Genomic DNA, 115343 nt, shown 5'->3' with positions numbered 1-115343 from the left:
CAACAGGTAACAATTCACCGTTTACAGAGAGGTCAATTCCTGAATTTAAGAGTTTCACTAAGTCCCAGCTCGCACCTTTAATAAAAGAGTAATCAATAGCCGGCAGAAAATAAATCTGACCGAAGGGGTCACGGAATTGTGGTTCTGGATATTCTGTTAGTCCAAGTAAATAATCTGCCGTTACCTCAAAAACATTAGCCAATACGGCAATCTGCTTATGATCGGGATTGGCGACCCCACGTTCCCAATTGGATATTACGTGTTTGGTTGTCTCCAATTTCTGCGCAAGCATCTCTTGAGTCCACTGCATAAGAGTTCTTCGTTCTTTGATTTTTTCCCCTATCAACGACACTGCTGGCTCACCGTCCTTTGTTTACATCATAACATTCAAAGTCGAAATAGTAAATTATTTAACTATTCTGGTTGACAAGTTAAAGAATATTCGTATATCATTCAAGTCAATAAGTATTTAACTCATTTTAAATCAGTGTAAATAAAAAATTAACAAGGAGGAAGGCATATGTCTAAGAGAAGAACGAGCACGACAGCTTTATCGATTGCTAGGCGAATTCGTGAGGGAAGAGGGGAAGGTCATTTTGCTGCCTATAAACCATGGCTAACCATTCATGATGTACCTTCAAACCGGAGTTGTAACACGAATCCTTGGGTGGAAGAGCCAGCGCCTTCATCACTATCTCTCGGAGCATCTAGAGCTCGCACATCACTATCAGATGGAATGGGCAGAGGATGTTATTGATATTCGTGAGCAGTTTCCATTATTGCCTTTGGGGAGGACACTATTCATTGCGCAAAAACTAGGCATAAGACATCCTGTGGATCCAAAAACGAAATACCCAATTGTGATGACAACGGATATGTTGCTAACACTTAAAAAAGGAGATGATATCAGCTTTTCTGCGCATTCAATTAAGCCGTCTAACAAGTTAAGCAAACGCGTAGTGGAAAAATTGCAAATCGAAAAGCAGTTCTTCAAAGACCTAGAAATCGACTGGTCGCTGATTACTGAAAAACAAATCAATTATGATCTTGTTCGCAATGTAGAATGGCTTCACTCGGCACGATCGATGGAAGGGCATATGCACCTTACACCTGAGCTCATAAAGCATATTGAACCATCCCTCCGTCAAGCAATCTCCCAAAGTCATTCCCCCTTAACGGATGTCACTATGGAACAGGATTTGAAGCATGGATTGCCCAAGGGTACATGCATACAAATTGTAAGGCACTTGATTGCTAATCGTTTCTGGATCGTCGATATGACAAAGCGAATTCTACCTACATTGCAGCCGCTTCAAATCCGCGCAGTCTGTCACCCGGGAGGTATTGTATGAACATTTTTGTTAACAATGTTATGAAGCGTGAGGAGAACGGCAGGCTGCTTGATTGCGAAAGGGTGCTTTGGGTAAACACAGAAATAGACGCGGTTATTACAATCTCCATTATTAACGATAGTGCTCTTCCCAAATACAAATCTCTCTCCAATATGCAGAATGAGTTGGATTCCGGGCAGCTTAATAAGCTGCAGTACGATCCCTATGCGAAGTTCATGGTTCCTGAGGATAAGCTCAGTAAAAATGAAATTAAGATTAGAGACCATGCCTGGGCATGCATTAAAGAGATCGTAGAAATCGAGCCTAACATATATGATTCAAAAGAACGGTATCGGATCATCAAGGATCTATGTGAGCGGACTGGTAAAGGCAAGAAGTTTATTTATAAATACCTTCGCTATTACTGGATGGGGGGCAAAAAAGAAAATGCCTTGCTCCCTCGTTTTCGGAAGTGTGGTGGTCCAGGAAAGCCTAAAAACCCCAAACAAAAAATGGGGCGGTCACGGCTAACTGTCATAGTTGATCCCGAACTGTCGGGGGTGCTAGTTGATGAGGAAACCAGAAGAATTTTTGATGATTTTATACGCGATGTCTACTTGAAGGTCAATAGACGAGATTCGGTCAAATTTACATACGTTGAGATGCTGAAAAAACGCTTTGAAGTCGAAACAAAAATTGTTCGGGGAGTAGAAATCCCAATCATCCTGCCTGATCATCAAGTTCCAAGTATCGCCCAGCTTAGGTATCACATTAGGACGAGATATATAAGACGAAAAAGACTGGTGGCACGTGAGGGGAAAGTTACTTTTGATCGTGATTTCAGACCATTGTTAGGTTCAGAAACAAGACGGGCTACAGGCCCTGGCCAGATCTTTGAGATCGATGCTACGGTTGCTGATGTTTACCTAATTAGCTCAGATAATGTCGATCAGATTATCGGAAGACCAGTGGTCTATATTGTGGTGGATGTATGGACGCACATGATTGTTGGCCTATATATCGGTTTTGAGGGACCTTCTTGGTTAGGCGTAACGATGGCCATTGAGAATACCGCAGTGAATAAAGTTGAGTTTTGTGCGGAATATGGGATTGAAATCACAGAGGACGAATGGCCTTGTCGTCATATGCCTCAACACTTTTATGCTGACCGGGGAGAAATGGAGAGCAAAAAGGCAGACTCTTTGGGGAAAGCGTTAGGTATTAAATTAAAAAATGCTCCTCCCTATCGGGCTGACCTAAAGGGTATTGTTGAGCAGCAGTTTCGCACATTAAATCTAACGCTTCAACCTTGGATGCCGGGTGCAGTAAAGAAAGAATATCGAAAGCGTGGAGGCCCTGACTATGTTCTGGACGCAAAACTAACCATAAAAGATTTCACCAAGATGGTTATTGAGATGATTCTGCATCGAAATAATTATCATTACATGGAACATTACCCTTTGGATAAAGCATTGTCCAAAGACAATGTAAAGCCTATTCCGAGGGAATTATGGAATTGGGGAATGCAACGTGATCACTTTTTGCATGAAGTACATCCAGATATTGTGCGCCTAAACGTGCTTGAGGAGGCCAAGGCAACAGTAAGCAGTGAAGGAGTCCAGTTCGAAGGCATGTATTACTGGTGTGATGAATTGGTGGAACAAGGGTGGTTCGTGCAAGGAAGTTCAGCTAAAACTGTCATAGCATTTGACAGACGAAATATGAACCATATTTATATTAAATTGCGTGACGGGAAAGAGTTTATGAAGTGTTATCTATTGGAGAAATCGTCTCGGTTTCAAGATTTGACCCTAGAAGAAGTGGAAATGAAGCGATTCGAGGAAAAGCTTCAAAAGAGTCTATATCAATCCACGAAGAACCAACAGGATGTAGATCTAAGCACCCGATTGGAAAAAATCAAAAAGGAGGCGGAGGAACGAGTGAAGGCTGAGAGGGATCCTTCACTGACAAAAACTGAACGTAAGGCAGATATCCGAACCAATCGAAAGGAAGAACGAGATAAGCTACGCAAGTTACAGAGCTTTGAGTTAAACAAGGCTAAAAGCACAAGTAATCATGAAGTAGTCATGAGAGAAGACGATGGTGACAACGAGACTTCTTTCTCTCCAGGGTCAAAGCTCGGATTATTATCAAGGATTAGAAAGGAAGGTTAAGATGGATCGAAAAGCTAATCTAGAGGCAATGTATCACTATACCCCGAGTCTTATTGGTCGTCAGGTTAATGCTGAATATTTGCCGCAAGAAATCACTGGATACAAAAATAACCCCTTCATCGAGTCCTTACCACCGATTTTCGAAGAAGAGTATGTGGGAGCTAAAACTGCTAGGTTTCCGGGTCATAATGAGGAGCAACGCAAGCTAGGTAAACAAACAAGGCTCCATTTAATACAACAGATTGCGGATTACGTCGAACCTTTACCTACCCATCTGCTTGTAGAACAACGGCTCTCGCGACTAATGCGACACGCGTACAAAGCGAGAAATCCATTGACACGGGAATCAGTTAAACAGTTCCATATTGGTTTTCAGAATATCCTTGAGTCCGGAGTGAATGATGAGGGCATCAATCTGGCGGGTATTCGGTCGACTGCATCCGGGTTTGCAATTCTCGGTGTCAGTGGACAAGGAAAAACCACTGCTATCGAAAGCTCGTTGCTACTTTACCCGCAGGTTATCCACCACTCGACGTATCAAGGGCAGCCATTTATACGTAAACAGCTTGTTTGGCTTAAACTCAACTGTCCTCACGACGGTTCACTGAAGGGATTATGCTTCAACTTTCTGCAAGCTGTTGACTCTGTGTTAGAGACAAACTATTTCAGGAAGTTTGCCTCATCAAATTCAGTCTAAAACTTATTTTTCAAAAGCTGACGATTTTCCAAATCGAAAACCGCGTAAAATCAACAACTCCAGTCTAATACTTTATTTTCTTTGGACATCAAAACTTAATTTGTTACTTCAAGACTTTATTGTCTACTTCAATACTTTAATGTTTACTTCAATACTTTAATGTCTACTTCAAAACTTTAATGTCCTCCAACAGCGTCTGTTGGGAGACATTAAAGTTTTGAAGTGCAAGAAGCCAGCAAACATAAGAGATAGCTGGCTTTTCATGAAAAATAGAAGACAAATAAAGTTTTGAAGTTGTTGTGTGATGGTCATCTTAACGGCCGATAAGTGATTAAGGAACAAATAGAATCTTGTCAATGAAATAGGAGGCTTCTTGGCGAAGCAAAGGTGCTTTGGAGCGGAAATCGACTGAACCGTCAGTATTGGTTATTGTGACTGGATCCGTAACTCCAGCAGCAACAAGCTTGCTTACTGCATTGATAGCCGATTCATCAGTTTGCCCTGCCAATCGCACCTCATCGCCAAGCGGCCAAGGGAGAGGAATGCGCGTTAAGATAACGGCCATTTCTTCCCGAGTTATCGTGCGATCCGGTTCAAATCGGCCTTCGGGCTCCTCCCCCAACCAATGCTGCTCGACCGCTGCCTGTATCTCTTTGACCGCAAAATGGTGTTCGATATCCGTATAACCGGATTTCGATTTGGAGGGCGGATAGCCGACAGCATGCAGCAACATTGTGATGAATTCCGCACGGGTCATAGGCGCCTTGGGGTCAAAGCTGCGCCCATCTCTTCCATTGATGATATCCAGCGAATGGAGCTTTTCAATAGACGGTTGGTAGGGGGTTTCTTTCGAGACATCGGAAAACAGCGCTTTTTCCTGTATTTTGGGCGAATAGGCTATCGGTGACTTGGCAGGTCTGTACATATTAGCAATACCGCCATCCTTTTGTTCAAGAAATGCTATTTTCTTCCCGTGGTCATCAATAAACAACAAGGGATCTATCTTTTTCAAAGTAGTCTTGCCATTCCCCAATTTGTATCTGTCTTCCGCTACAAGTTGTCCGTTATTGTACGTAATTCTAGTCACAAATGACGGGGTATGCAGGTCTTTGTATAATCCGACGTAACGCGCAGCTTGCAGTTCTGTCAGAGGTGATACCGATTCAGGCGTCTCGGTGCTCTTTGGATAATAATGGTCCATAAAGGCAGCATACAAATCCGAGCGCAATTCGGAATCATTATTATAAATGACGAACATTCCTGTTTTTCGCTCAGGCAGTAGCCATGTAAATGAGGCATGTCCGGGGATGTTCCCACCTTTGCTGACGACATACTGACCATTCGACAATTCATTGAAAATGCTTTCAAATCCATAGCTTGTAATAGGTATGGCCGGATGAGCGAAAACGGAAAACTTGCTCATTCGTTGAACACTTTGTTCACTTAACATTTGCCGATCTCCGGCCTTTCCTTTTTGCAGAAGCATGGTCATGAATTTAGCCATATCGCTTCCGGTGGACAACATTCCACCCTGAGGCATGTCCGTAGGATAAAGGCCATACTCCGGATATGGCGTGCCTTCCGGATCGTAAGCTGCAGCCATTCGTGCTTTAAGCTCTGGGGTTACAAGATTATGGGAAGAATTCATGCCGAGCGGCTGAAAGATGTTTTTATCCATGTATTCATGAAAAGGGAGCCCGGTAACTTGTTCCACGGCATATCCCGCCAAAGCAAAAGCATAATCGTCATACTGATAGGCTTCCCCCGGCGTACGGACGATGGTTGGCATTCGATCCATTAAGAAATCTCGAAGAGAATTCTCTTGATTGAGAAGATCGGGCGAGGCGTCATCGTCTTTTTCATATGGGAAATCGAACCCAGTCATGTGGGTCAGCATATTTTCCATAGTTAGCGGTTTACCTGTCGAATTGGGTATTCTGATACCTCCGAGATAAGATTGGATGTCCTGATCCAGCTTGATCTTCCCTTGGTCAGCAAGCTGCAACACAGCCGCAGCTGTTAGCGTCTTAGAAATGGAACCGATGCGAAAAACGGTATTGGAATCAACAGGGGTTTTGCTTTCTTTGTTTGCATACCCGTATCCTTTGGATAAAACCACTTGTCCATCCTGAACGACGACGAACATGGCACCCGGGACATTGAACTTCTCCAGGCTTTCCCCAAAGTAATTGTCCGCGAAAGCCTCCACTTCTTTGGGGTCAACCGGACCGCTTGGAGCAGCAGGAACAGCTGCAGGCTGAATCGCTGTGATTGTTTGCCCCTTAAGAGGGAGCTGTTCCGCACTGACACTATACCCTCCGACCAAAGCAATCAAGTAAGTCACAGCTAGAGACGTGCTTAGCGTTACAGCGAGCACTTTTGAAACTCCTTTTTTACGCATTAGAAAATCCTCCATCAATGAAATTAGTATAGGCTGGAAGTACCCTCTCAGTGTAACATGATGGATTATTTCCCCACACAGTCTTCCGTCTAGTTCATTCCCTTGACCAAGGTCAAGCAAAAAAGGATCAGACCGCAGCAGCGACCTGATCCTTTGCACTATTACACGCAATAAAGACTTGGAAAGCGGATAAATTGAAAACTACCTAATTACAGATGAGAAGGCTAATTTTTCAACTTCTAAAGTATTTTTTGCAGGCATTACCTTTAAAAATGGTAGCTAATCAATTATTCCTTTCAATGTCGTAAATGGGGTCACCTCACGAAACGGAAAATATAGTGCGTTAAGCCCGACAAGGTGATCACATATGTTCATAGAATCGGTGATTGAGCCATCAATAAGGGGAAGTACCACCTCATGATGTTTTTGAAACTCGGGGGTAAAGATCCATGTACAGTACATGGAGTTGATCGAGGACACAGTAACATGTAAAATTGATCCTACTCCTCTCCCCCCAAGGCTCCAGTAGCAAGTGCCTCTCCATGTTTACGTAACAAATTTTGAATCTTCGGGAACATAAAAAGGCTTGAACACTTTGATAGCTGTCCGAGCCATATAAAAAAATTATAATAAAAATTTGCATTTCAGGGATGACGATGTGGTTTCGATCCACGCTAGCGCTCACATTCAGAGAGTTTTCTTTTTCTGACTAATTGCGTGTATATATTTAATTGTAAGTCTCCATAACACTTTCCCCAACAAAAACATCAACACACCAATCACAATAGAAGTTAGTAAGAACTGCATTGGGCTTGGTGTAAATGCTCCAATTTCGATTGTGATTCCGGTAATATCATATCCCATAAGATACCCGGCAAATTTAATAATTCCGCCTATTGGTGTAATAACTCCACTTATCATTAAAGCAATGGAAAGAGTACTGATAATCGGCAAAACAAACATACCGATGGCGCCTGCAAAGCTGCTACAAAAAGCAAATACAGCGGCGAATTTACGCCAACTAAATTTACTGTTCTTTGAAATGGCATCACCTAAGTATGCTTTCGCTAATTCTTTTGGGTTTCCTAACCTTTCGATGATTTGCTCAGTAGTAAGACCAGTATTTTGCAACTCAAGCATTGCACTTTTGATTTCTTTTACAATGTCAATACGCTCGGAAGAGGACAAAGCTTTTAAATACTTTTCAATTTTTTCAAGATAGTTATCCATAATTTTATACTCCTTTAATTTCTGCTATAGCAATTAATAAATTATCCCATTCTAAAGACATAGCGTTTAGGTATTCGTTTCTTTTTTTTGTTATGGAATAATATTTTCTCGGTGGCAAAGCCTCTGTACTTTCTTGCTAAGATTAAGAAACATATTCTTCTTTCAATAATCTTCTAAGCAGAGGATACATAGTATTTTCTTTTACACCAACGATAGGATAATGCTCTAACTTACTTATGATTTCATACCCATAATATGGTCTTCTGCAGAAAGAGTAGCGTATTTATTCATTTTAAGGAGGATTTTGTTTTATTAACTTAATAGCGTTGGATTGCCGCCATAATTCCAAAAGCCCCGAAGTAAGTTGGGGCTTTTGGACCAGAAAGATATATTTTTAACTATAAAAACTATGATGAAATTTTTCCGCTTTTTTCGTTTTTCCTACTTGTTAAATTCCGCAAGTAAAATATTTTTAAAAGGATTAGGACTGTTATCTCTACCCAAACTGTTCAAACTAACGACCAACGTATGATTGCCTCCAAGTGTACCTCCAGCAATCGTAGAAAACCCTAGAATGCCACCTGTGTGCCCCCATATCGAGACACCATTTGGAAGCTTAATTTCAGAGATTCCAAGACCATATCCTTCGATTCCTTTTCTTCCTACAGGAACTGTAGTAAGCATTTGTTTTAGTTGCTCTTCCTTCAATAATTTTCCACCGAGCAAGTAAGAGAAGAATTTATTTAAGTCGTCAGCATCAGAAATCATATCTCCAGCCGAGCTACCTGCACTTGGATTATAATAAGTTACGTCTTTTATCTCACTTGCTTCGTCTGGTTGGGAATATCCCCGGGCATGCTTGGTGCCTGGAATAACGCTTGAATTTCCAGGTAGGAATGTATCCAACAATTCAAGCGGTTCAATAATCCGATTTTCAATTTCTTCCGAGTAGCTGTTTCCGGTTACTTTTTCAATAAGAATACCCAATAATACGTATCCTGTATTTGAATAAGACCAGCCCTTTCCTGGAACAAAGTCTGGGGGCAGAGAAATCCCTAACTTCACTATTTCTTCAGCCGTATACGATTTTTTTGTATCCATGAAATCAACGTCTTTGGATCTTGAGTATTCAGCGATACCACTTGTATGGTTCAATATCTGCCGGATGGTAATCTGATTACCATTATATCCGTTTCCTTGAATGACACCAGGCAGCCATTTTTCGATGGAGTCGTCTAGATTCAAGCGGTTCTCTCCAGCTAATTGAAGTACAACCGTTGCGGTGAACGTCTTCGTCACGCTACCAATGCGAAAGCGATAATCTGTTTCCATTGGTTTCTTGGTGCTCAGATTCGCTACCCCAGTGGCATAACCCCACTTTTTTCCACCATCAGAAGTTTTAGCAAGTATCCCCGGGAATCCAAACTGCAATGTATCCCGCATAGCTTGCTTGACGGAATTATGATCTAGTAGAGTGCTTGTTTGTAAAGATCCAGATTCATTTTGAGTGGGCTCTGCTTTTACAATTGAGGTTGGCGATGTGTACAGCAGGGAAGTTCCAGTTATTAAAAGGGCTAGACTTGCAAATGTAATTTGACTACGTACTTTCATAAGACATTCCTCTTCTCTATTCATATTATATGTTTGTAATCATCTGCATAATTGTTGTTTTACCAACGCCATTCTATCCTAACAAGCGGATCGCATACTGTATTCCACTAACACCATAATCGGACAACAACTTCGAGGCGAGCTCCTGTGCCTTTTCTTTTACTGTATCATTATTCGTTAAAGCAAAAGCAGGGGTGACCGGTATTGCAATAAGCATAGCGGTCATTACTGTAGAAATCATCTTCTTCATTATTAATTCCCCCTCGTATTCCTTCTAGATGTGACTTACTGAATTCATCATACAAGGAAGAACGCTGTTAGAATGAAAAGCGCCCTGAAACGCAAAAAACAATCCCTAAACAACATGTTGCCTAAGGATTGTTCGTTTAAAATGGCAGTAGGACCATATTATGAAATACTTTATGTTTTGTTTCAATGGTCATATGACCACCGTACTTGTCGCAGATTCTAGCTATGTTCGTTAATCCAATACCATGAAATTCCGGGTTTGATTTTTGGCTGTGCAAGTAAGCAACTTCATTCTCCATATGATTCATGATGTGAATGAGAAGGGTAGACTCGGTAGAATGTATTTTTATAAGAATGTACCTATCTTCTGCGATTTTTAACTTTTTAGAAGCCTCTATTGCATTATCTAGCATATTTCCAATGACAACACATAAGTCATAACGGTCAATATGGACTACTTGTGAACATAAGTTAATCTTTGTATCTATTCTTATGCCATTGGCTTGTCCAATACTAAGCGTATTAGTGACAAGAGCATCTATAACGAGATTCCCAGTATTAACCCGTTGATAGGCTCCTTCGACTTTATTTAATGTCGTCTTAATATGTTCCAGTGCAGTTGTTAACTCATTTCGCTTAATACACTCTTCAATATACAAAAACTGCTGATTCGTATCATGAATGATTCTTTTAATGGATTTGAAGCTGTGAACGACTTTTTCGTAATTCGCATCCTGATAGTCCATCTGATGTTGCAACTGAGTATTTTCATGCATGAATTGAAATTTATCAATGATCGTATCAAAAATATAGAAAATCATAACGTTTAAAAATAGTAATACAATGACGGATATGAAAGAATAGGCGTCCTTATAAGTTAGAATATTCAGTTGGTATATACTTACGATAGGAATAACCGAAAAAAATATGTAGTAACGATAATGCAAAGAGTAACTTCTACGTTTTGCAAGTAGTCGTATGATCTGAATGATAGCAAACATGATCATGCAACTGAGTAAAATAGCTTTCGTGTAGGCTATTTGATCATGTTCATTTACAGGGTCAAAGCTAAACTCAACTGAATATAGGGTATAAAAAAAATAAAGGGATATAAAATTAACGAGAGATATTAAAACACCGTAAAACATAGAAAAAATGATCTTTTCTTTAATTTCTACTTGATAAGATTGTGCAAAACTAAATATCATGAGCAATTGTAGAATCAAAGTTAAAATAGGAGAGATGGGAATAACCAGATAGAGGTAATCAAGCAACCCAAAGATAAGGAAGTAAATGAATCGGTTTTGTTTTTTCGCTGATTTATCAAAAACCGAGTTGAAGAAAAAATTATTTTGCACGCCCATCACAAGTATAATACTGAAGACAATAAGAAAATTATTTTGAATCATATCAATCGACCTTCATAATCATAAATTTGGTGTAAGTATCTTTAACCTCTTTAATTTTAGAACGGCCTATAGGTAATTCCAACCCATTGGACATGAGAACTACTCCGCTAGCAAATTTCTTCACATGAAGCAGATTAATAATAATGGAACGATGGATTTGTAAGAAGTTACAGTCTTTTAGGGCCAAAGCATAATCTGAAATGATGCCTTTACTTTCATAGGTTTGATTAGTGGTCGTAAAATGTAGTTTTCTTTTTATAGTTAAGCTTTTGGCAGCTTCAATACTAATGAGGTCATCATATTTTATAATGACTTCTTCATAGGATGACTTGATAACCATAAACTTTTTATCAAGCGCTTGAAAATATTGGCATACCTTGAGGATTTTCTCCTCCATGATCGATGAGGCAATAGGTTTTATCAAATACTGGAATGTCATGACATCAAAACTTTCCACCATATATTCAGGGTAGCTTGTCAGAAAAATAATTTGTTCATCCAGATTATTTAACCCTCTTATTTTCCGGGCTGTTTGAATCCCGTTTACCCCCCCCATTTCAATATCCAAAATTAAAATATGGAATGGAGTTTCATTGCGCTCATAATAGGATACCAACTGCTCTCCCGATCCGAATAATTCGATTTCAAATTCTATATTTGTTTTTATGGATAAAGTAATTAGGATGCTTTTAACAAGCTCACTTTGTTTTTCCTCATCATCGCAAATAGCCACTCTATACAAAAATGATACACCTCTCATTTCCAATACCTTTATTCTAAAACTCTATATAAGCATGATACAACCTTTTGACTTTGTATAGATAGCTTTTGGATGAAATGCAAATTAAAATCCCTCAACAGCAAATGAACGAGCTTCTTTTTCGGAGTTTCTTTGCATACTTATCCCCCTAAATATTCCCTTGAATGTACCTTACCAATTTTCGGAGGTGTTTTGAATGTCTTTTTTATAACATCCATATGGAGTTAAGCTGCAATTCCAAGCTGTTTTAGATCAGGTATTTCCTGAATATAAGGGTGTATTTGGAGATTTACATTCTGTTGTATCTTTGAAAACATTGTTGGCGTTCCCTTGAGCTAACGGGAGGATAGTTGAATGATTTCGCGAATAACTTAAGTCATGACGAATTTACGAAGTTCGCAAAAAAGACGTTAGCCGAAAGAAGTTCTTAGTTTAGGAGGAGTCTATATGATATTAGAAAAAGTTATAAATAGAATTGTAATACAAAGTGAATATAAGGATTTTGTTGATAAGTATATAGATAATATACTTACCGAATTTAAAGGTAAGATTCATAGCATTTATATGTGTGGCTCGATTCCAAAAGGAACTGCTAAACCTTTTAAGTCAGATGCAGACTTTACTATTGTATGTGTAAATCCCAAAGATAATGATTACGAAAGATTGTCAAATATTAAAGACAGGCTTTTGGAAGAATATCCAGTAGTAACTAAGATTGATACGATAATTTGCTCGATTGACGATGTATTAAGTAAACCAAATGAGTGGGGTTTTTGGGTAAAGATAATTTGTGTTTGCATATATGGTCATGACGTTGGTGAAAAAGTACCACCGATAATTATTTCTCCAGAGTTCATTTTAGACTTAAATACAGAGACCAAGGAGGAAGTAGATCGTATACATAGTTTACTTTCTAATGCTAGTGATAACACAATGAAAACTAGATATATTAAAGGTTACTCTAAGAGATTAATTCGTGCATTATACTCTTTGGTTTTAGAAGATACAGGTGTATGGCAAGATGACATTATTAAGATGAAGAATGCCATATTAAACTATTGTGAGATTGACTCCGCTTTAGTTGATTATCTGTATGCTTGTTACTTGGATAGTAATGTACTTGTTGAAGAGTTTCTGGGAATTGCAGATGAAGTATATAGCTATTTTGAGAACGCCTTAAATGCAATGGCTGCTTCCAGAACTTCCTTCGGCTAACACAGACTATTGAGCTAACGGGGTACGATAGTTGAACAAAGTGAGATCAAAGAAAGGGCCAACCCGCAAAAGATGGCCTTAAAACTTGCCGTTACAGACAGTACGGAGAACCGTACCACAAGTAACGGCAAGATTTTTGCATTAGAGAGCCTGTCCGTTGGCAATCATCTCCAGCTCTGTTGCAACTTGATCAAGGGGTTTCCGGGTATCAATTTCATATGTAGCTCCGGAACGTAATAAAGGCTCAACGGTTTTGACATAGTGGATAATCTCTTCACGCTCTTCGGATGTTTTACCGTAAGCGTTTGTCCTACGGGAAGCCACACGATCGAGGATGACTTCCAGAGGGGCGCTCAGCAGCACGATTGCATCGAAATTCGGGTAAAAATTCACTTGGTTGGATACAGTGCCAGATATGAATAAAGCGCTTTCAACGTGTTCCGCGAGCAACTTCTCGATGCGATCCTCGCGCCATAACCACCCGGAACCATCCACATACTCGCTCCACCCATCGTAATCCGTGTCGACAACTCGATGGCCTCTGCGAGCCAGTTCGTTCAGAGCCGATGTTTTCCCTGTACCTGACATCCCTGTTACCAGAATGATAACCTTATGTTTTGGTGCCGAATGTGTAGTTTTCATTACCAGCCTCCCAATTTCTTATAAAAAATGATTATGTCAATAGTAATATAGAATAAGAGGGCTTAGATGTCAAAACTTGCCGTTTCAGACAGCGCGGTGAACCGTACCATAGTTTACAGACAGGTCATTCCGCTAACGGAAAACGTTAGTTTAATGATACTAGCGGCAGTCTAAGACTTTATTTTTCAGTCTTGGCCTGCCGCTGTCTCATTTTAACAATCGGTCTAAAACTTATTTTTCAAAAGCTGACGATTATTCAATTCAAAAAGCGCGTAAGATCAATGATCCCAGTCTATAACTTTATTTTCACTTAACAGTTCATATCGTGCTGCAGCGTGTAGATCGTATCGTACGGAGATTCACCCGCCAGCATGTATGTTTTCCGAAACAAGGGGCTGTAACTGCAATTGAAAAAAGCTGTCCGGAAAGTAGAGAGTCTACTTTCTAGGACAGCTTTTTTAATACTCCACGTCATATCCGTTGTTAACGCGTTTTTTCTCTTTTTTGAGATGACACCTGTTTTCCTTATGCATTTATGATTTCAGTTACGTGCCGCATTAATCTTTTTTACAGATGTATAAACCATGAGTGCTGATTCCTAAAATGCTTCTCTCCCTGCACGTTTGGATGTGATAATCCATCCACGATTCAAACTCTTTCTCTCCAAGACCGTCAACATAATCTTGAATGGTGTGACTTATCCCATCCGTGCCGACATGATCAACGGCCGTGACTTCAAACCGACCTAAAAGCGCTTCAATTTCCTCTGGACATGTAAAAAAGGCATCCGTCCAAAAGCAGTCTTCATCTCCTTCGACGATGACGCCTTCGTTAATGACCTTATTAACCACGCTATCTCGAATAAATCGTTGGTCTCTCGTCGCCAACATCGGTATGACGGAGTACTTGTTGATATATGCAATAGCCAGGAGCCCGCCTTTTTTCAAAATCCGTAAGCATTCTCTTATGCAGCGGTCTCGATCAGCAGCATTGGTTAAATGGTACATGGGGCCGAAACACATCACAACATCGAATGTCTCGGAATCGAATCTGCTTAAATCGACGGCGTTCTCAACATGCGCTTCCATATTCAAGCCGCGTTGTTGGCATTTTTCTTTTATCGCTTCAATATGCTTCGGCGTGATGTCAACAGCTACAACCTCGTGTTGTTGCTCCGCGTAGTGAAAAGAATAAACACCCGTGCCAGCGCCAACATCTAAAATTTTTGCATGAGGAGGCAGAATCGTTTCCAAGACAATGTTGGTTGTCAAGAACTCGATTTTTCTTGAGTTTCTTGAGAATCTTGAAGCTTCGTCAATCATTTCATAATAATGGGCCACGTTATTCACCCGCAACATCCCCCCTTGTCATGTATAAAACAAAAAAACCGCCTCTATAAGAGACGAGATCGTTTCCCGTGGTACCACTCTAATTTGACCGTTAACGGTTCTCTCTTTTGATAACGGGGTAAATTCCCCGATGCACTCTACTTATTACTTTCAAGCGCATCTCTCCGAAGCGGGTTTCGTTATAAAGTGGCATCGGGCTTTCACCTTTCCCGACTCGCTGAAGCACACCCGACTATAACTACTCTCTTCATCATCGAATAATTTCTAGAAATTATAACCAATCTTTACTCTAATGGCAACAATCATTTTCCGTACTCTAGGGTAGATTTACGAAACAAACTTGTTAACTGCGTTCAAGGCTTGTGCCGCGCATTGTTGTTCGGGACACAATGATTGCAACAATAAAGATAATCAGAGCGGTAATCAGACCGGATTCTCCGATCCAAATCTCAGAGTGATTTCCTGTACTTGCACGCGTGAAAGGCCCTTGAATAATGGAGTTCCATGCGGCATGGATGATGACCGAAGGCCAGATGCTGCCGGTAATTAATCGCAGATGGGCGGTAATATAACTAAACGGGACGATACATAGGTAGATACCAAGTACGGAGAGAAAGACGGATGTTCCTGCCACGTATAAACCGGCAATCACGATAGGAACGTGCCAGGTTGCCCAGATTAATCCACTGACTAAAATCGGATACTTCACTTTGGCATGGACCAATCGAGTCAGCATATAACCCCGCCAGCCTACTTCTTCCCCCATAACCGGAATCAAGTTGATCAAGCTTCCCATAATTCCGGCGACAACGACCATAAAAACGAAATTTAGCGGTGTCGGCAGATCCTGCAAACCAAGTGCGTGGTAGAACTTTTCGAAGATGCCGCCTACAGGAAGTTGAAATGATGCGATTCCGCTGAACCAGGCGATGGAGTAGGTAATCGCACAGATGATCATAGGGATCAGCAAAGCGAATCCAATGCCTTTCCATATTGGTGTACTGTCAAGACGAAATGATACGTCTTTAAACCCTTCCCGCAGCAGGATCCGGGCTAGAATGGAAGACAGGGCGGGCGTCAACATGCACACCGCAATAAGCGGGATGCTTTTCGTGATGATTACTACGGTATTCAAGATCGTAGAAGTGACGAGCAAGATGCTTAGAAAGAGTCGAAGTCCTGTTCTGGCACGTTGGATTTGCCCCTCGGTACCGAATGCTTCTGCAGGCGATGTCATTGTAATTCTTCCTTCCCATGAGTTATTGTATCGAATCGAATTCCTGCTATGCCAGCGGGTAACTTGGTCTCCGGTCGATTCGACAAGGTCATTATCATTCAAGGGCTGTCATCTTCGATAGTACGGAAAAATAACATTTTCTCGTGATACTTGTCAGACCATTTCATGATAGTTCGTAACTAGGAAAAGTGATCGTCCACGAGTGAAAATCGGATAAAGCGATTGACGCATTGTGCCGGTTTGCGAATCAATCTTGCTTTCCCAAATAAATCGAATGAGGAGTGGATGATGAAGATGAATACGAAAAAGATGTACGGTGGAATGATTGCCTTGGTTAGCGCAGCCTTAGTGGCTGCAGGATGCGGAGCGGAAAAGGGAGCCCGATCGATAGATGTCGTCAATTCGGCTCAACCGATCCAGAATCAAATCGTTCAATCCATCGAATCCCAGGCGAAGCCGTTAAAGACGATAGACCCGGCGGAACCCTTCGATGATCTGAAGCCGCTTAAAAACATGATTGGGAATGCCCAGTACGTAGGATTGGGGGAAAATACGCACGGAAGCTCCGAAATTTTTACGATGAAATTTCGCCTTGTGAAGTATTTGGTTACTGAGATGGGCTTTACGAATTTCGCCATGGAACAGGATTGGGGGGATGGTTTAAAGCTGAACGAATACATCCAAACGGGAAAAGGAAATCCTAGAGAGTTTTTGAAGCTGTTGTATCCGGCCGATGAAATTATAGCCATGGTCGAGTGGATGAAGGAGTATAACGCCAATCCATCAAACAAAAAGAAAATCCAATTTATCGGGCCCGACTTAAAGGCACTGGATCAAAGTGTCTACAATAAAGTGATCGGTTATGTTAAGCAGCATCATCCTGATATGTTGGACGAAGTGAAAGAAAGGTATAAAGAACTGCCGGCTGCGACTGGAAATCTGGAGACCTATACGAAGTTGACTCCCGGAGAGAAAGAAAGATTCAAGGTGAACGCGGAGAAAGTTGTTCAATTGCTCAATGACAGGACCAAACAGGCCAAAGTCGAGGCGGATTCATCCGAGCTTATCTGGGTGAAAGCAACGGCGAAGGCGATAGAGAACTTCACAACCATGATGATTCCCGCTGACTATCCAAGCATGTTGAAGCTGCACGAACAATATTTGGCCGATCATATCATATGGGCCCAAGAGGCATTGGGCGGTAAAACGATGGTATGGGCACACAATATCCATGTAGCCAAAGGTGTTATCGATCCGAGTTTATACCCGAATGGCTCCGGACAGTTTTTAAAAGATCGCTTAGGCGACCAATATGTCGTCGTGGGCAGCACCACCGCGGAAGGGGAATTTACCTTATACAGCAGTTACACTTATTCCAGCGGAGGCAAGCTGTCGACGGAAACGATTCCGCAGGATGCGAACAGTTTCAATTATACGCTTGGAAAGGTCCCACATGATATGTTTTTGTTGGATAATCGCCATCTTGAGGGACAGGCGGATCAATGGGTTAGAGAAAAGCGGCCGTTGCTGAGCCTGGGGGGACAACTCATTCCGAAGGCGCCGGTATACTTCGATACGTCCCTGCTGGAGCAGTTCGATATTGTTTTCCACATTCGCAAAACAAGCCCGTCCCATATCAAGTAAGACATGACGACAATCCGAAAATGTCATATGACGTTTTTACACTGGTGCGGCTGACGGAAGAAGCGGTACGTACGGATATTACACGGAGAGGAGCGATGAGCCCTTATGAAATCAGGATTCATCCAGAATGGTTATTTTTTCTCGTTACAGGTATGTTTTACTTTTGTTTTTACCTCGTGGCTCTGTCGTTCAGTTTAAGTCTTTCTTTTATGGTCGTCGGCATTCCGCTAGTTACACGCGTATTGCGAACGACTGCAGCCTTCATCCAATTCGAGCGAACGCAGACGAAAATTTATACCGATATTACGACGGACCCGTACGACAAAAAAGTAATAACGGATGCATCGGTCTGGGCTCAAGCCAAATTAGAGCTTACGGATCGCCGCAACTGGTCCGCCGTCTTCTGGTTAATGAGGAAGTTCGTAATCGGACTCGTTAGTCTCGTCAGCGCAGTCTTGCTCTATGTAGCACCTCTTGCATTCCTGTTGGCACCCCTATTATATCGATACATCGATATGAATGTCATTTTTATGCAGGTAGATACTTTTGGGAAGTCCCTCTTTATCATGGCTGTGGGAGCGTTACTTGCCGCAATCAACTTCAAGCTGTCTGAAAGTTTGGCGAAAGCAATCGGAGGTTATACGCGAAGCATGATTCGGCAGCTAAACTGCTAGCTTTCATATGTTGGAAATATATAGGTCCAATGGTCGGTGAATAGATCATGATTTGCTGAAGTCCATGGATCCTGGGAGACATGAGAATCTCGGAGACACCTCAAGAAATATGAGGAAGATTGTGGATTTTTTGCTGCTAAAGAATTCATTCTAATGGGCTAGGGCAAAATATCTTGAGGGATGAAGCAAGGAGGTGAGAATGAATGGCTAATAACAATGAACGTAAACGCGATGACGCTTCTGAAGTTAATACAACTAACGCGGCTGACACCGACACAGGAGAAGCTGTAGGTACTGTTGGTGGAGGTGCGGTAGGCGCCGTCGTAGGTTCCGCTTTGGGACCCATTGGAACCGTTGTAGGCGGTATAGCTGGAGCGGCGCTGGGGAACAAGGTTGGCGAGAATGCTGGAGGTAACGAAAATACTACAGGCCAAACAAAATAAAACGGGCTGGTTGAAAAAAGTTAACGGGGGCCGGGGAATCCCGGACCCCTATTGATATCCGGCGCATTCGATCCATGAAGAAAACTTTTCATGCATGGCTCTGTTTAGCAGCCGAACTGCTACGAAGCACCTTGATAATCGCGGAAACTTCCTCATTTCCATAACCGGCCTCGAGAGCTTTCGCAAAGAGCGGTAAAGCGTGTGCAGGAAATTCAGCATGGATCCCGGCTTCCTGTGCTTGCTGGACGAGCCGCTCCACACTATCCGCAGAGGTTTTGAGGGAGCTTTCGGGGTTTCCGAAATGCCCTGTCTGGATGACCTTCCCCTGATGCTTGGCTTCTTCCCCAAGTAACGGTGCAATAGCGGCGATCATGGAACCGAAGGAGTCCACCCGTTGGTTTTCCGATTCGAGGATGCGCGCCCCATGAGCAAAACCAAGCCATGTTCCCAAAAGGTAGGAGATAACAGCTAAAGCCTGCGCAGACGCAGAACCCACCGGCTCACCCAAATAAATCGAGCTTCCGGCAAGGATCTTGAGAAGCGGTTCGCTTGTTTGGAACGCGGTATGTGAACCCGAAAAGAGGATCATGGTCTCCGCTCCCCCAATATGGCTAAGCCACGCCTGAATCGCTCCGTCCAGATAGTCGGCACCTCGCTCCCGTGCCCAAAGCTCATTGTTTCGCGCTTCCTGCGGGGTACCCGTACTTAGCTGAACCAGAGTGCGGCCGGCAAGGACAGGGGCGACCTCTTTTGTATCCAGGATGCGGGCTGATGTCTCATAGTTGGCAACGCAGACGATAGTGATTGGACTCGCGCTAACGGCCGAAGCCGCGGAAGTGGCGAGTTGCGCGCCTTGCTGAACGAGCGATTCTGCCTTCGAGAGTGTCCGGTTCCAGACCGTCACTCGCTTGCCGTTTCTCAGCAGCGTCTGTGCGAGAGCCGTTCCCATAGGCCCCAAACCAATTACGGATACTTCACTCATAGGATTTCCTCCTTGTGCTATGTTCGACGAATATGTAATGAGAAATTAAATGATACTAAACTGTCTCGTATCATAAAATGAATGATACTATACCGTTTAGTATCGTGTCAATCGATTATTTTTTATCATGCCAAAAAATAAAAAAACCTCTGGAGCCTATAGGAAATAACCGCGGTTATTCCTATAGGCCCCAAAGGGGTCAATCAAGATACTGGTTTATCATCTGCGTCGCAATTTTTTTGAGTTGGGCTGCCGATCCGTCTAAACCGAGTACCGGGACGGAGGAATAGGCTCCATTGATCACCAGCAAAAGCTGATCTGACAAGTCCTCGTCAATCTTACCCGCCTTCTGGCTAAGATGAGCCAACCGAATGCGTAATGCGCGATTATATTCCAATGCCATCCGGTGGGCAGGATGATTTTCGTCCGAGAATTCGGCAAAAGCGTTGAGAAAGGGGCATCCCCGATAATATTCCGGTTTAAACAATTCAATAACGGCGTCGATTAGCGCGATCAGTTGGGCTTTTGAGGACCCTTCATGCTTAGCGACAGCCTCGTCAAAATGCTCCCAAATGTGATGATCATGCGCCTCAAGATAGGCAGCGATTAATTCATCTTTGGTGGGAAAATGCCGATAGAGGGTCGCTTTACTCAAACCGGACCGCTCTACGATGGTATCCATGCTGATGGCTCGAATCCCTTCACGATAAAACAAATCGGAAGCTACATCCAGTATGCGCTGGCGGGAAGAAGAGGGGGCTGCTGACATGGCTGTTCACCTGACCAATCGTTTATGATTCATTTTGTAGAACCTGTCTATATAGAGACGAAACGGTTCAGTATTAGAGTGTATCATGGAAATTTGCCATCAGCAAGGGCCAGGGACGGGCACGTCAATAGACCGCGTTGGTTAAAATTGACTCCAAGAATGATTTGGATTATATTCTAGTAAAGCCATTCTCTTCGCATTTATAAAGAAAGGAGCATTCGATCCATGAAGAAAAAAACGTTAAAGTTCATATCTTGTGGATACGGATACTCGACTGCTATTTTTTTCTAGAATCCATTTCACGGGTGAAGTGTGCCTGAAAATAATGGTAAAAAATAGCAGAAAACTTTAGAATGCGAGGTAAATTCAAATGGAACATGCCAAGATCGTTAGAAAAAATCCGGCAGGGATGCCTGCTCCGGTAGGGAACTACACCCACATTACGAAAATCCCCAGAAACGCAGAGCTGTACGTTACTTCCGGTCAAATCGGCGTAGACCGAAATGGCAATATTCCCGATCCTATGAACGAACAGATCAAGAATACGTTTGACAATATTAAAACTGTTTTGCATTCCGAGGAATTAACGTCAGAAAATATTATTAAGGTTAATATATGGGCTACCCAAAAAATCGATTGGGATTATCTCGATGCCGAGTGGGATAAGTTGTTCGGCAACAATTATCCCGCCATGACGATTGGTTACATTTCTGAATTAGGACTGCCGGAAATAAAAATAGAAATAGAAGTATGGGCAGCTAAAGTCTAAAGCAACTCTCTCTATCCACCCCCACGTAAAAGCCGTGCTTTGACGTGGGATTTTTATTAATCATTATTGGACGAATGGAGAAGAAAGGAGCAATGTGCATGAATTTTCATTTGAAAGAAGCGATTGAGGTTCTGGAGCGTACGCCGCAGACGTTGGAGTATTTTTTATCCGGTTTATCGGACGGATGGCTGCAGTGCAATGAAGGCGAAGGGACATGGAACGTCGTTGAAGTGATTGAGCACCTCATTGAGGGAGAGAGAACGAATTGGGTCCCGAGGCTGGAGTTTATTCTTCAAGAAGGCGAAAGCAAACCGTTTCCGTCATTTGACCGTTATGCCCACTTGAATGAAAAAGAGGAAAGATCGTTCGAGCAAAAGCTGCATGAATTCAAAACGATTCGAGCCTCAAATATAGCTAAACTTAAGGAGCTTGTCGACTCTGAAGCGCACCTCGAATTGACGGGCATCCACCCTGCATTTGGGGTCGTCAAGCTGAGAGAATTGCTCTCCACATGGGTTGTTCATGATTTAACCCACATGGCGCAAATCGTTCGGGTCATGGCTGAGAGATACCGGGCGGACGTTGGGCCATGGAAACAATATTTAGGGTTATTAAAAAAGGAATGACGGCAGCCGACATGGGAATCGGACAAGGATAGGTATTCACCTATGATTGCCCAGATGAGTATCTTATTGTTGAAGATACGTCATTTTGTACGGGGGAATCTATGTGGGAACCTTTGTTAATGTAGAGCCGGGTGTAAATTTATATGTGGAGGATATCAATCCGGGGGGAAGTAAGACCATTGTTTTTATACATGGTTGGCCGTTAAGCCATAAACAATTTGAGTATCAGTTTGATGTTCTTCCCGCACTGGGATACCGCTGTATAGGAATCGACTGGAGGGGGTTCGGCAAGTCGGATAAGCCATTGAGCGGCTACAATTATAACCGATTGGCGGATGATATCCGCACGGTAGTCGATGCGCTTCAATTACATGACTTCACGCTCGTTGGACACTCCACGGGCGGGTCGATCGCGATTCGGTATGTGTCCCGGTACAATGGCTACGGAGTGTCTAACCTTGTCCTTGTTGACGCTGCGGCTCCCATAGGCTTTACGCCGGAGACTGCCAATAAATTTCTTCATGAGACGTTAAATGACCGCCCTAAGATGATGCGGGAGGTCACGGACGGCTTTTTCTTTCAGTATATCACCGCTCCGTTCTCGGAATGGTTTTTTCAACTGGGATTACAGGCGGCAGGCTGGTCGACCGCGGCCGTCGTCGTTATGCTGAGAGATGAGAAGCTATATGATGATCTGCCGCTCATATCCGTGCCTACCTTAATCGTCCACGGCATTCATGACAAAGTCATTCCCTTTCAACAAGCTCAGGAACTCCATCAAAACATAAGAAATTCACAGCTTGTCCCGTTTCACTATAGCGGCCATGGCCCTTTCTGGGAGGAACGCGACAAGTTTAACCAGCTATTGAGTCATTTTATATTGCAATGAAAGGACCGGGATTCCTTGATAAATAAGGAGTTCCGGTCTATTTCTTTATGCTGGACAAAGCAATAAATACCCCTTTTTAGGTATGGAAGCGTGGCAGTGCCGGCTTTATTGTTAAACTTATGGACTGAGGCATGCGAAAGGCGAAAGCCATGTCCATGCCTATTTCTTATGGAGCAGCTAACATCGATGGAGGGGTCACTTGAATAGGTCGTATGTCATATATGCGTATGTATTGAGCCTGCTCGCGGCCTGTGGGTTTGGGATCATTGCGCTGGCGGTTAAGGGAGATCGGCTGTTGGCTTTCGATCACAGCATCTCGTCCTTGATCCAGAGCTGGGAGTCCGCGGGATGGACCCGATTCATGAAAGGGTTCAGTTGGATCGGTTCCACCATGCCGATTATCGTGCTTTCGCTCGGAATGATCATCGTGCTGTATGTTTTGTTAGGGCGGCGGAAGGAGCTTCTTTTGTTTATTGCGGCGATTGGAGGCTCTACGGCAGTAGGATACGTTTCGAAATCATTGTTCGCTCGGGAGAGACCGAACTTTCACCGGCTCCTGGAGGAAGATGGGTTTTCGTTTCCGAGCTCGTCGTCGGTTGCCGCCGTCGCTTTGTATGGTATTATCGTTTATTTGTTATGGAGCCATATCCGAAACCGTACGGGGAAAATCGCGCTTACGTCAGCGGCCATCTTCATGATGGTCTGCATCGGTCTGAGCCGAATTTATTTAGGGGTGCATTACCCGAGCGACGTTATCGGCGGGATGCTGGCAGGCGCGGCTTGGCTGTGGCTGGCGATCGCCGTGTACAAACATCTCTCCGATTCGCATGATAGAAGTGCCAAGTTATCCATGTAGTCTGTTTTGTTAACACAGCTTATGATTTATGGCAGAAAAATTAAGAGACCCGGGTGAAAAAATGGAAAATGCCCTTATTGCTTTTATCAGCATTATGGTCTTAGGAGGAGTTATCTTCTACAGCCTTTGGTGGGAAGGCGGGAATGTAGGCTTTAAATTTGCAAAGTGGTTTTTTGGTATTTTTTTTGCAGCGGCGCTGGTTGTTGGCGGCTACACCTACTTTATGAGTTAAGGATATGGAAGTTTAGCCGCATGAAGTAAACTATGGCACCAAGGGCAAGAACGGAGGATATGTGATGGAAGGCATGAATCAAATCAAGCGATGGATTGCGATCGTTCTTATATTTATGCTCACACTAGGATTGGCTCCCGGCGGGAAGGGGTTTGCTGCGGAGCAGCCTGTTTTGGATCAAGAGCAGGCAATTGGTATCGGAAATGTTTTTGTTAACCGCGATTATCCGAGATATCAAACCTTTACCCCTGCCATTAGCGGTAATCTCAATAAGATTGAGCTCAACATATTCGATTTTTATAATGGAACCGGGGCATTACGGTTGGGTATCTATAAAGAAGGCGATCTTGGGACGCCGCTTGCCACAGAAGAGTTAACGTCGTACAGCCCAGGCTGGGTAGCGTTCGATTTCTCCGGAGTATCGCCTTACTTGAAGAAAGATACGATGTATCGAATGGTTGCCTCTACGGAAAATGGAGGAAGCGGTGCGGGTTTTGGATGGTACACTAGCCCGGGCGATCCCTATAAACGAGGCAACTCGCCGTCGCCAGGGTACGACTTTTCCTTCAGGACCTACATGATTCCGGATTATTCGATATCTCCGGGGGAGAGTGAGGTTTCCAGCGCGCAGTCCAGTCTCGCAGCCGATGGGACAAGTCAGACGACGGTTACCGTGAAGTTGAAGGACGCGCAGGGCAATGCTTGGCCGACCGGAGGGTCGGCGGTTACGATCACGTCGACGTTAGGGACGGTTAGCGCTGTAACGGATAACTATGATGGTACCTACACGGCGACGCTGACGGCGCCGACAACGCTAGGTACCGCGACGATCAGCGCAATGGTCGGCGGCATTCCGATAGCGAAGACGGCAAGCGTCCAGTTCGTGCCGGGAGCGCCGTCGACCTCGACAAGTATGGTCGTTGTGGGCAGCGGTTCTTTGCCCGCAGATGGGACGAGTCAGACGACGGTAAACGTGAAGCTGAAGGACGCGCGGGGCCATGCGTTGACGAGCGGAGGAGCGACGGTCGCCATCACGTCGATGTTAGGGACGGTTAGCGCTGTAACGGACAACCAAAATGGCACCTATACGGCGACGTTGACGGCGCCGACAACGCTAGGCACCGCGACGATCAGCGCAACGGTTGGCGGCAGTCCGATAGCGTCGACGGCAAGCGTCCAGTTCGTGCCGGGAGCGCCGTCGGCAGCGACGAGCGCGGTGGAAGCGGGCAGCAGTTCCTTGACTGCGGACGGAGCTAGCCAGACGACGATCAGCGTGAAGCTGAAGGACGCGCAAGGCCATGCATTGACGAGCGGAGGCGCGGCGGTCGCGATCACATCGACGCTAGGCACGGTTAGCGCTGTGGCGGACAACCAAAATGGCACCTACACAGCGACGCTGACGGCGCCGACGACGGTAGGCACCGCGACGATCAGCGCGAGTGTCGGCGGCAGTGCAATAGCGTCGACGGCGAGCGTCCAGTTCGTGCCGGGAGCGCCGTCGGCAGCGACGAGCACAGTCGAAGCAGGCAATGCTTCCCTTACGGCGGATGGAGCCAGTCAGACGACGATTAGCGTGAAGCTGAAGGACGCGAAGGGCAATGCATTGACGAGCGGGGGAGCCGCGGTCGTTATTACGTCGACGCTAGGCACAGTTGGTGCGGTCACGGACAACCAAAATGGCACCTATACGGCGATGCTGACGGCGCCGACGATAGTAGGCACTGCGACGATCAGCGCGACGGTGGGCGGTAGTGCGATAGCCTTGACGGCGAGCGTCCAGTTCGAGCCGGGAGCGCCGTCGACAGCGACGAGTACGGTTGAAGCGGGCGCCGCCACCCTTGCGGCGGACGGAGCCAGCCAAACGACGATAAGCGTGAAGCTGAAGGACGCGCAAGGCAATGCTTTGGCGAGCGGAGGCGCGGCGGTCGCGATCACGTCGACGTTAGGGACGGTTAGCGCTGTGACGGATAAGCAAAATGGCACCTACACGGCGACGCTGACGGCCCCGACGACGGTAGGTACCGCGACGATCAGCGCGACGGTTGGTGGAAGTGCGATAGCCTCGACGGCGAGCGTCCAGTTCGTGCCGGGAGCGCCGTCGGCAGCGACGAGTACGGTGGAAGCGGGCAGCGTCACCCTTGGGGCGGACGGAACCAGCCAGACGACGATCAGCGTGAAGCTGAAGGACGCGCAGGGCCATGCATTGACGAGCGGAGGCGCGGCGGTTGCGATCACGTCGACGTTAGGCACGGTTAGCGCTGTAACGGATAAGCAAAATGGCACCTACACGGCGACGTTGACGGCCCCGACGACGGTAGGCACCACGACAATCAGCGCGACGGTTGGCGGCAGTGCGATAGCGTCGACGGTGAGCGTCCAGTTCGTGCCGGGAGCGCCGTCGGCAGCGACGAGCACAGTCGAAGCGGGCAATGCTTCCCTTACGGCGGACGGAGCCAGTCAGACGACGGTCAGCGTGAAGCTGAAGGACGCACAGGGCAATGCATTGACGAGCGGAGGAGCCGCGGTCGCGATCACGTCGACGTTAGGGACAATTGGTGCTGTAACGGATAAGCAAAATGGCACCTACACGGCGACGCTGACGGCCCCGACGACGGTAGGCACCGCGACGATTAGCGCGACGGTCGGCGGCAGTGCGATAGCGTCGACGGCGAGCGTCCAGTTCATGCCGGGAGCACCGTCGGCAGCGACGAGCACGGTAGAAGCGGCCAATGCTTCTCTGACCGCGGACGGAGCCAGTCAGACGACGATCAGCGTGAAGCTGAAGGACGCGCAAGGCCATGCCTTGACGAACGGAGGCGCGGCGGTCGCGATCACGTCGACGTTAGGGACGGTTGGCGCTGTAACGGACAATCAAAATGGCACCTACACGGCGACGCTGACGGCGCCGACGACGGTAGGCACCGCGACGATCAGCGCGACGTTCGGCGGCGCCGCGATGGCACAGACCGCGAGCGTTCAGTTTCTGCATGGTCAGGTGAGCGTATCCCGCTCAACGGTGGCCGCGAGCGATCTCGTCGTACGAGCGGATGGCAATAGCAAAGCCTCCATCTTCGTGAGGCTCAAGGATGATTACGATCATTCGCTCGCCGGAAAACGGGTGATGCTTCAAGCCACGGGCGGACGATCCGTTATCCAACAGGTTTATGGGTTAACCGATCAGGAGGGTCTGGTCACCTTTGCGGTGAGCAATACGGCGGCAGAGAACGTGACTTATTTCGCCAAGGATGAAGCAAGCGGTCTAGTGCTAGACCAAACTGTAAGCATTACGTTTACGTACGACCAGCCGCCGAATATCAAGCTGCAGGCGGACCCTGTCGCCCCAACCTTCGGGAACGTGACCGTTACCGTATCGGCATCGGTATACGGCCAGTTTAATCGCGTATCTTCGATCAAGTGGGCGGCAGGAAGCCGTGCCGTCTCGTATTTTGACAAGCAAGGCACGGAAATCGCGGACCACCGTTTTACGGTACAAGAAAACGGGATGTATTCGGTCTATGTGGCAGATACGGCCGGCAATGCGAACGTCAGTCTGATCGAGGTAAAGAACATCGTTCCTAGGAGCGGCAATGCGGATTTGGCCGGCTGGCAGCTAGCAGGCTTGGGCGGGACGGTGAAGTTCGATTTTAACCCGGGAGTTACGAGTTATACGGTAGATGTCAGTCATGCGGTGTATGGTTTGAAAATGACGCTGACCCCCTCGGATGTGTATTCTGCCGTTTATGTGAACGGATCGCAGGTAACCGGCAATGCGATGCCGCATGAATATTCCCTTGTGACAGGTAAAAACACGTTCGAGGTCAAGGTCAAAGCGCAGAACGGCTCCATTAAAACGTATACGCTCAGCGTGATTCGATCGGCGGCAAGCACGGACTCCGGTTCGGGTGGCTCCGACTCCGGTTCCGATTCCGACTCAAGCTCTACGAGTCCTTCGAGTGCGGCAAACCCACCGAGCCAGCCGGCACCAACCAATTCGCTGGCGATTTGGATCCATGATCAAAAGGTGTCCGGGATCGCCACACTTCAAGTCGATGCCGACGGAGCGAAGTCTGTCGAGGTTGTATTGGATGCGAATACGCTAAAGAAGGTGCTTGATTCACTATCCGCTGCGGCTAAAACGAATCTGGCGATTTCAATCGAGGATGAGGCGGGCAAAGTGGCGCTGCGGCTTCCCGGTAAAGCTGTTACCCTCCTCGCCGAGAAGGCGGATGGCCTTACTTTGAAAACCCGGCAGGGCCAATATCGCCTGCCTCTGGCTGAATTAACGCGTCAGGAGTTCGATTGGACGAACGACGCGGAAGTTCAGTTGACGATCGAGCTAGGCAAGAGCAAAGCGATATCGGGACTGCAGGATGCGGCGAATAAAGGCGGCTTCCAATTGGCCGCTGACCCGGTTCATTTTACCGTCCAAGTAGTTCGTCATGGCGAGAGAAGGGAGATTTCCGGCTTCAGCCGTTATGTGGAAAGAGTCCTTTACCTGCCTAAGGACTTCACTGGCAAGGCTTCAACGGTCGTCGTGTGGGACGGGAAGCTCGGTGCGCGTCCGGTACCGACGAAATTTACCAAAGTCGACGGGCGGCAGGCCGCCGTCATCCACAGTCTCACGAACAGCGCTTACGTACCGGTATCCAGAACGTCCAAGTTAACGGATATTCAAGGGCACTGGGCGGCTGCTGAAATAGGCAGTATGAACAGCCGAATGATCGTCGATGGCGTAGATGAAAGCCGATTCGTTCCTGAAGCGGAGATTACTCGGGCCGAGCTCGCCGCATTGCTTGCAAGAGCGATGGGGCTTCCGAAAGCCGGAGATCAAGCGGGTTTCCAAGACGTAAGCGAAACGAGCTGGTACAGCGGGGCCGTAGCGGCTGTGAAAGCTTACGGCATCATGGATGGTTTCGGAGACGGCACATTCGGGCCCGACCGGAAGGTATCACGGCAAGAGGCGATCGTGACGCTCGTTCGGGCGCTGCGGCTGGCCGATGCCGATTCGGCGGCAAGCCATCGCGCAGGGCAAGCGGATCTCACCGCCTACGCCGACCGCGATCAGATTGGCGGCTGGGCAAGCGACGCGATCCGGACCGCCATTCATGCGGGATTGGTGAACGGGTATGGAGATGAGCTGCGGCCGCAGAAGACATTAACTCGTGCCGAAACAGCGGTGCTCCTTTACCGGATGCTGCTACAAGCGGGATTCATCGATGGGTAAGCAGATGAAGAGACGGGCCGACGGGCCCGTCTTTTTATGCGTTTGGAAAACGCGCCCTTCCCCCTGCCTTTCGGCAAACGAGGGGTTGACTTGCTTCTGTGGAGGTTTCTAAAATAAGGTTTATCAAGGAGTACGCTAGGGGTGTAGGACATGAATCCTAATCTGGAATTCCAAGTGATGGACATAGTGAGTGAAGACAGTCGCATGAGGCTGTACCGGGGGATTCTAGTAGATTACGATCCATTGAACCCTGTACTTATCCGAACGGCCAAAAGCGAAGAAGGCGGTGCAGCCGAGAAAGGCTTTCTTCGTCATGAATTCGAGATCACCGAAAGTTTACAACTGGACGGTATCGTGAAGCCGATTACTTTGCGTACATTCGGGAGCTCGCTCGCTCTGGTGCTCGCGGACGACGGGAGAATCTCCTTAAGGGAGTACTTGAGCAGGAGCAGCGGCCTCGATCAAGGTACCTTTGTTCAACTGGCCGGCGCAATCGCCGCCATCGTCAAGGAGCTTCATCGCCGGCAGATTCTTCATCTGGATTTGCGGCCGGACCATATCTTGATTCATCCGGATACGCTGGACCTGTCTCTGACCGGCTTAGGCCACGCTCAACACATGGTCATGGACAATCCGCTTCGTCCAGATGACTTGCACGTTTTCATCGACCGGCTTCCGTACATTTCCCCTGAGCATACCGGCAGAATGCAGGCGCAGGTTGACGAACGAAGCGATCTGTACGCGTTAGGGGTCCTATTTTACGAGATGCTGACGGGGCAATTGCCGTATAAGGCTGCAGAGCCGCTGGAGTGGATTCACGCCCATTTGGCGCAAGCGCCGCTGCCGCTCATCCATCCGAGTCAGACCGTGGATTCGACGGTTATTGCTATCGTGATGAAGCTGCTGGAAAAAAACGCAGAAAACCGCTATCCTCATTGCGATGCTTTAATCGCCGATCTGAACAAAATCGGAGAGATGTACGAGCCGTTTAGGATGAAAGACGTGCTTTACGGCAGGGAAGACGAGATTTCGCTGCTGTCCCAAGCTTTCCAATCGACCTGCTTCGGCTCGACGGAAATTGTGTATGTCTCGGGTCCGGCGGGAATTGGAAAAACGAGTCTGTTGGAAGAAGTGTTTCTCCGGCAGAAAACGCACTTGCGTGAGACGTTCTATATCACGGGGAAGTTCGAGCAAATTTCCAAGGAAAGCCCGTATTACCCGATTATTCATGCTTTCCGCGGGCTGCTGCGCCATCTGCTGGGAGAAAGCTCGGATCGGGTCGAAGCATGGCGAAGCAAGCTTCGCGACGCTTTAAGCTCAAACGAAGCGATCATTGCCGCGATCATTCCCGAAGTCAAGCTGCTGATTGGCGATTTCGCAGCCGCCGAAGAGCTGCCCCCGGATGAAGCCAAAAAGCGGTTTATTTATGCATTTCGCAAATTCGTTCAAGCTCTGGCCTCGAAAGAGCATCCGCTTGTCCTGTTTATTGACGACCTGCAGTGGGCCGATACCTCGTCGCTGCAGTTGATTCATTCGCTTCTGTGCGACCCGGAAAGCCAGTACTTGATGTTTGTCGGCGCTTATCGCGACGCAGACCCGGGGCCGAAGAAGCTTCCAGGGTATGAGGAGGACGGAAGCGTTACCGAAGAGGTCGCGGTCCGCCATATCCCTCTGCGCGCGTTGACCTTGGAACAAATGAATCCGATTGTGATGGACGCGCTAAACTGCGATACCGATGAAGCCATGCCTCTCACCGAAGTGCTGTATCACGAGTCCGAAGGCAATCCGTTTCACCTCAAACAAATGTTCCAACGTTTTCAAGATGACAGGCTCTTGAGCTACAGCCAAGAGGACAGGCGCTGGCACTGGAGCTTGGGGCAAATTATCGAACGGCAGCCGTTCTTTACGGTTCATGAGCTGATGGAGCATAAGCTGCTTCGGATCTCCGGCGAGGCTCAAGAGCTGCTGCGGATTGCGGCATGCACGGGCAGCGAGTTTCACGCTTCTTTTATTGCGAAAGTTTCGGGGCGGCCGGTGGAGACCGTTGGTTCGGTGTTATCTTCGGCTCTCGATGAAGGCTTAATTGCGTCGTCAAGTCCGGACCGCTATCGGTTTCTGCACGATAACTTCCAGAAAATGTTATACAACCGGATGGATGACGAAACGCGGCAGCGTACGCATCTTTCGATCGGCAGATGGTTGAGAGAACTGGACGGCGAGCAGTCCGAAGATTTTTTCACGGCTGTCCACCATCTCAATATCGGTTCGGGTGTCATCGAAGACCGGCAAGAAGCGGTTCAGTTGATGGAGATGAATCTCGTTGCCGGGAAACGGGCCAAGGCGTCCACAGCCTTTGATATTGCGTTGATTTTCTTTAGAAAAGGGGCAGCCTTGCTCGGTGCCGGGGATTGGGACCGGCATTATGCGTTGTGCTTCGAGCTGCATGTGGAGCGGGCTGAATGCGAATATTTGTGCGGGAACCATGAGGATACGGAACGGTTGGTCGGCCAGCTGCTGCTTCAAACGCGCAATCCCATCGAACGGGCCAGAGTATGGATGATTCGGATCACGCAGTGCATTAACTTGGGCAAATATCAAGAAGCTACGGTTCTCGGCTTGCAGGGCTTGAAAGAGTTCCGGATCGACATCGCGCCCGTCCCTTCGAAGGCCGCCGTTTTTTCGGAGCTTTTGCGGGTGGAGCTATGGCTCCGGCGCCACGATAAACGGCTTGCTTTCCTGCCGGAAATGACGGATAAAGACCGAGTGGCTGCGATCCATATGATTTTTGCGATCATGGCTTCTACTTTTTTTACCAATAAAAACGTGTTTTTTCTGCTCCTATGCCAAGCGATACGATTGTTGTTGAAGTACGGGAATACCGCTGTTTCCGGCGCCATTTACTCGATGTACGGTATGTTTTTGGGAATTGCGCTAGGGAGGTATGAGAAAGGCTACGAGATGGCCAAGGTCGGTCTGGAGTTGTCCGAGCGCTACAATGTGACTTCGATTAAAGGGATCACGCATATGATTTTCGGAGGGGTGCTCTGCCAGTTCGTAGGGAACGCGGACGAAGGAGACGTATATTTGGAAAAAGCGCTCCGATTCGGCATGGAGTCGGGCGATTACGTGTATTCGAGCTATTCGATGGGCGCGCATATCAATTCCTTGTATACGAGAGCTCCGCTAGACGAGTTGTCCAAGAAGATTACCGAATATTTGGCCGTGCTGGCGGAAACGAAGGATGAGTTTGTGCTGCAAAATTTTCACCTGTACCGGCAATTTATATTGGCGCTGCAAGGGGAAACGGCAGGGCCCTGTTCGTTTAACGATAAGGATTTTGAAGAAGAACGGTTCTTGAAGCACATTTATTCCGAGGAGACCTTCTCGACGACTTTGTTTCAATACAATACGTACAAGACGCAATTATGCTACTTCAACGGCAAGTTCGACGAAGCCGCGCAGTGGGCGCAGCAAGCAGAGAAATTCGCCGCGTACGCCACCCATCTGCCTCATCTGCCGGAATGTTTGTTCTATGAGGCGCTTGCGCTGCTGTCCGATCCCGGTATGCCGCGAAGCGGGAACAACAGGGTGAAACGTGTGAAACGAATTGTCCGCCGATTTAAAACCTGGGTAGGATGGAGTCCGGACAATTTCTTGTCGAAGCTATGTCTAATTGAAGCGGAATGGGCCAAAGTCGCAAAACGTTACGCGGCAGCCGAGGCGATGTATGACAAAGCGATTCGGGAAGCCAAGGAGCAGGGGAATATCCAAATGGAGAGCGTAGCCTATGAATTGGCTGCCAATTATTACGCGAGTCGGGGAAGAGCGAAGATCGCCTGCTTTTATTGGCAGGCTGCCGTGGAAGGCTATAAGCAATGGGGAATCCGTGTAAAGGCTCAGTCATTGGAGGAGCGGCTTCACGCGCTGCGCGGCGCCGGGAAGGCCAAAAGCTTACTGTCCGACGAGCAGCCGTTCTTCAGCAGTCCTACGGCAGCGGATGCTGCACCGCGTGGCTTCGGCATCCGCCAGGAGGCTCAGGCCGCGGAGCGTATGGATCTGGTCGCCATTCTCAAAGCGACACAGGCTATCGCGGATAAGATGGATTTGGACGCTGTCCTGGTGGAAATTATGAGCACCTTGATGAAATATGCCGGAGCGCAAAAAGGCACGCTGCTTACGGAATCGCACGGCGAGCTGTATGTCCGGGTCTATGCGGATGACGAAGTGAACATCTACGGTACGCTTACACCGTTGGAGGATAACGAGCTATTGCCCGGCGGTATTGCGCGTTATGTCTCCAGAACGAAGGAATCGGTCCATTATACCGGGACGGAGGACAGCTGGCTGCTGCACAATCCGTACCTGCTGAAGCATCGGCCCAAATCCGCATTATGCATGCCGGTGACCGTTCACGGAGCGTCGATTGGGGTGCTTTATCTTGAAAATACGCTTGTGGCAGGCGTGTTTTCCCCGGAACGGATCAGCATCTTTCATGCCATGGCCGCGCAAAGCTTATATATTTGCGAGCTGCTGCGGTCGCTGGGTCAATTCGACAGCGAGCCGGAGAATGGGAAGGAGAGTCCAAGAACGCCGAACGCGATGGAGGAACCTCTTACGGAGCGCGAGATGGAAGTGCTCGCTTTACTGGCTACGGGATTATCGAATAAAGAGATTGCGGAGCAGTTAGTTGTGGCGGTCGGTACGGTGAAGGTTCATGTGAAAAATATTTTCACGAAGCTCAAGGTCAACCGGCGAACCAAAGCGATCGCGCAAGCGAAGGAGCTTCAATTGCTCGATTGAGTCGGTTCGAACTTATAAAGACTGGGAAATCCCTCGGCTTACCGCCGGCGGATTTCCCAGTCTTTTTGCATTAATTTTCGGGCACGACGCCAAGCTGCTGCATGAGCGTTAAATTGTCTTCCAAGTGCCAATCTTCAACGAGCTTCCCGTCCTTGATGCGCAGCACATCGATCGCCATGAACTGAATAGGCTTGCCGGTCGGGGTTTTGCCCAAGAACTCGCCTTTATGCGTGCCGGTGAAGGAAAGACGGGCGGTTACTTTGTCTCCGACGACCAATAAATCTTCAATTTTGCACTGCAAGTCGGGAACGGCTTTACGAAAATTGCGGGAGGCGAAGGACAAGCCATCCGGCCCTTGAGGCCGTCCCTTGGGCAGCGAGTTGTCGGTAAAGCCGGATGCGACCGCTTGCGAAAGGAACTCCTCATTGCCGGTGTTCCAGAACGCGTAGAAGCGCTGAGCGGTTTGCACCATCGCCGTAGCTTCTTTGGCATCCAACGACGGGTCGATCGTCATCGAAGCCGGCTGAGGGAGATCCTTCAACAGCTGAATGTCTTTTTTGGCCGGCGTTTCGGCGGCTTTCGCTTCATAATCGGCCGGTTTCGAAATGTTCCCGCACGCCGCCGTCAGCAGCACGGTCCCGAGGATGATCGCCATACCTGCGATCGATGGAATTGATTTTTTTGGTGCTAACATGATATTTCCTCCAAATCATAAATTGATGTGTAACGGTGAATCGCGAATCAAGCAGCCGCAGCGGATGAGACTGTAATCGATGGAGCATTACAGCTCATAGAAGTACCTCCTTACTTGTGAAAAAAGTGACTGACTCTACAGCGATATTATATATACATAAACTTCATTTAGGGAAGTAGTGATATTAATTTCATATAGTTTCCTAAAATGAATTAATGTGATATGACTGGGTTATCGGGGGATTTATATTGCCGTGACGACAAGAAGAAGTGACAACGAAAAGGACGATCTGGTAAGATAAACCTGCGTTGTCGGCCAAAGGAGAACGCAAAAATGCTGAATCTGGAGGTAGGTATGAACCATTGTCATTTGCTCGATATCGAGTTTGAATACGGCGGACAAAAGCAAACGATTACCCCGGTGCTGCTTCAAGACGAAGAAGATGTCATTCTCGTCGACTGCGGGTATCCGGATTTTGTGCCTCTTCTTGAACAAGCGGTCATCCGCTGCGGCTTGCGGCTCGCTTCGATCACCAAGCTGATTGTGACACATCACGATATGGACCATATGGGTCCGCTGGCCGCGTTGAAGCGGGCTTTTCCGCGGATCGAGATTATCGCCCACGAGGTGGAAGCGCCCTATATTGCAGGGACGAAGAAGTCGCTCAGGCTGGAGCAGGCCGAATCGACGCTCGACGTCTTGCCGGAAGAAGCGAAGCCGCAAGCGGAGCAGTTTATTCGCTTCCTGCAGTCGATCGAGCCGGCTGCCGTCGATCGGACGGTCGCCGATCGGGAGCGGCTGCCATGGTGCGGCGGGATCGAGATCGTGCATACGCCCGGTCATATGCCCGGGCATATTTCGCTGTATCTTCCCGCGAGCCGGACGCTGATCGCCGGGGACGCCGTCGTCATCGAGCAGGGGAAGCTGGACATTGCGAATCCGCAATTCACGTTAGATTTGGAGGAGGCCGTCCGTTCCGTGCGGCGATTGCTTGATTACGACGTGGAGCGGCTTATTTGCTATCATGGGGGAAGCTTCCATGGCGATGCGAAGCAGGCGCTGCGGCAGCTCGTTCACGAATATACGTCTTAGCGGGGCCATGCGCCCCGACTTCCCGGCGCGTAAAGACGACGGCGAACAACGCCGCAGTGACATGGCCCGAAGATTAAGGCTTGCAGTACCGTGCAAAATAAGCTATAGTCATAGTTAGATAATCTAACTATTTGGAAAGCAACGGTGAAAGGTGAGGGCATGGAAAGAAAAACGGCGAATGAATGTACAGCGGATCAACAGCTGCCTGCGCTGGGCATCGACCCTTATTTGGAGCTTATGGACAAAACGACAGCTCAAGATGCGGACCGCAAATCGATTCGCATGGGATTGGTCATGCTGTGGCTTAGCGACAACATCCTCGACGTGATGGACGTCGATTTAGCTCCTTTTGGCATTACCGAGAGCAAGCTGGATATGTTATTGCTGCTTATGCTGCATGAAGGCAGAGAGCTTATTACGCCTTCCGCCATCGCAGACCGGCTTGGAATCCGCCGGGCTTCCGTCACGGCTCTACTGGATTGGCTGGAAAAGCGCGGCTGGGTTTCCCGCGAACAAAGCGCCAAGGATCGCCGCATGATTCATGTCCGCATTACGCCGGAAGGCCGGGCCTTGGTGAACCAAGTACTGCCGACCTTTTGGTCGACCTGCGCCTCGCTGCTCGACGATTTGGATGCCGAGGAACGCAAGGTGTTTGAGAAGATTCTGAGCAAGCTGTATCAGAGCATCGAGAAAAAGGTGGGCGTAGGGAGATAATTTTTTTTAGAATAATAGTTAGATAGTCTTACTATATTGAAAGAGAAATTCGGGTGATGCCATGAAGGGGCGAAAACAGTTTGCGGAAATGTTCAAGGAGCTGCTTGCACATGCGAGCGGGCAATGGCCATTGATCTCGCTTGCTGGCGCAGCGATTGTCGGGATTTCCGTTCTTGAGTTTTGGATTCCTCAATTCACCAAAGTCGTCATCGATCAGCTCATACCCAACCGGCGATACGATGCGCTGCTTGAGATGGGAGGTTGCATTCTCGGTGCTGCGTTATTGTTGGGAGCTTTTCGCTTTTGCAGCAGCTATATGATGACGCTTGTTAGCCAAAGGGCCATTCTACGGCTGCGGAATAAGCTGTACCGGCATACCTTGAGCCTGGACTTGAAGTTTTTCGAGCGCAATCGTACCGGCGATCTCATGACCAGACTCACCGGCGATGTCAACCAGCTGCAGGAATTGGTGTCTGCCGATACGTTATCCATCGCGGCCGATTTTTTCACCTTTATCGCGGTTTGCGGTTATTTACTTTATGTCGATTGGGAGCTGGCGCTTCTGCTGATGAGCACGTTCCCCTTCCTGTTCTATACGTCGCGGTTTTTCAGCGGCCGCATCAAGTCGGCTTATCGGACGGTACGCCAGTCCTCTGCGGAACTGAGCAATCATCTTCAGGATACGTTGTCCGGAATTCGCATGATCAAATCCTTCGCTAACGAGCACGAGGAGGCACAGAGGTTCGCCGGGTGGAGCGAGCAGAACCGGAACGCTACAGTGGCGGCTTCACGGCTGTCGGCTTTGTTCTCTCCGATCATCGACGTGCTGAATTCCATCGGAATGGTCATCGTGCTGCTGTTCGGGGCTTGGCAGGCGATGCGCGGAAGGCTTACCGTCGGCGACATCGTGGCTTTCCTCGCTTACCTGCGTCTATTGCAGGGTCCGATTCGGTCCTTCAGCCGCATGGTGAGCCGAATTCAACAATCGGCCGCGGCCTACGAACGAATTCACGAAGTGTTGAAGACTGTGCCGGAGATTCGTAACAAAGACAACGCGATCGCTTTGCCGGCGATCCAAGGGGATATTTTCTTCGATGACGTGGATTTCGCGTATGAAGCGAACGTGCCGGTTCTGCAAAATTTTCATTTGAGAATCCGCGCCAACCAAGTGACGGCGCTGGTCGGCTCGTCCGGCTCGGGAAAATCGACCGTCGCCCATTTGATCGCCCGTTTATACGATGTGCAGAAAGGGGTGATCTTCATCGACGGTTATCCGCTGGACGAAGTCACACTTGAGTCGCTTCGCCGGCAAATCGGCATCGTATCCCAGGATGTGATCCTGCTGAACGGCAGCATCCGGGACAATATCGCCTACGGCAAGCCGGACGCGTCTCCCGAAGAGATCGAAGCGGCGGCGAGAGCGGCGAATGCGCAGGAGTTTATCAAGGCTTTTCCCCGCGGATACGATACGTTGATCGGGGAAAGGGGCGTCAAGCTGTCGGGCGGGCAGAAGCAGCGGCTGTCGATTGCCCGGGCGCTGCTGAAAAATCCGCGCTTGATCATTTTGGATGAAGCGACCGCGGCGCTCGACACGGAATCCGAGCAGTTGATTCAAAAGGCGCTTTCCCGGCTGCTTCCCGGGCGCACCTGCCTGGTCATCGCGCACCGCCTGTCCACGATTCAGCATGCGGACCGGATTGTGGTTTTGGAGAAAGGACAGGTCGTGGAAACAGGCACGCATGAAGCCTTGCTTCGGCGTTCGGGCAGATACAAGACCTTGTACGATATGCAGTTTCCGCAAACGGCCATCGAGACGGCTTGATCCTAATTTATTTGAAATTCAAAATTCGAAAGAGGTGCTTTATGTTGCAATTGGCCAATTCATCCCTTCCTAAGCGAAACTATTCTTTGATGACGGCGGTGCTGTGCTGGTCCGGTATGGCAGTGATGTCCAGCCTGTACGTCACCATTCCGCTGATCTCTTTGTTCGCCGATCTGTTTGGCATTACGCCGACCCAAGCCGCGGCTGCGGGAAGCGTATTTTCTCTCGGTTTTGCGATCGGCTGCCTGATCTATGGCGCGTTGTCGGACAAATACGGCCGCAAAAAGGTCATCGTGATCGGACTCATGGCATTGACGCTCATCTCCTTGCTGCTCGGCGTGATCGACAGCTTCTTCTGGATCATTGTGCTGAGGGGCTTGCAAGGCGCTGCGGCAGCTACGTTCTCGCCGGTGGCCCTAGCTTATGCGGTGGAAATGTTCCCCGCGGAAAAGCGGGTGACGACGATCGGGTTTATCAGCACGGGTTTCCTGGTTGCCGGAATCGTAGGGCAGGTCGTCAGCGGTTTAATCAGCCAGCAATACGGGTGGAACGCGGTATTTTATGTTCTCGCAGGTGCCTATGTCGTGACTGCGTTTCTCGTTGTCCGATTCCTGCCGAAAGGGGAAATTCAACAGGCAAACGCCAACATCTGGGAGCCTTTGAAGCAAATCGGCAGTGTGTTTTCGCAGAAAAATCTTATTCTCAGCTATGCTATCGCTCTGGTGCTGCTCATGTCGTTTGTCAGCATGTACACGGTGTTAGGCAGCTACTTGAGCGGACCGGACTTCGGGCTGACGAAGCAGGAAATTTTGTATGTGCGTTCCATCGGCGTAATCGGCATGCTTCTGTCTCCTTTGTCCGGGCGCTTGACCAAACGGTTCGGCGTTCGTGCCGTTCTGCGCGGCGGACTGCTGCTGGCAATGGCGGGCCTCGCTTCGTTGGGGCTGATGTCCAGCCTGCCGCTGCTGGTTATGCTGAGCTTGGTCTTTGTGGCGGGCATTGCGCTCTCCGTGCCGGCACTGGTTTCGCTCGTCGGCCAATTGGGAGGCAAATCGCGCGGGATTGCGGTTTCGGTCTACACGTTTATTCTCTTCGCCGGAACGAGCCTCGGGCCCATTCTCTCCATTCGTTTTATGGAAACCGGCAGCTATGCACTGACCTTTGTGCTGCTGGCGCTTATTCTGGGCATCGGCTTGCTGGCCGCATTGCTCATTCACCGGGAGACACCCGAGGAACCGGCGGCAGTCAGGAACTAAGGAAGAAATATTTCCCGATCCGTTCCGAACGGTTGACGAACTAAACTTGCGTTGTGTATCATGAAATTACGCTTAATTTCCAACTTCTCCGAGTTGGAAAGCGGGGGAACCATTTTTGTGGGGCGAATCGCCTTGTGCGCGTAGGGAACCATCTTTCCCGAGTCCGTCAGCTAACCTCGTCAGCAGTAGATGGGTCCATGCTTTCGTGCAAATTTTATGGCATGAATGACCCGTGATGCGGGTCTTCGTATAGGGATAGACCCGCGACAGTCAGCCAAGCTGCGGCACGTTGTGCCCAGGGATGCGCTGCTGTACGGGTCTTTTTGCTTTATTCGCCCATCTGCGGAAAAAGGGAACAAGGAGGTGTCCTGCGGTACTGCTGGTGTAGTTACATCCATGACAAGGAGGGTAAAAGCCATGCCACAGCCGAAATATATCACCGATATGGATAAGATTCCCCAAATCCCGCTTCAGGAGCGGGAGAAGCTTAAGCCCATTACGGAGAAATTCGTGTTTCGAGTGAATGATTATTACTTGAGCCTCATTAATTGGAACGATCCGAACGATCCGATTAAAAAACTTGTCATCCCGAACGAGGGTGAGCTGCTGGAATACGGCCGGTGGGACGCTTCCGACGAGGATACGAATTATGTCGTTCCCGGCTGCCAGCATAAATACCGGACGACGGCCTTGCTGCTCGTATCGGAAGTATGCGGCGCTTACTGCAGGTACTGCTTCCGCAAGCGGTTATTCCGCAACGATGTGAAAGAAGCGATGTCCGATGTCGAAGAGGGAATCGCTTACATTGCCCAGCATCCCGAAATTAACAATGTGCTCCTGACCGGTGGGGACAGTCTGATCCTGTCGACGGCACGCTTGGGCAACATATTAAGCAAGCTGCGGGCCATCGAGCACGTGAAGATCATCCGGCTTGGCTCCAAGCTGCCCGTGTTCAATCCGATGCGCATCTATGAAGACGAAGCGCTGCTGGATCTCATTCGGTCCTTCTCCTCCGCAGATAAGCGCATCTATGTCATGGCGCACATCAATCATCCCCGTGAAATCACGGAAGAGGCCAAAAGAGGGTTCGAGGCGCTGCATCGCGCCGGGGCTATCGTCGTGAACCAGACGCCGGTGCTGAAGGGGATTAACGACGATCCCGCAGTATTGGGCGAGCTTCTGGACAAGCTTTCCTGGGCCGGCGTTACGCCTTACTATTTCTTCGTCAATCGTCCGGTGGCCGGCAACAGCGAGTTTGTCCTGCCTTTGAAGCAGGTGTACGCTATTGTCGAGCAAGCGAAAGCTTTAACCTCCGGCCTGGGAAAAAGAGTACGTCTATCGATGAGCCATACGTCCGGTAAAATCGAGATTTTGGCGATCGAGAATGGAAAGGCTTACTTGAAGTACCATCAATCCCGGGACGGGGAGTACGGTAAATTTATGGTGCTGGATTGTCCGGAGGAGGCCGCCTGGTTCGACGATTTGCCGGGGAACGAGCGGTACTGGCATAAACCGGTGAAAAAGACGGACGCCATCGTTTCCGTGAACGAGCTGCCCGAGGTTCCCGCGGTTCGACGGGCGATCTCAAGTTAAACTAGCGAAAACAGCCAATCCTCTGGAAAATCAGGGGGCTGGCTGTTTTTTGCACATCGCTTCATGCTTCCGCGCGCTTCGCTTGAATACCTTGCGGAGCCGTCTTTTTCCGTCCCAAGAGGTTCGTGCCGATAACCCCCGCAATAATCATGACCGACCCGATCAGATGGTACACCGTCACCTCTTCCCCGAGAAACAGAGCCCCGGACGCGATCGAGACGATGGTCGCCAGATTGCTGAATACGCTCATTTTCGAAGCTTCCATCTTGGATAAAATATAGTTGGCCATCAGGGCGGTAGCAAGCGAGGACACGACGCCCAAATAAAAGATCGAGACAAGAAAGGTCCCGCTAGCCAGCGGCGCGACGAATTGGTCAAGCGTCCCCGCGGACGCGTGGCTGGCAAGCGAAACGATCAGAAACACGACGAAGCCGACGCCGAGCATAAAATAAGTGATTTCCGCAGGGCTGAACTGCTTCGAAAGCGAACGGGCCAGCACGCTGTATCCGGCAAAAGCGACGCACGTCAGGAACAGCAGGAAAATTCCGGTCATGTTCGCCAAGTCGATGCGGCTTCCTTTCATGACGAAGATGAAGACGACGCCGAAGACCGACAGGAAAATCGACAGCTTCTGCAGAACGGTCGTCGCTTCTTTCAAAAATACGGAGGCGAGCACCATCGTCACGACCGGGGTGAACGCGTACAGAATGCCGCCCTCGGCCGAGGTGGCGTGCTGCAGCCCGAACGCTTGCAGCGTAAAGAAGCCGAGCGGGTACATGGTTGCCAGCAGCAGCGCCTTCCACAGCGGCTTGCCGCGGTAGGTCAGCTTAACCCAGCCCAGTGCGACCGGAATCGACATGACCGCAAACGACGCGGCGAAACGAAACGTTAGCGTGTCGAGCGGCTGGGCCTCTTCGAGCGCGATTTTGGTAAACAGAAACGAGAATCCGATGATCGCCGCATTCAGTATGGCGAATACATAAGCAAGCTTTATTCCTTTTTGGTTCATGGGACAACCTTCTTTCCTGGACAGTCGGGTGCACGTTCGCTAACCCGTTACTTATAAGGTAAGGCCAATGGGGAAGCCGGACAATGTCATTTTGCTGCAACTGTACCGATACAGTCGATCGGATTCGTGTATAATGTGGGTAACAAGGAGGCGCGTGATGAAAAAGTATGTCTCGATCTTATCCGATATGGAGCATAAAATCCGGGAGGGGCACTTCGGTCCCGGTCGGAAGCTGCCGTCCGTCCGCAGCGCCGCGGAGGAGTACGGCTGCAGCGTCAGCACGATTATCCGGGCGTATGCCGAGCTGGAAAAGCGCCACGCGATCTATTCGGTCCCGCAGAGCGGCTATTACGTAGTCGAGAAGTCGGGAGATTGGCGCAGCGGCACGGTCAGCGAAACGATCGATTTTGCTTCGGCGTCGCCGGATTTGGACGTGTTTCCGTATTTGGATTTCCAGCATTGCCTGAACAAGGCCATCGATACGTACAAATACTATCTGTTTACCTACGGCGATTCGCACGGGCTGGAAACGCTGCGCCAGACGCTCGTTTCCCATTTGGCCGGCGATCAGGTGTTTGCCAAGGCAGATCGGATTCTCGTTAGCTCGGGCGTGCAGCAGGCGCTGGAAATTTTGGCAAAGATGCCGTTTCCGAACGGAAAGACGACCGTTCTGGTCGAGCAGCCGAGCTACGATTTGTATTTGCGCTTTTTGGAGGCAGAGGGCATTCCGGTTCGCGGCATCGCGCGGACGGCGAAGGGGATCGATTTGCAGGAGCTGGAGGAGCGGTTCCGCAGCGGCGGAATTAAATTTTTTTACACGATGTCGAGATACCACAATCCGCTCGGCACCTCGTACAGCGCGGAGGAGCGGAAGGCGATCGCCCGGCTGGCTGGCAAATACGACGTGTACGTCGTGGAGGACGATTATATGGCGGACCTCGGCGCCGAGCGGTTCGACCCGATTCACGCTTATGACCGGAGCTCGCACGTCGTTTATTTGAAGAGCTTCTCCAAAATCATTTTTCCCGGCCTGAGGCTCGGAGCCGTCGTGCTGCCGGAGCGGCTGCTGAAGACGTACCATAAGTACAAAAATTACCCCGACACCTCGCTGCTCTCCCAGGCGGCGCTCGAAATTTACATCAAGAACGGCATGTACGAGCGGCACAAGCACAAAATATACGGCTTGTACGAGGAGCGGATGCGCAAGTTGAACGAGGCGTTGCGGCGGCATAACGAAGCGGGGCTGATCGAAGCCGCGGACGTCCGTTCGGGCGTCTATGTCCAGTTCAAGCTGCCGCGGACGGTCAATATCGAGCGTCTGATGAAGCGCCTCGCAGAGAGGAAGGTCAACGTCGTTTCCGGCAAGCCGTTTTATTTGGCGGATTACGCGGAGCGGGAGAAGTTTATCCGCATCAGCGTTTCGCGGGCGCAGCGGGAGCGGATCGACGAAGGGGTCCGGGCTATAGTTGAGGAGGTGCGGCGGGGGAGCGGGTGGTAGAGCGATTGGGGAAGGGGATCCTGCCAGGAGGGGGGACCTCCCGGCAGGAAGCGGGGGAGCGGACTGGGCCGCCCGGGCCAGTATGTTGAGTACCGATTTGCATTTGCACTTTGAGATTTTTGCTAATGGGTTGCACGGCGATCCTGTTCCGTATATTGGACTGCGCGACGCGATGTTAGAGCTTCTGAACTTTTTCGAAAAAGACATGCTCAAGCTAAGTCGGTACATCCAGATTCCGCGCGAAGATGCTTTGCAAAGTATGAAACTTGAAATGATCGAATTGTTCAAAATGAATAATGAATGTTGACAAGTAGAACAGTGAAAATCCCACCGATAAAAGACTAGCTTCGGTGGGATTTCTCATTGCATTTATTTCTTCTGTTTTTTCACACTGTAGTATCTACCGATTGGTTAAATTTTAATAAACCGGTATAAACAGTTTCTCCGGTCCATCTTGGGTCATACTGATGGATAGATACGGGGGAGCCAGAATCTACACGTTTCCAAATTTCGTGAGCAGGATAAGCGTCATGTTTTCCAAGTACCTTTACGCGGCCATCCCGGTATACTCTGATATCGTATTCCCAATCAATATCCGGCGACGGGTTGAATGTAGGAATATTTACGGCAGCTTTAACGTGAATATCCACATACTCGTTATTCGGGCCCCATGTTTTGTAATTTAATTGAATACCGTTAGAAGAAGCTCTATCTGTGATCTCACGAAGAATTTGTCCGGTCTTTTTATCGACCGTCCTCTCAGTTGTTGGCCCTACACCAGGGTAGTGTGTCACGCTACCATTGTTAAAATTAACGACTAGATGAGAAGCCAACTTCCATTTATGGTCGTTGTTTTCCGTGTAATAGTCGAAACCACGATTATTACCATTATACAAAATTTCCACAGCGGATGTTTGCATAAATTGAATCCAAGCGTCTGGAATAAACGCTGTAATACGAACCTCTACGATATTTGCCATTTATAAGTCATCTCCTTTTGGTAACTTAGAAGATAGATAACTGGACGCACAATGCCAAGGGCCGTCCTACCCTAAGCATTGTGATAGATCATTCTACCTTCACTATTAAAGGTAATTACGCTGAATTGTTTACAACCATATGTTATGTTGTTGTGTAAAAAAATAAAAAAACCCTAACCGTTCGAGCCGGAAGGGGTATGAACTACAAGAACTTTGAAATTATTATGGGTTTCTGAGCATTTCTTCTTTCCATTGTTCTTTTGTGCCAATGAAAAAAAGATACACGGATTGATCTTCAAAGGTACCATCTGAGCGCTGAACTTCTACAACTTTTGCGCTCCGGGATTGAATCATATCGGATGCAAGCTTATTGCGGTTACCTTGTTCATCAAGGTAATAGATCTCCATTACGCCCGATGTTGAAGGATTGGATGTACGCAAAATACCATTGGCAGGAATTAAATTGACGTAATCACTTCCCTCACGAATAAGTGGAGGGCTATCTTTTTGATCGTATACAATCTTAACCCATCCCGTATAACCGTTAGGTAATACATAAACATGTTTATCCTGATTATTAATTCCGTAATTTGCGATAATAAATCCAAAAATTGTTATTGCAATAAAGACTATAAGATAAAGTACATATATTTTTTTAAACATTTATAATCACCCACCAATATTCTTTTTATCAAAATAATACCATGAGTTTACAGGATTTCACAAGAATACGGGACTCTTGCGACCATCCCGGCCGGAGTCGGTAGGTTTCGGCCCGTTCCGCTCGGGCCTTGTCAGGCAAGACAGAGAGTGACATACTTCCCACTAGCTTCCGCTATTGGGGGATTGTTTTATCATTTCATTTTCGTTCAGGGCATCGTCTAATCTCTTACTGGCCGCGAGGACTTCGGGATCGGAAAGCTCTTTCTTGGACAAGGCGTTCAATTCGGCCCTTAGCTTCTCAATCTTCATAGGTCGGCATCCTGTTCGTCGGGCGGAACCGTTCAGGTGGTCTATGACCCTGCGGACATGATAGAAGTGACGATCGAATACGAGGGATCATACGCCTTGGAAAGCACGTGAACTGGTCATCGGGGAGCGATCCGGAAAGCGGCCGGTCCTGCCGGATCATATGCAGAAAGAACCTGCGGACACCTCGCGTCTTCTGCGCGGTAATAGGTCTTGTTTATGGTTGGGTCACTATGTTTTTTTTGAGTTTTATCATTACTTTATTCGCGAATATTGCGGCTGGTGGCATATCGTTTGGGGGAGGATTATGGTATTTTCTTACATCCATTATCCCTGTCTCCATTATTGCTGGTATTTCAGGCTACTTTCAGGCTTTCAGGAAGGTTCGTCTATGGGTATATTGGATTTTATGTGCTTTTTTAGGTTTTCTAATTCCCCTATTCATGGGGTCAGTTGGTGCTGCATTGATGCTGATTTTAGAGTATGGCTTTGATCGTGTGATGTACTCGTCAGCGAATGATATCATGCACGATTACTTTAAACTAGCACCCCAATATGCCTTAATGGTACTACCAGTTACGACCCCTTTTTTGGCTCTTTGGCTTAAAGGAATGCAAGCTTTGCTGACCTATATTGAAAATAAATCGTAGGCGTTAGAAATTACTTAAAAAGAGACTAACCTCAACATATGTGGGTTGGATCAAAAGCCTCCTGCCTTAACGCACAATTTTACGCCACTGATGCGTTGTCTCGCAGGCAGGTAGGTAGTTCATGGAAGTCGGCACTTTGATTGAAAGTAGCAGAGGTAGACGTCTTTTAATATCCCCCAAAAAAGCGTAAAGGTAGACCTTACGCTTTTTTGGGGTGTTCATTAAACTACTCGTGCACCAAGATATAGGGGAGCAGCACTAATTGCACAAATCATTAAGGTAAATTCAACAGGTTCGGTACTGCCGCTATCAATATCAATCTCTATCAAGTCCACAGCGTTATAAGCGGATACCCAACCTTTAGAACCTATACCCCCATAGCCATTAACTACAGGAATTACGGCTCCGCCCCTAGAACCAAGCGAGACTCTAAAGGTACGACGATAACTATATGGATTTCTGATCGATAAACGTACAACAAGTTGCTGTCCGTACGAGCATTCGATTTTTCCATGGGAGTTACCCCCCGAAATGGTTACAAGATCATTTCCTCCAGAATCATCACCATAATACCCAAATCTATGGTATCTACCGATCGAGCTATCACCATCGATCGTGCCGAAATCTAGAATATTATAATATCCGTATCCCAACCCACATTCTTTATCACCAATTAGCTCTGCAAATTTCGAAGTTGCAGATGAATCATATTGGTACGCTAAATCAAATATAACAGCATCGGCAGCATAGCCCAACGTACTGGTTATATTTATCCTTGCAACTACGCCAAAATTGTGACCTGGAGCCACTTTAAAGTTAAAAATGGTCCCATAACCGTAAGAGCCGATTGTAATAGAAATTGGCGAATACTCGTTTAGGTAGTTTATCCATGCGTTAGAATCTGAGGCATCTTTTTGGCTTGTTTGTCCCCAATTAGAGGAATTTACATTGATGGTAAAATTGTTAGGATTATAAATGGTGATAGCAGATGTGATACTGTTTCCCGTATCATTCTGATGCCATGTATAAATCTGTCCATTACCAGAAACTTGTTGTCGATTTAACCAGCACCCTGAATCAGCAATAGCAGGAGGAGTGACCGATTCAGGGTTATTTGAGTAGAACAAGAAACCCCCAGAGAAAGAAGCACTTACAGAACCTGTTGCAATAGAAGGTTCTCGATCCCAACTCGCAAACGAAAAAGTAGGACTAAATTCATTTAGTACAATCTTCGCCATTTAAATCCTCTCCTTTTTAAAAAACCAGGGAAATTAAGGAAGTGATGAATGTCCTCAGGACCACCCAAAGTCGTTAAGACATAGTCGTATAACTTCCTTTTCACTAATAAAGGAGATTTGATAGTGTTAAGTACGACTTAGCAAGATTTTTTACAAGAGGATAAGACTAACTCTTTTCGAGAGTTCTTTGTATTTCCCCATTTTCATTAAAAAAACAGTATAAGGTGGCAAGTAAAGTGCTTATTCAAAGCAGATAAATCTACTTTTGAATAGGCATTTTTTATCAAATTTTAGAAAATTGAGAATATTGTGACACAACGATATGGTCTAACGCGTATTAATTATAAGATTTATATCCACCAATATGATAAAATATAAAAAAATGGGAACAAATGTTCCTATGTTGTATATATATTAAAAAAATGGTTGTTATTGTAATAATAAAAGTGCCTATATTTTTAGATCCCTCAAATTTTGATATTAGGGTGAGGTGGTAGTATGGTTCATGGCAGAGAATATAATGAATGTTTGCAAATGTTGAAAAGAATTGCTTGGAGACTACAATATCGGGCTAAATGTCAAAGAAAGAAAGAAATTACAATTGCCCCAGACAATGTTCTATACTCGTCATTTAAAAATCAAACGGATCTACTTTCAAAGCTTTATGTTGAAGAACTTGTAGGTCTTATTCCTTCCGATAATGCTCGGCGTGTTATTAAGAAAATCTATATCGAAGATAAGACAGAAAAAGTGGTTGCTTTAGAACTTAATATGACGCAACAGGCGGTGAATAAATGGAAAAAGAGAGGTTTAAGTATGATCTATCAGAAGATGATTTCTCACAAATATTAGATAAAGCGAAAAAAGGAGATAAAGATAGTATCCAAAAAATTTTAGAAATTTTCGAAGATGAAATAAAAAATTTGGCTAAATTTATCTTTATGCCTGAACAAGATGCAATACAAACAATAAAACTAAGGTTTCTAGAGACTATTCTACCTTGCAATAACTCTCTGAAAAAGAAGGAGTGAGCTACTTGGATCAAGAAGTATTAACCATTTTTTCAACTGCAGTGGGTAATTTAGGTTTCCCTATTGTTATAACAGGTTATCTTCTCCTGCGTTTTGAAAAGAAAATGGATCGTTTAAATGAAACAATACAAGAATTGTTAAAATTTAAGCGTGAAGAAATCAGCCGGAGAGAAGGTAAAGTTTAAGTAATTCTCTTTGGAGAGGATTTAACTACACCGGGTTCGAGGATTGACAGACACTGAAGATGACTGTAAAAAAAGAGAAATTTTTTTCATTAAAGCGGGCAAGTAGGGCTGCTTTTAATCCATCAAGCGGGGTTAGAATGAAGGCAGATTACTAGCTTATAATCGAAAAAACTCTCCTTACAGTTTGAAAATTCCTTTCAACTGTAAGGAGAGTTTTTTTAAAAGAAATTCCAAAACATACATGATAATAAAAGGACAGTACATATTGCCCCTATTGCAATAAAAATATAACCGAAGAGTCTCTCCAGTTTTTTGTGTAAAACTCTCTTGAAACAATGCTAACATATATAGTGACCGATCCGGTCAGGGAAGAAGACGGAGAGCTGAAGGAGCATTTGCCCCCTGAACACGTCCTGTCCATTTACGGGTGATATCCATCGTGGCTAAATACAGCATCTTGAGAGAGACTTCGTCCGAAGGGAAAATACTGTTACCCTTGGTTACCTTGCGAAGTTGCCGATGGTAGCTTTCGAGCATGCTGGTCGTATAGATCAGTTTACGGATCTCTCCTCACACGTCCTCAAACCGATCCAATTCAACTAGCTTCCTCCGTTGCAGCCTTGTAAATTGGCTTCAGATCAGCGGTGATCTTTTTTTGATCCTTGTAGAAGCGCGAAAACCCAGTTAACCCACATGCGGTATTGGACGCGCTCGAAAGGATAGGGAAATAATTCCCGTGGGGAGCAATTTCCTCCCCTTTTCCTCACTTCTATTTTAGCCGAATTTATGAAAAATCAAAAGGACCTTGCTTACATCTGGCCTTGCCGTATACGTTCCAAATTCGTCATGTCGAGGATGAAGGGAAAGAATACTTTTGGGCTAACGTGAAAGAGTTGGACGGCTGCCTCACATCGGGCAGCACATGGGACGAAGCGTACCGGAAGCTACAGGACGTTCTTAAAACCCACATCCAAAAATAAACTGGAATACGGCGATCCGACCCCGGAGCCGCAGGAATGATTTCAGCGAAAAGATTCTCCTCCGACTAAGCGGATCAAGAAGGCATTTTATTGAACCAATATATGCTGTATAAGTTGCAAATGAAAGAGTCCCTGACCAGTTTAATCGACTGGCGGGGACTCTTTTCATTCTCTCAACTTTATTTTGTGAAACTACTTCAATATCCATTGGATCAACCAAATGTCCAAGTGTCTTCTTATAGAATCTGTAAAGTTCTACCGGAGTCCCTCCATCAATTCGTTTATAAATCTCATGATTCGGGAAACCATCGTGTCTTCCATTAAACGTTACACTTCCAGTATTTCTATCAACAGAAATGTTGTATTCCCAGTCAATCGCAGGAGAAAGTTCCGGCAAAGCAGAATTTCCAGCCGAACCTCTGATAGATAAGGACGCAGACGTTGGGGTTAAAACTGTATTGTTATACGTGATATTCGCGTCACTTGTCAACGGATAGTCTTTAATAAATTCCTGTCCGGTTGCCCTATTTAGAATTTTCGTTCTAGTTGGTCCCACCGCTTTGTATACGTTAATTGTGGAAGTATTCCAATTGATTACAACATGTTGAGCCATTTTAAAGAGTTTAATATTATTTTCCGTCCAGTAGGTAAAATCACGGTTGTTTCCTTCACCATAATAATTGTTATAAGGATCAGCAGTAACGTATAACCAATCTTCAGGGATAAACGCTGTTACACGCAATTCCATAATACTTGCCATTTATATCATCTCCTATCGGGATTATAAGATGAATGATAAGGGCGCATAACATAAAGGTCGTCCACCCTTAAATGCTATGTTGATATCAATCACCTTCACCCATATAGGTAATCAGGATTAGTTTTCTACAACCGAACGTTAAACTTTTTAATAATGTCCGATCAGTGAAAGGAATCTCGGTCATTTATGCCACGACATCGAATAATCTTAGAATAGGTCAAATCTGCTGGGTCAAGTAATTAACATTCAGCGTAAGAAGCGAAAGACGCTTAAAATAATAAAGAGATCGCGACCCAATAATGAATGATATTTGATAATATGTGAAATGTGTAGTTTATTGAGAAATAATGTTAATATTAAGATTGATTTACTTGGGAGGGATCAACCATTTGTATTAAAATGCGCTCTACGTTAGTAGGTCTTATTTACGGTTTGGTGACTATGTTTTTTTTGAGTTTTATCATTTCTTTCCTCGGGGATTTCGCGGCTGGCGGCATGTCGTAAGGGGGAGCGTCGTTTGGGGGATGGTTATGGTTTTTTGCGACATCCCTTTTTCCTGTCTCCGTTATTTCTGGTATTTCAGGTTACTTCCAGGCATTCAGGAACGTTCGTCTATGGGTATATTGGATTTTATGTGCTTTTCTAGGTTTTATAATCCCTCTATTCATGGGGTCAGTTGGTGCTACGCTGATGCTGATTTCAGAGTATGGCTTTGAGCGTGTGATGACCCCGTCACCAGAGATTACAGCGAATGATATCATGCATGACTACTTTAAACTAGCACCCCGATATGCCCTGATGGTACTACCAGTTACGACACCCTTTTTGGCTCTTTGGCTTAAAGGAATGCAAGCTTTTCTAACCTATGTTGAAAGTAAGTGGAAAAAGGAGACCCTGTGAGCCGTAAGAATCGAATCTCCTTCGAACCGGCCAGATCATGATGAGTTAATGCGCGTAAACAAGGTCACGGTGCCTTAAGATTCCCAATTTTCGAATTAAAAATGTCACAAAATAAAGGGCCTATCAAAAGTAGCTGCACTTTTGATAGGCCCTTTATTTAATCTTATACTGTTTTTGTAATGGAATGCTCCATTGGGGCATACAAAGACAGCAGTGTCTGCTTTCTAAATCTATAAATCTCAACTGGTGTACCTTGATCAACACGCTTATAAATTTCATGGTTAGGATATCCATCGTGATATCCTTGAATAGTTACTTCTCCATTTTGCTTAACAGTAACGTTGTAATCCCAATCGATTGTAGGAGCTAGGTTAACACGTGGATTCTCAGATGAACCACGAAGCCAAATTCTTGCTTCGGTACCGTCAGAATTAAACGACCAGTTGTAATTCATATCATTAGTATGCGTTTGCCCTTCCTGATATGTTACGTCTCCCGTTATATAGTTAAGAGTCTTCTGTCTTGTTGGACCAACTGCATTATAAACATTAACGGTTTTGTTGGAAAAGTTTACAACAGCATGCTGAGCCATTTTAAAAAGGTGTGGCTGGTTCTCTGTCCAATAAGTAAAATCTCGATTATTACCTTCGAAATAAATATGAAAGCTTTGATTGGTGGTAAAATGAATCCACGCGTCATCAATAAATGCTGCGACACGAACTTCTACAATATTCGCCATGAAAAAACATCCCCTTGAAATAAATTAGAAGATGGATGATAAGGACGCAAAAGATAAGGTCCGTCCTAACCTTTTTATCTTTTGATTTGATCATCCTACTTCACTATTTAAGGTAAATTAAGACTTGTTATTTACAACCAGTTAAAAAAATAAACCAACCCCATGTTCAATTATGGGGTTGGTTTATTATTCCATTTTTCTTTAGTCCCAACAAAAAAGGTAAGTTTCTGAGGTGTTTTTTCTGTTGTTCCGTCTGTATTCCCAGTTCCCCCTGAAGAGGTCTTTAATCCATGGATCATTTCTGCATTTTCTGGAAAATCGGTCCTTTTCCCGTCTGCTTCAATATAGTTAAAAACCATGGGTCCTGTAATGTTTTTACTAGAAGTCATTATTTTCCCAGAAGAAGGAACCTCATATATAATAAACTGATTCTCTTTTTTCAATGCAGGATACCCCGGTTGTTCGTATATAACTTCCACCCACCCCGTAAAACCCTTTGGTAACAAAAATTTATGGGTAGGCCTCTCCGATATGTTGAAGAAAAATATCCCCCCCACAACAAGACAAAGCGTTAGTATCGCAACTAAGCCAATAACACCTTTACTCTTCATGAGATTATCACTCCTTTGTTTTCAACCCATTAATTATTTAGACGCTTATTCTTAGCATTATGTTTCCATTAAGGGAGGAGGTGCATCCGAGTTAAACAGAGCTATTGGTATGATCCGTGGGACGATCTCGATGTTGACATCGGCACTGCTGGTACACCCTTTCTGGTTTAAAATTTAAAGAAAAGTAGCGATGTACATTAGATTCAGCGATTGGAAACATGCACATCATCACATGCGAAGCGCTGCGTACCCGATTACTAGGGCCGCGGGGGAGAAGAAGCCGCTCCTTCGGGACCGATAGTATCCGGGTGTCTATTTTTTGCTCTGTCCGAGCTTGAGAACTAGCGTTTTTTTAATCTGAGCCCTTGCGCGACCAGCGAGAACAAGACGACGCTGAAGGTCAGCAGATCTTATCCCGTATCTGGAGGCGTCTGGGAGATTTGTATAATAGCAATCGAAAAGAAATCTAGCTGCCGCTTCATGCTATAATAGGTGTAGGCAAATTGTGTATCTTAACACCAAGGAGGATATGTAATGGGAACAGGTAATCCGGTAACGATAACAGTGGAAACGATCGTTCATTCTCCCGTCGAAAGCGTGTGGAACTATTGGACGGATCCGAAGCATATCACGCAATGGAATAAGGCTTCCGATGATTGGCACACGCCATACGCCGAGAATGATCTGAGGGTCGGCGGTAAATTCCTCTCGAGAATGGAAGCCAAAGACGGCAGCTTTGGATTTGATTTCAGCGGAGTATACGACGAGGTGAGCATTAACGAGAGCATCTCCTATACGATCGCCGACGGTAGAAAAGTGAAGATCGTTTTTATTCGCCAAGACAACGACACGAAAATCATCACATCGTTCGAAGCGGAAGAGACCAACAGCGTCGAGATGCAGCAAGCCGGGTGGCAGGCGATTGCAGACAATTTCAAACAGTATGTGGAAACCGCTAAAGAAGAATAAGATCATTCGCAGCCTTAGAAGCGCATGCCGACATCGGCATGCGCTTTGCGTAGTGGTTATTGTTCCAACACCTTTTCAAGCCCGCCGCACCAATTACTCCAGCCATACTTAGCTCCATTGAGCGCTTGAGCATTGGAGATTCCGGTTTGTTCGAGATGAAGGTTAACCTTTCCATCCCCTAAATCCTGCAGCGTCCAGGTGACCGTATGTTTCTCTCCTCCGCTGGCCCAAGTATAGGACAACCGGTTTGGTGCGTCCACGATAAGCACTTCGCCGTCAACAATTCCATCCCACCATTCGGTCGGCTGCGTGCGAAACTGAAAACGGTGTCCTACGGCGGGCTTAAAATCATTTTCCATCGCCTGACCGGTGTGGATGTTGACCACCCACTTGGCAAGCTTGCTTGAATCGGTTAAGGCGGACCAAAGCTTCTCGATCGATGTCGTGTACTGAAAATCCAAGGATAATGTTAAACTCATTCTTCTTCCTCCTCTAATAGTTGGTTCAAGCGCAACATATTCATACTCCAGAACTTGCTATAGAAAGCCACCCAATCTTGAATTTCTCTGAGTGGAGAGGCATTAAGCCTAAATCGCGTTTCTCTGCCGACTTTTCGGTCAAGGACCAGTCCGGCCTCTTTAAGGATTGTCAAATGCTTGGAAACCGCTGTCCGGCCCATTGGAAACTGTGCCGTTAACTCATGAAGCGGTATCTCCTCTTTCTCTGCTAACAGACGAATCAGTCGGCGCCTAGTTGGATCTGCAATCGCGTCAAACACATCCCGCAACGGGTTGTTCTCGCTCACAACACCCTCTCCTAAATATTATTTTCTGTAGTAGAAATCTATTGGCGGTACGAAGGGACAGCCGTTAATTTCACCACCTCCTTAAAGTCTGCGGCTCTTCGGACGTAACGCCCACGAGGCGATATTTAGTGCAGCATATGAAAGCGGAAGGATCATAGCAAACCCGTAATCGCCATAATCGTTAGCAAACGCATGAGATAAAGCCGCACCAGTCATTAAAAAGAAGATACCCGCGTGAACCCATTCTTTAAGCCGAGGAAAACCTGGCACAACAAGAGCGATGGCTCCAAGCACTTTCCAAATCCCGAGAATGGTCAAGACGTATAAGGGGTAACCAAGATTCGTCACTAACTCGATGTTTCCCCCATATTGCATCAGTTGCCCGATACCACTTAACATAACAGCTGCTGCGAGTAGTAATGTGACTGTCCAATAAGCAATCATTTTTCCTCGGGGCTGGGTTCCTACTTTCACGGTTGTTTCCTCCTCATAATTGTTTCAAGTGAAGCTTATTCAGGTTCCAAACTTTCCAAATGACTAACTGCTAATTGGACACCATTCGGTGACGATTTGATTATAGGACACCATTCGGTGTCGTGTCAACAACATTTTTAAACTCAGCATTAAAAAGCCTCAGTGCGATAATGCCGAGGCTTTATGATCATGTCTCCACTTCCCATTCCGCACACACAAAAAAAGATCTCCTTGTCGGAGACCTTCCGGTTTAGCAGCTCTTTTGCCGATATCCGTTCTATCCATCCGGCACAACCCGATAAACGTTTTTCTTCCCTATATTTTGCAAAATGCAGGTTGGCACACATGACATTTTCAACACATCCGTTATCCCTTTTGCATTTTTCGTCAAGGTTAACATCAAGATTGTTCCTCGCAGTCTAGCGGTATGCCGGGGAAGTTCGGTGGATACGAAATTTCCTAGAGAAGACGCCGCTACCCGATTTCTAACGAGTCCGTCGCTGTCCTTCACCTTAAACATTCTTATCGGATGCAGCACATGGGGATGCGCTCCCAGCACGACATTCACACCATTCTTAAACAACAGCCGCATGAGCCGGATTTGGTTGCGGTCGGGATAAGTTCGAAATTCTTTCCCGAAATGCAGGCAAGCGATGATAAAATCTGTTCTACTCTTCATGCTGCGCACGTCTGCTATCATTTTTTTCCGGTTTAGCCTGTTGACTAACCACGGCTTCGGCACGGGGATCCCGTTCGTTCCTTTCGTATAAGCCAATATTCCGATTTTTATTCCCTTTACGTTAACAATCAGTTTCCGGCGGGCTTCCCGGGCGGAGCGATACGTGCCCGTATGTCGCAGACCGTGTCGATCGAGGACGTTTAATGTCCGCTTCAAACCGGATCGTTTCCCGTCCATACAATGGTTATTGGCTGTGCCTAATACATCGAAGCCCAAGTTCCGGAGCGTAGCAGCGAATTTGTCCGGGGAGCTGAACAACAGTTTTCCGGGCTCTTCGCGAAAATTTTTGCCGGAGAAGGTTGTCTCCAGATTGCCTATCGTTAAATCGGCTTTCCGCAGATAGGGTTTCACTTTGGCAAAAATAGGGGCGAATCCGCCTTCCCGCGCGGCCGAGGCGATCATCTTCTTTTTCATCAACAAATCCCCGACTGCAGCGATTGTGATTTTCGTCAATCCACCCACTCCTTTCATGATTACACCTTATGCGATGGACAAGCGAAATGCTTGTAAGTTGGGCACCCTCGGTACGGCCAGAAGAAAAAGCCCAAGCCTGGATCGGCTTGAGCTTTCGCATTCTAACCCTCTATAGGTTGACGCTTCTTAAACAAATATCTGCATAGACGATCACATCCTGCATAGACCGTACCCACCATGATGGTACTGGGGCTGGGGTCCGACAGAACCAATAATCGCATCGATTTTATTCTGAGGAATGGTAATAAAACGAGTTTTTCCTGAGTGTCTTACTCTTAGAGTTAGTACAAATACGTCAAAACAAATAAGAGTGCCAGTGAAAGTACGAGCATTTGTTACAACTCGGATCTTTTCCTTTTTGAGCAATAGCTTTCGCAGCAAATTATGATTAAATTTAAATTTTCCTTTATTCGATGCCATCGCTTGCTCCTCCTTTATATCACGATCGATTACAATGTATGGGAGAATTGGACAAATTGTTTGGGGCCGACTCACACATTTTTCAAAAAAGCTTCCGCCAGCGTAATTTTCCATAAGTCTACAAAATCGTCGTATATATGACGAATTTCGCATAATGGAAGGGAGGGACAGGTACGATACACCGGAAGCTAACATCGTCTCTTCACCAAAGGTTAATATTCGAGTAATTCCCTTTCGCAACCTCCATCCTATGCAAAACGGAAAAAAGCTTGTTTCATCAAGAGTGGCCGAAGGTTATGGAAGAATCGAATTTTACTATATGTAAACATCAACCTCGTTATTTTAACAACTGTAAATTTTTTATTTATTTTTATGGAATATTGTGGTAATATTGTTTTATATTTTTAGGGGAGGTTGGTTTTTTCGTGCGGGTCGTTAATCGCTCTTTGCGTTGGGAAATTGAAGACCAAATGAAGCTGCATGGTTATAATATCAATCAATTGGCGGAACTCTCTGGGATTAACCCAGGTAATCTAAGTATGGCCTTGAATGGCATTTCCCGATCAATGACGATAAACCAACTAGATGCCTTGGGCAATGTTTTCGGAAAGGTGCCTGGATGGTTGTATGAGCTGTACACGGAAGAATGCATCTCCGAAGAAAGATTGTCCCGGCCACGGTTAGTTCCTTATTTGGTACGATGTGCGGAAGTGGGCCGAAATGATTGTATTGACGCCGTCGTATCTAAAATTCTCGATAACCCGAAAAACGTTAAAGTCATCTTTGCGGCAGCAGAGAAGCTATTTCATAAGGGGAAACAAAAAGAATCGGAACGCTTTTATGAGCTTGTTATGGAGAACGTCAAAGACAGCTTTTCTGAGATGCTCGCGATGAGTCACTATAGGTTATTTACGGTCACTCAAGGTACGGATGCGGAAAAGAATTGGAAGGCCGTTATCCGATTTGATCCGTTTCGAAACCGGTTACCGGAGGGCTTTCGTTTGGACGCGTTATTCCAATTAGCGCGAGTTTGTTTTTCATTAAAAAAGTGGATCGAGGTTGAAGAATATGCGGGCGAGCTGGTGGAGCTAAGTACTGTTCTATGCGGTGATGAAGAGGTAGCGCCTAAACGGCATTCCGTTTATTATTATGGTATGGGACTTCTGTATAAAGGTCTTGTGCTTGAAATGCAAGGGTTCTATGAGCAGTCGAAGAAATATGTGCATAGCTATGCTAATCTGGAATGGTTCGAACCCCTCGATGAATCTGGCCAGAAAGAAGTGGAACAGTTTAAGATTTGGGGGAAAGCGAATTTATACACGCTTGAAGTGCTATCTGGAAACGAAGGTATTATTCACGAATATGCCGATTATCTGGCGAGCCTTAACCGGTTAAATGACATTGTGGCCGGGCTGATTGCTATCATTACGTCTGCGAATACATATGGGTTCAATGTTGATCATATTTTGGCGCGTTTTTCTGGATCAATTGAACGTTTCGATATATTTAACAGTAATCTAATTCTTTCGGATCGACATCTTCAATATAGGTATCAAAAAGCTATTTATGAGTTCAGGCATGGCCGAATTCAAGAGGGACTCGATGAGACACTACGTTCTCTTTCCTTGGCTAACGATATGAAAAGGTATGAAGATGGTTTTCAATGTGTCTCGTTATTTGAAACCTATCGAGAACGGGCATCAGCTCAGCAATTGAAGACGTATCGGTCAGTCGTGGGGGTGAGAGAGGAGGTGTAATTTGAATGAAGGCTTATTTCCTGGCTCTGGTCATCGCATTGGGGCTATTTGGTACAGCCGGGCCTTTTGTGCCAGGTCCAAGTGACGGCTCAATGATCAAACCGCTTGACCAACATGGTTCCGAAGGTTAACATGTTGAACAATCAACACCCATCCCTTGAAGCATTCTGCCCAAAGCAGAGTGCTTTTTTTTTGTGTAAAGAAAAATTCTTCATAAAATTTAAATGCCCTTTATTTGGAATATTAGTATTATAATTGAATTCGAGGGATGGGTGATATAAATAAAAGCTAAAGTGGAAAATCAGAAAATTACAGCGGCAATTAGTACGGTTAGTTGAGAAAAAGGGTTCGTTTTCGGATAAGGAGGTGGTGAAACTCAGCCAGCGTTTAGATCGGTATATTCTGATGGCGCAAAAGTCTTCTTCTAAGCTGAAGCTGAAGGGGTGTGGATGATACAGTATGAAAAGTTATTGGTCGGGGAAAGTGAGGAGCGGATTGTCTATTGCCCGGATCGGCGCAATCTTTGAACGATTATACGGCATTAAGGATTTACATGACGCGGTATACAGGGCATCGACAGGTGCCGGGTTTGCCGCCCGAAGATTGGCCGAGCTTGGTTATAGCGAGGAGCAAATTGAAAAGATTTTACGCGAGCGATTGTTCTTTTATCGGGCAGACAAAACGGGACACTAGCGGCCCTAGATTACCGGAAGGTCATTGCCGACAACTATTGGTGCAAGCTAGTACGCCGTCATTACTAAAATAATGGTCAGCCTCAGCTTCGATGTATTTAAGCGTTGAAGGCGTACTAATGCTGAGTGCAGCAAGTGTGTTTATTTCAACTTCTTGACTAGGTAAACCACAAGATAACCTAGCGCCAAGATCCCTACACCTATCAAGCAAATGATTACACCTTTTAGTTCTAAGGTTCTTGTAAATAAATATAAAGCAAAAATCCCCAACAAAAACGAAGAAATCAAATTAATAATCATATTTCTCAATAATACCAACGCTCCTTTTATGTAAGATACTATATTATAATTTACACTATTTTTAAAATATGGTATTTTTAAATATGTATTTATGGCGGTTTATTGAAGTAAAGGAAAAATTGAAAAAATTTTGTTGGCGTTCATGGCAACAATTATGCTAGTGCTTCCGATCACCAGACCTCTGGCTTGGGGATCAAGTTCAATTTGTGGATAGTAGCGGCCATACAACCCATACCGTAACGGTAGATTCCTATGGGGGCGGCAATCTGTATGTATCTCAACACTCGACTAATGATGACAATTACGCTAATTGGTTTAGCGGTGGAGATCTTAAGCAAATCATTAAAAAAGGCTGGATAATGGCACCTCAGCTTATGTCTATTCCATTAAAATCAAATATGCCTCGAACTAATTTGAGTGGAATCGGAGGAAAACAGAATGAAAAAAATTCGTTGTAACAGCAACCATTTTATGTTGTGTAGTTGCAGGTGCTATCGGTACTTCCGCAATCGCAAAGATTGATCCATTTGCAAAATCAGCGAGACTGATGGAACTCGAATCTAAATATGACGCTAAAGTAAATCAGTTCTATGCAATGCCAAATCAAACTAAAGAGGAACAAGATGCTGTTGTTGCAGAGGACAAAAGGATCAAACAGCTCGATATCGAGAAAGAAAAATTAAGACGAGAAACGGACCCGGATGATGAAGCTCATTTCTTAGTGCAATTGGATTCGTACATTCTCGGTATGGGCACGGGAGTAGTTGAACTGAAAGAGCGCGCAGAAAGAGAACAAAATCCGGAGTTTTTAAAACAAGCTGAAGAAATTAAGAAAAAAATTGAAAGATTTGAAAAAGAAAAAGAAGCCTATTTAAACGGGGAAAAAACAGTAAAAGAATTACGTAAAGAGCTAAATCTTCCGGTAAATAAACTGTAAATAAAAGATCGTCTCCACAAAAAAACGGCTCTTGTTCACATCCTTTGCGGGCCAATCTTTGTTAGTTGTCCTCTAATTTGTAGGGGATTTTTCAACATATAAGAATGTTTAAGTTTCTTCACTGAACTAAAGTATAAAGGGTACTGACGGTTCGTATGGTACTGATGCTCGAAGATCCACTATTATAGAACCTTGGTTCTAAGAATAGGACGGTTAAACCTACATGAATAACATCATGAAATATTTGCTTTTTTTCATAGCCAACTGTGTGCTAACCTACTACTACATTTTCCCTGAACCAAGCTATGCGAAGTCCTTATTGTACTCTGTTCTTATGACAATTTTTATTGCTATTTTAGATGCAATAAAGAAACAGCCAAAACCATGATTGCTTGAAACCATGCAGAAAACGGCCCTTGTTCAATTTATGGCAAGAGCAGTTTTTTGTTTTTTTTCATTCTGGGGGTTATGGCTATAAGAAAAGTGGATAATCCAAGGTAAAATGTAATGTTGATGGTCGCCCTGTAAAAATATAAATCAAACTAATTTGAGTGGAATCAGAGGAAAACAGAATGAATAAAAAATTCGCTTTAATAGCAACTGCTTTATGTTGTGTGGTTGCACTCAGTGCTATCGGTCCTTCTGTAATCGCAAAGATTGATCCGTCCGCGAAACTGGCAAAATTAGCGGAGCTTGAAGCTGAATTTGCTGCTAAACAAAAAAAGTTCTATGAGATGCCAAATCAAACCAAAGAGGAACAGGATGCTGTTGTTGCGGAGGGCAAAAGGATCAAACAGCTTGATATTGAAAAAGAAAAATTAAGACGAGAAACGGACCCAGATGATGAAGCTCATTTCTTAAACGAATTGACTTCCTCCATTTCCGCTATGAGCACCGGAGTAGTTGAACTGAAAGCACGCGCGGAAAGAGAACAAAATCTGGAGTTTTTAAAACAAGCTGAAAAAATTAAGAAAGAAATTGAAAAGTTTGAAAAAGAAAAGCAAGCCTATCTAAACGGGGAAAAAACAGTTAAAGAATTACGTAAAGAGCTCGATATTCCCGCAAATGACCTTAAATAAAAAGAAAGCAATTCGTTTCCACAAAAAAACGGCTCTTGTTCATCATCATAGGCCTTTTTCTTTATTTACGGAAAGAGAAAATCATTAGGGTAATAGCAACTCCAATTAATATGAAAAGTATCAGCGCCAAAATAATATGCAATCTAAATTTATATAATTTATTCCAAATAAATTTCGCCTTGGGTGATTTTTTTGTGGAACAAATCACTGCAAGAGTTACGCATATCAGTAATGCATATGTATGTAGATCCCTCACGACACTGAACTACGGGCAGAAGCGTGGATATAAATGTTAATCATCCACCCTGCCCGTTAGCACAGCGAGGCTGCTGATCTGATGCGGTTTCTAATATAACGTGGGAACTGGAGGACATGAAACAGATCTGATCAATCTTGGATCTATTCCATAATAAGACCAGAACAGCCCATTCCAACGATAGCCTGAAACTTCTCCATACTCAACCCGAGTCGGGTAAAACCAGAAGCTGTCACCGTTCCATAACCAGACATAGGTGTATTGAAATACGCAGTCAATAATATAAGATGTAGCAGGTTCTTCTGGGACGAATGGAGGAGGGGGGGACACCGGCATATATGCCATTTGACTTCACTCCTTATGAAGGGGTATCGGTGTTTCTGTAAGTGATAAGGCATCTTATGCAGGAGCCCACCCGCTTGCTAATTGCTCGAATCACTCCAACTTGCAGCTGAGGGCGATTTTCCGTTAATGGAAGCTCCCGAGGCACGCTGTAAAGCTATGATGTTTATACATAGTATTTTAATTGGAATAGTAAGAAAAATTCATTGTAGGTTCACCGATCATATGGTAACATTTTCATAATCCAAAGACTTCGTTGTAGCGAAGGAGGTCGCGTGAATGAAATTTGTTTTGTCCAGCCTTGTGATGAATTTCCCCAACGCCGTAACGGGGGAAGCTTTGACGGCGCAGCAGAAATTTCAGAACGTACTGAAGCAAGCGATGCTCGCGGAGGAGCTCGGCTTCGACGCTTATGGCGTGGGCGAGCGGCATGGCGCCCCGTTCCTGTCTTCCTCGCCGCCGGTGATCCTGAGCGCTATCGCGGCCAGAACCTCGCGAATCCGCTTATTAACCACTGTAACCGTCATGAGCGTGCTCGACCCGGTGCGTGTGGCCGAAGACTACGCCACGCTTGACCACCTCAGTGGCGGTCGGCTGGAGCTGATCATCGGCAAAGGCAACGATCCCCGCCACTATCCGCTTTTCGGTATCACCGAGGAGGAGCAGTGGGAATCGCTGTCGGAACGGTATGCTCTGCTCAAGCGATTATGGAATGAAGAGAACGTCAGCTGGCAGGGGCGCTATCGCCCGTCGCTGGACAACGTGACCACACAGCCAAGACCTCTCCAGCAGTCTATTCCCGTATGGCACGGCAGCGCATCCAGCACGATATCCACCGAATTGGCCGCAAAATACGGCGAGCCGATCTTCTCGTCCAATACGTTCCATCCCCAAGCCAAGTATAAAGCGCTAATCGATCATTACCGCGAACGCTGGGCCTATTACGGCCGCGATCCGAAGGATGCCGTCGTCGGCGCAGGCGCAGGAAGCTTGTATTTGGCCAATACCTCCGAGGAAGCGGTCAGACGCTTTCGCCCTTACTACGACGCTTTTACCTCCACAGCAGCAGCCCAGCATAACCAATCGCCCTTCCGGGATCTGGAGGATAACATCAAGAACGGCCCCGTTCTGGTCGGGAGCGCAGACTTCGTGATTGAAAAGATTCTGAATTACCATCAGGCCTACGGACATCAAGTGCTCAGTATTAGTGTGGACGGATTGACGGAAGCGGAGCAGCGCGAGCAGATGGAACGGTTCGCGGCCGATGTAGCCCCGGTGCTGCGGCGCGAGATTCCAAGCACCGTCTGGGAAAGCCAACCAGCCGCGCCGCAGCGGGACATCGTTTCCGTTCAGCAGGCATAGAGCTGAGAGCACGGACTTCATTCCAGCAACCGGGAAGAAGCCGTGCAGAAAGCGGCGGAAGCGGGGCTACGGTAGATGGGGGAGTGCGGTTTACGGATGGGGCAGAACGGTTAATGAAGCTTATCGAGACAAAAACAACGAATAAAGGCGATAGTTTTTCGGGAAGCTTGTAAGAGGTGTAACGCTCATACCCATTCTGCGATAGGAGTTGTGGAACACAGTGGCAAATGAATTTCTAAACTTGGCGAAGAAAAGGCGGACCATTTACACATTAAGCAAGGAATCGACCGTTCCGGACGACAAAATCCGGGAAATCGTCAATGAAGCGGTGAAGCACACGCCTTCCTCCTTCAACTCGCAAAGCGCACGGGCCGTTGTTTTGTTCGGAAAGCATCACGATAAGCTGTGGGACATTACGACGCAGGTGTTGAAGGCGATTGTGCCGGAAGACCAGTTTGCTTCGACCCAGCAGCGCATGGACGGGTTTCGCGCCGCCTACGGCACCATTTTGTACTTTGAAGATATGGCCGTGGTCGAAGCGCTGCAAGCCCAGTTCCCTACTTATCAGGAGCGTTTTCCGACCTGGGCCCAGCAGTCGTCGGGCATGCTCCAGTATGTCATCTGGACCGCGCTGGCGAACGAAGGCTTGGGGGCATCGCTGCAGCATTATAATCCTCTGATCGACGAGAAGGTGAGAGCGGAGTGGAGCCTGCCGGAAACGTGGGAGCTTATCGCCCAGATGCCGTTCGGCAAGCCAACGGCGCCCCCTGGCGACAAGGAGTTTAAACCGTTGGAAGAGCGTGTTAAAATTTATACTTAAAAGAGCCTGCCAGCAGCAGCCGACCGGCGTGGAGGCTAGGTCCTGCCGGTCTACCGGCTGCGAAGGGAAGTCTGTACGATCGGGGGCAATGAACATGGATGGGAAGAAAGCAGCCGGCGAGAAAGCGGCGGAATACATAAGCGATGGGATGAGAATTGGCCTTGGAACCGGATCAACGGTATATTGGACCATTCTCCGAATCGGCGAGCTTGTTAAGGAAGGGCTGCGGATTGAGGCTGTGCCGTCCGTCCAGACCGAAAAGCTGGCGCGAGAGGTAGGCATTCCTCTTCTCTTGCCTGCCCGGCTGCAAGCGCCGTTGGATCTGACCGTGGACGGTGCGGACGAGGTCAGTCCGAAGGATGAGCTGATCAAGGGCGGGGGAGGAGCCTTGCTGCGGGAGAAAATGATTGCGTCATTTTCGGACCGCTTCATTGTCGTCGTCGATCATTCCAAATGCGTGCCCGTTCTGGGCCGGTTTCCGCTTCCCGTTGAAGTGGTGCCGTTCGGTTGGGAGATGACAAGCAGGCAACTTGGGCAAATGGGCTGCGAACCGGTTCTGCGGATGAGGGACGGGGCTCCCTTCGTGACGGATAACGGCAATTACGTGATCGACTGCCAGTTCGGATCGATTCCGAATCCCGGCGAATTGACTGTGGAGCTGAACAAGCTGCCCGGAGTCGTGGAGAACGGGTTGTTCGTCAACATGGCGGATCTGATCGTGGTAGGGCATCCGGACGGGACGGTCAGAACGAAGTCCGGAACCTGATTTTTTCTAAATTGACTATTGACATAGATCACAAAATGATTTATCTTTAAATCAAGATAATTAAATTAAAGATATAAACAAGGAGGAATTCGGGGTGCATAAACGGTAGCGAACGAAAGGGTGGAGTGATTGGGGAAAGCGTAGGCCGTGCGTTTGGGAAGTAGGATGGCTTGCTTGGCATAAAGGTGAAGGCTTGGAAGGATAAGGCCGTGAGCAATGCGGCATTTGTCCGCGAGGCATAAGGTCGTAAAGCAAGCCAAGAATGTGGCGCCGAGATGACGTAAGCTATGCGGGAATATATTTTTAAGGAAACTACGCCAAATATCTTAAAATTAAGAATAACAAATTAAAAATAATGGAGGATGATGATGATGTTGGCACTGGGATTGTTGTTGGTTCGGTTGGTGATTGGGCTGCTGTTTATCGGGCACGGGGCGCAGAAGCTGTTCGGCTGGTTCGGCGGCTACGGTCCGAAAGGAACCGGCGGGTGGATGGAGTCGGTCGGCATCAAGCCGGGCGTCGTCATGGCGGTACTGGCCGGACTGATGGAATTGCTCGGAGGCGTCCTTTTTGCAGCCGGTCTGCTTACCCCGCTGGCTGCGGTGCTGATTGCCGCGACCATGCTTGGCGCGATCGTGAAGGTGCACGGTCCGAACGGCCTCTGGTCTACCGCCAACGGGTACGAGTACCAACTCGTGCTGCTGGTTGTCGCTATCGGCGTGGCTCTAACGGGCGCCGGCGCTTATTCGCTGGATGCGCTGCTTAAATAATTTGGCACGAATCATGAGATGACTAAGTCATGAATTAACCAAAAATAGAGGAGGATTTTCTTATGACATTACAAACATCCGGTATTCATCATATTACGGCTTTTGCAAGAGATCCGCAGGCCAACGTTGATTTTTACGCAGGCATTCTGGGGCTGCGTCTGGTGAAGAAAACGATCAACTTCGACGCTCCTGAGGTATACCATCTGTACTTCGGCAACGAAGCGGGAAGCCCGGGAACGATCATAACGTTCTTCCCGTGGCCGAACTCGCGCAAAGGCCGGGTCGGCGGCGGTCAAGTCGGCATAACGACGTATGCCGTCCCTACGGGCGCTCTTGGGTATTGGGAGGACCGTCTCGCAAGCTTCGGGATTGCCGTAACCAAAGCAAGCCGCTTCTCGGAGACATTCCTGCAATTCGAGGATAATGAAGGGCTGCGTCTGGAGCTGGTTGAACGGGAGGAAGGTCCGAACAGCGGCTGGTCGTTCGGCGGGATTCCGGCCGACAAAGCGATCAAAGGCTTCGGAGGCGCCGTTCTATTCAGCACCGACCCGAACAAAACGACGGACGCACTGGTACGTCTGCTCGGCTTGGAGAAGGTCGCGGAAGACGGCGAGTATGCCCGCTTCCGGTCCGCAGGGGAGCTCGGCAACGTGATCGATGTCCCGCTCGCGGCTGTGAGCCGGGGCAGCGAAGGTGCGGGCACCATTCATCATATCGCCTGGCGTGCGGCGGATTTCGAGCAGCATGCCCAGTGGCAGGGCGAAGTGCAGAGCTACGGCTACCGCCCGACGTCCATCGTCGACCGCCAATATTTCAACGCGCTCTATTTCCGCGAGGCCGGGGGCATTCTCTTCGAGATCGCGACCGATCCGCCGGGTTTCGCCCGTGACGAACCTGCCGAAACGCTGGGAGAGAAATTAATGCTGCCCGCGTGGTATGAGCCCCAACGCCCCGCGATCGAGGCGAATCTGCTGCCGATTCAAGTGAGAGCATTGGAGGGGAAACGCCCATGAAGCATATTTTCGAAAAGGGCCGCCGGGAAGAAGTGCCGACCTTGGTGCTCTTTCATGGTACGGGGGGAACCGAACGGGACCTGCTGCCGCTGGCGAAGCGCATATCGCCGGACTCCTCCGTACTCAGCCTTCGGGGCAATGTGCTGGAAAACGGTATGCCCCGCTTCTTCCGGCGGCTCGCCGAAGGCGTATTCGACGAAGAGGATCTTGTCTTCCGCACCGGGGAAGTAAGCGAGTTTCTGGATCAGGCCGCCGCGCAATACGGGTTTGACCGCAGCCGCCTCGTCGCGGTAGGCTATTCGAACGGAGCCAACATCGCAGGCAGTCTGCTGTTTCACTACCGGAACGCCCTGCAAGGTGCGATTCTGCACCATCCTATGGTTCCACGGAGGGGCATCGTCCTTCCGGATTTGTCCGGTATCCCGGTCTTCATCGGAGCGGGGACGAACGATCCGATCTGCTCGGCGCGTGAAACCGAGGAGCTGGAGGGATTGCTTAGCGGGGCGGGAGCTTCGGTGACGGTTCAGTGGGAGCGGTACGGCCACCAGCTTACGCCGATGGAAGCCGATGCGGCCGCAGCTTGGTTCGGAGAACGCTTCGGGCGGTAACCCAACGAAGGAAAAGATTTGCCATGATGCAGCCAGCAGGCCTTGGGCCGTCTGGAAGCAGGGAGAAACCTTGCTTTCGGGCGCCGAAGGCCTTTTTTGATGTACTCCTAGACTTGCGGGAACGGAGGAAGTCATGTAATATTGGTATATACCAATATCGGAAGACTATCCGGGCGCGATGCAGGGGAAAATTCATCGCGCCGGCGGACTGCGAGCTGGCGGGCATACCGCCGGCTTACCGGAGCGACAGAAACGGCAGGAGTGAGCGGCTATTATTAAAGCGATTGTGTTTGATTTCGACGGTTTAATCGTGGATACGGAATCCGCATGGTTTGACTGCTATGCCGAGGTGCTTGGCGGCTACGACATCCCCTTTCCTACAGAAGTATTCGCGGCCTGCGTCGGGTCGCACGGAGGGCAGATCGAGGCCTATATCCGGCAAATGGCCGAAGGACGGACGGAAATCTCCGAAGTAAGGAAGGCGGCAGCTAAGCTTCATGCCGAAAAGATGAAGACGGTCGCGCTGCGCGACGGGGTAGCAGAATATATCGAAGCGGCGCAACGGCTGGGGCTGAAGGTGGGGCTGGCTTCCAGCTCGGATCGGGCGTGGGTGGAATCGTTCCTGAGCAGATTCGGTTTGCTCGATTCGTTCGAGGTCGTCAAGACCAAAGACGACGTCGCGAATGTGAAGCCGGACCCCGAGCTGTATCTCAAGGCGATCCAAGCGTTGGGAATCGAGGCGCATGAAGCTCTGGCCTTCGAGGATTCCGCGAACGGAGCAGCCGCCGCAAAAGCGGCCGGTCTATGGTGCGTCATCGTTCCGAATCCGGTTACCGAGCAACTGGCCTTTGGCGGCGTGGACGGCCGTCTTCGTTCCATGGCCGATCGTCCGTTAGAGGACGTCATCGGAGAATTGCAGGATTCTCCGCTTCCTTGACCGTATTTACGGTCATCTGCTATTGGGCCGTCAACTTTGACGGTAATTCGCTAATTAAAAGCATGACAGGGGTTCAATATGAATAAAACAGGAGACCATGTCCCGTTTTATCAACAAATTAAAAATTTGTTCATTCAAGAAATCGAAAGCGGGAAATGGAAGCAAGGCGACAAGCTTCCTTCGGAGCGTGAGTTAGCCGCGCAGTATCAGATCAGCCGGATGACCGCGCGTCATGCGATTTCCATTTTGGAACGGGAAGGCTTCGTGGAGCGGGTCGTCGGATCGGGCACGTTCGTGACGAACCGGCGGATTCAATTGGATTTTGTCGAATTCTCCAGCTTCTCCAAAACTATATTGAGCAAAGGTCTTCGGCCTTCGACGAATACGGTCTACAAGCGGAAGGAACTGGCCAACGGCTTCGTGGCCAAGATGCTCGGGATTTCGGAAGGAGAGGAGATCTGGTCGCTCAAACGAGTCCGCTTTGCCGACGAAATTCCCGTTTCCATCGAGCTTTCGTATATTCCTTACGCCTACTGCCCGGGAATCGAAGCTCACATGAATGTGGAAGACATTTCTTTGTATCAGGTGCTGGAGGAGCATTACGGGATCAAGCTCGTCCGCGCGGACCAGACGATGCGGATTTCCCTTAGCGACGAAGCGGAAAGCAAGCTGCTGCGCATCGGCAACGACAGCCCGTGTATTCTGGTCGAGGCACAGGCTTTCGATAAGAACGACAAATTGATCGAGTTCTCGCAGGCGCAGACCCGCGGCGACAACGTCAGGTTCTTTTCGAAGCTGAATGTGAAAAACAACTAAATTTTTTATATTTAATGGTATATACCATAATGGAAAGGAACGAAGCTTCGGCTTTGTTCCTTTCTTTCCCTTTTTGCAGGAGGCGGCATTTCGGGAAAATCGAACGGGAGGTTCTTGTCATCTTCGGCGCCGGTGCTATACTTGGTTTTTAGGCTTGTTTTGAGGAACATTCATCGAGGAATAGGGGACATGAAGGCAATGGCTTACAAAATCGTATTTTTTGATATCGACGGGACATTGGTCAACGAGAACAAGGAGGTTCCCCTGGATACGGTCGAAGCCGTCCGGGCGCTCAAGGCAAACGGGGTGGAGCCGGTCATCGCCACGGGGCGCGCCCCCTATTTTATTAAACCGTTGGCCGAACAATTGGGGATCGAATCGTTCGTTTGCATGAACGGCGCTTATGCCGTTTACCGGGGGAAGCCGGTCTATAAACGGGTGATTCCGAAGGAAAGCATCGAGGCTCTGGTTAACCTGGCGGCAGGGCACGGACACTCGCTCGTCTTTGAAGGGGAGCACGCGTACTGCTCCGATCGGGCGGAGCATCCTTTTGTGACGGAATCAGTCTTGTCTTTGAAAGTAGAGCTTCCCGGACATGACCCGGAGTTTTGGAAAGCCAATGACATTCTTCAGATGTTCCTCCACTGCGAGAGCCATGAGGAACACTTGTATCAAGGGCTTTTGCCGGAGCTCAAGCTGATTCGCTGGCATCCCAAAGCGATGGACGTGCTGCCGGCCGGCGGGTCGAAGGCGCAAGGGATCGAGGCGATGCTGGAGCGGCTCGGAATAACGCCGTCCGAGGCGGTAGCGTTCGGGGACGGCTTGAACGACAAGGAGATGCTGGAATTCGTAGGCCTGGGCATCGCGATGGGGAATTCGCATCAGGAGCTGCTTCCTTATGCCGATTATGTAACCAGCCATGTGGATGAAGGCGGTATCCGCAACGGATTGGCGAAAGCCGGATTGATCGCTTAAAAGAAGGACGTGCGCGAAAAACATTTTATGGTACAATGGCTTGGAGAATGCGCTATGGAAGGAGCAGCGGCGCGAACCATGAGATGGGAGCATGGCGCTTGATGAACATTCAGATCGTATTGTTCGACGGGTTCGGTGAGCTCGTCGCATGGGCTCCGTTCGAGGTATTGAAGCGGGCGACTTCCGGCGTGGATCTGGCGCTGTGGATCATCGAGCGATTCGCCGGGGCTTCGATCGCGGCCGCCGTCGAACACCGGATGGAGTACGAGCGGCGAGGCGTCGTTTGGAGGGCCTAGTTGACGGATGGTGAACGGGAAAAAGGGCGCGGGCGCCTTGAAACTGATGTCCAAGACGCCCGCACCCGCTTTTAATCTCCTGCTCCGTACGAGCAGCAGGGTGCCGCTGGAGCTTCTTTATGCTAGCTTTCTTAGTGAGAAAGCGACAACATTTCCTTCATATCCTCTTGAGCGTTGCCGATCAGCTTCAGTCCGAATGTGTCGACAAGCACGTTCATGACGCCCGGATTGATGAATTCCGGCGGTTTCGGGCCGATGCGGATATCTTTGATGCCGAGGCTGAACAGGCCGAGAAGGATCGCGACCGCCTTTTGCTCGAACCAGGAGAGCACGATGCTGACCGGCAGGTCGTTCACGCTGCATCCGAAGGCGTCGGCCAGCGCCAGAGCGATCTTGACCGTGGAGCCGGAGTTGTTGCACTGGCCCAAATCGATATAGCGCGGGATACCCGTATCGGCCACGGTGCCGTAATCGACGTCGTTGAAGCGGAATTTGCCACAGGATGTCGTTAGGATCACGGTATCGTTAGGCAGCGAGGTGGCGAGCTCACGGTAATATTCGCCTCCGCTTCCCGGGGCGTCACAGCCGGCGATGACGAAGAAGCGTTTGATTTTGCCCGCTTTGACCGCTTGAATGATTTCCGGGGCCAGGCCGATCACGGTCTCGTGATGGTAGCCGGTCATGAGCGTCTGATCCGATTCGATCCGGGCTTCCGGCAGTGACAAGGCTTTCTCGATCAGCGGGGTGAAATCGTCATTGACGATTTTTGTAACCCCTTCCAGACCCGCGATATCGTAGGAGAAGAAGCGGTCGGCGTAGGTGCCCTTGATCGGCATGACACAGTTCGTTGTCGCCAGGATGGCGCCCGGGAACTTCTCGAACAGGCGGCGTTGGTCGTACCAGGCTTTTCCGATGTTGCCCTTCAAGTGCGAATACTGCTTCAGCTTCGGATAACCGTGGGCGGGCAGCATCTCGGAGTGCGTGTAGATGTTGATTCCTTTTCCTTCGGTCTGCTTGAGCAGCTCCTCCAAAGCGTACAGGTTATGCCCGGTAACGACAATGGCATGCCCTTCGATGCTGTTCTGCGGCACGGCTACGGGCTGCGGTATGCCGAAGTGCGTCGTATGCGCCCGGTCCAGCACATCCATGATCCGGACGGCCGCCGAGCCGACCTTCATGGCCATGTCGATATGCTCCTGCAGGTTGAAGTTGGAGTTCGTCAGCGTCATGTACAAAGCTTCGTGCGTAATCCGGTCGACCTCCGGGTCGGAATAGCCGAGCTGTCTTGCATGTGTGGCATAGGCGGCAATGCCTTTCAAAGCGAAAATCATCGTATCCTGCAAGCTTGCAATCGTTTCATCTTTGCCGCATACGCCGATCACCTTACAGCCGCCTGTCGGGGTCTGTTCACATTGATAACAGAACATCGCGAATCCCTCCGTTACGTTTGGTTTGCTATGTGACAAGAGTAACACGGGGAAGCACGGAAATATGTGATTGAAAGCACATCAATGATGGCAAAGTCGCAACATCCGAGTCCGCCGCGGGCGGTAACCTACATTACTTATTTACTAAAGGAGCGTACGAGCGTGTTTGGCATTCATCATTATTTCTTGTTTGTAATCGCTGGAATATTGCTTATTATGACCCCAGGCTCGGATACAATGTACATCATTGCCAGAAGCGTGGCGCAGGGCAGAAGAGCGGGCATCTGGTCCACCATGGGGATTGCGGCCGGTACGCTTATCCACACGCTGCTCGCGGCGCTGGGGTTATCTTTTCTTTTGGCGAAGTCGCTGTTGCTGTTTACGGTCATCAAAATGATCGGGGTCGCTTACCTGGTCTATCTCGGAATTACGATGATTTTGTCGAAGACCTCCGCCGTTGCACCGGACACCGGATCGTTGGAGCCGATGAGCACGCGCAAAATTTTCCTTCAGGGCATGATTACAAATGTAACCAACCCGAAGGTGGCGTTGTTCTTTATCGCCTTCCTTCCCCAGTTTGTGGACAGTCAGGCCCATAGTGCGGTGCCGTTCATGATTCTGGGCGCAACGTTTATTTTCACCGGAATACTGTGGAGTATTCTCGTTTCATATCTCGCTTCTTTTGCGACGGGAAAGCTAAGGAAGAACCCCAAGATCGGCCTGTGGCTGAACCGGATCACCGGCGGCGTGTTCATCCTGATGGGAGCCAACCTGTTCCGCGCCAAAATTTCCAACTGACCGCATAACCCAAATGTCCATTAACGTAAAAGAAAGAGAGCCTCAGAGTGAAGCTCTCTTTTTATTCGGGCTTATATTTGCAAAACCAGTTTGCCGACGGTGTTCTTTTCTTCCAAGAGAGCAAGAGCTTCTGCCGCGTTTTCCAGAGGATATACGCCGTGAATCTCGGCATGGATCTCTTTTCTTGCCAGCATGCTTAACGCTTCCCGCGCCGCTTTCCCGGTCTCTACGGGATTGCTGTCGCTGTATCCGCCTAATGTAAAGCCTGCGAGCTGACGATTGGAAAACCATATTTCGTTAAAAGAATGCGAAACATCCTGTTCGCCGCTTGCGTTTCCCACGACAACCAACTGCCCCAACGGACGAAGTACCTCTAAGCTTTGTTTACGCATCGTTCCCCCGACCGGGTCAAAGACGGCATGAACGCCCTTCCGTCCAGTTGCCTTCAAGGTCTGTTCAACAAAATCTGACCGGACAAATAATTCGTCATATCCGAAGGAAGCGGCCAGCTTTACTTTCTGGGAGCTGCCGACGGTTCCCAGTACCTTACCGGCTCCCAAATGTTTGGCTACTTGTCCCAAGAAGCTGCCCAAACCGCCGACAGCCGCATGAACGAGTATGTCGTCACCCGTTCTCATTCTATACACATTTTTAATGGCCAGGTAAGCGGTCGTCAGATTTACAATGGAGGCTGCCGCTGTCGCCAAGTCAAGGTCAGCCCCTAATTGATCCAACGGAACCGTAAGATCCGGCCGCACGTTCGCCATGGATGCGAAACCGTTAAGATGATGCAGTGTCATCGAGGCAACGGGTTGACCTACGTAGAACCCCTCTACGCCTTCCCCGATGGCGCGTACATATCCCGACACTTCCAACCCGGGCGTAAGCGGCATCGGAAAAACGGAAGTGAACTCTCCCCGGCTCAGCAAAACTTCGAAATAACCTACTCCGGCATACGCAACGTCTATGGTAAGCATACCGGGAGCCGGTTGCAGATCCGGTTTCTCGTGCAGTTTTAAACTTGCAGGTCCTCCTGGTTGATCGATTACGATAGCTTTCAAATTCGATAACCTCCTTGATTGGGAATGAATTCATTGTATTCCCCGTCACAGGAGGCAACCAGTTTTCGTTTATACAGGTATCCGGACTAACAGGCTTATTTCCGCAGATACTCTAATCTTTGTTCGGTATCGGTACCCGCGATGGGAGTAAATATACAGCAGTGAAGGTCTGCATTGCCGTTAAGATTGGAAAAGGAATTCAATTCAAAAAATAATCGCCCCGCGGAAGGATGATCAAACGTGTAAAGTACGGCTTTCTTTTGCTGAACATTATGCAATCGCCATAACGTCTGGAACTCCTCGCTTTCCAGGCACATCTGTTGTACGAATTCCTTAAACCAGCGATCACCGGTCTTTTGGTCATAATTCAAGCGAAATACACCCAGCGTATAATCTGAGAACTCCTTCCAATTCATCAAATGCTTGCGCAGATTTGGATCTCTAAATACCAATCGTGTCATCACGCGCTCAGCAGAGGGAATGGCATGGAAATCCGTAATAATTTCGGTAGCCATTCGATTGAAAGCCAACACTTCGGTTCGATGATTGGCGATGATCGCCGGATAATTCAATTGGTCGATAAGGGTCTGAAATGCCGGATTTATTTCCTCAGCGTTCGGATCAGGATCCCTCTCTCCTTCGTAATTAGCCAACCGAAGCAAATGAAGATGTTCCTCTGAAGACAATTGCAGGGCTCTGCCGACACTCTCGATGACTTCCCTGGAAACGGAAGCGACTCTGCCCTGTTCCAGCCAGGTATACCAAGTGATGCTCACTCCCGCAAGCTGGGCAACCTCTTCTCTGCGTAATCCCGGAGTTCTTCTTCTTCCAAAGCGGCTGGCAATTTCGATACGATCCGGTTTTATCCGTTCTCGGCGGGATTTTAAAAAGTGTCCAAGTGTTTTGATTTTTTCGTTTTCCAATTTATCCACACCTTTATTACGATCTGTCAGCTTTTATCCACAATCTTCGTAAACGCACAACCCTCTAAAAAAATATTCGTCAGAATACGTGTAACCCCCTTTTTTTATAACGTGTAAAGATAGGCTAAACTGCCGTAAGTTGAATAAGTTGCTGTCAGTCTAAAGCTTGATTTTCACCAACAACAAAAAGATCGTCTCCGGCCGCAAAGGTTGGCGGAAGACGATCTTTTTCATGGTTAGGGCAAGTGTAATTTTTCACGATTTGTGGATAACGTGGATAATATGTGCATAAGTCTGTGTATAAGTGTTTCGCCACGCGTCAGGTGACATGGGTCTGTGAATCGAGCCGTATGCTTAGCTGCAAGTGGTGTTAGCTTCTGACGTTGAGCAGAACTTTCCCCGTACTTTGGCGGCTTTCCACCCACTCGTGGGCTTTGGCGGCTTCGGCCAAAGGAAAGCGTGCGCCGATCTTGATCGTCAGGCGCCCGTCGGCCAAGTACGGCAGCACCCGCTCGGCGACGCCGCGCAGCAGGTGGGGACGCTTACTCCGGGTCGTGCCCAAGCTGAACCCGAGGACAGAACGGCAGCTCGCGTGCAGGTCCGAGGTTTTAATGTTTCCCGCAGGACCGCCCGAATTGCCGAAATGGACCAGACGGCCGTAGGGAGCCAGGCAGAGCAGGCTTTGCTCCGTCACGGTTCCTGCTATCGAGTCCAGAACGACGTTTACGCCTTCCCCGTTCGTCAGGTCGTTGACCTTCGCCGCAAAATCCCCCTGCTCGTAAGAGAGCACATGATCCGCGCCCGCCTCCAATGCGATGCCCGCCTTGCTCTCGCTGCCGACGGTTCCGATCACCTTCCCTGCGCCCAGGAGCTTCGCCAGCTGGATGGCCGTCGTGCCGACGCCGCCTGCCGCCGCGTGGATCAGGACGGTCTCGCCCGGCTCCAGTCTGGCAATGTCCGCGAGCAGCTTATACGAAAGGAACGAAACGATCGGGCAGGCGGCCGCCGTATCGAAGCTAAGGCTGTCCGGAATGGCGAACGTCAGATTTTCGTCCGGCGCGATATATTCGGCATAAGAGCCGTGATGAGGAAAAGCGATGACGCGCTGTCCGACCTGCAGCTGCCGGACCTCGGACCCAATCTGCTCGATCGTCCCCGCCGCATCCAGTCCCGGAATGAACGGAAGAGTCCCGCCCTTTTTCCCGTATCTGGACTTGATATCGGCAAAATTGACGCTGGTCGTCTCCACGCGGATCAACACTTGGTTCGGGCCGATGCTCGGCTTATCGACATCCGTGTAGCTCATATGCTCCGGACCGCCGAATTGCGTTACCTGAATGGCTTTCATGGCTTGCTTCCTCCTCTGTGGGCAGATGACAAGGAAGACTTCGCCGGACCGCCCGAAAATTCCTTTTTTTGGGGTGGGTGGGACGAAGGCAGTCAGGCGGCTACTCGAGAAAATGATCGATAAAGCGGCGGGCGGTTCTGGACAAATAGCGGTTGTTCAGCCACAGAATGCCGACGTCGGATTGAAAATCGGCATCGGCCAGCGGAAGCGTCCGGATCGACGGAAGAGGGAACGCCGTCATGACGGACTTGGGCAGCACGGTCGCTCCGAGGCCGGCTGCGACCATCGCGATGATGACCGCGACGCTGGAGCACTCGCAGATGATGCGCGGCTCGAAGCCGTGACGGCGGCACTCGGTGACCACCCGGTCGTGCATGCCGGTCGTCCGGTCCGTTTTGAGCGTCAGAAACGGGAAGTCCGCCAGCTCCTGCATGCGGATCGTCTCCTGCGCCGGGTCCGGCAGCCACTTGCCGGGGATGACGACGACGAACGGATCGGACGGCAGCGGTCGTACCGCATACGACTGCGACTCGGAGGAAGCCTCGAAAGGGAGCCGGGCGACGATCAGCTCGACGCTCCGCTTCTCCAATTGCTCCCCGAGTAGGAAATGATCGCCCTCCCAGATGCGGAAGGTGACCTCCGGGTACTTCTCCCGGAACGTCTCGATGCGCTGGGGCAGAAGCGAGATGCACGAGACGACGGCGCCGATGGATAGCACGCCTTGGACGCTCTCGTCCAGCTCCTTCACTTCCTGCATCGATTCATTGAACTGGTGCAGCAGGCTTTCCGCCTTCTGCCGCAGCAGTTCTCCCGCATGGGTCAGCCGCAGCCGTTTGCCGTCCCGGTCGAACAAGGTCACCCCGAGCTCCTCCTCCATCAGCTTGAGCTGCCGGCTGAGCGGGGGCTGCTCCATGTTCAGCGCCTTGGCCGCGCGCGTAATTTGCCCTTCCTTCACAATCGCCAAAAAGTATCTCAGCTGACGCAAGTCCATCTCGGGTCGCTCCCTTCATTCATACCTTCAAGGTATCGTTCTCCAATAAAACAGATATTTTCAATATATCGGAAGAACTGATACCATTCAACTAATACAATAAGAATATATCTTTGAAGAGGAGATGCGAAGAATGGCCCTTACTATCGAAGTGGAGCTGACTCAAGCCCCAAAACAAAAGCCCGATGTAAGCCGAATCGGGTTTGGAACCGCATTCACGGACCACATGTTCATGATGGATTATGAGGAAGGCCGCGGGTGGCATTCTCCCCGCGTCGTGCCGTACCAGTCGATTAGCTTGGACCCGGCGGCAAAAGTGTTTCATTACGGCCAGACGGTATTCGAAGGGCTGAAAGCGTACCGTACCGCGGACGGACGCATTCTGGTGTTCCGTCCGGATCAAAACTTCAAGCGCTTGAACCATTCGAACGACCGGATGAGCATTCCGAACCTGGACGAGGAGCTGGCGCTGGAAGGTTTGAAGAAGCTGGTCCAGACGGACCGGGAGTGGGTACCGGAAGTCGAGGGTACCTCGCTGTATATTCGTCCATTCATCATTGCGACGGAGCCCGTACTGGGCGTTGCCGCTTCGAAACGGTATATCTTCATGATCATCATGTCGCCGGTCGGAGCGTACTATGCCGAAGGCATTCGTCCGGTCAAAATCCATGTCGAGTCGGAATTCGTCCGCGCCGTCCCTGGCGGAACGGGCAGCGCGAAGACGGCCGGGAACTACGCCGCAAGTCTCAAGGCGCAGGAGGAAGCCGCGCTGGAAGGGTATTCGCAGGTGCTGTGGCTCGACGGCGTGCATAAGAAGTACGTGGAAGAAGTCGGGAGCATGAACGTCTTTTTCAAAGTAAACGGGAAGGTCATTACCCCGGCGCTGAACGGCAGTATCCTGAAAGGGATCACGCGCGATTCGATGATTCAATTGCTGCAAAGCTGGGGCGTTCCGGTCGAGGAGCGGCCGGTCAGCATCGAGGAGCTGTACGAAGCGCACCGGGCAGGTACGCTCGAGGAGGCGTTCGGCACGGGAACGGCAGCGGTCATCTCCCCGGTCGGCGAGCTGAACTGGCGCGGCGAGAAGCTGGTCATCAACGGCGGCGAGACCGGCGAATTGTCCGCGAAGCTGTACGAGACGCTCACCGGCATTCAGAGCGGGAAGCTCGAAGATAAGCTCGGCTGGATGGTGCAGGTGTAAACTCGGGACGGCATGAAATGGTTATGGTTCATTTCTCGGCTGCATAAGGCCTTTCTCTGAATTTCGTGTATAATATAAAGGTTCGGAATAAAGGTTCGGCGGTTGAGAAAGGATGATACCATGTTCACCATTACCGGTTACAGCGTAGAGCTGGTGAAAGATCCGTTCGGCATTTTGTCCGGCAAACGGTACGAGTTTATACTGGATATCGAAGTTGAAGAGGATGACGAGCTGTACTCCGAGCAGGGGTTATATGTCCGCGTCATTTACGGCGTGGATGGGGACCAAGCCAGCATCGTGAAGCACGAAATTTTCGAGCGGACGACAGAGCAACTGCTCGATTTTGAATTGGAAGACGACGAGCTGGAAGCGGTAAAAGCTTTCTGCGAGGAGCATGTCGGGGAAACGGAATAAAAAATGCAAGGAAAAAGCGCGCGGCGTAACAACGTCGGCGCTTTTTCTTTTGCAAGCGAAAAACCCCCGATGCTCTTCGAGCCGCCTTCATTAGACGGTTTAAAGGTATCGGGGGAATTTCCTTAGAGCCAAGCTCGACGGGCATGACCCGGCTTCGCGGCGATTACGAAATCTTCTTCGCCCAGCGCAGGTTCGGCTCCTGATTCGGCACGAACGGAATCTCGAAGTTTTTCGACTTCAAGTAGTTTTTTGAGGCGAAGTAAATGGGAATGACCGGAAGATCTTGCATAAATAGATCTTCAGCCTGATGCAAAATTTCAAAACGTTTGTTCTCGTCCTGCTCGGTCTTGCCCTGCGTCAGAAGCTCGTCATACTTCGGATTGACCCATTTCGTCTGGTTGTTAGGGCTGCCTCCGAGATACAGGTCCAGCAGCGCGAGCGGGTCCAGGAACGTTCCGGACCAAGACATCCGGGCGATCTGGAAATTGCTTTGCTTGAACGTATCGATATACGTTTTCCACTCTTGGTTTTCCAGCTTGACGTCTACGCCGAGGTTTTCTTTGAACATCGCCTGCAGCGCTTCCGCGATTTTCTTATGGCCGTCCTGCGTGTTGTACTTCAGCGTCACAGGGGGCAGCGTCGCCCAGTTTTCTTCCTTCAAGCCTTCGGCCAGCAGCTTTTTCGCTTCGGTGGCATCGAATTTCAAGTACGGAGGCCGTTCCTCGCGGAAATCTTTGCCGGCAGGCGTCTTAATCCCCTCGGCTACGAGTCCGTAAGCCGGCTTCTGTCCGCCTTTGGATACGTTATTCACAATCGACTCGCGGTCGATCGCAAGAGCGAAGGCGCGGCGGATTTTCGCATTGGTGAACGGCTTCTGCGTCACGTTAAACGTGTACACGTATGTCGAGAAGTCCGATTGCAAAGTGAAGTCCTTGTTCGACTTTTCCTGCGCCAGCACGTCGATGGGAAGCGTATCGATCAGATCCAGCTCGCCGGATTTAAACATTTGGTAATACGTGTTCTGATCGCCGATCATTTTGTAGTTGATCGTTTGCATCGTCACGTCGTCTTTGTTCCAGTAGTTGTCGTTTTTCTCCAGGACGAGGCTGGTATTGTGCTCCCATTTGGAGGCGGTATAGGCGCCGTTCGAGACGATATCCTTCGCTTCGGCCGCCCAGTTTTTGTTCGCGTCCACCGTCGGCTGATACACCGGCAGGAACACCGGATTGACGGCGACCTTCGGGAAAAATTTGGTCGGCGCGTTCAGCTCGACCACGAACGTCTTGTCGTCCTTGGCGGTTGCTTTGACTTGCTCGGCGGTGCCTTTGCCTTTGTTGTACTCCTCGGCGCCTTTGATGTAGTACAGGTAGAAGGCGTTGGTCGCTGCCGTTTGCGGGTTCAGCACGCGTTTCCAGGAGTACTCGAAATCTTTGGCCGTGACGGGCTTGCCATTGGACCATTTCAGGTTGTCGCGCAGCGTAAAGGTGTACGTTTTGCCGTCGGGCGAGATGTCGACCTTGGCGGCACTGCCCGGAACCACTTCGCCTTTTTTGTCGAAGGTATACAAGCCTTCGTACAACGAATTGATGACCTTGAACGACGTGTTGTCCGTAGCAATCGCCGGATCGAGCGTATACGGCTCCCCGGACAGGTTCGCGCGAATTTCCTGCTTGATGCCTGCGCCGCCCGCCGATGGGGCCGCTCCGCCTTCGGGCTTCGCCGCATCCTGCGTATTGCTGCATCCGGCCAGCGCCGGTAAGGCGGCGATAAGAAGCGCGGCGGCGGTTAATGCGAATTTTTTCATGTCTCCCATTCTCCTTTTATCCGAATCTGCAAGCTATGTAAGAGGTTCAACCTTCAACCAAATGGCAAGCGACCCAGTGATCTTCTTTCACCTCTCTCCATGCGGGAAGTTCGCTTGCGCAAAGTTCCCGGGCAGCGGGACATCTCGTATGGAACGGGCAGCCACCGGGAGGGTGAAGAGGGCTCGGTGGATCGCCTCGCAGGACGATTCGTTCCCGCGTCCCTCGCTGCGACGGATCGGCGACGGGGATCGCCGACATGAGCGCTTGCGTATACGGATGAAGCGGCTCGCGGAACAGCTCGTCGCTGCCGGCCAGCTCCATCATTTTGCCTAAGTACATCACGCCGATGCGGTTGCTGATATGCTGAACCATATGCAGGTCGTGGGCGATGAACAGGTAGGTCAGACCCTCCTCCCGCTGCAGATCCTCCAGCAGGTTGACGACCTGCGCCTGAATGGACACATCCAGCGCGGAGATCGGCTCGTCCGCCACGATGAAGCTCGGCTCGACGGCCAGCGCCCGCGCAATGCCGATGCGCTGCCGCTGCCCGCCGCTGAACTCGTGCGGGAACCGCTGGGCGTGCTCGGCGCGCAGGCCGACCTTCTCCAGAAGCTGCACGATGCGCTCCTGCCGCACTTTGCCCCGCGCCAAGCGGTAGGCGTCGATGCCCTCGGCGATGATGTCGCCGATCTTCATCTTCGGGTTCAGCGAGGCGTGCGGGTCCTGGAAAATCATTTGCGCCCGCCGGTCGAACGCCCTCCGCTCTTCGCGCGTGTGGCCCGCAAGGGGCTTGCCCTCGAAGCGGACCTGCCCCTCGGTCGCCTCGTAGAGGCCGACGATCGTCCGGCCTAGCGTCGACTTGCCGCTGCCGCTTTCGCCGACTAGGCCCAGCGTCTCGCCCCGGCGGATGGCGAAGGAAATGCCGTCCACCGACTTGACGACCTGATTCGCGCCGGACTTGAAATGCTTCTTGACGTCTTGGACTTCCACCAAATAATCAGACATGCCCGTCCCTCCCTGCTGCCACAAGCTCCCGGACGCCGTCCGCCCGGCTGTCGTTCAGCCAGCACCGCGCCGTATGCGTGTCCGACAGCTTCTCCTCCGCGGGCAATTGCTCGACGCAAATCTCCATCGCGTACGGACAACGGGCCGCGAAGGGACAGCCCTTCGGCGGGTCGAACAAATCCGGCGGCGCGCCCTCGATGGGGATCAATCTTTGTTTTTGCCCCGTGTGCGGCTTCGGGATCGATTGCAGCAGCCCCCACGTGTACGGATGCTTCGGCTGCGAGAAAATATCCTGCACCGTGCCGCTTTCGACAACCAGGCCCGCGTACATGACGACGACGCGGTGCGCCATCTCGGCGACGACCCCGAGGTCGTGCGTGATCATGATGATCGACGTGCGAAGCCGGTTTTGCAGGCTTTGCAGCAGCTCCAGAATTTGCGCCTGGATCGTCACATCCAGCGCCGTCGTCGGCTCGTCGGCGATCAGCAGCGCCGGGTTGCAGGCCAGCGCGATCGCAATGACCACGCGCTGCCGCATGCCGCCGCTGAATTCGTGCGGATACTGGCGAAGCCGCTTCTCCGGGTCCGGGATGCCAACCAGCCGCAGCAGTTCGGCCGCACGCTCCGCCGCCTGCGGCTTGGTCAGCTTCTCGTGCCGCAGCAGCCCATCCATAATTTGTTGTCCGATGCGCATAGTCGGATTTAGGGATGTCATCGGGTCCTGAGGGATCATCGCGATCTCTTTACCTCTCACGCTTTTCCACTGCCGGGCCGACAGGCCGTTCAGCTTTCGCCCTTGGAACACGACCTCTCCCTGCGTCATTTTCCCCGGTGGAGAGATCATGCCCATGATCGCCTGCGCCGTCACCGTCTTGCCGCTGCCGCTTTCTCCGACGACCGCGAGCGTTTCCCCGGAGGCGACCTCATAGGACACGTCGCGAACGGCCTGCACGGAGCCTCCGTACGTGGGGAACGAAACTTTTAACTGACTGACTCTTAAGACGGGGTCCATCCGGCCGCCTCCTTAGCTTCGATTTTTCGGGTCGACGGCATCTTGGAGTCCGTCGCCGAGCGTGTTGAAAGCCAGCATCGTGATCGAGATCATGAGCCCCGGGAAAAAAATGCGCCACCATTGTCCGCTAAGTACGACGCTGAGCGCGTCATTTGCCATCGTGCCCCAGCTGGCCGACGGCGCCTGGACGCCGAGTCCGAGAAAGCTGAGAAACGACTCGGCAAAAATCGCATTCGGAATCGTAAACGTCAGGTTGACGATCATGACGCCGATCGCGTTCGGGAGCAGATGCTTGCGCACAATGTGAAAATGCGAAGTGCCGAGCTTACGCGCCGCCAGCACGTATTCCTGCTGCTTAAGCTGGAGAATCTGCCCCCGGACGAGCCGGGCCATCCCGATCCAGCCGGTGACGGTGAGGGCAATAATAATCGTTCCGAGCCCCGGCGGCATGACCACCATGAGCAGAATGACCACCAGCAGGTACGGAACGCCGTACAAAATCTCCACGATCCGCATCAAAAAGTTATCGATCCGGTCGCCGAGCGCGCTTCTTCCGGCCATATATCCGGCGACCCCGCCGACCACGACGCCGATGACCAGATCGATCAAGGCGGCGACGACGCCGATCAGCAGCGACACCCGCGCCCCGTGCCACGTCCGGGCCCACATATCGCGGCCGAGATCATCCGTGCCGAACCAGTGCTTGCCGGAGATCGGCAGGTTCCCTTCGGTGAGCGACTGCTTGCTCGGGCTGTACGGCACAAGCTGCGGGCCGATGATTGCCAGCGTGACGAGCACAAGCAGCAGCGTCAGTCCGAGCAGGGCTAGCTTATTTTTCGCCAGCTTGAGAAACACCTCGCGCCAGTAGCCGAGGCTCGGACGCTGCGTCTGCGGCTCGAAGCGGCTGCGGTCCACCGGGCGGAACAAACGGTCCTGCGCTTCGCTTGGCGCCAATACCGGGTCGTTCATACGTCTACTCTCCCTTACTCGTCAGCTTGATTCTCGGGTCGATGACCCGATAGGACAGATCGATCAGGAACAAGGTAACGACCAGCACGAAGCTGTAAAACATCGTCGTCCCCATAATGACCGGATAATCGCGGTTAAAGATGCTGTCCACAAAATATTTGCCCAGCCCCGGAATGGCGAAAATCTTCTCCACCACGAACGTGCCCGTAATCAGAGAGGCGAACAGCGGTCCGATAAACGTAAGCACCGGAAGCAGAGCGTTGCGCAGCCCGTATTTGATCACGACCGTCCAGTCCGACAGCCCCTTCGCTTCGGCGAGCCGCATGTAGTTCTGGCCGAGCACCTCCAGCATGCTGGCCCGGACGAACCGCGCAATAATCGCAAGGGGCGCCAGCGACAGCGCAATCGACGGCAGAATGCTGTGCTGCCACGTTCCCCACGAGGCGACGGGCAGCCAGTGCAGATTGACCGCGATGTACTTAATGAGCAGCGGAGCCAAAATAAAGCTCGGCACCGAAATCCCGATAATGGCCACGAACATCGACAAATAATCGAGAAGCTTGTTGCGATGCAGCGCCGAAACGATGCCCAGGGCCACCCCGGCCGTAAGAGCGATCAGCATCGACTGGAGGCCGATCAAAGCGGACGGGCCGATGCCTCGGGCAATCAGCGTGTTCACGCTGCTCGATTTGGACTGGATGGACGGACCGAGGTCCAATTGCATCAGATTTTGCAAATACAGCACATATTGCCGGAAAAGCGGCTGGTCCAGATGGTACTTGGCCCGCAAATTCGCCAGCACATCCGGCGGCAGCATCTGCGAATCGGCCGCGAACGGATCTCCCGGAATCAGATGCATCAGAAAAAAAGTTAAAGTCGCGATAATCCACAACGTCATGACCATCGTCGCCATCCGCCGGACCACATACATGGAAAAAGCCTCCTTGCTTGCTCATTCTCGCTCAAGTCATTTTAAATAAAATCTAACGGAATACTGGGATTTTGTGCATTATTCTTACTTGAATACTTGGTTATAAAGCATGGTATTGATATTATTGGAAATAAAATTTCTTGTCAACCACTTTTTATCGTTTTTTTTGCCAGATTTCATAAGCTTTTTTACAATTTATATTCAACCTATGGATAATTCATAAAATGTAATCGCTTGCTTTTTCATCCGGGCATCCATCGTGAAGTGAAAATAAATGAAGTACTAGACGAAAATAAGCCTTTTCACATGGTAATCGGTAAGTTAATATATCTGTAAAAGACAACCAATTCTAACGACGAACTAAAGATTCGCGTACTAGTCGTTCGTAACCTCAAGAGGAGTGTCCGCCCATGTACCCAAAATATCAAAAACGTAACACCGCAGCATTTACCGCAGCTTCGTACTTCGCACTGGCCGCAGGCATATTCTTATATTGTCTCGGCATCTACAATGCGGATTGGGAATTAAACGTAAAAGGGTACTACTTGTTATGCATGTTCTTAATCATCATCACAAGTATTGCGACCCAGAAGGTGGTCCGGGACAATGCCGAGGACAAGGAGCTAAGAAGCGAAAATCCAAAGCATCGTATGCGTAACACTCCCGCTTTCACAGGAATGGCAGTCGCAGGGTTGGTCATCGGATTCGCTATGTTTTTCATCGGTTTGTTTAACGCGCCGTTCGAATTGAACGTAAAAGGCTACTACATTGCCGTTATGCTGCTGATTTCCTATAGTGCGATCGGGGTGCAAAAGGTTACCCGCGATAACGCCGAGGACAAAGAGATTTTGGATAATCAAAATATGAATGGCTAATTTCATAGCGATATTTTAACCCGTCTGCACACAGGCGGGTTTTTCTGATTTTTGTACAATGTTGAGCCGGCGGCGGCTTCCCGGATTTGGGCGACGAAACATGAATCCTTTGGCATTTCCCATCTAAGATGAAAAAATGATAATATGGAATATAGTTCCAAATCAACGAAGGGCGAAGGAGGCTGAATGAATCGTGGCACGTATTTTATTTATGAATGGCGGGGCGGAAGGACATGTGAACCCCACGGTAAGTGTCGTGCAGGAGCTGGTTCAGCGCGGAAATGAGGTAGTTTATTTCACGACGGAAAATTTCAAAGAGCGTTTGGAGAAGGTAGGGGCCGAGGTGCGGGCCTACGATTTTTTTCGTTTCTTCGAGGGATTCTTGAGGCATGACAACCATCTGCTCGGCAGAGTGGGCGGTATGCTGGAAGGGGCAGAGGCACTCATTCCCTTAGTCCTAGAGGAGGCCAAAGCCAGACCGTTCGATTATATCGTACACGACTCCATGTTCGGGGGCGGGCGGCTGATGGCTCATTTGCTCCAATTGCCGGCGATTAACTCCAGCACGTCTTTCGCGCAGACGGAAGCGCATTTTCAGCGCTTTATAGAGCATCTGGATGCTTCTGCTTCTTCCGGTTCGGCCGATCAGGCGCAAGCGGACTTCGACCGGTTGACGGCCAAGCTTAGGCGCGACTATGGCTATGTTGTCCACTCGCCTTATGAGGCGTTCTTCAACCCCGAGCCGATGACGATCGTATATACATCCCGATTGTTCCAGCCGAGGGGAGACGACTTCGACGACAGCTACAAATTTGTAGGCCCTTCCGTGTCCGCGCGTCTGCAGGCAGAGCCCGAGATGCCTGAGCTCGCGGGGAAATCCGTCATTTACATTTCGCTGGGGACAGCGTTCAACAAGGACGATAACTTTTACCGAAACTGCTTCAAAGCGTTCGGCGGTTCCGACAATACGATCGTCATGTCGGTCGGCCGGGAGACCGAGATCGAGTCGCTCGGCGCCATCCCGGACAATTTTATCGTCCGTCCTTATGTGCCGCAGCTTGAAGTGCTTCAGCATGCCCGTTTATTCGTTACCCACGGCGGCATGAACAGCACGAACGAAGGCTTGTCGCACGGACTGCCGCTGGTGCTGGTCCCGCAAGGGGCCGATCAGCCGAAGGTGGCCGAACGTGTCGCCGAGCTCGGAGCGGGCGTCGCGCTGGAGAAAACAGGGCTAACGGCCGACCTGCTGCGCGATACGGTGAACCGGGTGCTGGAGACGCCTTCCTACCGCGAAGCGGCAGCCCGGGTCGGCGAATCGCTGCGCTCGGTAGGCGGCGCCCGGCAAGCTGCGGACGAAATCGTTAAGTATATCTCGCAGGTAAAAGTGGGGTAAGGCGCTGGAAGGAAGGGTTACTGCACTTATGACAAATGAGCTTCTCCGGTGTTATCCGGGAAGCTCTTTTTTTACTTTTCACTTCATGTGGAAGATCTTTGAAAGTTTGGTAGAGCAATATAGACGAGCATGTTATAATCGACTCTATGGACTATGAATAGTGGTGGATGTTTTCGGACCACGGTGCAGCCTCCTGAAAGGGGGTGACGCCGATGGTCAACCTTGTGGCGTTTTATGATGTGCTGCGTTGGATCGTGACGGTGCTAAGCCTTGTGTTTGGCATCCGTAAGCTCTATCGCTGGACGCGTCGTAAGTTTCGTAACAAGCGAAAACCCACCGAATAATAGGTTGACGGCCTACGGTGGGTTTCGCTGAACCAAAGATTTTGTTTTAGCGCGCCGTGGTGATCCACAGCCTTTCAGGTCCTAAGAGTCTTTACCGTTCCAGCGGTGAAGGCTCTTTTTAGTATACGGGTGAACTCGATTTTCTTATACAGTTAGCTTCTAAATAACATTGATGTTATGTTTATTTTATCACGGCACTTTACGTCATGCAACGTATAACTCCCTATGTCTCGCTATGTCTGGCCGAGCGTGTTGCCGAGCTCGGAGCGGGCGTGGTGCTTGAGAAAAGAAGCAAGGATTCTGCACTCATACGAAAAGGAGCTTTTCCGTTGGTCACGGGAAGCTCCTTTTATTACGCCTCTTTTTTGCCTTCAGGTTCATATTCAATTAAGTCGGACAAGGTACATTGGAAGGTATCGCACAGCTTAAATAACGTTTCTAGCTTTGTTGTTTCGATATTCGTTTCCCGGTATAGCTTATTGATCGAATTTCTACTGATTCCCGATAACCTCATTAAATCGGATATATCATCGATTCGATGCTCCGCCATGAGCTTTCTCAAGTTTAATTCAATAGGAAATTCCCTTCAACAATTCATTGGTCATCGTGTGAATGAAATTACGGAATATCTTATGGCAACAAATTCAACCTACAAAACGCTTTCAAATCAATGTACCCAACACTTTATACAAATACAAGAATACCTGCCAAGCGATCTTCAACAAACTATGTTGCAGTATGAAGAGACATTGCTCTTGCTTCAAGCCGTCATTGAAAATCATATTTATACACAGGGCTTAAAGGACGGGATGGATTTGCGCAGTTTGTTAAAATAAAGAATTATTCTTGAGCCGGAGGTTATGCCATGCTTCTAGGCGATCAGGAGGGGGGGCATTTTAGGGAACCAGAATGAATACTAAAAATGCTCAGTCCCGCCATATGAAAACCCCTGCACATCAAAGCATGGCAAGCCATAGCTTCGATAGGTAGGGGTTAAGTATTACCGCAGCCTCCGTACGCGTTCTTTGCGCAGCAAATAGACGAAATAAGGAGCGCCGATGATCGCGGTCATGATCCCGACCGGTACTTCCCGCGGAATCACGATAATGCGGCCGAGGCAATCGCCGAGCAGCATCAGGTCGGCCCCGATAAGCGCGGCGAGCGGGATGAGCCACTGATGCCGGCCGCCAACGAGGCTGCGGGCCATATGCGGCGCGATCAGCCCGACGAACCCGATGGCTCCGACCGCCGATACGGAAATCCCGGCGAGAGCAACCGCCAACAGCAAGAGCCAGAAGCGCTGACGAACGACGTTTAAGCCGAGGGAAGCGCTCGTCTCATCTCCCAATTGAAACACATTCAGCTTCGCAAAGCTCCCCCAGGCGAGCGGCAGGAGCACGGCGATCCAAGGCAGGAGAGAAAATACCTCTCGCCAGCCCCGGCTCCACAGGCTGCCCGACATCCACAGCAGCGCCATGTTGACGTTGGTCGGATGAGTCACGATCAAGTACTGGATGCCGGCCTGAAAGACGGCGCCGACGGCTACGCCGACCAGAGCCAGAGACGCAGGGCTTAACGTCAATCTGCGGCTCAGCAGCGTGAGGATCACAAAGGCCCCCATCGCTCCGGCGAAAGCCGCAGCCGGAATGACGTACCCCGGCGATTGGGGAAACAGGAAGATGACCGCCGCCGCCGACAATCCGGCGCCTTTCGTAATCCCGATCACGTCGGGACTGGCGAGCGGATTGCGGACCAAGCTTTGGAGAATGACGCCGCTGACCGCAAGCCCGAACCCTGCCAGAATGCCCACGATCACCCGTGGCAGCCGAACCTCATGAACGATAAAATAAAACGGGCCGTTTGCGGACAACAAGCTCGGTCCGATATCCCGCACGGGAACGGAGACGGCTCCGACCGCGACGGATACCACGGCTAACAGGATCATAATCAGCAATGCGGCGCCAAGGGCGATACCTTTTCTCACCGGTGGGTCCCTCCTTTGCGCCGGGCCAAATAAACGAAGAACGGACCGCCGATCACCGCAGTGACAATGCCTACGGGGGATTCGAACGGAAACGCGATCATGCGGCTGAGCAGGTCGGCATAGACGAGCAGCGAGCCGCCAAGCAGCGCGGTGAGCGGTACCAGGACGCCCAGACGGCTGCCGACCAAGGCGCGGGCAATGTGGGGAACAATCAGGCAGACGAACCCGATCGGCCCGCATACCGCGACCGCCGATCCGGCCATGAGCAGGACGAGCAGCACGGCGATGCCTCGAACGACCGCGACCCGTTGACCCAATGCGGCAGCAATTTCATCGTCGATCAGCAGCAGGCGGAAGGAAGGGATCATGACGGCAAGCAGCAGCAGACTGCCGAGGAAGAACGGCAGGATCATGCGCACCTCCGGCCATCCCGCCTGATTCACCGACCCGACGAGCCAGAAGATCATGCTCTCCGTCGAATACTGATTCAGGATAATCAGACCTTCCGTCAAGGACGCGAGCAGGAAATGAACCGTAATCCCCGCCAAAGCCAAGCGGACATACTGCTTATGCTCGTTGCCGGTCAACGACCAGACCAGCAGCGCCCCGGCCGCCGCTCCTGCAAAAGCGAACAGCATCGAGCCCATAATCGACAGCTCCGAAACCGCCAGCAATCCGAACACGACGGCCAAGGACGCCCCGGCGTTAATGCCGAACACATGCGGGGACGCGAGCGGGTTTTTCGTGGCGAGCTGGGTCAGCAGCCCGGCCAACGCCAGCAGCATGCCTACGATGCATGCTGTCAGCGTGCGGGGCAGGCGCAGCGTTTGGATATAGAGATGATTTTTGTCCTGGCCTTGATAGGTCAGTGCTTCATACAGCGTGCGCCACGAGATTTGAGCCTGTCCCCATTTCAAGCTGAACAGCAATCCCGCGGCCAAGATGAGAATCGAAATAGAAAAAAGGAAGAGCAGAAACCGGGTCCGGCTCTGCTGCTTCATAGGTTGGATAGTGCGATCCATTCAAGTTATTCTCCTAATTGCTTCACGATATCTTCCGCGATTTTCTCCGATCCGAGCATGCCGCGGGACAGCGACCAGTCGCGCCGTTCCACCGTAAACACTTTGTTGCCTGCGACGGCGTCGATTTTTTTCCATAGCGGGTTGCTTTCCCATTGATTCACGATCGTCACTTTATCAGTAGGCATCAGGAACAGCACTTGCGGGTTCGTTTCGACAAGCTGCTCCAAGGTCAGCTGCGGATAAGCAGCGTCGTTCTTAACGGGATCGGTGAAGCCCAGCATTTTCACAATGGAGCCGGTGTAAGAGTGATCCGAGTGGGCGAAGAAGCCTTTCGGATTCACGACAGCCGGGAGTACGGTCGATGCAGTGCGGCTGATTTTCTTCTTGGCCTGCTCCATTTTCGTCTGATGCTCCTGCAGGCGCTTTTTCCCTTCCTCTTCCTTGCCAACGGCTTTGGCTGCGATCATGTAGTTTTTCAGCATTTGGTCGTAATCGGCTTGAAAATCGTTCAGCACGAGAATCGGCGCAATGGCTTTCAGTTGGGTCAGCGCATTTTTGTGCTTGTTGATATCGACGAGAATCAGGTCGGGCTTCAGCGAGCTGATTAATTCAATGTTCGGCTCGTAGCGGGACCCGACGGAGGTATATTGTTTCAGCTGGCTTTTGACGGAGTCCATGAACAGCTCGGGCGTACCGTCGTCGGCAATCCCGACCGGCTGCACGCCAAGCGTCACCAGCATATCGGTGAAACTGAAATCCATCGTCACGATGCGTTCGGGCTTCTTCGGCAGGGTGACGGTTCCGGTCGCGTCTTCTACGGTGATCTTCTCGTCTTTTGGAGCAGCGGATTGTCCGCCGGTTTGGCCCGGTTGGGCTTGATTCGAAGCCGGTTGGCCGCAAGCGGCAAGCGCGATGACGAAGACGAGCAGCAAGGTGGTGCGCAGTGTGCGGTTGATCCAAAGATGCATGTTGCTATCCCCCATGATAATGATAATTATTCTCAATTTATTGTAGTCGCATCTTCGTTCTTAGGCCATGTCCAATTTTAGGATGGGGCATGTTATATTTTTAGATTTCGGACCGGTTTCGTTGAAAGGCCGTCGGGGAACAGCCCACTTCCTGCTTGAAAATGCGGCTGAAATGAAAATAGTCCGCGAAGCCAACCCGCTGCGCAATTTCTTTGGCGGGCAGACGGGTTTGCAGAAACATCTGCTGCGCTTTCTGGATACGGAGACGGCGCAAATAGTGGGTCATTGTCGTTCCGGTATGCTTTTTGAACAACACCGTGTAATGTCCGTCGCTCATTCCGGCCCGTTGGGCGAGCATCGGGAGCGTGAGCTTCAGCATATAGTGCTCGTTGATATAGGAGAGGGATTCCTTGATAGCGAGGTCGGACGACGGCTCCTCTTGTCTCATGTGCGTTTCGTACAGAAATATAAACAAGATCCGCTCCAGAATGAGACGCTTTCGGAACAACTGCACGGCGTCCTCCTCTTCGGAGTCGGTGCGGATCTCCTCGGCGGTGCGGATGAGCTCGTCCAGCATGTATTTGATCTTCACTTCGCTGTGCGTACGAAGCGGGCCATGGAGCGTCCAAGCGCTGCTCTCCGGGAATACGCGGTAGGTGATGAGGGCGTACTCGGCCTCCTTCGTCTTCGGCACCTGAAGGTCGAAAGGACCGTGCACCGGATGGCAGGCGAAGCCCTGCGTGACGACGACCGGCTCCTGGCTTTGGGCCGATAAAGTAACGTGTCCGCGGAGGACAATGATGATCCGGTGGTTGTCCGGGCCACAGTCGATGAGCCGGGAAGCCGTGCCGGATTCGACGGTCTCGAACACCGGAATCATCGCGGCAAGTTGTTGAAAATGCATAGAGACGCAGCCCTTCTCCCGTCAAAGTTTATTTCGCAAAGCCGGCTACCCTTGATATTGACATATTTATCATGGGAGATACAAGAGGGGGAGGATGGAAGGTGGGGGAGCTGGCGAAAGTTCGGAGAGTGGGCAGCGAAAAGGGAAGTGAAATCCGTAAAGTATTCCGTATATTTTTACGGGTCTTCGCGATATAATTAAGTAATTAGGGTAATTATTACTGGCAAAGGAGATGATCAGATGGATACGTCTATGTTTAAGCCAACATTCCATGTTGACCAGTTGATTTCTTCTTCGGAAGCGTCAAAGAAATTCGGCGAAGTGCGGAAAAAAGCCAAATCTTTGCCTCAGTATATTACGGAAAACGGGAATGTAGATACGGTTATCCTTAGTTATGAGCTGTTTGAGTCTATGTTCCAGCGCTTGAATCAACTGGAACAACGAGAGCTCCAGCGCGAGGGGACTCTTAGTCATGATCCGGAAACAACTGAATCGGATAAAAACATTCATGCAGCGATGCGCCAAGCGCAGGCTAGTCTGGCAATCGAAGGGCTTATTGTGCCAGAAGATGGTCAGGAATTAGTCCGTAAGCGACTAAGGGGGGAGGTTTCTCAAGCTGACTTCTTGAAGGCGGCTCTTGAGATCGCGACCCGTGAATGATTTAGTCCAATCCAAATATTGCTATCCCGGCACCGATGCATTGATTAATTATGCAGGAATTCGTGACGAAGAGCAGTTGAAGGTTTTCGAAAGCATTGTGACCGCAAACCGATTAGCTCAGTTGATTCTAACGCCGATCCCTGGAAATTTTGACTTGACGCATTTAAAAAGCATCCATCAACATATTTTCCAAGACGTATATCCGTTTGCCGGTAAGCTCCGGACGGAAGATATTGTGAAAGATACTTTCCGGTTTGCGCCTACGCAGTTCTTGGAATCGTCTGCGACTGATTTGTTCCGCGACCTTGCCGAGGAGAAATTTCTAAAAGACTTGTCGATGGCGGACTTTGCAAAGCGCGCGAGTCATTATATGGCGGAGATCAATGTTCTGCATCCATTCCGGGAAGGCAACGGTCGTACGCAGAGGGAATTTATCCGTCAGCTCGCCGTGAATGCCGGTTATCAGCTGAACTGGTCAAGGGTGGATAAGTCTTTGGTCATGCAAGCTTCCATTCGCTCCAAGGTAGATACGCAGGACCTCTCCGATGTCATAGGGCATTGCCTGGACAAGATGAACTAATTGTTATATAAGGTTAAAAATTAGTACGGTGAAGCAATCGAAAATAAGCCGATGTTAAAGGGATAGGCCGCCACGCTTTGGTTGGCCTTTTTTCCATTTCCGACTCGAGGGGCTGATAATTCATTAATATGGTTTATATTCAATATTAGGTATTTATAGCAAATAAATACCAAGCGTGCTACAATGAAATCGAACATCGGAGAACATGGAGGTATTGAAGACAGGGAGGATGAGGAATGAACGCAACGCCTTCAGGAACGTTTCCGCTGACGCAAGCGCAGAAGCGGATTTGGTTCATGCAAAAGATGCATCCCGATTCCGGTTTCATGAACTTTGGTTTATCCGTAAAAATTTTAACGTACGTATCTCCCGAGTTATTGAAGAAGGCTGTCGCCCAATTTATTTTGGAAAACGACTCCATCCGGCTTTCGATCACAACCTCAGCTTCGGACGATCCCGGCATGCCTCGACAGTATATCAGCCCGGACGATCCTCCCGACATCCCGCTTCTTGATTTCCGCAACGAGCAGGCGCCCGATCAAGCGGCACGCCTGTGGATTGACGCTGCGACCAGACAGCCTTACCCGCTTGAAGCTTCCCGACTTTATGATTTTGCTTTCCTCCGCCTTTCCGACAACGAATCATGGTTGTATCTCAAATGCCATCATATCCTTGGTGACGGTACCGCTCTCGTACAAGCCGGGGCCGACATCGTAGACCTTTATTTGTGCTTGGCCCGAGGGCAGGCACGGGATTTTCAAAAGAAGCCTTCCTATCTCGAAGCGATGGACCGGGAACGCGCGTATCTGGAATCGGATCGGTATGCGCAGGACCGTCAATATTGGGATGACAAGTTCCGGACGCTGCCGGAACCGGTTTCTTTGGCCCGGACCGGGAATCCGACGACGGGGAGCCTGGAAAGCGGCCGCTACGGGTTCGCGATCGACGGCAGCCGGAGAGAGCGTGTCGATACCTTCTGCCGGGAGTCCGGGGTCAACCCTTCGGTTTTCTTTCTTGCCCTTTTCTACGCCTATTTGTACCGGATGACGGGCCAAAGAGACATTGTCCTCGCCAGTATAACCGGGAATCGGACGAGCCCCCGGGACAAACAGACCTTCGGTATGTTCGCGGGTACGGCTGCTTTGCGCTACGAAGTCGATCCGCAGCATGCTTTTACATCCCATTGCCAAGCCCTTGCCAAAGCATATACCCGCATGCTGCGCCACCAGAAATACCCCTACAACCAGCTCGTGGCCCGCACGAGAGAGCGTCATCCGAACGCAGGGCCGTTGTATCATATCGGGACGGAATTTCAAGTGATGAATTTCAGCAAGGAAGACGAGATCAGTGTTGCGAGTGAAATTCATCTCAGCGGATCGATCGCGGATGAGTTGCTTTTTCACGTTAAGGATCATATGGAGTCCGGTATGTACCGGCTGGATTTCGAATACCGGCGGGCGCTGTTCGGCGAAGACGAAATCGCGGCGCATGGCGAGCGGTACATGAAGCTGCTGGACGATGCGCTGTCCCATCCGGAGCGGACCGTGGCAGACCTGCGTCTTCTATCGGAAGCCGAGGAGAGGCGGATTTTGAACGATTTCAACCGGACGGAGCGGGATTTCGGACCGCAGCGTACGTTTGCTGAGCTGTTCGTCGGGCAGGTCCTGCGGACGCCCGATGCGGTCGCCGTCGAATTCGGGGAAGAGCGCCTGACGTATCGCGAACTGGAACAATGGACGCGCCGGTTGGCGTACGGATTGCGGAATCGGGGCGTTACGGCGGAAAGCGTCGTCGCGGTGATGTTGCCCAAGGGGGCGGAGCTTATCGCGGCGATGATCACGATTCTTCGCGCAGGCGGAGCGTATTTGCCGGTCGATCCGGATTATCCGGCGGAACGGATCGCTTATATGTTGAACGATTCACAGGCTCAATTTCTGATGACCAAAGGGGAGATCGGACAAACCGTCGCAGGCGGGATATGCGAGGTCATTCCTGTTGAGCCGAAGGAAGCGCAGGGAGGTGCGGTTGAAGAGCTACGGGAGGCTCACTGGCCTTTGCCCGGGGAGGGCGATCTCGCTTATATCATCTATACCTCCGGCTCCACCGGGCAGCCGAAGGGGGTCATGATCGAGCACCGGGGACTTGGCAACCTCATTCATGCGATGAAGGAGAGGCTGGGGCTGTCCGGCCGTACGAGGATTTTGCAGTTTTCGTCGTGCAGCTTCGACGCTTCCGTGGCGGAAATTTTCCCCGTGCTGTGCAGCGGCGGAACGCTTGTGGCAGACACCCGCGAGGCGATGCTGCCAGGCAAGCCGCTGGTCGAGTTGATCGGCCAAAAAGCCGTCAATCTGCTCATGCTCCCGGCATCCGTACTCGCTATGCTGTCGGAAGTCCCGGGCAGCATCGGCGCCTTGCGGACATTGGAGACGGTGATCTCGGGGGGCGAGCCTTGTCCTTCCGAAGTGGCTGCCGCATGGAGCGTCAATCGGCGCTTTATCAACGCCTACGGACCGACGGAAGCTACGGTGTGGGCAACCGGTAGAACGTTCGACGGCGGCAAGCTGCCGCCGGATATCGGCCGGCCCCTTGCCAATACGCAGGTATATGTGCTGGACGAGAACCGGAAGCCGGTTCCGGTGGGCGTCACCGGCGAAATGTATATCGGCGGCACGGGACTGGCCCGCGGGTATTGGAATCGTCCCGGGCTGACGGCCGAGCGGTTCTTGGAGGCGGAGCTTGGCCTGCCTGTGCCGGGAGCCGTCCGCTTGTACCGGACGGGAGACTTGGCCCGCTATTTGCCGGACGGAAGTCTGGAATATATCGGGCGAGCCGATCATCAGGTGAAAATTCGCGGCCACCGCGTCGAGCTGGAGGAGATCGAAACCGTGCTCGGCCTGCACCCGGAAATCCGGCAAGCCGTGGCTGTCGTGCACGACGACGGAAGCGGCCGGCGGCTGGTTGCTTTTGCGGTCCCGGCCAGGGGCGGGGCGGACAAGCCGCAGACGGCGGAATTGCGGGCCTATTTGCAGGAACGGCTTCCCGCGTATATGGTGCCGCATTTCGTCCGCGTGGTCGACCGGCTGCCGCTGATGCCGAGCGGCAAAGCGGACCGGGCGGCTTTAAGCAAGCTCGGCTACGAAGAGTCGGGGGCGACTGAAAGCGCAGCTCCGCTCAACCAAGCGGAAGAGGTGCTGACGCAGATCTGGAAAGAGGCGCTCGGTTTATCGCGGGTGGGCGTTCAGGATCACTTTTTCGACTTGGGCGGTGATTCCTTCCGGCTGCTGCGCGTGCATCAGAGCGTCAGGGAGGCGCTGGACGATTCCGTGACCGTCGTCGACCTGTTCCGGTTTCCCACAATTCGTGCGCTGGCGGGTCACTTGAACCGGAGCCGGGGGACAGCTGGGGAGGAAGAAGTGGTCGGAAACGGTGGCAGAAGCACAAGTGCGCACCGCATAGCATTCCAGCGAAAGGAAGAAATGGAAAGGCAGAAACGGCTTAGAAGACCGTTAAATAAGTAGCGAAGAGAGCGGAATCGTTCTGGAGAAGCGTCAGCGGTCGCCTTTGTCTCCGGATTCTACCCGCCTGAGGGGTTATTGAATCGAAGAATCGGGGGACAACAGCGACCGGAGAACGATCTGCTCGCGCAGCGGCCTCTTTTTCACCGGTCTCTTAAAAAGCAGGGAGGTAAAAGAGCTTATGGAAGCGATTGCAAAAGACGGGGAACTGCGGGGAATTGCGATTATCGGGATGGCGGGACGGTTTCCGGGGGCCGGCGATTTGGAGCAATTTTGGTCCAATCTGCGAGATGGGCAGGAATCGATTATCCCCTTCAAGGAGCCGGAGAAGAACCGGGTCCATGCCGCAGGGATTCTGGAGGAAGCAGCCGACTTCGATGCCGTCTTCTTCGGAATGACGCCACGGGAAGCGGAAATGACGGACCCGCAGCACCGGTTGTTTCTGGAATGCGCCTACGAGGCCTTGGAGTCGGCGGGATACCCTCCGACGAGGTGCCCCGAGCGGGTCGGAGTTTATGCGGGCAGCGGCCATTCGGATTATCTCCAGCATGTGCTCAGCCATGAGGAGCTTGTGGAATCGTTCGGACCGTTCCAGATCGGTATCGGCAACCACCCGGACTTTCTCGCCACCCGCGTTTCGTACAAGTTAAACCTGAGCGGCCCGAGCGTCGCGGTGCAAACGGCCTGCTCCAGCTCCTTGGTGGCCGTCCACATGGCGTGTCAGGCGCTGCTCACGTACGAGTGCGATGTGGCGATCGCCGGAGGCGTCTCGGTCAAAGCGGACCAAACGGCAGGCTTCGACTACCAGGAAGGGGGCATTCTGTCGCCGGACGGGCGCTGCCGCGCGTTCGACGCCAAGTCCCAAGGCACGGCGGTCGGGAACGGAGCAGGGGCCGTCTTGCTGAAGCGGCTGGATGAAGCGGTGTCGGACGGGGATACGATTCTGGCCGTGATCCGCGGTTCGGCGGTCAATAACGACGGGGCGCAGAAGGTCGGGTATACCGCCCCGAGTGTGACGCGGCAAGCCGAGGTCATCAAGGAAGCGCTGGCCGTCTCGGAGATCGACCCGGCGACGATGACGTATATCGAGGCTCACGGCACCGGCACCGCGCTGGGCGATCCGGTCGAAGTGGCCGCCTTGACGGAGGCGTACCGCGAGGCTACGAGCCAGAAGCAGTACTGCGCCATCGGGTCGGTCAAAACGAACATCGGCCATCTCGACAGCGCCGCCGGGATTGCCGGACTGATCAAAACGGTGCTGTGCCTGCAAAATAAAATGCTGCCGCCGAGTCTGCATTATACGGAGCCGAATCCGAAAATCGATTTTGCGAACAGTCCTTTCTATGTGAACGACCGGCTCAGGGAATGGATGACGGACGGGAATCCCCGCCGGGCCGGGGTAAGCTCGTTCGGTATGGGGGGCACGAATGCGCATGTCGTGCTGGAAGAAGCGCCCTTAGTGGAAGTGCGGTATCCGGAGGTGGGGGCTGCGTTCGCCAATACGGAGACGGAGGCCGGAACCAGGAACGGGACCGCCGATTGGAACGTCATCGTCTTGTCTGCCAAAACGGCTACGGCCTTGCGCCGGAAGACGGAGCGGTTGATCGGCTATTTGCAAACGAACCGGGACGTTCCCTTATCCGATGTGGCCTATACGCTTGCCGCGGGCAGAGAAACGTTCGCCCGGCGGCTTGCGGTGGTCGGCCGCGATTCCGGGACGGTCGCGGACGGATTGAAAGCGAAGCTCGCGGACCTGTCGTCGCCGTCCGGCCGGGGTGCTCAAGAGCCCGCGGGCGGCAGCGAATCGCCGCTGAGCGTGACTTTTATGTTTACCGGACAGGGGGCGCAGCACATCTATATGGGCGCCGAGCTATACGAATCCGCGCCCGTGTATCGCGAGCAGGTGGACCGGTGCGCCGAACGACTGCGACCGCTGCTCGGCTTGGATCTGCGCAATGTGCTGTATCCGCCTCCGTCTCAAGCGGAGGAAGCGGCTTCCCGGCTGCGCCAAACCGCCCTGACGCAGCCTGCGCTGTTCGTCCTTGAATATGCTTTGGCCAAGCAGTTAGAGGCTTGGGGCGTTCGTCCGCAGGCGATGATCGGCCACAGCATCGGCGAGTATGTGGCCGCTTGCTTGGCAGGAGTCATGACCTTGGACGATGCCTTGACCGCTGTCGCCGCACGCGGAAGTCTGATGCAGGAAATGGACCGCGGGGTGATGCTGGCGATCACGCTGTCCGAAGCGGAAGTGCGGGAGCTGCTGGGCGCTGCGTCCCCGGAGCTGTCCGTGGCTGCCGTGAACGGCCCGATGTCCTGCGTGGTGTCGGGAACCTTCGAGGCGATCGAACGGCTGGAGCAGGCGCTTGGCCGCAGGAACGGCGTATCGAAGCGGCTCGTGACCTCGCACGCCTACCATTCGGCGATGATGGAGCCGATGCTCGAACGGTTCGCAGGTGTCATGCGGGGGATTGCGCTGCATGCGCCGCAGCTTCCGTACGTCTCGAATGTGACGGGAACGTGGATTACGGCGGAGCAAGCGACGGACCCGATGTATTGGGTCCGGCATTTGCGGGACACCGTCCGCTTCGCAGACGGAATCGGCCTGCTGTCGGAATCGGGAAGAACGGCGTTTCTGGAGATCGGTCCGGGACAGTCTTTGACCTCGCTGGTCCGGCAACAAACCGCCCGGAGCGCGACGCCCGGGGCGCTGGCGGTCAATACGCTGCCTCCGGCGGCAGCGGGCAAATCCGCGTATGCCAGCGTCTTTCAGGCGCTGGGCGAGCTGTGGTCCGCAGGCGCGGATATCGATTGCGCCGCATGGCATGAAGGGAAAGTTCGCCGGCGCGTGCCTTTGCCGACGTATCCGTTCGAGCGTTATCGCTACTATTTGGAGAAGAAGGTTCGCGCTGTCCCTGCCGATGCGGTCGCAGTCGCCGGACAGGAGCGTCGGGCGGACTTGGCCGACTGGTTCTACACTCCGGTATGGAAACAAACGTTCCTGCCTCTGCAACCTCCGGCTTCCGGGGATGCAGCGTCGCACAAGCGGACGTATCTGCTGTTCCACGACCGGTATGGGCTGGCCGAAGCTTTGAGCGAGGGCTTGAAAAGCGAGGGCTTGAAAAGCGAGGGGCACGATGTCATCACCGTGCTCGAAGGCAGTGGATTCCGGCAAGTGGAGGAGGATGTTTTTACGGTCCATCCCGCACAAGGCCGATCCTACGAGGAGCTGCTGCATGCTTTGGCGGCACAGCAGCGCTTCCCGGATGCCGTCGTCCACCTCTGGAACGTCGTCGAACCAGAATCGGAGGGGGAGGGTGTCCCTGTCCCCATTGCACAGCGTTACGCCCGGTCGCAGCAGCTCGGGTTCTACAGCTTAATGCATTTGGCCCAAGCGATCGGCATGCAGGCGACGGCGAAGCAGACGGAGCTGATCGTGCTGACCGGCAGCCTGCAATGGGTCGCCCACGAGCAGGTACGGAGCCCGGAGCGGGCGACTTTGCTCGGGGTGCTGCGGGTCATTCCGCAGGAGTACGCGCAGATTCGGGCGCGCACCGTCGACGTGAGTCTGACCGATCTCGCTTCGGCTTCCTCCGGGCGTTTGGTCCGGCAGCTGCTTCAGGAGATCGAGTATGGGGGAGAGGACTTGATCGTTGCGTACCGGGGGATGCAGCGATTCACGCAAATCTACGAACCGGTCAAGCTGCCGGAAGCCGATCCTGCGGACGCTGCTTTCCGCGACGGAGGCGTGTATCTGGTGACGGGGGCCACAAGCGAAATCGGCTTGCAGCTGTGCGAGGAAATCGCCCGGACGGCGAAGGTATCTTTTGTGCTGATCGGGGAAGCGTCGTTCCCGGACGTCTGCGAATGGGAGCATTACTTGCAGCGTGACGGGGAGTCGGACGATACGGCCAAGATCATTAAGCGAATTCACGTTCTGGAACAAAATAGAAATCCTCTGCTCTTCGCCAGCGCTGATCTGACCGATGAAGCCGGGCTGCGGGACATTGTGCGGGATGCGGAGCGGCGGTTCGGCGCGATTCACGGCGTGCTGTTCGCCCAGGAGCCGTACGGCTCGGGCTTGATCCAGTTGGGCGACCGGGAGCGGTCCGAACAGGTCATTGCGCCTCAGGTGCTTGGGCTGCTCACGTTGGAATCGCTGCTGCGCTCCCATCCGCTGGAGCTGATGATCGTGTTCTCGCGCACGATCTCGTTCACCGGCGGCGTCGGACTGATGGATCAGTGTGCGTCCCATCATTTTGTCGATGCGTTCGCCAAGTGGCATGCGGCCGCCGGAGGCCGCACCGTCTCCGTGAACTGGGGCATGTGGCAGGACGACGTCTGGGTCCGGAAGCAGACGGAGCTCCCGGCGGACGTCAAGGAGCATATGCTGCAGATGCAAGCGCAATTCGGCATTACCGGAGCGGAAGGGCTGGAGGCGATCCGGCGCATCGCGGCCAGCGGCCTGTCCCAAGCCGTCGTGTCCACGCAAAGCATTCACGATGCGGTGGGCAGCGGATGGCTGCATGCCGCAGGCCACGCTGCCTCGGATAGCCGAAATAGCCGGACGGACACCGAGCACCGGGATGGCGAAGCGCCTCAAGAGCCCCCGCAAACCGAGGCGGAGCAAAAGATCGCGGCCATCTGGGAGACGCTGTTCGGGATTCCCGGCATCGGTAGACGGCAGAGCTTCTTTGATCTGGGCGGCAATTCGCTGCTTTCGATCCAACTTGTCGCCCGGCTGCGCCAATCGTTTCACGGCGACATCCCGATGGATGTTATTTTTCAGTCGCCGACCATTGCCCAGTTGGCCGAATCGATTGCGCAGACGCAGGTCAAGCCGGAGGAGCTGGACGAAATCGAACGCTTGCTCAGCGAAATCGAAAATATGCCGCAGGACGAGCTGATGCAGCTATTAAGCCGCGAGGGGTAAGGAGATGAGGAAATGAGCGGCATTCACGAGCGGCTGGCGGCGCTGTCGCCCGAGCAGCGGGCGCTGCTGGAGCGGCGTCTCAAGCAGCAGGGGCTCGCGGCGCCGGATACGGCAAAGCCTGGGCGGGGACAGACTGCGGCGGAAGCGGCCTTTGTTCCGAAGCGCAGGCGCAGCGAAGCGGCCATGGATTTCAGTTTGTTTTTCTTCTCCGGCGACGGCTCGACCACGGATCGTCATAAATACGGGCTGCTGATGGAATGCGCGGCGTTTGCGGACAGGCACGGTTTTAAGGCGGTGTGGACGCCGGAGCGGCATTTTGAGGAGTTTGGAGGACTGTATCCGAATCCGTCAGTGCTCAGCGCGGCGCTGGCGGCGGTAACCGAGCGGGTCGAGCTGCGGGCGGGGAGCGTCGTGCTCCCGCTGCACCACCCGGTTCGGTTCGTCGAGGAATGGTCGGTCGTGGACAACCTGTCGGACGGGCGCGTGTCGGTCGCTTTTGCCACGGGCTGGCATCCCGCCGATTTTATCCTCGCGCCGGTGCAGCACCCGGACTATTATGTCCACCGAAAGGAAGAGCTGTTCAAGTCGGTCGAACAGGTTCGGGCTCTATGGAGCGGGGAGGCGGTGCCTTTTACCGACGCCAGCGGAGCGGTGCACCGAATCAAGACGCTGCCCCGGCCGATCCAAAACGAGCTGAACCTGTGGATCGCCACGAACGGGAACGAGGAGACGTACCGTCAGGCCGCCGAGATCGGGGCGGGTATCCTGACCGGCATTCTCGGGAACGGCTTTGCCGAGCTGGAGGGCAAGATCGAGCGGTATCGCGAAGCGCTGCTGAGGCATGGCTACGATCCGCAGACGAAGAAGGTCGCGGTCATGCTCCATACTTGCCTCGGGGAGAACGACGAAGTGGTTCGGGCGAAGGTGGAGCGGCCGTTGAAGGAATATCTCAAGACCTTTTTAAGCCAGCAAAGGCAAATTCTCGCTGACTACGACGGCATGACCGACGCGGACTTCGAGGTAATCGTGTCCCGCGCTTTCGATAAGTATTACCGCGAAAGCTCCCTGCTCGGAACGCCGGACAAGTGCACGAAGCTGGTAGAGACGCTTCGCGACATCGGCGTCGGGGAGATTGCCTGCTTGATCGATTTTGGCGTGGACCGGGAGACGGTGATGGAAAGCTTGGTATGGTTATCCGAATTGCAGCGGAAATTCGCCTATGACAAGGAGCTGATCCCATGAAGAATCTGACCGACCGTATCCAATCGCTGACGCCGGAGCAGCGGGCGCTGTTCGAACAGCGGCTCAAGCAAAAAAACTTGAATGCGCAGCAGCTAAGCCCGAATCCGGTGGCCGCAGCGATCCCACGGCGGAACCATACGGGCCCGAGCCCGCTCTCCTTCGATCAGGAGCGGCTTTGGTTCTTTAACCGGATGCACCCCGAATCGCACGCGTACAACGTGTACGGGGCCGCCCGTTTGAGAGGAAAGCTGCATCATGGGGCGCTGGAGTACGGCATCAACGAAATCGTCAAGCGCCACGAGGCTTGGCGGACCGTATTCGGGCGCGTCGATCCCGTGCAGACCGTGCTGCCCGAGCTCCGCGTCAGCGTCCCCGTCGTGGACCTGCGGGATATCCCCGGGGAAGAGCGGGAAGCCGTCGCCCAGAAGCTGATGCGCGAAGAGGTCCAGCAATTGTTCGATCTGGAAAAAGGGCCGCTCATTCGCTTCAAGCTGTTTACGCTGTCGGATACGGAATGGACGCTCGTCTTGACCATTCATCACATTGTCATCGACCGGCTCACCTTCTCGATCTTCTTCGAAGAGCTGATGGCGCATTACAAGGCCGCGCTTGAAGGCGTTCCCGCCGAGCTCCCGGAGCTGCCGATCCAGTACGCGGATTATGCCGAATGGCAGCGGAATTACTTGCAGGGCGAGACCCGGGAGAAGCTGCTCGCCTTCTGGAAGGAGCAGATGAAGGATTGCGAGTACGTTCTCGACATCCATACGGACTTCCCCCGGCCGCCCGCGATAACTTACCGGGGAGCGCGCGTCTTCCTTCGGTCGTCGAAGGAGACTTTGGACGGATTGAAAGCGATCGCCAAGCGGGAAAACGCTTCGACCTTCATGATCGTGATGGCGGCGTTTAAGGCGCTGCTCTACCGGTATACCGGGCAGGCCGACATTCTGGTCGGGACTCCGCTTGCCAACCGCAGCCGGATCGAGATGGAAAAAGTGATGGGCTACTTCCTGACCATGGGCACGCTGCGTTCGCGCATGTCGGGGGAGGTGAGCTTCATCGACCTGCTGCGGCAGGTTCGCGATACCGCCAGGGAGGTCTACAAGCATCAGGAGCTGCCGATCGGTCTGCTGCTGGACGAGCTCCGGGTTCCGATCGATCCGAGCCGCAACCCGCTGGTGCAGGCGGTATTCGTGTATGTGGACGTGCCGGAGGAAAAGTTTGCGCTCCCCGAGCTGGAAGCGGATATTCAGATGATCGACGGGGAGACGGCAAAATACGATATCACCATCGGCTTAACCGAGACGGAAGACGGATTGGATGGCTTTCTCGAATATTCCCCGGATCTGTTCCGCCGGGAGACGTTCGAGCGCATGAGCCAGCATTGGGAAGCTCTGCTGCACAGCATCGTGCGCAATCCGCAGCAATCCATTCACGAGCTGGCGATGCTGTCGGACGAAGAACGGCATCAACTCTTAGACGAATGGAACGAGACGGCACAGCCGTTCCCGGACGATGCTTGCATTCATCATCTGTTCGAGAGACAGGCCGAGCTTACGCCGGACGATCCGGCCGTCGTGTACGGGGGCCAATCGATGACGTACCGGGAACTGAACCGGCGCGCCAATCAGGTCGCCCATGCTTTGCGGAAGCGGGGAGTAGGCAGGGAGAAGGCCGTCGGCTTGATGATGGAGCGCTCGTTCGAAACGATTGTGGGCCTGCTCGGCATTCTGAAAGCGGGGGGCGCGTACGTCGCCATCGATCCGGCTTATCCGGCCGAGCGGATTCGCACCATGATCGAGGATTCGGGAATCGAAGTTCTGCTGATTCAGCCTAAGCTGGCGGATGCGGGAGCGGAGTCGGTCTCGGCGGTGCGTCACAAGCTCGTGCTTGACGGCGGCGCATGGCAATCGATTTCGGAGGAAAATGCGGACAATCCGCGCATCGAAGTGGATGCAGGCGATCTGGCCTATGTGATGTATACGTCAGGATCGACGGGCAAGCCGAAGTCGGTAGCGATCGAACACCGCAGCGTCTGCAACGCGGTGGAAGCGGCTATCGGGCTGTTCGGCTTGTCCAGAGGCAGCCGGATGCTGCAGTATGCGTCGACGACGTTCGATACGTCGGTCTTGGAGATTTTCGCGACGCTCGCTTCGGGTGCGGCACTCTGCCTTGTCAGCCCGGAAGCGACGGCGGGAGGCGAGGCGCTGCACCGGCTTCTGGAGGAGCAGCGGATTACGGCGATGGTGCTGACGCCGTCCGTCTTGTCCACGCTCACCCCGGAGCGGCTGCCCGATTCGCTGCGTATCGTAGGATCGGGCGGGGAAGCGTGCACGCTCGACATCCGCGCGTGGCTGTCGGATTCCAGACGTTTGCTGAACCTGTACGGCCCGACGGAGGCGACGATTTTTGCGACCGCTCACGAATTCGACGCGGACAGTCTATCCGCTTGCATCGGGCGTCCCGTCGCCAACACGCAAATTTATATTTTGGACGAGAGCTTGCAGCCCGTGCCCGTTGGCGTGCGCGGGGAAATGTATATCAGCGGAGCGTGTCTGGCCCGGGGCTACCGAAACAATCCCGAACTGACAGCCGAGCGGTTCGTGGATCATCCGTTTCGGACGGGCGAGGTCATGTACCGGACGGGCGACTTCGGCTGCCGACTGCCGGACGGAAGCGTCGAGTACCTTGGGCGGCGCGACGATCAGGTGAAGCTGAACGGCATCCGGATCGAAATGGGAGAGATCGAAGCCGCGTTGAACGGGCATCCGGCGGTCAAAGAAGCTGCCGTTCTGGCCCGGCAGGTCGTGTCCGCCTCCGCATCCGGCAAAGCCCTCTGCGCCTATTACGTCGCGGATCGGGATTTGGATACCGCGGAGCTGCGCGCGCTGCTGTTGAATCGGCTGCCCGCTTACATGATCCCGGCTCATTACATGAGGCTGGACGCTTTTCCGCTGACGTCCAGCGGCAAACTGGACCGCAAGCGGCTCCCGGAGCCTTCGGCGGTCGGCGGCTCAGCAGCGGAGTTCGTTCCCCCGAAAGGCGAGCTGGAAGAGCTGATGGCTTCCGTGTGGCAGGAGGTGCTGGGAGCAGAAACGGTTGGGCGCGAAGATAACTTTTTCCATATGGGAGGAGATTCCATCAAGGCGATCCTGATCGCATCGAGATTGTACCGCAGAGGCTGGGACCTTGAGATGAAGAACATATTTTTGACCCCGGTGCTGAAGGAGCTTTGCCTCGATCTCAAGCCGGCTGACGGGCAGGTGCAGATCTCGCAGGACGCCGTGGAAGGAGCGATAGCGGAAACGCCGATCGTACAGTGGTTTTTTGACCGTGACTTCGCTTCTTCGGCCCATTGGAATTCGGCGGTGATGCTGCATTCGGAGACTGCTTTGGACGAAACCGCCTTGAAGCGGGCGCTGGAAAAGCTGGCCGAGCATCATGACGTGCTGCGGTCCGTGGTGAGGGGCGAAGGGGGCCGCAAACAGCTGTATAACCGGGGACCGGCGGAGCAGCCGCTGATCGGTTTCGAGGTCGTGACTCCGGACGGCGGCGATTCGATGGAATCGGCCGTTCTGGCGCACGCCAATCGGCTGCACGAGAGCATCGATCTGGCGAACGGCCCTCTGATGAAGACCGCCTTGTTCCGGACGCCGCAGGGCGATCATCTGCTGCTCGTCGCTCACCACTTGGTGATGGATTGGGTGTCGTTGCGAATTGTGCTGGAAGATTTGGAAGCGGCTTACGGGCAGGCGCTGAACGACGGGAACATCGTCATGCCGCCCAAAACGCACTCGTTCCAAGCCTGGGCGGAAGCCGTACAGCAGTACGCCTGGAGCGGTGAAGTACTGCGCGAGGCCGACTATTGGGCGGCCGTCGAGAGTACGCCGTGCGTGCCTGTGCCAAGGGACTTTGAGGCTACGGGCGACCGGGTGAAGGACGAGGCTCAAGTGATGATCACGCTGCCGCCGGAAGAAACGGAGCGGCTGCTGAAGCAAGTCCACCGCGCTTACAATACGGAAATCAACGATATTTTGCTGACCGGCTTGGGCCTGACTTTGAAGGAATGGATGAATACGAACCGGATCGTGATCCATCTGGAAGGGCACGGTCGGGAGAGCGTCATCAAGAATATGAACATTACCCGCACGGTCGGCTGGTTTACGTCGCAGTTTCCGGTTGTGCTGCCGATGGAGCACACGGACGATTTGGGTTACCAGATCAAATCGGTCAAGGAGCATTTGCGGCAGCTGCCGAATCACGGGATCGGCTATGGCTTGTTGAAATATATCACGCCCCGGGAAAGCTTGCCGGGCTTGACGTTCGCGCAGCAGCCGGACATCTGCTTCAACTACCTCGGTCAGATCGATACTGATCTGCGCAAGCGGTGGTTCGGTCCGTCGTCGTGGCCGGTCGGCCGTCCGATAAGCCCGGAAGCCGAGCGAATGGCTTCGCTCTTCATCACGGGCTATGTGCAGGACCGGAGGCTTCACATCGCGATGGATTATAACCGCACCCATTACCGTCACGACACGATCGCCGCTTTGCTGGATAAGCTCCAAAACCGTCTGCTGGACCTCATCCGCCACTGCGGGGAGCAAACCGCCGCCGAAGCCACGCCCAGCGACTTGGGCTATAACCGGCTGACGCTGCAAGAGCTGGATCAGCTCTACGATCTGGTCGATACGATCGAGTAGCCCTTTACGGCTGCGGCGCAACAGGAGGAACTGCCTATGAATTCCAAGGACAAAATCAAAAAAATCTACCCGCTGGCTCCTTCGCAAGAAGGGATGTATTATCTCTGGCTCTCGGATAAGGAGTCCCGGCACTCTTTTGTACAGATCGAGGCGGTGCTGCGGGGCGAGCTCGACGTCTCCCGGCTGGAGCAAAGCATGGACGCCCTCGTGAAGCGCTACGATATCCTGCGAACGGTATTCGTTCACGACAATTTGCCGCGTCCGCTGCAGGTGGTGATGAAGGAGCGGAAATTCCGCCTGCACTTCGAAGACGTATCGGAGCTGGCGAAGGAACGGCAGGAGGCGTATCTGCGCCAATGGAAGCAGGATAACAAGGCGCGGGGCTTCGACCTCAGTAAAGATCTTCTCGTTCGAATGGCCGTGTTCCGGACAGGTCCGCAGGAGTATCGGTGGATTTGGTGCAATCACCATATTATTTTGGACGGCTGGTCGTTCTCCCGGGTGTTCCAGGAGCTGCTGGACAATTACCGCCTGCTGCAAGACAAGCGGGAGCCTGTGACCGTGGAAACGTCCCCTTACAGTCATTACCAGGAATGGCTGGAGAGACAGGATAAGAAAGCGGGAATCGCATATTGGCAAAAGACGTTGGCCGGATTGGAGCGGTCCCGGGGCGGTTTTCCTGTGATAGCGCAGGCCTACTCTTCCGCTTCGGACCCTTCGGGCAAGCCAGCGGTCAAGCCTGTGGTCATGAGCGTCAACGCGGAGCTGGGCCAAGCCCGGATGGATCGGCTTCAGCAGCTCGCCAGAACTTGTCAGGCGACGATCAATTCGGTGTTTCAGGCGGCATGGGCAATCGTGCTGCGGCAGTACATGCAGAGCGACGACGTCGTGTTCGGCTCCATCGTATCGGGAAGGCCCGCCGAGGTGAAGGGGATCGAGGAGATGGTGGGACTTTTCCTCAATACGATCCCCGTCCGTATCCGGCTGGACCCCGAACAGCCTTTCGCGGAATGCCTTCAGCAGGTGCAGCGGCAAGCGCTGGAGTCGAAGGCGTACGATTTTGTCCCCTTGCAGGAGATGAATCAGGCGACAGATGTGAAGCATCGCCAACTAGATCATCTGATGATCTTCGAAAATTTCCCCTTCGACCGGAGGTACGTGGACAATGTCGAGTCAAAGGACGGCTTAGGCTTCGAGTTCGCAGATATTCGCGCCGAAGAGGCGACGGAGCATTTCAATATCTACGTCTATCCGCAGGATGCCGCCATGAAGTTTAACTTCAACGCGTCGCTGTATGAGCCGTGGCTGATGCAGCAGCTCAAGGACCAATTCATTGGCGTGCTGGATCAGATCATGGCGGATGAAACGGTGCCCGTTGACCGGATCGAAGTGCTGACGCCGGAGGATAAGCGGAAGCTGCTGGGAGGCTTTTTCCAGTCGGTCCGGTACGAGCAGGCGGATCGGACGCTTCATGCCTGCTTCGCGGATCAGGTCGGCAAGACGCCGGATCACCCGGCCTTGCTCTGCGGCACTCGCACGCTCACATACCGCGAGCTGCATGAGCGTTCCAATCAATTGGCCCATGTGCTGCGGCTCAGAGGGACGCAGCCTGACGACCGCATCGGCCTGTGCGCGGAACGTTCCGTGGAGATGATCGCGGGCATGCTTGGCATTCTGAAGGCGGGCGCGGCCTTCGTCCCGATTCCGCCGGATTATCCGGCCGACCGGCAAGCCTATATGATCGCCGACAGCGGCATGAAGCTGCTGCTGAGGACTTCGCCGCTGGGGGAGATTCCTTTTGCCGGGGAATGCATCGATCTCAGGGACCCGGAGCTTGGTCACGCAGACCGGGAGGAGCCGCCTGAGCTCAGCGTAAGCCGCCATTTGGCTTATGTCATCTACACTTCCGGGACGACCGGAAAGCCGAAAGGCGTCTTGATCGAGCACCGGGGAGCGGTCAATACGGTCTTGGCCCGCCGAGCGGAATACCCGTTCGACGGGACGGCCCGGGTGCTGCAGTTGTACTCGTATGCGTTCGATGCCTTCCTGTCCTGCTTGTTTACCCCGCTGCTGTCGGGTTCGACGGTGGTGCTGGCTACGGATGAGGAAGCGCGGAATCCGCTGGCGCTCCGCGACCATATTCGCGACCGGCAGGTGACGCATCTCGACTGTGTGCCTAGCGTGTACACGGCGCTGGTCGAATGTCTCGGCGAGGAGGACGCCCGTTCCTTGCGCGTGGTGACGTTGGGCGGGGAGCGGCTGCCTGCCAAGCTGGTGAAGCGGAGCAGGGAGCAGTTCCCGCATATCGAGCTGGTGGACGAATACGGTCCGACGGAGAACAGCATCGTGACGACGCTGGAGCGGAACGTCGTGCCGGATCGGCCCTTATCTATCGGCAAGCCGTTGCCGAACACCCGCGTCTATGTATTGAACGACGAACGCGGCTTGGTCCCGTTTGGCGTGAAGGGCGAGCTGTGGATCGCGGGCAAGGGGCTGGCGAGAGGCTATCTGAATCTCCCGGAGCGGACAGCCGCGTCGTTCACGGCCGATCCGTTCTATCCCGGGGAGCGCATGTACCGTTCCGGTGACCTGGCCCGCTGGCTGCCGGACGGGCGATTGGAATATATGGGCAGGAAAGACGAGCAGGTCAAAATCCGGGGCTACCGCATCGAGCTCGGAGAGATCGAAAGCGTGCTTCGAAGCCACGAGCGGCTGAGTGAAGCAGCGGTGACAGCCTGGGACGGGGCGAGCGGTGATACCGTGCTGTGCGCCTATTACGTTTCGGCCGCCCCGGTCTCTGCGGAAGAACTTAAGGCATTTGCCGCGGCACGGCTACCGGCTTTCATGGTGCCGTCTCATTATACGGAGCTCCGCGGGATGCCGCTGTCGTCTAACGGCAAAATCGACCGCCGGGCGCTGCCGCAGCCCGACGTGATGGTCCAGGAATCAGCGGAGTCGCGGGCGCAGGCCGTCCCGAGCAATCCGTGGGAGCATCGGCTGGCGGCGGTGTGCAGGGAGATTTTGGAGAGGCCGGAGATCGGCGTCACGGACGATTTCTTCGAAGCGGGCGGCAGCTCGCTCCATGCGATGCTGCTCGTGTCACGGGTCCAGCACGACTATCGGACGGAACTTCCGCTGCACGTCATTTTGGAGTCGTCCACGATCCGGGGCATGGCCGCCTTCTTGATGGATAACAGCAAGGCGGAGCCTCAGCCTATTGTGCGCTTAAACAAAAAGGAGCGGCGCAAAACGCTTTTCTGCTTCCCGCCGATGGGCGGTCTCGGGATCGCGTATTATGAGTTCGCCAAGCAGATGGACGATTGCACGATCTATGCGCTGGATTATATCGATCATCCCGACCGGATGGAGCGCTATGTCAAGCTGATCTCCGCTGCGCAGAGGGAAGGCGATTATACGTTCCTAGGCTACTCCGCCGGAGGAAATCTGGCGTTTGAGGTGACCAAAGCGATGGAGGCGGCCGGGTACCGCGTGTCCGATGTGATCATGCTGGACGCTTTCCGGAAGACTGAGCCGGAGCCCGTGACCGACGAAGCTCTGCAAGCGATGTGGGAGAGGTATATCGCTACCCCCGTGATTCGCGAGTTCTATAAAAATTTTCGCATCAACGAACAAGATCTGGAACGCTTGAAGCAATATTCGTTCTATATTTATTTGCTGGATAATATCGGCACGGTCCATGCGGACCTGCATGTTGTTCACTCCTCGCAGCCGGAGGACGAGCTTCGTCATCTGCCGAAGGATGAGGCCGAGCAACAGTACCGGAACTGGCAGGGGGCCACTTCGGGCCGGGTGGCGTATTATCAGGGCGTCGGGGGACACGAACGGATGCTGGACCCGGAGCATATGGAAGCGAATGTGGAGATTATCAAGGGTATTTTGGGTTCGCCGGTTGTGCGGTAGCGTGTGGGCTTGGAGGCTCGCATCGGGGGTTCGTTCCCGGTGCGGGTTTTCTTTTTTGCGGGGGCACGGGCTACATGAGCCCGTTTTCCCGTAGGCTGAAATGCTTTCCGTCCGCGACGATAATATGGTCCAGCAGCTCGATGCCGAGGATTTCCCCGGCGTTCTTTACCCGTTCGGTCAGCTCTAAGTCTTCCTGTGACGGTGACGTATCCCCGCTTGGATGGGAGTGCGCTAGAATGATGCTTGCGCTATTGCTCAATATGGCGGATTTGAACACTTCCCTCGGCGTGACGAGTGCCGCATCGAGGGTTCCGATGGAGACGACTTCGAGCGCGGTTATTGTGTTTCTGATGCTTAGGCAGATGAGCAGACAGTATTCGCGGTCGACGTCGCTTAAGTACTCCGTTACGAGCGTATACGCGTCCTCGGGGCAACGGATCTTGTCGGTTTTATAAGGGTATGTCGATTCGCGAACCATGCGTAAGCTAATCACATTGAGCCGTTTCATGGCGTTTGACCTTGAGTCGTTGAGGTGAGTAAATTCATTTCTTCAAGCAACCTTTCTAATGAAAATGTAGCTAGCCGTCGTATTCCATAAAAAGATTTAAAGGCGACTGATCCGTTAATGCTCGTAATTACGTGAGGTATGTTAAAGTCTATTAGGTGCTTACTTCAATGAGTTTGTGACTAAGGCTGTGGTTGTGAAGCCTTCTTTATCGCTATTTCCCTGCACATTAATAAGTCAACCTAGATGTGGTATAATTGGGAGAGAAAAAGACTGCACATTTCCAATTATACTCGTATTTACGAGAAAGTAAATATATTTTTCGTATTTACGAGCTAATTGTTATAAAAGGGTGTACCTATGGAAAAATTCGTGTCCTCAAAAGAAATTGTCGAACGCATTGAATATTTGATTGAAGCCAACAACATTCCCAAGAGCGATTTTCTGAAGGAAATGGGAATCAGCTCAGGCAACATGGGGGATTGGAAAAGTGAACGGTCCACACCCAACATTCATAAGCTGGTTAGAGTCGCGGAGTATTTTAAAGTCACCTTGGATTGGTTGGTTACTGGTAAAGATCGACATGTAAAAGAGGACGACTTGTTGGGAGAAAAGCTCCAATCGGTCGGCTCCGTGCAAGAGCTTTCGGAGGATGAAAAGGCGTTTATCCGCGAGTATATTGAATTTACTACTTATCGGAAGCAGGATAAGAGGGAATAAGAAGTTTACGGCAAAAGAGAATCCAGCACCGTTTAGGGGCTGGATTTGTTGTAGTTTTAATTTTTATAAGATTACAGTGAGGATAAAGGTATGAATGACAAAAACAAAATGAGCACCGATTGAAAGATTAGAGAAATTCGTTTTAAATAAGGGGTTTCGAGAATTTGTATGATCTAACTTCTGGTATAAAAGGTTTACTATACATTTTAAGATTATGCGCGATCAAACGTAAAATTAAGTAGTGGCAAGTTCTCCAAAATATGTACATTATTGAATATATGATATAATTGATACATAGAAAGATTATTATTAGGAGGGAAGGTCTTGCTCAATCTTCACGATGATAATGTACGTAATACTATTGAAGAACTGTCTAATATTATAAGGGCAGAGCATATTGAAAACGTTAGTTTTTTAGACTTATATGCTGGAAGAGAAACTATCAAAAATATTAGTAATATACAAAATCAGGTTATTTATGGGAGACGGGGGACTGGTAAAACTCACTTATTAAAAGCATTCCAAGAACTTTTAGTAACGGATTTTCAATCTGAAAAGAAGTTGCCAATATATATTGACCTCAGAAAATTGCTTCCTTTAATTCCTTCGGGAAACAATGACCCTGTCCTACTTGGTATCCTAATTTTCAAATACATTATTCAAGAAGTTTGCGATGTATTGGTTGAAAATGTGAAATTCATTTTTGATTTTAATCATTTTGAATTTAGGACTGATAATACAGAGAGCGAGAAGTTGCAATGGCTAGCTGAAAAACTTAAGAAACTGAACTACAGCTTTGATGGAAAGGAGTTTAAAAAATTAGATGAGTTTAAGTTAAATCAAGAGGAAATAAGCAAGCTAGTTGGTTCATTAAAGCTAAATAAATCCCCTGAATTCAACGCTTCAGGTGAAAAACAAATAAAGGATACTACTGAAACTAAGAAGGGGCTTTACCTATCATTTGCTGATATTTCAAACATTTTATCTGACATACCAGAAGGGCTTGATTTAAGAAGAATAATTGTTTTGCTTGATGAATGGTCTGAAATTCCTATTGAATCACAACCATTTCTAGCTGAGTTGGTAAAAAGGGCATTTATAACGAGTAAGTTTTCTTTCAAAATAGCCGCCATTCCCTTTAGGACGAAACTTGGGTATAGTACGGAATCCAAATTTTTTGGTCTAGAAGAGGGTGGTGATATATTTGGATTTAATCTTGATAACAGGCTTGTCTATGAAGTCAACAAGCAACAAACCCGTGACTTTTTCAATGAATTACTCTTTAAACATATTACATCAATAAATCAAGATATACATAAGATATATCTTGACCCGAATACCAGAAAAGCCAGCACCGGTTTCATAAACGAGTTTTTTGCGACCCAAGCCCTGAGAGAAATCTTGTTGGCGTCAGCTGGCGTTCCCAGGGATTTTATAAATCTTTTTATTAACTCATACGATAAATTTTTACTAAATACGAGTAGCGCAAATAAGCGTATTGGAGTAAGGCACATTCGTCTAGCAACTATTGATTGGTATAAAACTGATAAAAAAGAACGTGTTGACAATAATTACCATGCAAGACAACTTCTTGAGAAAATTGTAAATGAAATAGTGCTTAAAAAACAGAAAACACATTTTCTTATTCCAGATAAACACGCAAACAATGTTTACTTGCAACAACTCATTGATTTAAGAGTTATTCACTTAAGAAAAGTAGGATACTCCCATCAAGATAATAAAGGCGTTTCTTACAATGTTTATTCAATAGATTATGGGTGCTATACAAGTATTAATATTCCTCAATCTAGTTTGGATTCTGCTCTACTCTCTGATTTGGACACAATTGACAACTTCAGAGATATAAGACGGGTTTCATTAGAGGATGCATTTTTTAATGACTTTTTGCTCCAGGTTGGTGATGCATTTAATTGCAAGCATTGCAAAAAACCAATTGATGTAAACCACCTCGCGTACAAAAAACAAAAGTTATGTAACAACTGCTTTGAGTCTGTTGAAGAACCAGTAGCTGCTAATTAATTTGAAATACAGAAGAACGGGTGTACAGTTGTTTTGTATATTATTTAGAAAAAACTTTTCATTACAGACAGTAAACCGTATCAAAAGTAGTTACCAGAAATGTGTAGAGAGCTGTATTATAGATGATTTTTGCCCCTAAAGAGGTTTAGGGGTATTTTTGTGCGACCAGATGCGACAATGTTTTCCACTTCATGGTATGATTATACTAATGTGTTCACAAATCTTCACGAATGCAGGATGTAATTACTGGTAGACCTTTGTGAGTAGAACGTTAGCCGAAATATTATTCAAGGGAGGCCAGCGATATTCAATGTCTATCTCAGATAAGACTAGAAAAATATTATGGGGTAGATCGGGAAATAGATGTTCCATATGTAGGTTAGAATTAATTATTGATGAAACTGATAAAGATGATTCATCTATTGTCGGCGAAGAATGTCATATTATTTCTGGACAGTGTAATGGACCTAGGTATGATCCAGGCCGTTCCAAAGATGAAATAGATTCTTATGAAAATTTAATTTTATTATGTCGGATTCATCATAAAATGATTGATAATCAACCTGAAACGTTTACCGAAACTATTATTAAACAAATTAAAATAAACCACGAGTTATGGG

The 115343-nt window shown here is 50.5% G+C and carries 99 protein-coding genes, 5 pseudogenes, 1 riboswitch and 1 other annotated feature (1 of these 106 running past the window's edge); of the genes and pseudogenes, 60 read left to right on the top strand and 44 right to left on the bottom strand.

What is annotated here, in order from left to right; genetic code table 11:
• Nucleotides 1-352, bottom strand: the 5' portion of a protein-coding gene (locus NI000_RS29630) for a helix-turn-helix domain-containing protein (RefSeq protein ID WP_309247945.1). The gene continues 98 nt to the left of window position 1, outside the view; 352 of the gene's 450 nt are visible here — the first part of the coding sequence; the start codon lies at nt 350-352; its stop codon lies off the left edge, out of view.
• 379 nt (nt 353-731) lie between these two features.
• Here NI000_RS29630 and NI000_RS29625 point away from each other — a divergent pair, with 379 nt between their 5' ends.
• The 3 genes from NI000_RS29625 to NI000_RS29615 are packed head-to-tail and all read left to right on the top strand — an operon-like array spanning nt 732 to nt 4202.
• Nucleotides 732-1352 (top strand): TnsA endonuclease N-terminal domain-containing protein, encoded by a 621-nt coding sequence (locus NI000_RS29625; protein WP_253414952.1) that lies wholly within the window; start codon nt 732-734, stop codon nt 1350-1352.
• Nucleotides 1349-3505, top strand: coding sequence for a Mu transposase C-terminal domain-containing protein (locus tag NI000_RS29620; RefSeq protein WP_253414951.1), 2157 nt, complete (start codon nt 1349-1351; stop codon nt 3503-3505). The genes NI000_RS29625 and NI000_RS29620 overlap by 4 nt, the downstream gene beginning before the upstream one ends.
• A 1-nt stretch (nt 3506) precedes the next feature.
• Nucleotides 3507-4202 carry an ATP-binding protein gene (locus NI000_RS29615; protein ID WP_253414950.1) on the top strand — a complete coding sequence of 232 codons (696 nt, stop codon included), beginning with the start codon at nt 3507-3509 and terminating at the stop codon, nt 4200-4202.
• A 331-nt stretch (nt 4203-4533) separates the two neighbouring features.
• Here NI000_RS29615 and NI000_RS29610 read toward each other — a convergent pair whose 3' ends face one another.
• From NI000_RS29610 to NI000_RS29580, 7 genes are all read right to left on the bottom strand, one after another.
• Complete coding sequence (locus NI000_RS29610) at nt 4534-6603, bottom strand: serine hydrolase (RefSeq protein ID WP_253414949.1); 2070 nt, start codon at nt 6601-6603, stop codon at nt 4534-4536.
• Between the two features lie 687 nt (nt 6604-7290).
• Nucleotides 7291-7833: a DUF1700 domain-containing protein gene (locus NI000_RS29605; RefSeq protein WP_253414948.1), complete on the bottom strand. Its 543-nt coding sequence runs from the start codon at nt 7831-7833 to the stop codon at nt 7291-7293.
• A 142-nt stretch (nt 7834-7975) separates the two neighbouring features.
• Entirely contained in the window at nt 7976-8116 is a 141-nt protein-coding gene (locus tag NI000_RS36845; RefSeq protein ID WP_309247946.1) for a helix-turn-helix transcriptional regulator, read from the bottom strand.
• A gap of 158 nt (nt 8117-8274) precedes the next feature.
• Nucleotides 8275-9444, bottom strand: a complete 1170-nt coding sequence (locus tag NI000_RS29595; protein WP_253414947.1) for a serine hydrolase domain-containing protein — start codon at nt 9442-9444, stop codon at nt 8275-8277.
• Nucleotides 9445-9517: 73 nt separating this feature from the next.
• Nucleotides 9518-9694 (bottom strand): hypothetical protein, encoded by a 177-nt coding sequence (locus NI000_RS29590; protein WP_253414966.1) that lies wholly within the window; start codon nt 9692-9694, stop codon nt 9518-9520.
• 136 nt (nt 9695-9830) lie between these two features.
• Nucleotides 9831-11102, bottom strand: a complete 1272-nt coding sequence (locus NI000_RS29585; RefSeq protein WP_253414946.1) for an ATP-binding protein — start codon at nt 11100-11102, stop codon at nt 9831-9833.
• 1 nt (nt 11103) lies between these two features.
• The gene (locus NI000_RS29580; protein ID WP_253414945.1) at nt 11104-11844 is read right to left on the bottom strand and encodes a LytR/AlgR family response regulator transcription factor; all 741 of its coding nucleotides are present in this window, start codon (nt 11842-11844) and stop codon (nt 11104-11106) included.
• Nucleotides 11845-12309: 465 nt separating this feature from the next.
• Between NI000_RS29580 and NI000_RS29575 the strand changes: the two genes are divergently transcribed.
• Entirely contained in the window at nt 12310-13077 is a 768-nt protein-coding gene (locus NI000_RS29575; protein WP_253414944.1) for a nucleotidyltransferase domain-containing protein, read from the top strand.
• Between the two features lie 141 nt (nt 13078-13218).
• Here the strand turns inward: NI000_RS29575 and NI000_RS29570 are convergent, their stop codons facing one another.
• The 3 genes from NI000_RS29570 to NI000_RS29560 all read right to left on the bottom strand — a co-directional run bounded on the left by NI000_RS29570 (nt 13219) and on the right by NI000_RS29560 (nt 16305).
• On the bottom strand, nt 13219-13719 hold the full coding sequence (locus NI000_RS29570; protein ID WP_253414943.1) for an AAA family ATPase: 501 nt from the start codon (nt 13717-13719) through the stop codon (nt 13219-13221).
• Between the two features lie 557 nt (nt 13720-14276).
• On the bottom strand, nt 14277-15068 hold the full coding sequence (locus NI000_RS29565; RefSeq protein ID WP_253414942.1) for a class I SAM-dependent methyltransferase: 792 nt from the start codon (nt 15066-15068) through the stop codon (nt 14277-14279).
• A 46-nt stretch (nt 15069-15114) separates the two neighbouring features.
• Nucleotides 15115-15331, bottom strand: a binding site (T-box leader).
• Between the two features lie 80 nt (nt 15332-15411).
• A complete protein-coding gene (locus tag NI000_RS29560) occupies nt 15412-16305 on the bottom strand; it encodes a CPBP family intramembrane glutamic endopeptidase (protein WP_253414941.1) in 894 nt (297 codons plus the stop codon).
• 294 nt (nt 16306-16599) lie between these two features.
• Here NI000_RS29560 and NI000_RS29555 point away from each other — a divergent pair, with 294 nt between their 5' ends.
• From NI000_RS29555 to NI000_RS29545, 3 genes and pseudogenes are all read left to right on the top strand, one after another.
• On the top strand, nt 16600-17949 hold the full coding sequence (locus tag NI000_RS29555; RefSeq protein WP_253414940.1) for an erythromycin esterase family protein: 1350 nt from the start codon (nt 16600-16602) through the stop codon (nt 17947-17949).
• A gap of 105 nt (nt 17950-18054) precedes the next feature.
• Nucleotides 18055-18623 (top strand): annotated as a pseudogene (locus NI000_RS29550) (sensor domain-containing protein).
• Between the two features lie 203 nt (nt 18624-18826).
• Nucleotides 18827-19066, top strand: coding sequence for a glycine zipper 2TM domain-containing protein (locus NI000_RS29545; RefSeq protein WP_253414939.1), 240 nt, complete (start codon nt 18827-18829; stop codon nt 19064-19066).
• Between the two features lie 88 nt (nt 19067-19154).
• On the opposite strand, the gene NI000_RS29540 is transcribed toward NI000_RS29545, so the two are convergent.
• A complete protein-coding gene (locus tag NI000_RS29540) occupies nt 19155-20048 on the bottom strand; it encodes an NAD(P)-dependent oxidoreductase (RefSeq protein WP_253414938.1) in 894 nt (297 codons plus the stop codon).
• Nucleotides 20049-20247: 199 nt separating this feature from the next.
• Nucleotides 20248-20817 (bottom strand): TetR/AcrR family transcriptional regulator, encoded by a 570-nt coding sequence (locus NI000_RS29535; protein ID WP_253414937.1) that lies wholly within the window; start codon nt 20815-20817, stop codon nt 20248-20250.
• Between the two features lie 370 nt (nt 20818-21187).
• On the opposite strand from NI000_RS29535, the gene NI000_RS29530 reads away from it, so the two are divergent.
• From NI000_RS29530 to NI000_RS29500, 7 genes are all read left to right on the top strand, one after another.
• Nucleotides 21188-21586 (top strand): RidA family protein, encoded by a 399-nt coding sequence (locus tag NI000_RS29530; protein ID WP_253414936.1) that lies wholly within the window; start codon nt 21188-21190, stop codon nt 21584-21586.
• A 98-nt stretch (nt 21587-21684) separates the two neighbouring features.
• On the top strand, nt 21685-22212 hold the full coding sequence (locus tag NI000_RS29525; protein WP_253414935.1) for a DinB family protein: 528 nt from the start codon (nt 21685-21687) through the stop codon (nt 22210-22212).
• A 103-nt stretch (nt 22213-22315) separates the two neighbouring features.
• Nucleotides 22316-23101, top strand: a complete 786-nt coding sequence (locus NI000_RS29520) for an alpha/beta fold hydrolase (RefSeq protein WP_253414934.1) — start codon at nt 22316-22318, stop codon at nt 23099-23101.
• Nucleotides 23102-23300: 199 nt separating this feature from the next.
• Nucleotides 23301-23957 carry a phosphatase PAP2 family protein gene (locus NI000_RS29515; RefSeq protein WP_253414933.1) on the top strand — a complete coding sequence of 219 codons (657 nt, stop codon included), beginning with the start codon at nt 23301-23303 and terminating at the stop codon, nt 23955-23957.
• 28 nt (nt 23958-23985) lie between these two features.
• Nucleotides 23986-24189, top strand: coding sequence for a hypothetical protein (locus tag NI000_RS29510; protein ID WP_253414932.1), 204 nt, complete (start codon nt 23986-23988; stop codon nt 24187-24189).
• Between the two features lie 64 nt (nt 24190-24253).
• Nucleotides 24254-29413 (top strand): invasin domain 3-containing protein, encoded by a 5160-nt coding sequence (locus NI000_RS29505; protein WP_253414931.1) that lies wholly within the window; start codon nt 24254-24256, stop codon nt 29411-29413.
• Between the two features lie 150 nt (nt 29414-29563).
• Entirely contained in the window at nt 29564-34213 is a 4650-nt protein-coding gene (locus NI000_RS29500) for a helix-turn-helix transcriptional regulator (protein ID WP_301292756.1), read from the top strand.
• A gap of 70 nt (nt 34214-34283) precedes the next feature.
• Here the strand turns inward: NI000_RS29500 and NI000_RS29490 are convergent, their stop codons facing one another.
• A complete protein-coding gene (locus NI000_RS29490) occupies nt 34284-34907 on the bottom strand; it encodes an ester cyclase (RefSeq protein WP_253414930.1) in 624 nt (207 codons plus the stop codon).
• A 354-nt stretch (nt 34908-35261) separates the two neighbouring features.
• Here NI000_RS29490 and NI000_RS29485 point away from each other — a divergent pair, with 354 nt between their 5' ends.
• From NI000_RS29485 to NI000_RS29465, 5 genes are all read left to right on the top strand, one after another.
• On the top strand, nt 35262-35999 hold the full coding sequence (locus NI000_RS29485; RefSeq protein ID WP_253414964.1) for an MBL fold metallo-hydrolase: 738 nt from the start codon (nt 35262-35264) through the stop codon (nt 35997-35999).
• A 159-nt stretch (nt 36000-36158) separates the two neighbouring features.
• On the top strand, nt 36159-36713 hold the full coding sequence (locus tag NI000_RS29480) for a MarR family winged helix-turn-helix transcriptional regulator (protein ID WP_253414929.1): 555 nt from the start codon (nt 36159-36161) through the stop codon (nt 36711-36713).
• Nucleotides 36714-36774: 61 nt separating this feature from the next.
• A complete protein-coding gene (locus NI000_RS29475; RefSeq protein ID WP_253414928.1) occupies nt 36775-38535 on the top strand; it encodes an ABC transporter ATP-binding protein in 1761 nt (586 codons plus the stop codon).
• A 41-nt stretch (nt 38536-38576) separates the two neighbouring features.
• Nucleotides 38577-39791 carry an MFS transporter gene (locus NI000_RS29470; RefSeq protein WP_253414927.1) on the top strand — a complete coding sequence of 405 codons (1215 nt, stop codon included), beginning with the start codon at nt 38577-38579 and terminating at the stop codon, nt 39789-39791.
• 59 nt (nt 39792-39850) lie between these two features.
• Nucleotides 39851-39989, top strand: a riboswitch (cyclic di-AMP (ydaO/yuaA leader).
• Nucleotides 39990-40208: 219 nt separating this feature from the next.
• A complete protein-coding gene (locus NI000_RS29465; protein WP_253414926.1) occupies nt 40209-41384 on the top strand; it encodes a KamA family radical SAM protein in 1176 nt (391 codons plus the stop codon).
• A 61-nt stretch (nt 41385-41445) separates the two neighbouring features.
• Here the strand turns inward: NI000_RS29465 and NI000_RS29460 are convergent, their stop codons facing one another.
• Nucleotides 41446-42393: a DMT family transporter gene (locus tag NI000_RS29460; RefSeq protein WP_253414925.1), complete on the bottom strand. Its 948-nt coding sequence runs from the start codon at nt 42391-42393 to the stop codon at nt 41446-41448.
• Between the two features lie 157 nt (nt 42394-42550).
• Between NI000_RS29460 and NI000_RS29455 the strand changes: the two genes are divergently transcribed.
• Nucleotides 42551-43891, top strand: coding sequence for an aminotransferase-like domain-containing protein (locus NI000_RS29455; protein WP_253414924.1), 1341 nt, complete (start codon nt 42551-42553; stop codon nt 43889-43891).
• Nucleotides 43892-43973: 82 nt separating this feature from the next.
• Nucleotides 43974-44198, top strand: a complete 225-nt coding sequence (locus tag NI000_RS29450) for a hypothetical protein (RefSeq protein WP_253414923.1) — start codon at nt 43974-43976, stop codon at nt 44196-44198.
• Nucleotides 44199-44277: 79 nt separating this feature from the next.
• On the opposite strand, the gene NI000_RS29445 is transcribed toward NI000_RS29450, so the two are convergent.
• The 3 genes from NI000_RS29445 to NI000_RS29435 all read right to left on the bottom strand — a co-directional run bounded on the left by NI000_RS29445 (nt 44278) and on the right by NI000_RS29435 (nt 45843).
• Complete coding sequence (locus NI000_RS29445; RefSeq protein ID WP_253414922.1) at nt 44278-44871, bottom strand: DUF3238 domain-containing protein; 594 nt, start codon at nt 44869-44871, stop codon at nt 44278-44280.
• A 222-nt stretch (nt 44872-45093) separates the two neighbouring features.
• A complete protein-coding gene (locus NI000_RS29440) occupies nt 45094-45534 on the bottom strand; it encodes a DUF6843 domain-containing protein (RefSeq protein ID WP_253414921.1) in 441 nt (146 codons plus the stop codon).
• Between the two features lie 162 nt (nt 45535-45696).
• Nucleotides 45697-45843: an aspartyl-phosphate phosphatase Spo0E family protein gene (locus NI000_RS29435; RefSeq protein ID WP_253414920.1), complete on the bottom strand. Its 147-nt coding sequence runs from the start codon at nt 45841-45843 to the stop codon at nt 45697-45699.
• A gap of 2 nt (nt 45844-45845) precedes the next feature.
• Here NI000_RS29435 and NI000_RS37345 point away from each other — a divergent pair.
• Both NI000_RS37345 and NI000_RS29430 read left to right on the top strand, forming a co-directional pair.
• Nucleotides 45846-46042: pseudogene (locus NI000_RS37345) on the top strand (transposase); the annotation flags it as partial.
• Between the two features lie 31 nt (nt 46043-46073).
• On the top strand, nt 46074-46490 hold the full coding sequence (locus NI000_RS29430; RefSeq protein ID WP_253414919.1) for a hypothetical protein: 417 nt from the start codon (nt 46074-46076) through the stop codon (nt 46488-46490).
• Between the two features lie 221 nt (nt 46491-46711).
• On the opposite strand, the gene NI000_RS29425 is transcribed toward NI000_RS29430, so the two are convergent.
• A complete protein-coding gene (locus tag NI000_RS29425) occupies nt 46712-47728 on the bottom strand; it encodes a hypothetical protein (protein ID WP_253414918.1) in 1017 nt (338 codons plus the stop codon).
• Between the two features lie 794 nt (nt 47729-48522).
• On the opposite strand from NI000_RS29425, the gene NI000_RS29420 reads away from it, so the two are divergent.
• Both NI000_RS29420 and NI000_RS29415 read left to right on the top strand, forming a co-directional pair.
• Entirely contained in the window at nt 48523-48759 is a 237-nt protein-coding gene (locus NI000_RS29420; RefSeq protein WP_253414917.1) for a helix-turn-helix domain-containing protein, read from the top strand.
• Nucleotides 48760-48764: 5 nt separating this feature from the next.
• Nucleotides 48765-48944 carry a YvrJ family protein gene (locus tag NI000_RS29415; RefSeq protein ID WP_253414916.1) on the top strand — a complete coding sequence of 60 codons (180 nt, stop codon included), beginning with the start codon at nt 48765-48767 and terminating at the stop codon, nt 48942-48944.
• Between the two features lie 338 nt (nt 48945-49282).
• On the opposite strand, the pseudogene NI000_RS37340 reads toward NI000_RS29415, so the two are convergent.
• The 4 genes and pseudogenes from NI000_RS37340 to NI000_RS29395 all read right to left on the bottom strand — a co-directional run.
• Nucleotides 49283-49611 (bottom strand): annotated as a pseudogene (locus NI000_RS37340) (transposase); the annotation flags it as partial.
• A 290-nt stretch (nt 49612-49901) separates the two neighbouring features.
• Nucleotides 49902-50684, bottom strand: a complete 783-nt coding sequence (locus tag NI000_RS29405; protein ID WP_253414915.1) for a DUF3238 domain-containing protein — start codon at nt 50682-50684, stop codon at nt 49902-49904.
• Nucleotides 50685-51747: 1063 nt separating this feature from the next.
• Entirely contained in the window at nt 51748-52323 is a 576-nt protein-coding gene (locus NI000_RS29400; protein ID WP_253414914.1) for a DUF3238 domain-containing protein, read from the bottom strand.
• 170 nt (nt 52324-52493) lie between these two features.
• Complete coding sequence (locus tag NI000_RS29395; protein ID WP_253414913.1) at nt 52494-52934, bottom strand: DUF6843 domain-containing protein; 441 nt, start codon at nt 52932-52934, stop codon at nt 52494-52496.
• A gap of 534 nt (nt 52935-53468) precedes the next feature.
• Between NI000_RS29395 and NI000_RS29390 the strand changes: the two genes are divergently transcribed.
• On the top strand, nt 53469-53903 hold the full coding sequence (locus NI000_RS29390) for an SRPBCC family protein (RefSeq protein ID WP_253414912.1): 435 nt from the start codon (nt 53469-53471) through the stop codon (nt 53901-53903).
• Nucleotides 53904-53959: 56 nt separating this feature from the next.
• Here the strand turns inward: NI000_RS29390 and NI000_RS29385 are convergent, their stop codons facing one another.
• From NI000_RS29385 to NI000_RS29365, 5 genes are all read right to left on the bottom strand, one after another.
• A complete protein-coding gene (locus tag NI000_RS29385; protein ID WP_253414911.1) occupies nt 53960-54382 on the bottom strand; it encodes an SRPBCC family protein in 423 nt (140 codons plus the stop codon).
• Nucleotides 54379-54708, bottom strand: a complete 330-nt coding sequence (locus tag NI000_RS29380) for an ArsR/SmtB family transcription factor (protein ID WP_253414910.1) — start codon at nt 54706-54708, stop codon at nt 54379-54381. The genes NI000_RS29385 and NI000_RS29380 overlap by 4 nt, the downstream gene beginning before the upstream one ends.
• 81 nt (nt 54709-54789) lie before the next feature.
• On the bottom strand, nt 54790-55152 hold the full coding sequence (locus tag NI000_RS29375) for a DoxX family protein (RefSeq protein WP_253414963.1): 363 nt from the start codon (nt 55150-55152) through the stop codon (nt 54790-54792).
• A gap of 307 nt (nt 55153-55459) precedes the next feature.
• Nucleotides 55460-56374, bottom strand: a complete 915-nt coding sequence (locus tag NI000_RS29370; RefSeq protein WP_253414909.1) for a CapA family protein — start codon at nt 56372-56374, stop codon at nt 55460-55462.
• Nucleotides 56375-56545: 171 nt separating this feature from the next.
• Nucleotides 56546-56815 (bottom strand): hypothetical protein, encoded by a 270-nt coding sequence (locus NI000_RS29365; RefSeq protein ID WP_253414908.1) that lies wholly within the window; start codon nt 56813-56815, stop codon nt 56546-56548.
• A 425-nt stretch (nt 56816-57240) separates the two neighbouring features.
• Between NI000_RS29365 and NI000_RS29360 the strand changes: the two genes are divergently transcribed.
• The 17 genes and pseudogenes from NI000_RS29360 to NI000_RS29290 form a co-directional block, all read left to right on the top strand.
• The gene (locus tag NI000_RS29360; protein ID WP_253414907.1) at nt 57241-58572 is read left to right on the top strand and encodes a helix-turn-helix domain-containing protein; all 1332 of its coding nucleotides are present in this window, start codon (nt 57241-57243) and stop codon (nt 58570-58572) included.
• Nucleotides 58573-58577: 5 nt separating this feature from the next.
• Nucleotides 58578-58703: a hypothetical protein gene (locus NI000_RS36840; protein ID WP_301292755.1), complete on the top strand. Its 126-nt coding sequence runs from the start codon at nt 58578-58580 to the stop codon at nt 58701-58703.
• Nucleotides 58704-58872: 169 nt separating this feature from the next.
• The gene (locus NI000_RS29355) at nt 58873-59025 is read left to right on the top strand and encodes an aspartyl-phosphate phosphatase Spo0E family protein (protein WP_253414962.1); all 153 of its coding nucleotides are present in this window, start codon (nt 58873-58875) and stop codon (nt 59023-59025) included.
• A 6-nt stretch (nt 59026-59031) separates the two neighbouring features.
• Nucleotides 59032-59265 (top strand): hypothetical protein, encoded by a 234-nt coding sequence (locus tag NI000_RS29350; protein WP_253414906.1) that lies wholly within the window; start codon nt 59032-59034, stop codon nt 59263-59265.
• An 846-nt stretch (nt 59266-60111) separates the two neighbouring features.
• Nucleotides 60112-60501, top strand: coding sequence for a hypothetical protein (locus NI000_RS29345; RefSeq protein ID WP_253414905.1), 390 nt, complete (start codon nt 60112-60114; stop codon nt 60499-60501).
• A 572-nt stretch (nt 60502-61073) separates the two neighbouring features.
• Nucleotides 61074-61580: a hypothetical protein gene (locus NI000_RS29340; RefSeq protein WP_253414904.1), complete on the top strand. Its 507-nt coding sequence runs from the start codon at nt 61074-61076 to the stop codon at nt 61578-61580.
• Between the two features lie 877 nt (nt 61581-62457).
• Nucleotides 62458-63540: an LLM class flavin-dependent oxidoreductase gene (locus tag NI000_RS29335; RefSeq protein ID WP_253414903.1), complete on the top strand. Its 1083-nt coding sequence runs from the start codon at nt 62458-62460 to the stop codon at nt 63538-63540.
• 220 nt (nt 63541-63760) lie between these two features.
• Entirely contained in the window at nt 63761-64360 is a 600-nt protein-coding gene (locus NI000_RS29330; protein WP_253414902.1) for a nitroreductase family protein, read from the top strand.
• A gap of 94 nt (nt 64361-64454) precedes the next feature.
• Entirely contained in the window at nt 64455-65126 is a 672-nt protein-coding gene (rpiA, locus tag NI000_RS29325; RefSeq protein ID WP_253414901.1) for a ribose-5-phosphate isomerase RpiA, read from the top strand.
• 371 nt (nt 65127-65497) lie between these two features.
• The gene (locus tag NI000_RS29320; protein ID WP_253414961.1) at nt 65498-65896 is read left to right on the top strand and encodes a DoxX family protein; all 399 of its coding nucleotides are present in this window, start codon (nt 65498-65500) and stop codon (nt 65894-65896) included.
• 62 nt (nt 65897-65958) lie between these two features.
• Complete coding sequence (locus tag NI000_RS29315) at nt 65959-66909, top strand: ring-cleaving dioxygenase (RefSeq protein ID WP_253414900.1); 951 nt, start codon at nt 65959-65961, stop codon at nt 66907-66909.
• Nucleotides 66906-67517: an alpha/beta hydrolase gene (locus tag NI000_RS29310; protein WP_253414899.1), complete on the top strand. Its 612-nt coding sequence runs from the start codon at nt 66906-66908 to the stop codon at nt 67515-67517. Before NI000_RS29315 ends, NI000_RS29310 begins: the two co-directional genes overlap by 4 nt.
• A 286-nt stretch (nt 67518-67803) precedes the next feature.
• On the top strand, nt 67804-68454 hold the full coding sequence (locus tag NI000_RS29305; protein WP_253414898.1) for an HAD-IA family hydrolase: 651 nt from the start codon (nt 67804-67806) through the stop codon (nt 68452-68454).
• Between the two features lie 78 nt (nt 68455-68532).
• A complete protein-coding gene (locus tag NI000_RS29300) occupies nt 68533-69270 on the top strand; it encodes a GntR family transcriptional regulator (protein WP_253414897.1) in 738 nt (245 codons plus the stop codon).
• Between the two features lie 198 nt (nt 69271-69468).
• A complete protein-coding gene (locus NI000_RS29295) occupies nt 69469-70245 on the top strand; it encodes a Cof-type HAD-IIB family hydrolase (protein WP_253414960.1) in 777 nt (258 codons plus the stop codon).
• A gap of 101 nt (nt 70246-70346) precedes the next feature.
• Nucleotides 70347-70424 (top strand): annotated as a pseudogene (locus NI000_RS37335) (DJ-1/PfpI family protein); the annotation flags it as partial.
• A pseudogene (locus tag NI000_RS29290) lies at nt 70413-70541 on the top strand (DJ-1/PfpI family protein); the annotation flags it as partial. The pseudogenes NI000_RS37335 and NI000_RS29290, both read left to right, overlap by 12 nt.
• A gap of 131 nt (nt 70542-70672) precedes the next feature.
• On the opposite strand, the gene hcp reads toward NI000_RS29290, so the two are convergent.
• On the bottom strand, nt 70673-71968 hold the full coding sequence (gene hcp / locus NI000_RS29285; protein ID WP_253414896.1) for a hydroxylamine reductase: 1296 nt from the start codon (nt 71966-71968) through the stop codon (nt 70673-70675).
• A gap of 162 nt (nt 71969-72130) precedes the next feature.
• Between hcp and NI000_RS29280 the strand changes: the two genes are divergently transcribed.
• Nucleotides 72131-72766, top strand: coding sequence for a LysE family translocator (locus NI000_RS29280; RefSeq protein WP_253414959.1), 636 nt, complete (start codon nt 72131-72133; stop codon nt 72764-72766).
• A gap of 71 nt (nt 72767-72837) precedes the next feature.
• Here the strand turns inward: NI000_RS29280 and NI000_RS29275 are convergent, their stop codons facing one another.
• The 4 genes from NI000_RS29275 to NI000_RS29260 form a co-directional block, all read right to left on the bottom strand.
• Nucleotides 72838-73827: a quinone oxidoreductase family protein gene (locus NI000_RS29275; protein ID WP_253414895.1), complete on the bottom strand. Its 990-nt coding sequence runs from the start codon at nt 73825-73827 to the stop codon at nt 72838-72840.
• A 95-nt stretch (nt 73828-73922) separates the two neighbouring features.
• Entirely contained in the window at nt 73923-74759 is an 837-nt protein-coding gene (locus NI000_RS29270; RefSeq protein ID WP_253414894.1) for a helix-turn-helix transcriptional regulator, read from the bottom strand.
• Between the two features lie 361 nt (nt 74760-75120).
• The gene (locus NI000_RS29265; RefSeq protein ID WP_253414893.1) at nt 75121-76098 is read right to left on the bottom strand and encodes a quinone oxidoreductase family protein; all 978 of its coding nucleotides are present in this window, start codon (nt 76096-76098) and stop codon (nt 75121-75123) included.
• A gap of 100 nt (nt 76099-76198) precedes the next feature.
• Nucleotides 76199-77089: a LysR family transcriptional regulator gene (locus NI000_RS29260; protein WP_253414892.1), complete on the bottom strand. Its 891-nt coding sequence runs from the start codon at nt 77087-77089 to the stop codon at nt 76199-76201.
• A gap of 133 nt (nt 77090-77222) precedes the next feature.
• Between NI000_RS29260 and NI000_RS29255 the strand changes: the two genes are divergently transcribed.
• Nucleotides 77223-78290, top strand: a complete 1068-nt coding sequence (locus NI000_RS29255) for a branched-chain amino acid aminotransferase (protein ID WP_253414891.1) — start codon at nt 77223-77225, stop codon at nt 78288-78290.
• A 120-nt stretch (nt 78291-78410) separates the two neighbouring features.
• Nucleotides 78411-78704 carry a DUF6509 family protein gene (locus NI000_RS29250; RefSeq protein ID WP_253414890.1) on the top strand — a complete coding sequence of 98 codons (294 nt, stop codon included), beginning with the start codon at nt 78411-78413 and terminating at the stop codon, nt 78702-78704.
• Between the two features lie 163 nt (nt 78705-78867).
• On the opposite strand, the gene NI000_RS29245 is transcribed toward NI000_RS29250, so the two are convergent.
• Genes NI000_RS29245 through NI000_RS29225 form a run of 5 tightly spaced genes read right to left on the bottom strand, consistent with a single transcriptional unit; the run spans nt 78868 to nt 84426 of the window.
• Nucleotides 78868-80508 (bottom strand): peptide ABC transporter substrate-binding protein, encoded by a 1641-nt coding sequence (locus NI000_RS29245; RefSeq protein ID WP_253414889.1) that lies wholly within the window; start codon nt 80506-80508, stop codon nt 78868-78870.
• A 46-nt stretch (nt 80509-80554) separates the two neighbouring features.
• Nucleotides 80555-81514 carry an ABC transporter ATP-binding protein gene (locus NI000_RS29240; protein ID WP_253414888.1) on the bottom strand — a complete coding sequence of 320 codons (960 nt, stop codon included), beginning with the start codon at nt 81512-81514 and terminating at the stop codon, nt 80555-80557.
• On the bottom strand, nt 81507-82526 hold the full coding sequence (locus NI000_RS29235; protein ID WP_253414887.1) for an ABC transporter ATP-binding protein: 1020 nt from the start codon (nt 82524-82526) through the stop codon (nt 81507-81509). Before NI000_RS29235 ends, NI000_RS29240 begins: the two co-directional genes overlap by 8 nt.
• 12 nt (nt 82527-82538) lie before the next feature.
• Nucleotides 82539-83495 (bottom strand): ABC transporter permease, encoded by a 957-nt coding sequence (locus tag NI000_RS29230; protein ID WP_253414886.1) that lies wholly within the window; start codon nt 83493-83495, stop codon nt 82539-82541.
• Nucleotides 83496-83499: 4 nt separating this feature from the next.
• Nucleotides 83500-84426, bottom strand: coding sequence for an ABC transporter permease (locus NI000_RS29225; RefSeq protein ID WP_253414885.1), 927 nt, complete (start codon nt 84424-84426; stop codon nt 83500-83502).
• Between the two features lie 410 nt (nt 84427-84836).
• Here NI000_RS29225 and NI000_RS29220 point away from each other — a divergent pair, with 410 nt between their 5' ends.
• The 3 genes from NI000_RS29220 (at nt 84837) to NI000_RS36835 (ending at nt 87038) form a co-directional block, all read left to right on the top strand.
• Nucleotides 84837-85301 carry a YiaA/YiaB family inner membrane protein gene (locus tag NI000_RS29220; RefSeq protein WP_010496663.1) on the top strand — a complete coding sequence of 155 codons (465 nt, stop codon included), beginning with the start codon at nt 84837-84839 and terminating at the stop codon, nt 85299-85301.
• Between the two features lie 193 nt (nt 85302-85494).
• On the top strand, nt 85495-86694 hold the full coding sequence (locus tag NI000_RS29215) for a macrolide family glycosyltransferase (protein WP_253414884.1): 1200 nt from the start codon (nt 85495-85497) through the stop codon (nt 86692-86694).
• A 212-nt stretch (nt 86695-86906) separates the two neighbouring features.
• Entirely contained in the window at nt 86907-87038 is a 132-nt protein-coding gene (locus NI000_RS36835) for a hypothetical protein (protein ID WP_301292752.1), read from the top strand.
• A gap of 352 nt (nt 87039-87390) precedes the next feature.
• Here NI000_RS36835 and NI000_RS29210 read toward each other — a convergent pair whose 3' ends face one another.
• On the bottom strand, nt 87391-87588 hold the full coding sequence (locus tag NI000_RS29210; protein ID WP_253414883.1) for a helix-turn-helix domain-containing protein: 198 nt from the start codon (nt 87586-87588) through the stop codon (nt 87391-87393).
• A 58-nt stretch (nt 87589-87646) separates the two neighbouring features.
• Here NI000_RS29210 and NI000_RS29205 point away from each other — a divergent pair, with 58 nt between their 5' ends.
• Nucleotides 87647-87874, top strand: a complete 228-nt coding sequence (locus NI000_RS29205; RefSeq protein ID WP_253414882.1) for a hypothetical protein — start codon at nt 87647-87649, stop codon at nt 87872-87874.
• A 164-nt stretch (nt 87875-88038) separates the two neighbouring features.
• Here the strand turns inward: NI000_RS29205 and NI000_RS29200 are convergent, their stop codons facing one another.
• The 4 genes from NI000_RS29200 to NI000_RS29185 form a co-directional block, all read right to left on the bottom strand.
• Complete coding sequence (locus tag NI000_RS29200; protein ID WP_309247944.1) at nt 88039-89022, bottom strand: FecCD family ABC transporter permease; 984 nt, start codon at nt 89020-89022, stop codon at nt 88039-88041.
• On the bottom strand, nt 89019-90044 hold the full coding sequence (locus NI000_RS29195; RefSeq protein WP_253414881.1) for a FecCD family ABC transporter permease: 1026 nt from the start codon (nt 90042-90044) through the stop codon (nt 89019-89021). The genes NI000_RS29200 and NI000_RS29195 overlap by 4 nt, the downstream gene beginning before the upstream one ends.
• Nucleotides 90045-90049: 5 nt before the next feature.
• Nucleotides 90050-91012, bottom strand: coding sequence for an ABC transporter substrate-binding protein (locus NI000_RS29190; RefSeq protein WP_253414880.1), 963 nt, complete (start codon nt 91010-91012; stop codon nt 90050-90052).
• Between the two features lie 100 nt (nt 91013-91112).
• Nucleotides 91113-91916: an AraC family transcriptional regulator gene (locus tag NI000_RS29185; RefSeq protein WP_253414879.1), complete on the bottom strand. Its 804-nt coding sequence runs from the start codon at nt 91914-91916 to the stop codon at nt 91113-91115.
• Between the two features lie 240 nt (nt 91917-92156).
• Here NI000_RS29185 and NI000_RS29180 point away from each other — a divergent pair, with 240 nt between their 5' ends.
• The 7 genes from NI000_RS29180 (at nt 92157) to NI000_RS29150 (ending at nt 111458) form a co-directional block, all read left to right on the top strand.
• Nucleotides 92157-92576, top strand: coding sequence for a type II toxin-antitoxin system Phd/YefM family antitoxin (locus tag NI000_RS29180; RefSeq protein WP_253414878.1), 420 nt, complete (start codon nt 92157-92159; stop codon nt 92574-92576).
• Nucleotides 92569-93156: a Fic/DOC family protein gene (locus tag NI000_RS29175; RefSeq protein WP_253414877.1), complete on the top strand. Its 588-nt coding sequence runs from the start codon at nt 92569-92571 to the stop codon at nt 93154-93156. The genes NI000_RS29180 and NI000_RS29175 overlap by 8 nt, the downstream gene beginning before the upstream one ends.
• A gap of 236 nt (nt 93157-93392) precedes the next feature.
• The gene (locus NI000_RS29170; protein WP_253414876.1) at nt 93393-96674 is read left to right on the top strand and encodes a non-ribosomal peptide synthetase; all 3282 of its coding nucleotides are present in this window, start codon (nt 93393-93395) and stop codon (nt 96672-96674) included.
• Between the two features lie 178 nt (nt 96675-96852).
• The gene (locus NI000_RS29165) at nt 96853-101601 is read left to right on the top strand and encodes a type I polyketide synthase (protein WP_253414875.1); all 4749 of its coding nucleotides are present in this window, start codon (nt 96853-96855) and stop codon (nt 101599-101601) included.
• 12 nt (nt 101602-101613) lie between these two features.
• Nucleotides 101614-102843 carry a MupA/Atu3671 family FMN-dependent luciferase-like monooxygenase gene (locus NI000_RS29160; protein ID WP_253414874.1) on the top strand — a complete coding sequence of 410 codons (1230 nt, stop codon included), beginning with the start codon at nt 101614-101616 and terminating at the stop codon, nt 102841-102843.
• The gene (locus NI000_RS29155) at nt 102840-107537 is read left to right on the top strand and encodes a non-ribosomal peptide synthetase (RefSeq protein ID WP_253414873.1); all 4698 of its coding nucleotides are present in this window, start codon (nt 102840-102842) and stop codon (nt 107535-107537) included. Before NI000_RS29160 ends, NI000_RS29155 begins: the two co-directional genes overlap by 4 nt.
• Before the next feature lie 36 nt (nt 107538-107573).
• On the top strand, nt 107574-111458 hold the full coding sequence (locus tag NI000_RS29150; RefSeq protein ID WP_253414872.1) for a non-ribosomal peptide synthetase: 3885 nt from the start codon (nt 107574-107576) through the stop codon (nt 111456-111458).
• 70 nt (nt 111459-111528) lie between these two features.
• Here the strand turns inward: NI000_RS29150 and NI000_RS29145 are convergent, their stop codons facing one another.
• On the bottom strand, nt 111529-111936 hold the full coding sequence (locus tag NI000_RS29145) for a JAB domain-containing protein (protein ID WP_253414871.1): 408 nt from the start codon (nt 111934-111936) through the stop codon (nt 111529-111531).
• Nucleotides 111937-112323: 387 nt separating this feature from the next.
• Between NI000_RS29145 and NI000_RS29140 the strand changes: the two genes are divergently transcribed.
• From NI000_RS29140 to NI000_RS29130, 3 genes are all read left to right on the top strand, one after another.
• Nucleotides 112324-112683 (top strand): helix-turn-helix domain-containing protein, encoded by a 360-nt coding sequence (locus tag NI000_RS29140; protein ID WP_253414870.1) that lies wholly within the window; start codon nt 112324-112326, stop codon nt 112681-112683.
• Between the two features lie 324 nt (nt 112684-113007).
• Nucleotides 113008-114723, top strand: a complete 1716-nt coding sequence (locus NI000_RS29135; RefSeq protein ID WP_253414869.1) for an ORC-CDC6 family AAA ATPase — start codon at nt 113008-113010, stop codon at nt 114721-114723.
• Between the two features lie 310 nt (nt 114724-115033).
• A partial coding sequence (locus NI000_RS29130) for an HNH endonuclease signature motif containing protein (protein WP_253414868.1) occupies nt 115034-115343 on the top strand: 310 nt, incomplete at its 3' end.

This window comes from Paenibacillus tyrphae (assembly GCF_024158745.1).
Classification (GTDB): domain Bacteria; phylum Bacillota; class Bacilli; order Paenibacillales; family NBRC-103111; genus Paenibacillus_G; species Paenibacillus_G tyrfis_A.
The sequence above is the reverse complement of the archived record's forward strand: the minus strand, read 5'-3'. Positions and strand labels throughout refer to the sequence as shown.

What these genes read in the sequence shown, in the direction of transcription:
- rpiA (WP_253414901.1), top strand. Translation starts at nt 64,455, where the DNA reads ATGGATGGGAAGAAAGCAGCCGGCGAGAAAGCGGCGGAATACATAAGC.
- NI000_RS29190 (WP_253414880.1), bottom strand. Translation starts at nt 91,012, where the DNA reads ATGCATCTTTGGATCAACCGCACACTGCGCACCACCTTGCTGCTCGTC.
- NI000_RS29315 (WP_253414900.1), top strand. Translation starts at nt 65,959, where the DNA reads ATGACATTACAAACATCCGGTATTCATCATATTACGGCTTTTGCAAGA.
- NI000_RS29525 (WP_253414935.1), top strand. Translation starts at nt 21,685, where the DNA reads ATGAATTTTCATTTGAAAGAAGCGATTGAGGTTCTGGAGCGTACGCCG.
- NI000_RS29485 (WP_253414964.1), top strand. Translation starts at nt 35,262, where the DNA reads ATGAACCATTGTCATTTGCTCGATATCGAGTTTGAATACGGCGGACAA.
- hcp (WP_253414896.1), bottom strand. Translation starts at nt 71,968, where the DNA reads ATGTTCTGTTATCAATGTGAACAGACCCCGACAGGCGGCTGTAAGGTG.
- NI000_RS29605 (WP_253414948.1), bottom strand. Translation starts at nt 7,833, where the DNA reads ATGGATAACTATCTTGAAAAAATTGAAAAGTATTTAAAAGCTTTGTCC.
- NI000_RS36835 (WP_301292752.1), top strand. Translation starts at nt 86,907, where the DNA reads ATGGTCAACCTTGTGGCGTTTTATGATGTGCTGCGTTGGATCGTGACG.
- NI000_RS29375 (WP_253414963.1), bottom strand. Translation starts at nt 55,152, where the DNA reads ATGATTGCTTATTGGACAGTCACATTACTACTCGCAGCAGCTGTTATG.
- NI000_RS29585 (WP_253414946.1), bottom strand. Translation starts at nt 11,102, where the DNA reads ATGATTCAAAATAATTTTCTTATTGTCTTCAGTATTATACTTGTGATG.
- NI000_RS29245 (WP_253414889.1), bottom strand. Translation starts at nt 80,508, where the DNA reads ATGAAAAAATTCGCATTAACCGCCGCCGCGCTTCTTATCGCCGCCTTA.
- NI000_RS29255 (WP_253414891.1), top strand. Translation starts at nt 77,223, where the DNA reads ATGGCCCTTACTATCGAAGTGGAGCTGACTCAAGCCCCAAAACAAAAG.
- NI000_RS29625 (WP_253414952.1), top strand. Translation starts at nt 732, where the DNA reads ATGGAATGGGCAGAGGATGTTATTGATATTCGTGAGCAGTTTCCATTA.
- NI000_RS29595 (WP_253414947.1), bottom strand. Translation starts at nt 9,444, where the DNA reads ATGAAAGTACGTAGTCAAATTACATTTGCAAGTCTAGCCCTTTTAATA.
- NI000_RS29230 (WP_253414886.1), bottom strand. Translation starts at nt 83,495, where the DNA reads ATGAACGACCCGGTATTGGCGCCAAGCGAAGCGCAGGACCGTTTGTTC.
- NI000_RS29620 (WP_253414951.1), top strand. Translation starts at nt 1,349, where the DNA reads ATGAACATTTTTGTTAACAATGTTATGAAGCGTGAGGAGAACGGCAGG.
- NI000_RS29435 (WP_253414920.1), bottom strand. Translation starts at nt 45,843, where the DNA reads ATGAAGATTGAGAAGCTAAGGGCCGAATTGAACGCCTTGTCCAAGAAA.
- NI000_RS29210 (WP_253414883.1), bottom strand. Translation starts at nt 87,588, where the DNA reads ATGGCGGAGCATCGAATCGATGATATATCCGATTTAATGAGGTTATCG.
- NI000_RS29185 (WP_253414879.1), bottom strand. Translation starts at nt 91,916, where the DNA reads ATGCATTTTCAACAACTTGCCGCGATGATTCCGGTGTTCGAGACCGTC.
- NI000_RS29265 (WP_253414893.1), bottom strand. Translation starts at nt 76,098, where the DNA reads ATGAAAGCCATTCAGGTAACGCAATTCGGCGGTCCGGAGCATATGAGC.
- NI000_RS29535 (WP_253414937.1), bottom strand. Translation starts at nt 20,817, where the DNA reads ATGTCAGCAGCCCCCTCTTCTTCCCGCCAGCGCATACTGGATGTAGCT.
- NI000_RS29470 (WP_253414927.1), top strand. Translation starts at nt 38,577, where the DNA reads ATGTTGCAATTGGCCAATTCATCCCTTCCTAAGCGAAACTATTCTTTG.
- NI000_RS29310 (WP_253414899.1), top strand. Translation starts at nt 66,906, where the DNA reads ATGAAGCATATTTTCGAAAAGGGCCGCCGGGAAGAAGTGCCGACCTTG.
- NI000_RS29350 (WP_253414906.1), top strand. Translation starts at nt 59,032, where the DNA reads ATGAAAAGTTATTGGTCGGGGAAAGTGAGGAGCGGATTGTCTATTGCC.
- NI000_RS29505 (WP_253414931.1), top strand. Translation starts at nt 24,254, where the DNA reads ATGGAAGGCATGAATCAAATCAAGCGATGGATTGCGATCGTTCTTATA.
- NI000_RS29295 (WP_253414960.1), top strand. Translation starts at nt 69,469, where the DNA reads ATGGCTTACAAAATCGTATTTTTTGATATCGACGGGACATTGGTCAAC.
- NI000_RS29615 (WP_253414950.1), top strand. Translation starts at nt 3,507, where the DNA reads ATGGATCGAAAAGCTAATCTAGAGGCAATGTATCACTATACCCCGAGT.
- NI000_RS29445 (WP_253414922.1), bottom strand. Translation starts at nt 44,871, where the DNA reads ATGGCAAATATCGTAGAGGTTCGTATTACAGCGTTTATTCCAGACGCT.
- NI000_RS36840 (WP_301292755.1), top strand. Translation starts at nt 58,578, where the DNA reads ATGAAGGCTTATTTCCTGGCTCTGGTCATCGCATTGGGGCTATTTGGT.
- NI000_RS29195 (WP_253414881.1), bottom strand. Translation starts at nt 90,044, where the DNA reads ATGGATCGCACTATCCAACCTATGAAGCAGCAGAGCCGGACCCGGTTT.
- NI000_RS29395 (WP_253414913.1), bottom strand. Translation starts at nt 52,934, where the DNA reads ATGAAGAGTAAAGGTGTTATTGGCTTAGTTGCGATACTAACGCTTTGT.
- NI000_RS29555 (WP_253414940.1), top strand. Translation starts at nt 16,600, where the DNA reads ATGAATACGAAAAAGATGTACGGTGGAATGATTGCCTTGGTTAGCGCA.
- NI000_RS29475 (WP_253414928.1), top strand. Translation starts at nt 36,775, where the DNA reads ATGAAGGGGCGAAAACAGTTTGCGGAAATGTTCAAGGAGCTGCTTGCA.
- NI000_RS29420 (WP_253414917.1), top strand. Translation starts at nt 48,523, where the DNA reads ATGGAAAAAGAGAGGTTTAAGTATGATCTATCAGAAGATGATTTCTCA.
- NI000_RS29345 (WP_253414905.1), top strand. Translation starts at nt 60,112, where the DNA reads ATGGAACTCGAATCTAAATATGACGCTAAAGTAAATCAGTTCTATGCA.
- NI000_RS29225 (WP_253414885.1), bottom strand. Translation starts at nt 84,426, where the DNA reads ATGTATGTGGTCCGGCGGATGGCGACGATGGTCATGACGTTGTGGATT.
- NI000_RS29570 (WP_253414943.1), bottom strand. Translation starts at nt 13,719, where the DNA reads ATGAAAACTACACATTCGGCACCAAAACATAAGGTTATCATTCTGGTA.
- NI000_RS29165 (WP_253414875.1), top strand. Translation starts at nt 96,853, where the DNA reads ATGGAAGCGATTGCAAAAGACGGGGAACTGCGGGGAATTGCGATTATC.
- NI000_RS29575 (WP_253414944.1), top strand. Translation starts at nt 12,310, where the DNA reads ATGATATTAGAAAAAGTTATAAATAGAATTGTAATACAAAGTGAATAT.
- NI000_RS29440 (WP_253414921.1), bottom strand. Translation starts at nt 45,534, where the DNA reads ATGTTTAAAAAAATATATGTACTTTATCTTATAGTCTTTATTGCAATA.
- NI000_RS29510 (WP_253414932.1), top strand. Translation starts at nt 23,986, where the DNA reads ATGGCAGAAAAATTAAGAGACCCGGGTGAAAAAATGGAAAATGCCCTT.
- NI000_RS29490 (WP_253414930.1), bottom strand. Translation starts at nt 34,907, where the DNA reads ATGTTAGCACCAAAAAAATCAATTCCATCGATCGCAGGTATGGCGATC.
- NI000_RS29260 (WP_253414892.1), bottom strand. Translation starts at nt 77,089, where the DNA reads ATGGACTTGCGTCAGCTGAGATACTTTTTGGCGATTGTGAAGGAAGGG.
- NI000_RS29300 (WP_253414897.1), top strand. Translation starts at nt 68,533, where the DNA reads ATGAATAAAACAGGAGACCATGTCCCGTTTTATCAACAAATTAAAAAT.
- NI000_RS29480 (WP_253414929.1), top strand. Translation starts at nt 36,159, where the DNA reads ATGGAAAGAAAAACGGCGAATGAATGTACAGCGGATCAACAGCTGCCT.
- NI000_RS29365 (WP_253414908.1), bottom strand. Translation starts at nt 56,815, where the DNA reads ATGGCATCGAATAAAGGAAAATTTAAATTTAATCATAATTTGCTGCGA.
- NI000_RS29320 (WP_253414961.1), top strand. Translation starts at nt 65,498, where the DNA reads ATGTTGGCACTGGGATTGTTGTTGGTTCGGTTGGTGATTGGGCTGCTG.
- NI000_RS29235 (WP_253414887.1), bottom strand. Translation starts at nt 82,526, where the DNA reads ATGGACCCCGTCTTAAGAGTCAGTCAGTTAAAAGTTTCGTTCCCCACG.
- NI000_RS29590 (WP_253414966.1), bottom strand. Translation starts at nt 9,694, where the DNA reads ATGAAGAAGATGATTTCTACAGTAATGACCGCTATGCTTATTGCAATA.
- NI000_RS29180 (WP_253414878.1), top strand. Translation starts at nt 92,157, where the DNA reads ATGGATACGTCTATGTTTAAGCCAACATTCCATGTTGACCAGTTGATT.
- NI000_RS29450 (WP_253414923.1), top strand. Translation starts at nt 43,974, where the DNA reads ATGTTGAGTACCGATTTGCATTTGCACTTTGAGATTTTTGCTAATGGG.
- NI000_RS29465 (WP_253414926.1), top strand. Translation starts at nt 40,209, where the DNA reads ATGCCACAGCCGAAATATATCACCGATATGGATAAGATTCCCCAAATC.
- NI000_RS29340 (WP_253414904.1), top strand. Translation starts at nt 61,074, where the DNA reads ATGAATAAAAAATTCGCTTTAATAGCAACTGCTTTATGTTGTGTGGTT.
- NI000_RS29155 (WP_253414873.1), top strand. Translation starts at nt 102,840, where the DNA reads ATGAAGAATCTGACCGACCGTATCCAATCGCTGACGCCGGAGCAGCGG.
- NI000_RS29385 (WP_253414911.1), bottom strand. Translation starts at nt 54,382, where the DNA reads ATGAGTTTAACATTATCCTTGGATTTTCAGTACACGACATCGATCGAG.
- NI000_RS29390 (WP_253414912.1), top strand. Translation starts at nt 53,469, where the DNA reads ATGGGAACAGGTAATCCGGTAACGATAACAGTGGAAACGATCGTTCAT.
- NI000_RS29250 (WP_253414890.1), top strand. Translation starts at nt 78,411, where the DNA reads ATGTTCACCATTACCGGTTACAGCGTAGAGCTGGTGAAAGATCCGTTC.
- NI000_RS29335 (WP_253414903.1), top strand. Translation starts at nt 62,458, where the DNA reads ATGAAATTTGTTTTGTCCAGCCTTGTGATGAATTTCCCCAACGCCGTA.
- NI000_RS29140 (WP_253414870.1), top strand. Translation starts at nt 112,324, where the DNA reads ATGGAAAAATTCGTGTCCTCAAAAGAAATTGTCGAACGCATTGAATAT.
- NI000_RS29610 (WP_253414949.1), bottom strand. Translation starts at nt 6,603, where the DNA reads ATGCGTAAAAAAGGAGTTTCAAAAGTGCTCGCTGTAACGCTAAGCACG.
- NI000_RS29455 (WP_253414924.1), top strand. Translation starts at nt 42,551, where the DNA reads ATGAAAAAGTATGTCTCGATCTTATCCGATATGGAGCATAAAATCCGG.
- NI000_RS29220 (WP_010496663.1), top strand. Translation starts at nt 84,837, where the DNA reads ATGTACCCAAAATATCAAAAACGTAACACCGCAGCATTTACCGCAGCT.
- NI000_RS29145 (WP_253414871.1), bottom strand. Translation starts at nt 111,936, where the DNA reads ATGGTTCGCGAATCGACATACCCTTATAAAACCGACAAGATCCGTTGC.
- NI000_RS29425 (WP_253414918.1), bottom strand. Translation starts at nt 47,728, where the DNA reads ATGGCGAAGATTGTACTAAATGAATTTAGTCCTACTTTTTCGTTTGCG.
- NI000_RS29170 (WP_253414876.1), top strand. Translation starts at nt 93,393, where the DNA reads ATGAACGCAACGCCTTCAGGAACGTTTCCGCTGACGCAAGCGCAGAAG.
- NI000_RS29400 (WP_253414914.1), bottom strand. Translation starts at nt 52,323, where the DNA reads ATGGCGAATATTGTAGAAGTTCGTGTCGCAGCATTTATTGATGACGCG.
- NI000_RS29500 (WP_301292756.1), top strand. Translation starts at nt 29,564, where the DNA reads ATGAATCCTAATCTGGAATTCCAAGTGATGGACATAGTGAGTGAAGAC.
- NI000_RS29240 (WP_253414888.1), bottom strand. Translation starts at nt 81,514, where the DNA reads ATGTCTGATTATTTGGTGGAAGTCCAAGACGTCAAGAAGCATTTCAAG.
- NI000_RS29405 (WP_253414915.1), bottom strand. Translation starts at nt 50,684, where the DNA reads ATGGCAAGTATTATGGAATTGCGTGTAACAGCGTTTATCCCTGAAGAT.
- NI000_RS29560 (WP_253414941.1), bottom strand. Translation starts at nt 16,305, where the DNA reads ATGACATCGCCTGCAGAAGCATTCGGTACCGAGGGGCAAATCCAACGT.
- NI000_RS29540 (WP_253414938.1), bottom strand. Translation starts at nt 20,048, where the DNA reads ATGAGTGAAGTATCCGTAATTGGTTTGGGGCCTATGGGAACGGCTCTC.
- NI000_RS29545 (WP_253414939.1), top strand. Translation starts at nt 18,827, where the DNA reads ATGGCTAATAACAATGAACGTAAACGCGATGACGCTTCTGAAGTTAAT.
- NI000_RS29530 (WP_253414936.1), top strand. Translation starts at nt 21,188, where the DNA reads ATGGAACATGCCAAGATCGTTAGAAAAAATCCGGCAGGGATGCCTGCT.
- NI000_RS29160 (WP_253414874.1), top strand. Translation starts at nt 101,614, where the DNA reads ATGAGCGGCATTCACGAGCGGCTGGCGGCGCTGTCGCCCGAGCAGCGG.
- NI000_RS29460 (WP_253414925.1), bottom strand. Translation starts at nt 42,393, where the DNA reads ATGAACCAAAAAGGAATAAAGCTTGCTTATGTATTCGCCATACTGAAT.
- NI000_RS29150 (WP_253414872.1), top strand. Translation starts at nt 107,574, where the DNA reads ATGAATTCCAAGGACAAAATCAAAAAAATCTACCCGCTGGCTCCTTCG.
- NI000_RS29430 (WP_253414919.1), top strand. Translation starts at nt 46,074, where the DNA reads ATGTTTTTTTTGAGTTTTATCATTACTTTATTCGCGAATATTGCGGCT.